This window comes from Micrococcus sp. IITD107 (genome assembly GCF_041927415.1).
Lineage (GTDB): Bacteria > Actinomycetota > Actinomycetes > Actinomycetales > Micrococcaceae > Citricoccus > Citricoccus terreus.
Genome location: NZ_JBHFFN010000004.1, coordinates 170,235 through 280,299 on the forward strand (window position 1 = coordinate 170,235; position 110,065 = coordinate 280,299).

99 protein-coding genes, 1 tRNA gene and 2 pseudogenes (1 of these 102 running past the window's edge) are annotated in these 110,065 nt (G+C 68.1%); 30 read left to right on the top strand and 72 right to left on the bottom strand.

Translation table 11 applies throughout. From position 1 onward, the window contains the following. The 3 genes in view from ACEXHE_RS09065 to ACEXHE_RS09075 are tightly spaced (each overlapping or abutting the next) and all read right to left on the bottom strand, a layout consistent with a single transcriptional unit that may run on beyond the window. Window positions 1–2,520, bottom strand: partial view of a helicase-related protein gene (locus ACEXHE_RS09065; RefSeq protein WP_374785558.1) — the 5' portion only. The gene continues 738 nt to the left of window position 1, outside the view; only the first 2,520 of its 3,258 coding nucleotides appear in the window; the start codon lies at window positions 2,518–2,520; its stop codon lies beyond the left edge, outside the window. Further along, a complete protein-coding gene (locus ACEXHE_RS09070) occupies window positions 2,517–4,409 on the bottom strand; it encodes a hypothetical protein (RefSeq protein ID WP_374785559.1) in 1,893 nt (630 codons plus the stop codon). Before ACEXHE_RS09070 ends, ACEXHE_RS09065 begins: the two co-directional genes overlap by 4 nt. After that, a complete protein-coding gene (locus tag ACEXHE_RS09075) occupies window positions 4,409–5,650 on the bottom strand; it encodes a DUF6361 family protein (RefSeq protein WP_374785560.1) in 1,242 nt (413 codons plus the stop codon). Before ACEXHE_RS09075 ends, ACEXHE_RS09070 begins: the two co-directional genes overlap by 1 nt. 6 nt (window positions 5,651–5,656) lie before the next feature. Here ACEXHE_RS09075 and ACEXHE_RS09080 point away from each other — a divergent pair, with 6 nt between their 5' ends. Continuing rightward, window positions 5,657–6,655 (top strand): GIY-YIG nuclease family protein, encoded by a 999-nt coding sequence (locus ACEXHE_RS09080; protein ID WP_374785561.1) that lies wholly within the window; start codon window positions 5,657–5,659, stop codon window positions 6,653–6,655. A gap of 423 nt (window positions 6,656–7,078) precedes the next feature. Here ACEXHE_RS09080 and ACEXHE_RS09085 read toward each other — a convergent pair whose 3' ends face one another. The 8 genes from ACEXHE_RS09085 to ACEXHE_RS09120 all read right to left on the bottom strand — a co-directional run bounded on the left by ACEXHE_RS09085 (window position 7,079) and on the right by ACEXHE_RS09120 (window position 21,186). After that, window positions 7,079–10,090: a DEAD/DEAH box helicase family protein gene (locus tag ACEXHE_RS09085; protein WP_374785562.1), complete on the bottom strand. Its 3,012-nt coding sequence runs from the start codon at window positions 10,088–10,090 to the stop codon at window positions 7,079–7,081. A 2-nt stretch (window positions 10,091–10,092) separates the two neighbouring features. Next, the gene (locus ACEXHE_RS09090) at window positions 10,093–11,970 is read right to left on the bottom strand and encodes a site-specific DNA-methyltransferase (RefSeq protein ID WP_374785563.1); all 1,878 of its coding nucleotides are present in this window, start codon (window positions 11,968–11,970) and stop codon (window positions 10,093–10,095) included. 57 nt (window positions 11,971–12,027) lie between these two features. Beyond that, window positions 12,028–14,922 (bottom strand): SNF2-related protein, encoded by a 2,895-nt coding sequence (locus tag ACEXHE_RS09095; RefSeq protein ID WP_374785564.1) that lies wholly within the window; start codon window positions 14,920–14,922, stop codon window positions 12,028–12,030. 253 nt (window positions 14,923–15,175) lie between these two features. Further along, window positions 15,176–16,807, bottom strand: a complete 1,632-nt coding sequence (locus tag ACEXHE_RS09100; protein WP_374785565.1) for a ribonuclease J — start codon at window positions 16,805–16,807, stop codon at window positions 15,176–15,178. Between the two features lie 445 nt (window positions 16,808–17,252). Beyond that, window positions 17,253–17,789 carry a hypothetical protein gene (locus ACEXHE_RS09105; protein ID WP_374785566.1) on the bottom strand — a complete coding sequence of 179 codons (537 nt, stop codon included), beginning with the start codon at window positions 17,787–17,789 and terminating at the stop codon, window positions 17,253–17,255. Window positions 17,790–17,895: 106 nt separating this feature from the next. Beyond that, the gene (locus tag ACEXHE_RS09110) at window positions 17,896–19,533 is read right to left on the bottom strand and encodes a tripartite tricarboxylate transporter permease (RefSeq protein WP_374785567.1); all 1,638 of its coding nucleotides are present in this window, start codon (window positions 19,531–19,533) and stop codon (window positions 17,896–17,898) included. A gap of 1 nt (window position 19,534) precedes the next feature. Beyond that, window positions 19,535–20,206 (bottom strand): tripartite tricarboxylate transporter TctB family protein, encoded by a 672-nt coding sequence (locus ACEXHE_RS09115; RefSeq protein WP_374785568.1) that lies wholly within the window; start codon window positions 20,204–20,206, stop codon window positions 19,535–19,537. Further along, a complete protein-coding gene (locus ACEXHE_RS09120) occupies window positions 20,203–21,186 on the bottom strand; it encodes a Bug family tripartite tricarboxylate transporter substrate binding protein (RefSeq protein WP_374785569.1) in 984 nt (327 codons plus the stop codon). The genes ACEXHE_RS09115 and ACEXHE_RS09120 overlap by 4 nt, the downstream gene beginning before the upstream one ends. Before the next feature lie 180 nt (window positions 21,187–21,366). Here ACEXHE_RS09120 and ACEXHE_RS09125 point away from each other — a divergent pair, with 180 nt between their 5' ends. Together ACEXHE_RS09125 and ACEXHE_RS09130 are read left to right on the top strand one after the other, a co-directional pair. Continuing rightward, window positions 21,367–23,040 carry an ATP-binding protein gene (locus ACEXHE_RS09125; RefSeq protein ID WP_374785570.1) on the top strand — a complete coding sequence of 558 codons (1,674 nt, stop codon included), beginning with the start codon at window positions 21,367–21,369 and terminating at the stop codon, window positions 23,038–23,040. A 4-nt stretch (window positions 23,041–23,044) separates the two neighbouring features. Then, on the top strand, window positions 23,045–23,836 hold the full coding sequence (locus tag ACEXHE_RS09130) for a response regulator (RefSeq protein ID WP_374785571.1): 792 nt from the start codon (window positions 23,045–23,047) through the stop codon (window positions 23,834–23,836). 99 nt (window positions 23,837–23,935) lie between these two features. Here the strand turns inward: ACEXHE_RS09130 and ACEXHE_RS09135 are convergent, their stop codons facing one another. Beyond that, entirely contained in the window at window positions 23,936–24,601 is a 666-nt protein-coding gene (locus ACEXHE_RS09135) for a GntR family transcriptional regulator (RefSeq protein WP_091695596.1), read from the bottom strand. Window positions 24,602–24,790: 189 nt separating this feature from the next. After that, window positions 24,791–26,269: an FAD-dependent tricarballylate dehydrogenase TcuA gene (gene tcuA / locus ACEXHE_RS09140; protein WP_374785572.1), complete on the bottom strand. Its 1,479-nt coding sequence runs from the start codon at window positions 26,267–26,269 to the stop codon at window positions 24,791–24,793. Window positions 26,270–26,337: 68 nt separating this feature from the next. Here tcuA and ACEXHE_RS09145 point away from each other — a divergent pair, with 68 nt between their 5' ends. The 4 genes from ACEXHE_RS09145 (at window position 26,338) to ACEXHE_RS09160 (ending at window position 27,939) form a co-directional block, all read left to right on the top strand. Further along, window positions 26,338–26,520: a hypothetical protein gene (locus tag ACEXHE_RS09145; RefSeq protein ID WP_374785573.1), complete on the top strand. Its 183-nt coding sequence runs from the start codon at window positions 26,338–26,340 to the stop codon at window positions 26,518–26,520. A gap of 157 nt (window positions 26,521–26,677) precedes the next feature. After that, window positions 26,678–27,298, top strand: coding sequence for a hypothetical protein (locus ACEXHE_RS09150; protein ID WP_374785574.1), 621 nt, complete (start codon window positions 26,678–26,680; stop codon window positions 27,296–27,298). A 63-nt stretch (window positions 27,299–27,361) separates the two neighbouring features. Next, window positions 27,362–27,568, top strand: a complete 207-nt coding sequence (locus tag ACEXHE_RS09155) for a ribbon-helix-helix protein, CopG family (protein WP_245760603.1) — start codon at window positions 27,362–27,364, stop codon at window positions 27,566–27,568. Next, a complete protein-coding gene (locus ACEXHE_RS09160; RefSeq protein ID WP_374785575.1) occupies window positions 27,565–27,939 on the top strand; it encodes a type II toxin-antitoxin system death-on-curing family toxin in 375 nt (124 codons plus the stop codon). The genes ACEXHE_RS09155 and ACEXHE_RS09160 overlap by 4 nt, the downstream gene beginning before the upstream one ends. 13 nt (window positions 27,940–27,952) lie before the next feature. Here ACEXHE_RS09160 and ACEXHE_RS09165 read toward each other — a convergent pair whose 3' ends face one another. From ACEXHE_RS09165 to ACEXHE_RS09185, 5 genes are all read right to left on the bottom strand, one after another. Further along, the gene (locus ACEXHE_RS09165; RefSeq protein ID WP_374785576.1) at window positions 27,953–29,338 is read right to left on the bottom strand and encodes a M28 family peptidase; all 1,386 of its coding nucleotides are present in this window, start codon (window positions 29,336–29,338) and stop codon (window positions 27,953–27,955) included. Between the two features lie 274 nt (window positions 29,339–29,612). Beyond that, the gene (locus tag ACEXHE_RS09170) at window positions 29,613–29,870 is read right to left on the bottom strand and encodes a Txe/YoeB family addiction module toxin (protein ID WP_260062396.1); all 258 of its coding nucleotides are present in this window, start codon (window positions 29,868–29,870) and stop codon (window positions 29,613–29,615) included. Beyond that, window positions 29,867–30,112, bottom strand: coding sequence for a type II toxin-antitoxin system Phd/YefM family antitoxin (locus ACEXHE_RS09175; protein ID WP_091695580.1), 246 nt, complete (start codon window positions 30,110–30,112; stop codon window positions 29,867–29,869). The genes ACEXHE_RS09170 and ACEXHE_RS09175 overlap by 4 nt, the downstream gene beginning before the upstream one ends. 206 nt (window positions 30,113–30,318) lie before the next feature. Continuing rightward, window positions 30,319–30,391 (bottom strand) — tRNA-Ala (locus ACEXHE_RS09180). A gap of 85 nt (window positions 30,392–30,476) precedes the next feature. After that, window positions 30,477–31,229 (bottom strand): SDR family oxidoreductase, encoded by a 753-nt coding sequence (locus ACEXHE_RS09185; RefSeq protein WP_374785577.1) that lies wholly within the window; start codon window positions 31,227–31,229, stop codon window positions 30,477–30,479. 500 nt (window positions 31,230–31,729) lie between these two features. Between ACEXHE_RS09185 and ACEXHE_RS09190 the strand changes: the two genes are divergently transcribed. The 3 genes from ACEXHE_RS09190 to ACEXHE_RS09200 all read left to right on the top strand — a co-directional run bounded on the left by ACEXHE_RS09190 (window position 31,730) and on the right by ACEXHE_RS09200 (window position 34,120). Then, window positions 31,730–33,436: a sodium:solute symporter family protein gene (locus ACEXHE_RS09190; protein ID WP_374785578.1), complete on the top strand. Its 1,707-nt coding sequence runs from the start codon at window positions 31,730–31,732 to the stop codon at window positions 33,434–33,436. A 38-nt stretch (window positions 33,437–33,474) separates the two neighbouring features. After that, entirely contained in the window at window positions 33,475–33,603 is a 129-nt protein-coding gene (locus ACEXHE_RS09195; RefSeq protein ID WP_374785579.1) for a putative transporter small subunit, read from the top strand. 160 nt (window positions 33,604–33,763) lie between these two features. Continuing rightward, on the top strand, window positions 33,764–34,120 hold the full coding sequence (locus tag ACEXHE_RS09200; protein WP_374785580.1) for a multiprotein-bridging factor 1 family protein: 357 nt from the start codon (window positions 33,764–33,766) through the stop codon (window positions 34,118–34,120). On the opposite strand, the gene ACEXHE_RS09205 is transcribed toward ACEXHE_RS09200, so the two are convergent. After that, entirely contained in the window at window positions 34,121–34,543 is a 423-nt protein-coding gene (locus tag ACEXHE_RS09205) for a hypothetical protein (protein WP_374785581.1), read from the bottom strand. It abuts the gene before it with no gap. A gap of 458 nt (window positions 34,544–35,001) precedes the next feature. On the opposite strand from ACEXHE_RS09205, the gene ACEXHE_RS09210 reads away from it, so the two are divergent. Further along, window positions 35,002–35,388: a hypothetical protein gene (locus tag ACEXHE_RS09210; protein WP_374785582.1), complete on the top strand. Its 387-nt coding sequence runs from the start codon at window positions 35,002–35,004 to the stop codon at window positions 35,386–35,388. A 6-nt stretch (window positions 35,389–35,394) separates the two neighbouring features. Here the strand turns inward: ACEXHE_RS09210 and ACEXHE_RS09215 are convergent, their stop codons facing one another. After that, window positions 35,395–35,895 carry a DUF456 domain-containing protein gene (locus tag ACEXHE_RS09215; RefSeq protein WP_091695566.1) on the bottom strand — a complete coding sequence of 167 codons (501 nt, stop codon included), beginning with the start codon at window positions 35,893–35,895 and terminating at the stop codon, window positions 35,395–35,397. Between the two features lie 142 nt (window positions 35,896–36,037). Between ACEXHE_RS09215 and ACEXHE_RS09220 the strand changes: the two genes are divergently transcribed. Genes ACEXHE_RS09220 through ACEXHE_RS09230 form a run of 3 tightly spaced genes read left to right on the top strand, consistent with a single transcriptional unit; the run spans window position 36,038 to window position 39,490 of the window. Then, complete coding sequence (locus ACEXHE_RS09220) at window positions 36,038–36,340, top strand: hypothetical protein (RefSeq protein WP_374785583.1); 303 nt, start codon at window positions 36,038–36,040, stop codon at window positions 36,338–36,340. Window position 36,341: 1 nt separating this feature from the next. Further along, entirely contained in the window at window positions 36,342–38,780 is a 2,439-nt protein-coding gene (locus ACEXHE_RS09225; RefSeq protein WP_374785584.1) for an alpha/beta hydrolase, read from the top strand. Further along, entirely contained in the window at window positions 38,777–39,490 is a 714-nt protein-coding gene (locus tag ACEXHE_RS09230) for a hypothetical protein (RefSeq protein WP_374785585.1), read from the top strand. Before ACEXHE_RS09225 ends, ACEXHE_RS09230 begins: the two co-directional genes overlap by 4 nt. 62 nt (window positions 39,491–39,552) lie before the next feature. On the opposite strand, the gene ACEXHE_RS09235 is transcribed toward ACEXHE_RS09230, so the two are convergent. Next, window positions 39,553–40,026, bottom strand: coding sequence for an Lrp/AsnC family transcriptional regulator (locus ACEXHE_RS09235; protein ID WP_091695554.1), 474 nt, complete (start codon window positions 40,024–40,026; stop codon window positions 39,553–39,555). A gap of 115 nt (window positions 40,027–40,141) precedes the next feature. On the opposite strand from ACEXHE_RS09235, the gene ald reads away from it, so the two are divergent. Then, the gene (gene ald, locus ACEXHE_RS09240) at window positions 40,142–41,284 is read left to right on the top strand and encodes an alanine dehydrogenase (protein WP_374785634.1); all 1,143 of its coding nucleotides are present in this window, start codon (window positions 40,142–40,144) and stop codon (window positions 41,282–41,284) included. Here ald and ACEXHE_RS09245 read toward each other — a convergent pair. Then, window positions 41,248–41,796, bottom strand: coding sequence for a DedA family protein (locus tag ACEXHE_RS09245; RefSeq protein WP_374785586.1), 549 nt, complete (start codon window positions 41,794–41,796; stop codon window positions 41,248–41,250). The two genes, ald and ACEXHE_RS09245, sit on opposite strands and share 37 nt — an antisense overlap. A gap of 208 nt (window positions 41,797–42,004) precedes the next feature. On the opposite strand from ACEXHE_RS09245, the gene ACEXHE_RS09250 reads away from it, so the two are divergent. After that, window positions 42,005–42,685, top strand: a complete 681-nt coding sequence (locus ACEXHE_RS09250) for a DUF6318 family protein (RefSeq protein ID WP_374785587.1) — start codon at window positions 42,005–42,007, stop codon at window positions 42,683–42,685. Window positions 42,686–43,224: 539 nt separating this feature from the next. Continuing rightward, window positions 43,225–43,725 carry a PKD domain-containing protein gene (locus ACEXHE_RS09255; RefSeq protein WP_091695545.1) on the top strand — a complete coding sequence of 167 codons (501 nt, stop codon included), beginning with the start codon at window positions 43,225–43,227 and terminating at the stop codon, window positions 43,723–43,725. 164 nt (window positions 43,726–43,889) lie between these two features. Here ACEXHE_RS09255 and ACEXHE_RS09260 read toward each other — a convergent pair whose 3' ends face one another. Beyond that, window positions 43,890–44,012: a hypothetical protein gene (locus ACEXHE_RS09260; RefSeq protein ID WP_374785588.1), complete on the bottom strand. Its 123-nt coding sequence runs from the start codon at window positions 44,010–44,012 to the stop codon at window positions 43,890–43,892. Between the two features lie 97 nt (window positions 44,013–44,109). Here ACEXHE_RS09260 and ACEXHE_RS09265 point away from each other — a divergent pair, with 97 nt between their 5' ends. Further along, on the top strand, window positions 44,110–44,445 hold the full coding sequence (locus ACEXHE_RS09265; protein ID WP_218154308.1) for a GerMN domain-containing protein: 336 nt from the start codon (window positions 44,110–44,112) through the stop codon (window positions 44,443–44,445). Between the two features lie 38 nt (window positions 44,446–44,483). Here the strand turns inward: ACEXHE_RS09265 and pdxT are convergent, their stop codons facing one another. The 3 genes from pdxT to ACEXHE_RS09280 all read right to left on the bottom strand — a co-directional run bounded on the left by pdxT (window position 44,484) and on the right by ACEXHE_RS09280 (window position 47,154). Further along, window positions 44,484–45,134, bottom strand: a complete 651-nt coding sequence (gene pdxT, locus ACEXHE_RS09270) for a pyridoxal 5'-phosphate synthase glutaminase subunit PdxT (RefSeq protein WP_374785635.1) — start codon at window positions 45,132–45,134, stop codon at window positions 44,484–44,486. Between the two features lie 67 nt (window positions 45,135–45,201). Next, complete coding sequence (pdxS, locus tag ACEXHE_RS09275) at window positions 45,202–46,143, bottom strand: pyridoxal 5'-phosphate synthase lyase subunit PdxS (protein ID WP_374785636.1); 942 nt, start codon at window positions 46,141–46,143, stop codon at window positions 45,202–45,204. A 165-nt stretch (window positions 46,144–46,308) separates the two neighbouring features. After that, a complete protein-coding gene (locus ACEXHE_RS09280) occupies window positions 46,309–47,154 on the bottom strand; it encodes an HpcH/HpaI aldolase/citrate lyase family protein (RefSeq protein WP_374785589.1) in 846 nt (281 codons plus the stop codon). 489 nt (window positions 47,155–47,643) lie between these two features. On the opposite strand from ACEXHE_RS09280, the gene ACEXHE_RS09285 reads away from it, so the two are divergent. Together ACEXHE_RS09285 and ACEXHE_RS09290 are read left to right on the top strand one after the other, a co-directional pair. Beyond that, window positions 47,644–48,471 carry a GerMN domain-containing protein gene (locus ACEXHE_RS09285; RefSeq protein ID WP_374785590.1) on the top strand — a complete coding sequence of 276 codons (828 nt, stop codon included), beginning with the start codon at window positions 47,644–47,646 and terminating at the stop codon, window positions 48,469–48,471. A 50-nt stretch (window positions 48,472–48,521) separates the two neighbouring features. Further along, on the top strand, window positions 48,522–49,742 hold the full coding sequence (locus ACEXHE_RS09290) for a PLP-dependent aminotransferase family protein (RefSeq protein ID WP_374785591.1): 1,221 nt from the start codon (window positions 48,522–48,524) through the stop codon (window positions 49,740–49,742). Between the two features lie 29 nt (window positions 49,743–49,771). On the opposite strand, the gene ACEXHE_RS09295 is transcribed toward ACEXHE_RS09290, so the two are convergent. Beyond that, a complete protein-coding gene (locus tag ACEXHE_RS09295; RefSeq protein WP_374785592.1) occupies window positions 49,772–51,331 on the bottom strand; it encodes a long-chain fatty acid--CoA ligase in 1,560 nt (519 codons plus the stop codon). A gap of 234 nt (window positions 51,332–51,565) precedes the next feature. On the opposite strand from ACEXHE_RS09295, the gene ACEXHE_RS09300 reads away from it, so the two are divergent. Beyond that, on the top strand, window positions 51,566–52,054 hold the full coding sequence (locus ACEXHE_RS09300) for a MarR family winged helix-turn-helix transcriptional regulator (RefSeq protein ID WP_374785593.1): 489 nt from the start codon (window positions 51,566–51,568) through the stop codon (window positions 52,052–52,054). Window positions 52,055–52,133: 79 nt separating this feature from the next. Here ACEXHE_RS09300 and ACEXHE_RS09305 read toward each other — a convergent pair whose 3' ends face one another. From ACEXHE_RS09305 to ACEXHE_RS09325, 5 genes are all read right to left on the bottom strand, one after another. Beyond that, on the bottom strand, window positions 52,134–53,138 hold the full coding sequence (locus ACEXHE_RS09305; RefSeq protein WP_374785594.1) for an ABC transporter substrate-binding protein: 1,005 nt from the start codon (window positions 53,136–53,138) through the stop codon (window positions 52,134–52,136). Window positions 53,139–53,207: 69 nt separating this feature from the next. Further along, the gene (locus tag ACEXHE_RS09310; RefSeq protein WP_091695527.1) at window positions 53,208–53,681 is read right to left on the bottom strand and encodes a MaoC family dehydratase; all 474 of its coding nucleotides are present in this window, start codon (window positions 53,679–53,681) and stop codon (window positions 53,208–53,210) included. Window positions 53,682–53,779: 98 nt separating this feature from the next. Continuing rightward, window positions 53,780–54,976 (bottom strand): acyl-CoA dehydrogenase family protein, encoded by a 1,197-nt coding sequence (locus ACEXHE_RS09315; RefSeq protein WP_374785595.1) that lies wholly within the window; start codon window positions 54,974–54,976, stop codon window positions 53,780–53,782. Further along, window positions 54,969–55,925 (bottom strand): amidohydrolase family protein, encoded by a 957-nt coding sequence (locus tag ACEXHE_RS09320; RefSeq protein ID WP_374785596.1) that lies wholly within the window; start codon window positions 55,923–55,925, stop codon window positions 54,969–54,971. The genes ACEXHE_RS09315 and ACEXHE_RS09320 overlap by 8 nt, the downstream gene beginning before the upstream one ends. Window positions 55,926–55,933: 8 nt before the next feature. Beyond that, on the bottom strand, window positions 55,934–56,866 hold the full coding sequence (locus ACEXHE_RS09325) for an SDR family NAD(P)-dependent oxidoreductase (protein ID WP_374785597.1): 933 nt from the start codon (window positions 56,864–56,866) through the stop codon (window positions 55,934–55,936). Between the two features lie 190 nt (window positions 56,867–57,056). Between ACEXHE_RS09325 and ACEXHE_RS09330 the strand changes: the two genes are divergently transcribed. Further along, window positions 57,057–57,551, top strand: coding sequence for a MarR family transcriptional regulator (locus tag ACEXHE_RS09330; RefSeq protein WP_356967430.1), 495 nt, complete (start codon window positions 57,057–57,059; stop codon window positions 57,549–57,551). 101 nt (window positions 57,552–57,652) lie between these two features. On the opposite strand, the gene ACEXHE_RS09335 is transcribed toward ACEXHE_RS09330, so the two are convergent. The 25 genes from ACEXHE_RS09335 to ACEXHE_RS09455 all read right to left on the bottom strand — a co-directional run bounded on the left by ACEXHE_RS09335 (window position 57,653) and on the right by ACEXHE_RS09455 (window position 82,986). Then, complete coding sequence (locus tag ACEXHE_RS09335; RefSeq protein WP_374785598.1) at window positions 57,653–59,086, bottom strand: NAD(P)-binding domain-containing protein; 1,434 nt, start codon at window positions 59,084–59,086, stop codon at window positions 57,653–57,655. A gap of 420 nt (window positions 59,087–59,506) precedes the next feature. Then, window positions 59,507–60,208 carry a 3-oxoacid CoA-transferase subunit B gene (locus tag ACEXHE_RS09340; protein ID WP_336705590.1) on the bottom strand — a complete coding sequence of 234 codons (702 nt, stop codon included), beginning with the start codon at window positions 60,206–60,208 and terminating at the stop codon, window positions 59,507–59,509. 13 nt (window positions 60,209–60,221) lie between these two features. Next, window positions 60,222–61,028 carry a 3-oxoacid CoA-transferase subunit A gene (locus tag ACEXHE_RS09345; RefSeq protein ID WP_336705591.1) on the bottom strand — a complete coding sequence of 269 codons (807 nt, stop codon included), beginning with the start codon at window positions 61,026–61,028 and terminating at the stop codon, window positions 60,222–60,224. Window positions 61,029–61,083: 55 nt separating this feature from the next. Beyond that, entirely contained in the window at window positions 61,084–62,298 is a 1,215-nt protein-coding gene (locus ACEXHE_RS09350) for a thiolase family protein (RefSeq protein WP_374785599.1), read from the bottom strand. Window positions 62,299–62,409: 111 nt separating this feature from the next. Next, entirely contained in the window at window positions 62,410–62,871 is a 462-nt protein-coding gene (pcaC, locus tag ACEXHE_RS09355) for a 4-carboxymuconolactone decarboxylase (RefSeq protein ID WP_374785600.1), read from the bottom strand. Further along, entirely contained in the window at window positions 62,868–63,665 is a 798-nt protein-coding gene (locus ACEXHE_RS09360; protein ID WP_285179265.1) for an alpha/beta fold hydrolase, read from the bottom strand. The genes pcaC and ACEXHE_RS09360 overlap by 4 nt, the downstream gene beginning before the upstream one ends. After that, complete coding sequence (locus ACEXHE_RS09365) at window positions 63,662–65,197, bottom strand: lyase family protein (protein WP_374785601.1); 1,536 nt, start codon at window positions 65,195–65,197, stop codon at window positions 63,662–63,664. Before ACEXHE_RS09365 ends, ACEXHE_RS09360 begins: the two co-directional genes overlap by 4 nt. 136 nt (window positions 65,198–65,333) lie before the next feature. After that, window positions 65,334–65,987, bottom strand: a complete 654-nt coding sequence (gene pcaG / locus ACEXHE_RS09370; protein ID WP_091695502.1) for a protocatechuate 3,4-dioxygenase subunit alpha — start codon at window positions 65,985–65,987, stop codon at window positions 65,334–65,336. Further along, the gene (gene pcaH / locus ACEXHE_RS09375; RefSeq protein ID WP_277246086.1) at window positions 65,987–66,700 is read right to left on the bottom strand and encodes a protocatechuate 3,4-dioxygenase subunit beta; all 714 of its coding nucleotides are present in this window, start codon (window positions 66,698–66,700) and stop codon (window positions 65,987–65,989) included. The genes pcaG and pcaH overlap by 1 nt, the downstream gene beginning before the upstream one ends. A gap of 244 nt (window positions 66,701–66,944) precedes the next feature. Next, window positions 66,945–68,159, bottom strand: a complete 1,215-nt coding sequence (locus tag ACEXHE_RS09380; protein WP_374785602.1) for a 4-hydroxybenzoate 3-monooxygenase — start codon at window positions 68,157–68,159, stop codon at window positions 66,945–66,947. Between the two features lie 133 nt (window positions 68,160–68,292). Next, window positions 68,293–69,165, bottom strand: coding sequence for an IclR family transcriptional regulator (locus tag ACEXHE_RS09385; protein ID WP_374785603.1), 873 nt, complete (start codon window positions 69,163–69,165; stop codon window positions 68,293–68,295). A gap of 141 nt (window positions 69,166–69,306) precedes the next feature. After that, window positions 69,307–70,119 (bottom strand): ABC transporter ATP-binding protein, encoded by an 813-nt coding sequence (locus ACEXHE_RS09390; protein ID WP_091696016.1) that lies wholly within the window; start codon window positions 70,117–70,119, stop codon window positions 69,307–69,309. 304 nt (window positions 70,120–70,423) lie between these two features. Then, window positions 70,424–71,197 carry an ABC transporter permease gene (locus ACEXHE_RS09395; protein ID WP_374785604.1) on the bottom strand — a complete coding sequence of 258 codons (774 nt, stop codon included), beginning with the start codon at window positions 71,195–71,197 and terminating at the stop codon, window positions 70,424–70,426. After that, complete coding sequence (locus ACEXHE_RS09400; RefSeq protein ID WP_374785637.1) at window positions 71,194–72,000, bottom strand: ABC transporter permease; 807 nt, start codon at window positions 71,998–72,000, stop codon at window positions 71,194–71,196. Before ACEXHE_RS09400 ends, ACEXHE_RS09395 begins: the two co-directional genes overlap by 4 nt. A 499-nt stretch (window positions 72,001–72,499) precedes the next feature. After that, window positions 72,500–73,522: an ABC transporter substrate-binding protein gene (locus ACEXHE_RS09405; protein ID WP_374785605.1), complete on the bottom strand. Its 1,023-nt coding sequence runs from the start codon at window positions 73,520–73,522 to the stop codon at window positions 72,500–72,502. Between the two features lie 249 nt (window positions 73,523–73,771). Next, complete coding sequence (locus ACEXHE_RS09410) at window positions 73,772–75,430, bottom strand: dihydrolipoamide acetyltransferase family protein (RefSeq protein WP_374785606.1); 1,659 nt, start codon at window positions 75,428–75,430, stop codon at window positions 73,772–73,774. A gap of 24 nt (window positions 75,431–75,454) precedes the next feature. After that, on the bottom strand, window positions 75,455–76,507 hold the full coding sequence (locus ACEXHE_RS09415; protein WP_277245896.1) for an alpha-ketoacid dehydrogenase subunit beta: 1,053 nt from the start codon (window positions 76,505–76,507) through the stop codon (window positions 75,455–75,457). Continuing rightward, entirely contained in the window at window positions 76,504–77,730 is a 1,227-nt protein-coding gene (locus tag ACEXHE_RS09420; protein WP_374785607.1) for a thiamine pyrophosphate-dependent enzyme, read from the bottom strand. The genes ACEXHE_RS09415 and ACEXHE_RS09420 overlap by 4 nt, the downstream gene beginning before the upstream one ends. Before the next feature lie 131 nt (window positions 77,731–77,861). Next, on the bottom strand, window positions 77,862–78,953 hold the full coding sequence (locus ACEXHE_RS09425) for a histidinol-phosphate transaminase (RefSeq protein WP_260062767.1): 1,092 nt from the start codon (window positions 78,951–78,953) through the stop codon (window positions 77,862–77,864). Between the two features lie 166 nt (window positions 78,954–79,119). Next, a complete protein-coding gene (locus ACEXHE_RS09430) occupies window positions 79,120–79,650 on the bottom strand; it encodes a hypothetical protein (protein ID WP_374785608.1) in 531 nt (176 codons plus the stop codon). A gap of 127 nt (window positions 79,651–79,777) precedes the next feature. Beyond that, window positions 79,778–81,517: a hypothetical protein gene (locus ACEXHE_RS09435; RefSeq protein WP_374785609.1), complete on the bottom strand. Its 1,740-nt coding sequence runs from the start codon at window positions 81,515–81,517 to the stop codon at window positions 79,778–79,780. Next, window positions 81,450–81,806 carry a hypothetical protein gene (locus ACEXHE_RS09440; protein ID WP_374785610.1) on the bottom strand — a complete coding sequence of 119 codons (357 nt, stop codon included), beginning with the start codon at window positions 81,804–81,806 and terminating at the stop codon, window positions 81,450–81,452. Before ACEXHE_RS09440 ends, ACEXHE_RS09435 begins: the two co-directional genes overlap by 68 nt. Window positions 81,807–81,859: 53 nt before the next feature. Continuing rightward, window positions 81,860–82,408, bottom strand: a complete 549-nt coding sequence (locus ACEXHE_RS09445) for a hypothetical protein (protein ID WP_374785611.1) — start codon at window positions 82,406–82,408, stop codon at window positions 81,860–81,862. After that, window positions 82,408–82,788, bottom strand: a complete 381-nt coding sequence (locus ACEXHE_RS09450; RefSeq protein WP_374785612.1) for a hypothetical protein — start codon at window positions 82,786–82,788, stop codon at window positions 82,408–82,410. Before ACEXHE_RS09450 ends, ACEXHE_RS09445 begins: the two co-directional genes overlap by 1 nt. 27 nt (window positions 82,789–82,815) lie before the next feature. Then, complete coding sequence (locus tag ACEXHE_RS09455) at window positions 82,816–82,986, bottom strand: hypothetical protein (protein ID WP_260062764.1); 171 nt, start codon at window positions 82,984–82,986, stop codon at window positions 82,816–82,818. 201 nt (window positions 82,987–83,187) lie between these two features. Between ACEXHE_RS09455 and ACEXHE_RS09460 the strand changes: the two genes are divergently transcribed. Together ACEXHE_RS09460 and ACEXHE_RS09465 are read left to right on the top strand one after the other, a co-directional pair. Continuing rightward, window positions 83,188–83,607 (top strand): phage holin family protein, encoded by a 420-nt coding sequence (locus ACEXHE_RS09460; RefSeq protein WP_091695478.1) that lies wholly within the window; start codon window positions 83,188–83,190, stop codon window positions 83,605–83,607. 15 nt (window positions 83,608–83,622) lie between these two features. After that, a complete protein-coding gene (locus ACEXHE_RS09465; RefSeq protein ID WP_374785613.1) occupies window positions 83,623–84,198 on the top strand; it encodes a DUF421 domain-containing protein in 576 nt (191 codons plus the stop codon). A gap of 3 nt (window positions 84,199–84,201) precedes the next feature. Here the strand turns inward: ACEXHE_RS09465 and ACEXHE_RS09470 are convergent, their stop codons facing one another. The 3 genes from ACEXHE_RS09470 to ACEXHE_RS09480 form a co-directional block, all read right to left on the bottom strand. Continuing rightward, window positions 84,202–86,001 carry an HNH endonuclease signature motif containing protein gene (locus ACEXHE_RS09470; protein WP_374785614.1) on the bottom strand — a complete coding sequence of 600 codons (1,800 nt, stop codon included), beginning with the start codon at window positions 85,999–86,001 and terminating at the stop codon, window positions 84,202–84,204. A gap of 68 nt (window positions 86,002–86,069) precedes the next feature. Further along, on the bottom strand, window positions 86,070–87,626 hold the full coding sequence (locus ACEXHE_RS09475; protein WP_374785615.1) for a hypothetical protein: 1,557 nt from the start codon (window positions 87,624–87,626) through the stop codon (window positions 86,070–86,072). A gap of 1 nt (window position 87,627) precedes the next feature. Further along, window positions 87,628–88,092, bottom strand: a complete 465-nt coding sequence (locus ACEXHE_RS09480) for a hypothetical protein (RefSeq protein WP_374785616.1) — start codon at window positions 88,090–88,092, stop codon at window positions 87,628–87,630. A gap of 130 nt (window positions 88,093–88,222) precedes the next feature. Between ACEXHE_RS09480 and ACEXHE_RS09485 the strand changes: the two genes are divergently transcribed. Both ACEXHE_RS09485 and ACEXHE_RS09490 read left to right on the top strand, forming a co-directional pair. Next, window positions 88,223–89,326: an AlkA N-terminal domain-containing protein gene (locus ACEXHE_RS09485; protein WP_374785617.1), complete on the top strand. Its 1,104-nt coding sequence runs from the start codon at window positions 88,223–88,225 to the stop codon at window positions 89,324–89,326. Next, entirely contained in the window at window positions 89,323–89,997 is a 675-nt protein-coding gene (locus ACEXHE_RS09490; protein WP_374785618.1) for a flavin reductase family protein, read from the top strand. Before ACEXHE_RS09485 ends, ACEXHE_RS09490 begins: the two co-directional genes overlap by 4 nt. 35 nt (window positions 89,998–90,032) lie before the next feature. Here the strand turns inward: ACEXHE_RS09490 and ACEXHE_RS09495 are convergent, their stop codons facing one another. From ACEXHE_RS09495 to ACEXHE_RS09520, 6 genes are all read right to left on the bottom strand, one after another. Then, on the bottom strand, window positions 90,033–91,484 hold the full coding sequence (locus tag ACEXHE_RS09495) for a cation-translocating P-type ATPase (protein WP_374785619.1): 1,452 nt from the start codon (window positions 91,482–91,484) through the stop codon (window positions 90,033–90,035). Then, the gene (locus ACEXHE_RS09500; RefSeq protein WP_374785620.1) at window positions 91,442–92,803 is read right to left on the bottom strand and encodes a cation-translocating P-type ATPase; all 1,362 of its coding nucleotides are present in this window, start codon (window positions 92,801–92,803) and stop codon (window positions 91,442–91,444) included. Before ACEXHE_RS09500 ends, ACEXHE_RS09495 begins: the two co-directional genes overlap by 43 nt. 279 nt (window positions 92,804–93,082) lie before the next feature. Next, the gene (locus tag ACEXHE_RS09505) at window positions 93,083–94,510 is read right to left on the bottom strand and encodes an aldehyde dehydrogenase family protein (RefSeq protein ID WP_260062282.1); all 1,428 of its coding nucleotides are present in this window, start codon (window positions 94,508–94,510) and stop codon (window positions 93,083–93,085) included. 64 nt (window positions 94,511–94,574) lie between these two features. Next, window positions 94,575–96,056 carry an APC family permease gene (locus ACEXHE_RS09510; RefSeq protein ID WP_374785621.1) on the bottom strand — a complete coding sequence of 494 codons (1,482 nt, stop codon included), beginning with the start codon at window positions 96,054–96,056 and terminating at the stop codon, window positions 94,575–94,577. 111 nt (window positions 96,057–96,167) lie between these two features. Continuing rightward, window positions 96,168–97,166, bottom strand: coding sequence for a helix-turn-helix domain-containing protein (locus tag ACEXHE_RS09515; RefSeq protein WP_374785622.1), 999 nt, complete (start codon window positions 97,164–97,166; stop codon window positions 96,168–96,170). 95 nt (window positions 97,167–97,261) lie between these two features. Further along, entirely contained in the window at window positions 97,262–97,852 is a 591-nt protein-coding gene (locus ACEXHE_RS09520; protein ID WP_277246578.1) for a TetR/AcrR family transcriptional regulator, read from the bottom strand. Window positions 97,853–98,040: 188 nt separating this feature from the next. Between ACEXHE_RS09520 and ACEXHE_RS09525 the strand changes: the two genes are divergently transcribed. After that, window positions 98,041–99,987 carry a primary-amine oxidase gene (locus ACEXHE_RS09525; RefSeq protein ID WP_374785623.1) on the top strand — a complete coding sequence of 649 codons (1,947 nt, stop codon included), beginning with the start codon at window positions 98,041–98,043 and terminating at the stop codon, window positions 99,985–99,987. A 14-nt stretch (window positions 99,988–100,001) separates the two neighbouring features. Continuing rightward, complete coding sequence (locus tag ACEXHE_RS09530; RefSeq protein WP_374785624.1) at window positions 100,002–100,439, top strand: hypothetical protein; 438 nt, start codon at window positions 100,002–100,004, stop codon at window positions 100,437–100,439. Between the two features lie 71 nt (window positions 100,440–100,510). On the opposite strand, the gene ACEXHE_RS09535 is transcribed toward ACEXHE_RS09530, so the two are convergent. The 3 genes and pseudogenes from ACEXHE_RS09535 to ACEXHE_RS09545 all read right to left on the bottom strand — a co-directional run. Beyond that, window positions 100,511–101,269: a hypothetical protein gene (locus tag ACEXHE_RS09535; protein WP_356967491.1), complete on the bottom strand. Its 759-nt coding sequence runs from the start codon at window positions 101,267–101,269 to the stop codon at window positions 100,511–100,513. Beyond that, window positions 101,259–101,552: a hypothetical protein gene (locus ACEXHE_RS09540; RefSeq protein ID WP_356967618.1), complete on the bottom strand. Its 294-nt coding sequence runs from the start codon at window positions 101,550–101,552 to the stop codon at window positions 101,259–101,261. The genes ACEXHE_RS09535 and ACEXHE_RS09540 overlap by 11 nt, the downstream gene beginning before the upstream one ends. A 249-nt stretch (window positions 101,553–101,801) precedes the next feature. Beyond that, a pseudogene (locus ACEXHE_RS09545) lies at window positions 101,802–101,936 on the bottom strand (helix-turn-helix domain-containing protein); the annotation flags it as partial. Between the two features lie 94 nt (window positions 101,937–102,030). On the opposite strand from ACEXHE_RS09545, the gene ACEXHE_RS09550 reads away from it, so the two are divergent. After that, window positions 102,031–103,602, top strand: a complete 1,572-nt coding sequence (locus ACEXHE_RS09550) for a DUF1846 domain-containing protein (protein WP_374785625.1) — start codon at window positions 102,031–102,033, stop codon at window positions 103,600–103,602. Between the two features lie 100 nt (window positions 103,603–103,702). Here the strand turns inward: ACEXHE_RS09550 and ACEXHE_RS09555 are convergent, their stop codons facing one another. The 3 genes from ACEXHE_RS09555 to ACEXHE_RS09565 all read right to left on the bottom strand — a co-directional run bounded on the left by ACEXHE_RS09555 (window position 103,703) and on the right by ACEXHE_RS09565 (window position 109,637). Beyond that, window positions 103,703–106,300, bottom strand: coding sequence for a hypothetical protein (locus tag ACEXHE_RS09555; RefSeq protein ID WP_374785626.1), 2,598 nt, complete (start codon window positions 106,298–106,300; stop codon window positions 103,703–103,705). Next, window positions 106,297–107,988: a hypothetical protein gene (locus ACEXHE_RS09560; RefSeq protein WP_356967497.1), complete on the bottom strand. Its 1,692-nt coding sequence runs from the start codon at window positions 107,986–107,988 to the stop codon at window positions 106,297–106,299. The genes ACEXHE_RS09555 and ACEXHE_RS09560 overlap by 4 nt, the downstream gene beginning before the upstream one ends. 80 nt (window positions 107,989–108,068) lie before the next feature. Further along, a complete protein-coding gene (locus ACEXHE_RS09565; RefSeq protein WP_356967499.1) occupies window positions 108,069–109,637 on the bottom strand; it encodes a hypothetical protein in 1,569 nt (522 codons plus the stop codon). A 35-nt stretch (window positions 109,638–109,672) separates the two neighbouring features. On the opposite strand from ACEXHE_RS09565, the pseudogene ACEXHE_RS09570 reads away from it, so the two are divergent. Then, window positions 109,673–110,065, top strand: a pseudogene (locus ACEXHE_RS09570) (transposase); the annotation flags it as partial.

Here is a 110,065-nt window from a genome sequence, read left to right on the forward strand (position 1 = left end):
GTCCGCGAGCGCCGCCGCCCGCTCGCCCGGTGACAGCACACTGAGCCCCTCGGACTCCACCAGCGCATGCACGAACTCATCGAGCACCGACTGCAGGTTCCCCTCCACCCCGTACCGCAGCACCTGGTTCCAGTACGAGTCGACGTCCTCCGCGGCTGTCTCCCCCGCTGCACCACGGACGGCAGAGACGATCTCCGGCTTGTTGAACAGCGAACGCATCCCCTTGGCCGCCGTCACAGCAGCCAGTCGGAGCTCTGGTTGCTCGACCGCGCCCGTCCCGCCTTCTGCCCGCGCCAAGGCTCGAAGTGCGCATACGCCCGGTCCACCCAACGCCATCAGCGTCAGCACATGGGCGAGGTCCTCGGGCGGGTCACCCAACTCGGCCTGGATCGGCTCGATGGCCCACCGCATGTGCTCCACCAAGCGTGAATCGTCGGTCTTGTCGGTCCACGCCGCCAGTCGCGCTTCGCGGTCACTGTCCTCCAGGTATGCCTTGTCCAACAGGTACGGGGCCACCCCGTACCAACGCCGGCGGGCGCCCTCGGCCCCCGGTTGAGGATGGACGCCAGCTTCTGCCAGCAGACGCGTGATCTTCTCCTGCACGACGGCGGCCACCTCCTCCCGCTTCAGCGGCAGCTTCCAGCCGTGTTCAGCGGCCACGAGCAGAGGGTCCCCGATCTTGGCGAGGGTCACGCTGGGGTAGATCACGGTGAGGTTCGGGAGGTTCCTGGGCAGCTCGCGTTCGGCGTCCCAGTTGAAGGCGAGCGGAATCGCGGTCCTACGGTCGCCGTACCGGTGACGCTCATCCACCACCGCCTGGGAGGCAGCACGCAGTCGCCGTTCGACGTCGTAGCTGACCAGTGATGCCACAGCTTTCGGGACCACTGACCAGGCGGAGAAGATCAGTCGTTTGGTGAAGCTCTGCACGGGATCGCTCGCGTAGACCCCTGCCGGCTCCAGATAGGGCAGTGAAGGTGCCACCCACGCCAGCTTCCATGCCTCATGCGCCATCAGGTCATCGACCAGCGCGCGCATCTTGGCGTTCGGCAGTGCGATGGACTGGTAGTCACGGATCTTCTCCCAGTCCAAGAGGGTTCCTCGGTGTTTCCGCAGCACACCACGCAACCCGTCATCGCTGTTCTCGGCGTGGGCTAGGAAGCGTTCCTGTAGCTGGTAACCGTGCCGTTCCATCAGGTTGGCGCAGTACGGAGCCGACCGCCAGAACTCGAAGGCGTCCTGTGAGCCGACCTGGCGTGCGATGGCATCGGAGGCGAGCCAGCTCGAGACGTCGTCCTCTTCCAGCCTCATTTCGCCCAGGGACCGCTGGATCAGCATGCCGTCCCGGTCGGGAGTCGCGGACAGCCGTTCGGTCCGGGACATGACCCGGCGCAGCGCTGCCTCCACAGAGGCCCGGGCGGTCTCTGCCGCAGCCATGCCGTCCTCAGTCCCGTGCAGGATTCCCTCGCGGAGTCGAGACAAGTCCTTGGTGATGGTCCGGGCCGGGTCTTTCCCTGCGAGGAAGGTGATGGTGTTGGTGAAGTCGCGGTAGTGGTCGTCCCCGTCCTGTTCGTCGGGGAGCGTGTACATCTTGTATGGCGTCGCCGAGAGGACGAGCGTCTTGGCGGAACCGCGCGAGATGACCCGCTGGGCCAGCTGTTGAGCATGAGTGAGTGGACGCTGGGCAGTCGAGTCGGAGAACAGGTCCTTGAAGCGTTGGAACTCGTCGAGGATGACGAGGTCAGGTGCCAGCATCTCCACGGACACATTCGCCATGGCCATACGCAGACCGCCGATGACCGGGCGGCGCGAACGCCAGTGGTTGTCGCCCCGCCGCGGAGTGCTGGCCCATCGCGCCTGGTCCGCCAGCAAATCTTCCATCAGGGTCCCACCGTGCGGGCCCGGCTCGGAACGGAGGTACTCCTCGAAGCGGGCCAGAAGAGCCGGGTCCAGGTCCGGCCGGCTCTCCCGCCATCGCAGTCTCTCCCGAAACCTCTCCACTCTGACGCCCACCGCCAGGTAGCTGGACCAGCTGTCCTTGCTCACCTCCTTCTGCCCGAGGACCTGACGCAGCATCCAGTGCAGCAGGGCTCGTTCCCGGACCATGCCGGTGGAGTTCCCCAGATCCAACGAGGTCCCTGGGGTGAAGGCCACGAGCTGCAGCCGTTGGCGACTGGCAGAGCGCATGGTGGCCGGCAGCATGGTGAGCCGGTCGGCGTTGTCCTGGAGCTCTCCGCCGGTGAGATCTCTGAGTCGGCGGAGGTTCTGGCGGGCGATCTGTCCGTTGGAGCAGATGTACACCAGGGTGATGGGTCGCTCCTCGTCCCACAGATGGTCGATCGCACGCGCGGCGATCCCCTTGGCGACCAGGGTCTTGCCCAGCCCGACTTCATCGGCGACCAGGAACCTGTCCACACGGTCCTCGTCCGTCCAGAGCCGCCTGAATGCATGCTCCACGGTGGCCCGCTGGAACGGTTTGAGGCTGTCCAGGATCTTGTGGAGGCCCGGCCGACTCTCAGTCATGGCTGACGCCCCTTCAACACGGTCTGGAGGACCACGTCCCACATCTGCAGGAACTCCTCGGGGATCACCTTCTCCGCTCCGGGCATGCCGCGCAGTTCGTTCACCTGCCGCGCCACCGCTGCGAGGTCCTTCGCACCTCGGCTGGCCGCCCGCATCAGCGGTTCGAACAGGACCAATGCGGGTGCATGATCCACACCGTCATCGCTCGCATCCCCCAGGCGCTCTGTGACGGCTTCAGTCTGCTCCAGCGCGACGGGCCCGGCCCGCAGCGGAACCATGCCCAGCAGCAACGCGAGGTACCGCAGCACACTGCGCGAGCTGTTCAGGATCTCAGCCAACGCGGCTCTCCGACGGTCCAGCGGATCGCCCACCAGCCGCATCATCAGCACGCAGCGGCGGGTGACCCGTGCGGACCCCTCCCCTGCGGTGGTCTCCACCGCCAGGAAGGGGGTGACGTTCACCGGCGCGATCTCCCAGGTCTGTTCCTCTGCCAGGTCGCGAACCTGGCCGGGCACCGTGGCGAGCCAGATGCGTGTGGTGCCGGGGCCGTCGTCGGGAATGGTCAAGGAGAGGCGGGCCTCCACCTTGTCCTCGCCCACGGGGGTGATGACCAGCTCAGGGCGCTGCCGAGCGAGTCGCTGATGGAAGTCCTCCAGGTCACGGCTGGTGGTCAGCGCCGGGTCGTCCACCGGGTGGTCCTGCTGCGGGGTGTACGGTTCGAGCACCTTGCCCAGCCCCAGCGATTCCTTGCCCTCGCCCAGCACGGCGTGGACGCCACAGGTGGTGGTGGGTCCGGTGAGCACGGCGTTCATCTCGACTCCCCCGCCCCACGCATGTGTGGTGAGGTTGGCGCTGCCGGTCACCACCATCGACTGACCGCCGGGCAGGTCCAGGACCACGGTCTTGGCGTGCAGCCCGTCGAGACGGATCTCCGAGGTGGCAGTGGACTGATCCTCTGGACCGGTCGAGTCGCCGGTTTCGGGGACGGCGGTGAACTCGTCCACGGCACGGACGGACGCCTGGTCGGTGGCGCCCTCGTCCACGCCGCTGTGCAGCACGTGGGTCGCCCAGTCGGCCAGGTTGGCGCGCCCGAGCAGGTCCATGGCTTCGGCCCGGGAGACCAAGGTGGCTTCCTCCGCGTGACCACGGATCCGGTTCAGGGTGGTGCTGGAGATGAATGGGCTGATGGCCAGGACCCGTTCGGGTCCTTCAGGGAACGGCCATCGCTCGATTCCCTCCAGGCCCAGCGGCAGCAACTGTCCACCGGTAAACGGTTCAGGGGCGGCCAGGTTCACCTCTCGCAGGGTGCTGGCCAGATGCCCGACGGCGGCAGCTCGCCTCTCGGAGAGCGGGTCCAGGGTGAGGGTGGGCAGGGCAGCGACCAAGTCAGCGGCAGGGGCGGCACGAATGGTCCCGTGGGGGTCTTCGTCCAAGACGAGGACGGTGTCCCAGGAGTTGTCCAGGGTCAGATTCCGGCTGGCAACCACCACCCGGTGGTGGAAGTCGGTCTCGTTCTCCTCGTGGACGAACCGGACGGCCCAGAGCTTGGGGTGGAACAGATGCTTCTCATTCGGGGGCATCACCTCGTGGATGCTGTCCTCGAGGAAGGCGTGGATCCTGCTGTGGGTGGGCGGAACATGGATGCCGCTGGCCTGGACGAACACGGTGGTGTGGTCGATATGCCGCTGGACGGCGTCAAGGAGCCGGACCGGGTCGCGGGAGGCGACGGTGTCGGCGTCGTCGATCTCCCCCAGGGAGAAGGTCATGGGCGCGATCAGCAATGCTGTGAGGTTGAGGCTGTAGGTGGTGACAACGGCGTGGTCCACCCGGTAACCGGCAGGCGGACGCAAGGCGTCGGTGAGCAGGACCGTGGTGTCCGGGTGCAACATCAGGCGACTTCCTCGGCATCGTAGAGGTCCTGGAGGTGCCGCTTGACGTTGGTCCACCGGTAGTCGAAGCGGGAGGTTCCGCTCGCACCGCCCCATGCGTCGAGTGCTCTCTGGTTGCCTGGTGTCAGGCGGGCGCGTGAGCCCTTCTTCTCGCGTTCACGCCGGATGATCATCTCGCGTAGCGCGCGAGACCCAGTGAGGTCAGGCGCTGACTGGGCTTCGGTCACCGCACGGACCCAGGTGGTGATGAAGTCCTGGGTGGTTCGAGCCACGCGCCCGCCACGCGCGATGACCATCTGCCAGATCGCGTGGAGGTCATGGGCGTTCAGCGGCTCACGCTCGGAGATCTCCTCGAACCACGCGCTGATTCTGTCTTGGTAGTGCCCCGTCAGCGAGCCGCGCCGTTGGTCGTGCTTGCCGGTGGCCCGCGAGAGGAGGAGGTTGTACAGGAGGTTGGCGCCCTGGGCGGTCAGGGCGAACCGCTCGGACCGGTCCACCACCGCGAGCAGGTCGGGCGGAAGTCCGGCCCGGATGGCCGGGTCATAGGGTGAGCTGGGCGCGTTGTGGGCTGCAGTCCAGGTCTCCGGGCGGTGGGTCACCAGATGGGACAGGAGTGTTCCGGGACAGGTCCGGGTGATGCTCTCCCGCAGGTACTCAGCGTCGGCTGGCCTCAGTGTGAAGTCGCTGGACTGTAGGAGTCCCTCAGGTGGAGCTGGGAGGCGCGGGTCGATGCCCGTGGGGGTCAGTTCGAGCCGACTCTCGGGATCTTCTGACCGGGGAGCGGCAGACAGCTCTTCGCGGCGCAGCAGTTCGCGCTCGAAGTACGCCCGCGGGGTGAAGCCTGGCTCGGTGATCCCCCACCGCAGCATCGATCCCCAGTAGACCTCACTGGCCATGCGCCGCAATGAGCGGCCGGCGGTGACGCCGATGACCCCCTGACTCTCGCCGCCCCGTTTCAGCGCATCGATCAGCTGGTACTCGTACTTGCGGAACATGGCCTGCATTCCAGCGACCGTCTGACGGTGGCTGGCCTCCTGCAGCAACCACGGGATGAAGAGGGCGTAGCGCAGACGGGTCTGGATGGTGGAGGTTCCCGGGAACAGCGCATCCGCAAAAGAATCCCGGATGGCACCGAAGCCTAGATCATCGATCGTGGTCTCATCGCGGAACTGATCGACGGCCTCCATCATGCGCCGCCGCTGCTCCGGATCGAGCGCCAGCCATCCGAACGATGAGGTCATGACAAGATGATCTCAGACGGCTCGGAAACGCCGAAAGCAGGAATGAGGAACGGTATGTCCGCGGGACGCCAGATCAAGCTCTTCTTGGCAGAAGGTAAGCCAGGAGGACTCACTACTGCTGAAATCATGAACTGGACCGGGCATATCGTGTCGGCTTCCAGATCAGACCTCGCCCAACTGCTGGGGCGTGGAGAACCCCAACGAACGGGTGTTTATATTCTCCTGGGGGACCAAGTCGACGCAGTGTCGTCCCACACTCGCGCTGTATATGTCGGGGAAGGGGATGACATCTCCAGCCGACTCAAGGAGCATGCACGTTCTGACGATCAAGGCGGAAAGGATTTCTGGGATCGAGTTCTGGTCTGCACATCCAAGGACGCCAATCTGACGAAAGCTCACGCCAGATACTTGGAGTCGAGGCTCATTTCCGTCGCTACATCAGCGGGCCGCTCGAGCGTACTAAATGTTCAGAAGCCCGAACCGACTGCCCTGCCGGAAGCGGACATTGCGGATATGGAGTACTTTCTTTCCCAGTTGCTCATCGTTCTGCCGGTGCTAGGCGTCAATGAGTTCAAGTCCCCGATTACTGCCCCGAAGCGGGAAACTGAAGTCTCTAGGGCCACGCGGCTGGGCACAGGAGAGACAGAATCGCCCATATTCATCTTCAGCATCGACAAACATGGAATCGAAGCCCGGGGCCTGGAGTCTGACGGTGAATTCGTCGTTCTCCGCGGCTCCCGGGGCCGGCCGCAGTGGGTGCAGACTCAGCGGCGCGGTGGCTACCGTTCCCTGTTCGAGAAGCTCCTCGAGAATGGTTCCATCACAACTTCTCCTGAACAATCCACGGCGACGTTCACGCGAGACGTCCCTTTCAGTTCTCCTTCTGCCGCCGCATCAGTAGTGGCTGGACGCGCAGCTAATGGTCGCAAATCATGGAAATCAGAGGCCACAGGAGAGACCTTCGGCGAGTGGGAGAACCGGGGCGTCAATACAGTGTCCGCCTAGCTGTCGTGGTTCATGAAGTTTTTGTCGGCGTGAATTGGTGCGGTGGCGAACCGCTTTCTGCCCGCAACGGTGCCCCAGATCCAGTCGTTTCGTCGGAACCAATGTGGACGGAACTCTGGGCTTATCAGTACTGGCCACCTGCAACACAGGCCCCTGTGAGCCTGCCACAGAAACGAGTGTCGCAGTCCACGTCTCGCGCTCACCGATAGTGGGTCCACCCCCAGATGTCACGCAGGGTGCGGTTCTCAAGTCAGTGCGGGAGAAATGACCACCATTGTCATCAAACTCGAAGGCTCTGACGGACTAGTTCGCCGTGACTAGTGGCTCAAGTTTTGGGACTACGTCGTACTCTCGTCGCCTTCTGTCCCAAACGCCCACAGAAGGATCGCGTGGAGTGATACCAGCGCCTGCGTCCCGTCGGCGTCACAGCTTCCACCTCGCGGGCACCGAAACCGCGTAGTCCGGCACCCCGATCGCCTTGAAGTGCTGCTTCGCGGCCTTGATCTTGGCGTTCTCCGTTGGGCGACGCCTGATCTCGTCCTCCGTGCTCTTCGTCTCTCGAATCATGTACACCCGCTCTTGACCGTCCTCGTGCTTCACGATCGCCCAGTCCGGGTTGTACGGGCCGACCGGGGTGTCAATCTTGAACTTGTCCGGCAGCTTCATGAAGAACTTGATGTCCTCGCGGCCGTCGAGCAGTTCCGCGAACTGGCGCTCGGGATCGGAGTCGTAGACAACGTAGTCGAAGTTCGACTTGTCCGCGTTCTCCAGCTTGTACATCTGGTCGAGGAAGCGTTCCTTCTCCTCCTCGCCGTCCTTGCGCAGCTCACGCAGCTCGTACACGGAGCCTGCGATCTTCTCGTACTGCACACCGTCGACGACGAGTTTGGCGAGCTCGGTCTGCATGAGGCGCTTCGCCATCGCGATGAAGTCGTTCGGGTTCGCGATGAACTCGCCCAGCCGGCCGCTGCCGACGAGGACATCAACGATAGTTTTGCGGGTGAGGGAAGTGGCCTCCTGCAGCTCTCCGATGATGTCGGGCAGGTCGTAGCTGCCTCGGAGTTCCTGCTGACGTGACCCGAGTTCCTGGCCCTTCGCGCCACCGCGGAGCACCTTCACGCCCGCGCGGGTGACCTGGATGCGCAGCGGGTCGATGTCTGGTGCTTCCTTGATCGCCTTGACCGAGTTCTCGATGATCTTGTCGCGCTCCACCTCGACGCGGTACGTGGTGCGGCGGCTGATCGTCTCCCAGATCTTCTCGAACTCCGGGTTCGCGAACAGCTCCTTGTTGAGCTTGCGCGAGTGCCGCTTGCTCTTCGGCTTGACGTATTTGCCGATGTTGGCGCGGCCGACCAGCTCGATGACGAACGGCTCGGCCCACATGAAGTCGACGGGCATGTTGAGGCTGAAGTCGAGCGTGTTCGGCTGGAACTTCGGCTGCACGACACCGTCCTTGTCGATGAACTTCTGCGCGAGCAGGTGCTCCCAGATCGACACAGACCCCTCATAGCCGAGGTTCTCATCGGTGAGCGACCCGTCCGGGTTCTGCAGCGGGATCTTCGAGAACTCCGCCTTGCGCACACGCCCGATCTCCACGCCCGCGTCCTTATACTCCTTCTGGAGCGCGTCGGCGAACTGCTTGTACGACTCGTTCGCGACCACCGTCAGCGTCGCGATGCCGCGGTCGGCCACACGCTCGTAGCCGCCCTCGCTCTTCGCGACCGGCAGGCGTAGACCACGCCCGAGCGTCTGGCGGCGCTCCGTCTCGGCGCCCATCTCGCGCAGGGTGCAGATCTGGAAGACATTCGGATTGTCCCAGCCCTCGCGCAGGGCAGAGTGGCTGAACACAAACCGCGTCGGCTCGTTCTCGTCGAGCAGCCGTTCCTTGTCCTGCATGATCAGCTCGTAGGCGTCGTCCTCGGCCTTGGTCGTGCCTGACTTCGAGACCTCCTGAAAGCCGTCAGGTGCGCCCTTCTTGCCCTTGAGGACAGAGAAGTAGCCGCGACGCAGCTCGGCCGGCTCCTGCGGGAGCAGCTCCTGCCACTGCGGAGACTTGGCACGCTCTTCACGGAACAGCTCGTCGAACCACTGCACAAACTGACCGTTCGCATCGAGATTGTTCGAGCCGTCACCGAGGAAGCTTTCCACCTTGTCGATGAAGAACAGGCTGAGCACCTTGATGCCCTTAGCGCGCAGTTGCGACTCCTTGCGCAGGTGCTCCTTGATCGTCTCGCGGATCATCTCCTTGTAGATCGCGCCCGACGGCCCGCCGATGCTCTCGCCCTGATACAGATAGCCATGCAGTGTCAGGTCGACGTACGCGGGTTCGATGCTCATCTCGTTGACGCGCCAGCCGTCGTAGTTCGCGTTGTTCGTCAGACGAGGATCGGACAGCTCCTGATTCTGCTTGACGTTCACCACCCGGCGCTCGAGCGAACCGTCCGCCTTCCGGCACGACAGCTCCAGCCGAGCGACCCAGCCCTTGTCGTTCTTGACCTCGACAAGCTTGATGTACGGCGTCGCATCCGCACCCTGCTGCTGCACATCGGCCACCACGATCTGCTTCACCAGACCGAGGTCATGTGCGTCGACGGGGTCGAGCCGGTAAACGACGTTGCGGAGCTTCTTGTGCGTCGCGCTGTAGCGCAGCGTGAACACCGGGTCGAGTTCGCTCACGGCCGACTGAGAGAGCAGGGACTCCATGTTCTGCGGCTCGTCCATGATGACGACCGGGTGCGTCGCCTTCAGGTAGTCGATCGGCTTGAGGCCGTTCAGCTTGTCGCGCGTCTGGTGGATGATGCGCGTGTTCGCGTTGCCACGGATCGAGTCGATCGTCATCACCATGATCTGCACGTTGGTCGACGTCGCGAACGCGCGTACCTCATCCGCCGCTTTACCGCTGTAGACCGACGAATCGAAGGTGATATTGCGCTTCTTGTACAGGTTCTCGAAGTGCGAACGCATGAGCCGGATGCTCGTGTTCACACCCTCACGGATCGCCACACTCGGCACGAGGATGACGAACTTCGTGAAGTTGTACCGCTCGGTGAGCTCGAAGATGGTGCGGAGGTACACGTACGTCTTACCTGTACCCGTCTCCATCTCGATGTCGAAGTCGAGCGCCGAGCCCTCGAAGAGCCTCGAGGCGACCTCGAGGCCGTTCTTGTCCTGCACACGCTGCAGGTTCGCGAGCACCGTGTCGCGGTCGAGCACTAGGCGGTTACCGACGGCGCCGACCTCCTGCGAGAGGTCGAGGTCCAGCGCCGCGTTCTCCGTCTCGTTGAGCGCGGCCACCTGGCCGCGCAGCGTCGTCTCCAGCTTCTCGGCATCCTTCGGCTGACCGTCGAACAGGTCGACGACAGAGTGGATCGCGTCGAGCTGGTAGGGCTGACTCGCGTCGAACTTGAATCCGCTGCTCGCTGTGTTGTCTCCCATGATCAGGCCGTCCAGAGCTCGATGCCCTTGCTCTTGCAGAGCTGGGCCAGATTGGTCTTCAACTGATCGTCACCCTGGAATGCATCCTCAAGGACGATCAGACGAGCGGGGTCTTCATCCACGACGGCACGTAGTTGCTCGAGCGTCGGCTTGACGTGCTCATTAAGGTAGGCGAGCACGATGCCGTTACCCACCGAACGTAGTTCGAGGCCGGCCACATCGACCGGAGCAATCTGCTCCGTCAACGAGTAGCCCTGCTTGAGCAGAATTTCCACGAGGAGATCGTCGGCCGAAGCGTCATCCGCACTGCTGGACTCACGCAGGTCGAAGAGGTGCTGCTCGAGCTGGTGGCGATCGACGTCGCTAGAGACCTTCCACTTCGAGAAGTTTGTGTCGGCGAGCTTCATGACCCGGAATCCACAGTCATACTCGGTCGCATCCTGACCACTGCTTGCGACAGCTTCAGCAGCCAGCCGGATACGTTCCCGGCTCAGGTCAGCGATGTTGCGGTAGCCCGCGGCTCGAGCCACAGATTTATCATTCGTCGGCTCGGGGAGTTGCACGACGATATACCTACGATTGCCACCGTCTTCGGCGTTCGCCCGAAGCACCGCATCCGCTGTTGTCCCAGAACCTGCAAAGAAGTCGAGCACCAAATGCTCAGAGTCACGCTTCGTGCCGATCTCCAGCATCTTTCTGAGCAAGGCAGTCGGTTTCGGGGTGTCGAAAACGCGCTGACCATCGAATAGTTCAGATACCTCGTCCGTCGCGTTCTGGTTCGTTCCAGCCTCGTCGCTGCTCCAGTACGACGCAGGTGTCTGGCCCGTGGCTTCCGACAGGAATCGTTTCACTCGCGGAACGTTGTCGCCCGACTGCCCAAACCAAATTCGGTTATCCGCGCGCAACTCTTCGAAGGTGCGCTCTACCAGCCCCCAGGAACGTCCGCTCGGAGGTGAAATTCGACGTCCGCTCGGCAGTGTCACTTCGAAGTACTGATCTTTTGTAGCGCGACCAGTCATCCCGGTCATGTCTACCGAAGCCCACGGTCCTCTCGGGTCGTCGTCCGGGTTGGTGAATGCAGCGACACGTGATGAACTCAGCGAAGCTTTGCCAATAGCGTCTTTAACATAGGCCCCCGACCGTACGTAGCAGAGGATGTGATCATGTACTGCCCCGATGGTGGAACGAGCATCCGGGGATGCTTTCTTGCGCCACACAATTGACGCAACAAAGCAGTCCTCCCCGAACACCTCGTCACACATACGTCGCAAGTTTGCGTACTCAGTGTCATCGATCGATATAAAAACAACGCCATCCTGCGTCAACAGGTTCCGCGCGAGCTTGAGTCGCGGGTACATCATGTTGAGCCAGTTCGAGTGATACCGCCCCTCGGTGTCGGCGTTGCTCGAGAGCTTCTTGCCCTCCTCGTTGACCTGCCGCGTCCACTCCAGGTAGGTGTCGAGCCCCTCCTTGTAGTTGTCCGGGTAGACGAAGTCCTTGCCGGTGTTGTACGGAGGATCGATGTAGATCATCTTGATCTTGGCGTGGTAGTGCTTCTGCAGGATCTTCAGCACTTCGAGGTTGTCGCCCTCGATGAACACGTTCTTGGTGGTGTCCCAATCTTTCGAGTTGTCGAAGTCGGGGCGCAGCGTCGCTGTCGTCGGCTCCTGAGCGGCACGCAGGGCGCGCTTCTTGCCCGGCCAGAACAGTCCGAAGCGCTCGCTGGTGTCGGCCGCGTCGCCGTCCAGCAGCTCCTTGAGCTTCTCCACGTCCACCTTGCCGTCGGCAATGACCTCGGGGACCAGCTCTGCAAGTTGTGAGGCGAGCTCGGTTCGGAAGTTCGGGGTGGTGGATGGTGTTTCGTGGATTTCTTCGCTCATCGGGTATTTCTCGTTCCTCAGTTTAACAATTTCGATGTCTTTTGTGAACGCTGACCGTTACGCGACGATGCGCCAACGGATCGCGAACAGGTGCTCCGTGTCTTGGGTGCCCTGCAGGGATTGCTCGATCATGTCGAGCTTCTCGTCGATCTCTGCCTGCAGCTTGCGGCGTGCGTCGCGGAAGTCGTCGTCGGCTTCGTCCGCCCGGCGCTCCCACTTGCGGGCCTCACGTTTGAGTTTGAGCTGCTCCATAGGGTCATCCGCTTGCTTCGCCGCCTTGCGGGCTTCCTTCTCCTTGGTGCGGTACTCGCGGATCTTGCCTTCGTGCTCGGCCTTGCGGTCCTGCTGGTTGCGGTAGAGCAGTTCCTCCTGCTGGTCGTAGTAGCGAGAGTTGCGCCCCTGGACTTCTTTCTCCAGCTCACCGAGCCGCGCTTTGAGCTGTGGCTCGACCTTGGCGACGTCGACCGCGACGGGTTGTTCACCCACGCCTTGGCAGGCGAGGTCGAGGATGTCGGCGACGTATTCCTCGTCCAGGTACTGGCCGTCGTCGGTCATGCCACCGGCGAGCATGTACGACTCGGAGATGTCCTCGTCGCGCGCCCGCATCGTGAAGGTCAGCAGGCTGACCGTCAGCTCGCCACTCTTGCCTTCGAGCGCCTTAACAGCGTTGCTGGCCCGCTTCGACTGGCCGAGTGAGAAGGTCAGCTCGCGCTGCGGCGTCTCGTGCGCCTTCGCGGTGTCTGCGATGTGCTGCGCGAGCGGACCGGCGTAACGGTACTGGTGCGCGTTCGGGAGCGGCTTCGACTTGAAGAAGTAGCGGCCCGTCGGTGCATCCTTGGTAGGAGCCTGGTTCAGCACGAACGTGCGACCGTCGCCCTCGAACGTCGCGACGTCACGAAGCTCGTGCTGCGTGATCGAGAGCAACAGGCGCTCGAACTTGTTGAGCACGTCGCCCGACTGCTCGTCGTACGCCTTCAGTCGATCCTGCACATGCGGGTCGAGGTGGTCGAAGACCTTGGCCTTGGCGCTGGCCATTTCCTTCGAGATCTCGCCCGCGAACTGATCCTCAAGCTGTTTGAACGCCGCGTCGATCTCGCCGGCCGTCTTGCAGCGGGTGAGGATGTCGCTGATTCGCTTCTCGAAGTCAAGGCCATCCTCCACCGCGCCAAGCACCTCGTCGCTGGCACCGAACACGCTCGAGAACAGTTGGAACTTGTTGGTCAGCAGCTCGAGGATGCGTTGCTCGGCGATGTTGCCCTTGTTCGAGAAGTTCACGACGACGACGTTGTGCTTCTGGCCGAAGCGGTGCACGCGGCCGATGCGCTGCTCGACGCGCTGCGGGTTCCACGGCAGGTCGTAGTTGACGAGCATCGAGCAGAACTGCAGGTTGATGCCCTCAGCCGCTGCTTCGGTGGCGATCATGATCGTGCCTTGCTCGCGGAAGTAGTCCACGAGCGCCTTACGTCGGTCGACCGCCGGGATGCCCGTGATCAGATCGCCGTCCTTGTTGGCGGTCAGCCATGCCTGGTAGATCGCCGTCTGCTCCGGCGAGGTGTTCGACCCGTTGAACAGCACGATGCCCTCGCCGCGACCGGCGTCGGCCAGCGTGCGGGCGATGTACTCCTGCGTCTTGGTCGAATCGGTGAAGATGATCGCTTTCTCGGCGGCGCCCAGCTCACGCAGGCGCTCGAAGCCCATGTCGAGAGCCTCGTGCAGCTTGACCGCCTTCTGATTGACGGCGATCGAACGAGCAAGCGCCGCATACTCGCGGAGCTCATCCACCTCGGCGCGCATGCGCTTGAGAGTCTCGGCATCGAGCTGCGCGCTCGACGTCTGAGCCGTCGTCTCCTCGGCCTCCTCGGCCTCCTCGACGATCTCTTCCTCGAGTTCGTCACCGGCCTCAAAGTCGGCCAGGAACAGCCCACCTCGGTTGTCACGGAGCTTGCCCCCGGCCACCTCGTCCGCCAGACGATTGGCGATGTTCTCCAGCGTGCTCGCAACGGCATACGTCGACGAACCGAGCCGCTTGCGGATGATGAGCGCAGAGAGATGGCGCTGCGAGCCTGCGAACGCGAACAACTCGTCGCGCTGCAGGTAGTCGTTGACGAGGTCATACAAGCGCACCTCGTCCGGCGATGGTGTGAACTCCACCGTCAGCGGCATGCGCTTAGTGAACCGAATGTACTTGTTCGCGTCCTTGCGGAGCGTGCGCTTAGAGATCGCCGCCACACGCTCGACCAGGTCGTCGTCGCCCGTCAGGTCACGACTCTTGATGTACCGCTCTCGGAACGCGTCGAGCGAGTAAAAGTAGTCAGGGTCGAAGATCGAGACGAGGCCGTACAGCTCCTCGAGCTTGTTCTGCAGCGGCGTCGCAGTCAGGAGCACCGTCTTGTGCGCGCCACGAGCTACATGCGAGACAGCTCCCGCCACCCTCGCCTTGCCGTTCCAGTAGCTCCGTAGCCGATGTGCTTCGTCTGCCACCACGAGGTCCCACGACTTCAGCAGTGCGATCTCGTGTCGGAGGACGAACTCGTACGAGCAGATCAGCACCTCAGCAGCGCGGGTGTCCGTCTTCGCGAGCAGCGTATCCTTCGACTTGGCGTCGAGGATCGTGGACGGGATGAGGAACTTCTCGTACAGCTCCTGCTTCCACTGCTGACGCAAGCTCGAGGGCGCGATGATCAAGATATGCCGCTTGCGTTCAGCCCAGTACTGCGAGATGACGATGCCCGCCTCGATCGTCTTCCCCAGGCCCACCTCATCAGCGAGGATCACGCCAGGCAGGAACGGGGTTTGGAGAGCGAACAGGGCAGCATCAATCTGATGCGGCTTCGGCTCTACCTGCGCATCAAACAGCAGGCCCGCCAGCTTGCCGACGTGATCATTCGCGTAACTGCGCTGCAGCTCGTGCGCGAAGTACTTCGCTTGGTAGTCAGTCAGCGGACTGGGCATGACACGTGACTACAAACATGTCTCATGCGCGATCAGCACGCGTGGAAAGAACATCATCGGCAAAGTCCTCCGCTCACACGCCCATCCGATCTCGGGCCGCTATGCTCCGTTCCCGTCAGAATAGCCGCAACACTCGAGGGGACGACGTAACGGCCCATCCATGGCTCTCCACACTCCATCCGGCGCGACGGCGCCGCCCCAGGAGAACTGAAGCGGCGCCGTCGGGCTTGATGTTCTTCTAGCGTGTGGCTGATCAGGCGTCGATGACGACCACGGTGATCAGCGGGGCGCGGCGGTAGACGCTGTCCAGGTGGCGGGAGACGGAGTCGCCGATGAGCTTCTCCAGCTTCTCCACGTCGTCGATGTTGCGGGCCTCGGGCTTGCCCAGAGCGGTCTTGACCTTCTCGGCAGCGCCCTTGAACGTCTTGGAGTCCTGGATGAAGCCCTTGGTGATGAACTCCAGGGGCTCGGCCAACTGGTTGGTGTCCGGGTCCACGATGGCGACGACGGTGACCGCGCCGCCCTCCTGGAGCAGCCGGCGCTCGACCAGAGTCTCCTCGGTGACCTTTCCGACGGTGTTGCCGTCCACATAGACCAAGCCGGCCTCGACCTGCCCGGAGACACGGGCCTTGCCGTCGACCAGGTCCACGGTGGTGCCGTCCTTGACGACCAGCACGTTCTCCGCGGGCACGCCTGTGCGGATGGCCAGCTCAGCGTTGGCATGCAGGTGCTTGGACTCGCCGTGCACCGGCATGACATGGGTGGGCTGGACGATGTTGTAGCAGTACACCAGCTCGCCAGCGGAGGCGTGGCCGGATACGTGGACCTTGGCGTTGCCCTTGTGGACCACCTGGACACCGAGGTCGGTGAACTTGTTGATGATGCCGTAGATGGCGTTCTCGTTGCCCGGGATCAGGGAGCTGGCCATCAGGACGGTGTCGCCCGCGCCGAGCTTGATCTGGTGGGTGCCGTTCGCCATGCGAGACAGGGCTGCCATGGGCTCACCCTGGGACCCGGTGCAGACCAGGGCGACCTTGTCATCCGGCATGGACTGCAGCTTCTTGAAGTCCACCAGCAGGCCGCGGGGCACGCGCAGGTAGCCCAGGTCTTTGGCGATGCCCATGTTCTTCACCATGGAGCGGCCGACGAAGGCGACCTTACGGCCGGAGGCGTGTGCGGCGTCCAGCACCTGTTGAATGCGGTGGATGTGGCTGGCGAAGCTGGAGACGATGATCCGCTTGGGGGCGGTGGCGAAGACCTTGTCGATCGCCGGGGTCAGTTCGCGCTCGGAGGTGGTGAAGCCGGGGACCTCAGCGTTGGTGGAGTCGGTGAGGAACATGTCCACGCCCTCTTCACCCAGGCGGGCGAAGTGGCGCAGGTCGGTGATCCGGTCATCCAGCGGGAACTGGTCCATCTTGAAGTCGCCGGTGTGCAGGATCAGACCGGCCTTGGTGCGGATGGCCACGGCCAGGGAGTCCGGGATGGAGTGGTTGACCGCGACGAACTCACACTCGAACGGACCGGCCTGGTGCTTGTCCTCGGCCTCAACGTGCACGGTCTTGGGGGTGATGCGGTGCTCGGTGAGCTTGGCGGAGATGAACGCCAAGGTCAGCTCGGAACCGATCAGGGGGATGTCCGGGCGCTCCTTGAGCAGGTACGGGACACCGCCGATGTGGTCCTCGTGACCGTGGGTCAGCACGATGCCGACGATGTCCTGCAGGCGGTTCCGGATGGACGTGAAGTCCGGGAGGATCACGTCGATGCCGGGCTGGTGCTCCTCAGGGAACAGAACGCCGCAGTCCACGATCAGCAACTTGCCCTGGTGCTCGAAGACGGTCATGTTGCGGCCCACCTCCCCCAGGCCGCCCAGAGGGGTGATCCTCACCCCGTTCTGGGGCAGGCTGTTGGAGGACTTGGATTTGCTACGGGGGGAACGAGCCAACGATTCACGCTTTCATCATGGGGTGGGGCGGAGCTCCGATGAGGCCGCCGATCCTGGCTCACGGTCGTCGCGAGGCAGGCGAAGTCTGAGGTCAGTCTACGCGGCGAGCGCGAAATCACGGCATGACCGGCGCCGTCCGCCGCGTTGGTTGGACCATCTTGAAGTTCTCGCTGGGTTACATGTGTTCACAGCAATGGCCAAGCCCCCAGGAGGTCAAGTGCCTACCTGACGGTCACTGGCTTCCAAGGCGATCCTCTCCCACGTGCATGAACTGCACCGAGCCGAATCAATGGGTTCCGAACCGGCGAGCTCGCACAAATAGCGCGCGGATTAGCTTGGACTAACCCCGGGCCGTAGCACCAAAGCGAATAGCCCACCGGGCTGAGTTTCACTTGTTGCGGTTGGCGAATGGCCGGTTCCCGTGAGTCGCCTTGAAGGCACCTATCAACTGAGTCTCCATCTCGGCTGCTTCCAGTCCGCTTTCGTCTTGGTCGACGGGATGCCAGGCAACGAGTAGATCCTCGGCGTCGTCGAGTTGCCAGATCGAACGGCCGCCGTTGTGGTTCGTACCGCCCGCCATGCCCGCACGACGGTACTGGCCAAGGCGCTTTCGCAGACTTGCCGAAGCCTTGCCGATGTAGACGACCGAGGCACCCTTGATCCATCGCTGGTTTAGCTCGTCCACTCCGTAAGGCGCGGCCTGCTTCTCCGACTGATAGATCCCCTCGTGACCGATCACGGGGTCGTGTGCCGATTCCCTGATGACGACGTACACGCCGGGAACGTTTGGGACATCCTTGCCCACCAGCGTGGACAGGGGAATGAATCCCTCCCACCCGTGTTCCTTAAGACCGGCCGCATCCCAGGTGGTGGGTGTGAGGCTGCTGGGCATCGGTGCAGGTGCCGGCACGGCGTCGTTGTCCATGGCACCAGCATCCCTCACAGCAGCGTCGTCTGACAGACACGACGCAACACGGCCCGGGTCCTGTGTTGGACCCGGGCCGCGCTGGTGGTGAGGTGACTGCGGTTGGTTACCGGCCGTCGTCGGGAAGGGTGGTGGAGGAACCGTTGTTCGACGGTGAGCTGCCGGTGAGGACGGAGTCCTGGACGCCGGTCTCTGGCTCGGGCTCGCGCACCACGCCATTGGCCGCAGCCAGCGCCTCTTCCCGACGCTCGCGGCGGTGGCGGATGTGCTGCACCGCCGAGACCACCAGGGCGATGGCCAGGACCGAATAGAGGATGATCGTCATCGGGGAGGAGACCAGGATGGAGGCGTCCCCCTCGGCCACGGTCAGGGCGCGGCGCAGCTCGGTCTCGGCCAGCGGCCCCAGAACCACGGCGATCAGCACCGGGGCCAGCGGGAACTGGTAGCGGCGCATCACGAAGCCCAGCAGGCCCACCAGCAGCAGCACCCACAGGTCCAGGGTGGCCGAGCTGATCGCGTACACGCCCAGCACCGAGAGGACCGTGATCCCCGCGTACAGGTAGTGGCGCGGGATGTAGAGCAGCTTGGCCCACAGCACCGCGAACTGCACGTTCATGATCACCAGGACCACGAGCCCGATGAACAGCGAGGCCAGCAGGGTCCACACCAGCTCACCCGAACGCTCGAACAGCAGCGGACCGGGCTGCATGCCGTACTGCTGGAACGCGGCCAGCATGATCGCCGCGGTGGCCGAGGTGGGCAGACCCAGGGCCAGCAGGGCGCCCATGGCGGTGCCCGCGGTCGCGTTGCCGGCGGCCTCCGGGGCGGCCACACCGCGGATCGAACCCGTGGTGCCGAACTCCTTGTCACCACGGCGCTTGGCCAGACGCTTCTCCGTGCCGTACGCCAGGAACGTGGGCACCTCCGAACCGCCGGCCGGGATGATGCCGAACGGGACGCCGAAGCCGGTGCCGCGCAGCCACGCCGGCAGCGCCTTGCGGAAGTCGGTGCCGTTCAGCCGCACCTTGCCCTTCGTCTCGATCTTCTGCGCCACCGGATCACGGTGAATGCGCCCGGCGATGTGCAGCACCTCGCCCAGGGCCAGCAGGCCCACCGTGATGACCACGATCGAGATGCCGTCGAACAGCTGCGGGATGTTCAGGGTGTAGCGCACGGTGCCGGAAGGCCCGTCCACGCCCACCATGGCCAGCACCAGACCGATGCCCAGCGAGGCCAGACCCTTCACCACGGACTCCGAGACCACCGAGGAGATGGCCAGGAACGCGAACACGGCGAGCGCGAAGTACTCCGCCGGACCGAACGCGGTGGCCATATTGACCAGGAACGGGGCGAAGAAGACCACCAGGGTGGTGGCGATCAGACCGCCGATGAACGCGCCGATGGCCGCCGTGGCCAGGGCCTTGGCCGCCCGGCCGTCCTTGGCCATCCTGTGGCCCTCAAACGTAGCGGCGATGGCCGAGGAGTTGCCCGGGGTGTTCAGCAGGATGCCCGAGGTGGAGTCACCGAACAGGCCGCCGAAGTACACGCCGGCGAACATGATGAACGCCGCGGTGGGGTCCAGGGAGAAGGTGATCGGCAGCAGCAGCGCCACGGCCATGGCCGAACCCAGGCCCGGCAGCACGCCGACCGCGGTGCCGAGCAGTGCACCCAGCACCACCCAGAGCAGGTTCATGGGGGTGAGGGCGGCGGCGAAGCCCTCGAACAGCAGACTCAGCTGATCCATGTCAGAGCAGTCCTTCCAGGAAGCCCGAGGGCAGGTTCAGTCCCAGGCCGGCGTTGAACGCCAACTGGATGATGGAGGCGAACACCAGCGAGACGCTGATGTCGAACAGGGCGCGCTGGGAGCCCAGGGCGCGGCAGACGATCCAGAACAGTCCCGCCGCGGAGAGGATCCAGCCCAGGAACGGCAGGGTCAGGATGAACAGGGCGATCCCCCCGACCACCATCCCCACGGTCTTCCAGTCCGTGTACGTCTTCCAGTCCTCCGGCAGCTTCGCGTCCGGGTTCTGACCGGCAATACGACGACGGCCCCGTTCCGTGGCGTTGGCCAGGTCACCGAGCAGGTCCGAGGAGATGTCCGCGTTCTCGGCATCATCCGTGGGGTCCGGCAGGCGCGGAGCGCGCAGGATCTGGATGGCGTGCAGGATGGCCACGGCGAACAGGACCACGCACACGATCGTCGGGAAGAACTGCGGCCCGGGGACCGAGGTCCCCATCACGTTCATGGTGGCCGTCTCGACGGCCAGCCAGGTGGCGATCCCGGCGACCAGGATCGGCATGATGATCTCACTGCGCCCGGTCCAGAACGTCCCCTCCGACTTCGAAGGAGGCTGGGGTGCGGGAGGCACCTGGGCGTCGTCGGGAAGCTGGTCTTTCTCCGTGCTCACTGTGCTCACAGTCCGAGTCCTTCCACGATCTCCTGGGTGCGCTCGATCTCGTCCTGCAGGAACGCCTCGAACTCATCACCCACCATGTAGCTGTCCGTCCAGCTGTTGCGCTCGAGGGAGTCCTTCCACTCATCCGTCTGGCGGTACTCGTCCACGATCTCCATCAGCTCGGTCAGCTCCTCGCCCTCCACACCGGGGGCGGCGGCCAGTCCACGCCAGTTCGCCATGACCGCGTCCACGCCCTGCTCCTTGAACGTGGGCACGTCCACGCCGGGCAGTCGCTCCTCGGAGGAGATCGCCAGCGCGCGCAGCATGCCGGCCTCCACCTGGTCGGCCACCTCGTTGTAGCCAGACATCCCGCCCACCGTGGTGCCGGAGAGCATGGAGGTCAGCGCCTCGCCGCCGCCGGAGTAGGCGATGTAGTTGGTGTCAGCCGGGTCGATCCCCACCTCTTCGGCCACCAGTCCGGTGAGCAGGTGGTCGATCGAGCCCAGGGAACCGCCGGAGATGGAGGTGCCGCCCGGGTCCTTCTCCCACGCCTCGATGAAGTCATCCAGGGTCTGGAACTCGGAGTCCGCGGGCACCACGAGCGCGGCGTAGTCATCCGCCAGGCGGGCCACGGGCTGGACCTGGTCCAGGGAGACGCCGGAATCGGCCAGCTCCACCGCGCCGACCATCACGCCGCCGGTGACCATCAGCATGTCCGAACGGCCTTCCATCTGGGCGAACTGGCCCAGCCCGATGGTTCCGCCCGCACCCGGGACGTTGACCACCTGGACGTTGTTGGAGATGCCGCCGGCCTTGATCGCCTGCTGGGACTCGCGGGCGAACCCGTCCCAACCGCCGCCGGGCGCCGCGGGGGCCATCAGCACCAGCTTGGCGCGCGCCGTGGCCTCACCGCCGTCCGACGCCGCGTTCACCAACGCCAGACCGACGACGCCGGCCGCGGCCACGCCGAGGATCGTGCGCTTGACTGTCCTTGAACTCATGGGATTCCGTACTCTCGAAGTGATGAGGTGCACCACAGGCAGCTGTGGTCTGGATCACTACGGTGACAGGGCGCCACGCGGCTTTCCAGGCCGGACGGGGTTGTGGTCATAAGTGGGGGTTAAGAAAGTTCTGACAACAGAAGCGACAGCGAGAACAACGACGACGGCGGGAGACAGGGCATGAATCCCACCCGGGAGCGTGGCCGGCTGCGGCGCAGCATGCGGCTGCGACTGCTGCTGCTCCAGTTGGCGATCGTGCTGTTCACCGTGCTGGCCGTGGCGTTGGTGGTGCTGCGGTTCGAGGACCTGCGCACCCGGGACCTGGCGTTCGAGCAGGTGCACACCGTGGCCGAGGAGATGGCCCAGAACCGGGACGTGGTGCGGTGGATCAACGAGCCGGAGGGCTCTGAGCACATCCAGCCGATCGCGCGCCTGGCCCAGCGTGCCGCCGGGGTGGCGTTCGTGGTGGTGGCCGACCGGGACGGACTGCGGGTGGCGCACCCTGATCCGGAGCAGATCGGGCGGCCGGTGTCTTCCGACCACGGACCGGTGCGCGGCGGGGAGACGTTCCGCGGGACGGAGGAGGGCCCCCTCGGGGTGACGTTCCGGTCCAAGGTGCCCGTGTGGGATGGGGATGAGGTGGTGGGCACCGTCTCGGTGGGCGTGCAGCAGTCCGAGATCCGCGGGGACCTGTTGGCCGTGGTGCTCGGCTTCGCGCCCTGGGTGCTCGGCGCCGCCGCGTTGGGGACAGCGGCTGCGGCGCTGGCCGCCCGGTACGTGCGCACACGGATCTACGGGGCGGAGCCGGAGCAGATGGCCGCCCTGCATCAGTCCCGCGAGGCCCTGCTGCACAGCGTGGGCGACGGCGTGGTGGGCGTGGATGAGCGCGGCGTGGTGACCCTGTTGAACGACGAGGCCCGGCGGCTGCTCGATCTGCCGCCCGATGTGACGGCGGAGGGTCGCCCGGCGCGGGAGGTGTTCGAGGGGGATGTGGGTGCGATGCTGGCTGGTGCTGGGGCGTCCGGGGTGGCTGGTGCGCCTGACTCCCCCGAGTCCCCTGACTCCACCGCGTCCCCCGAATCCACGACCCTGCTGCTGGCCGGCGAGCGCATCCTGGTGGCCCGCCTGCGCCCCGCGTTGATCGACGGCCGCCCCGCCGGGCGCACCCTCACCCTGCAGGACCGCACCGAACTGGAGACCACCGTGCGGGAGCTGGAGGGGCAGCGCAGCCTGGCCGAGACCCTGCGCGCCCAGACCCACGAGTTCTCCAACCGTCTCCACGTCATCTCCGGGCTGCTCTCCCTCGGGGAGGCGGACGAGGCCCAGCAGTACGTGCGCAGCCTGACCGGCACCCGCAGCGCGGCTGGCCCCGTGGATCTGGAGGATCCCTCCCTCACCGCGCTGGTGGGTGCGCAGACCGCGGCAGCCAGGGAGGCCGGCGTCGGGCTGTCCGTGGCGGAGGACTCCCACGTCCGTGCCGGCTGGCGCTCGGATGAGGACACTCTGACCGTGGTGGCGAACCTGCTGACCAACGCGATCGAGGCCGCGGGCGACGGCGGTCAGGTCCAGCTGCACGTGGACGCCGGAGCCGGCGGGGCCACCGTGCGCGTGGACGACTCCGGGCCCGGTGTGGACCCGGCGGTGGCGCGCGAGGTGTTCCGCTGGGGGGCTTCCACCAAACAGGACGCCGACGGGCGGTCCGACGCTGTTCCGGCAGGCGGGCGCGGGATCGGGCTGGCCCTGGTGGACAGGATCGTCCGACGACGGCTCGGCCAGGTGGACGTTGAGACCTCGCCTCTGGGTGGGGCGCGGTTCACGGCGGCCTGGCCGGGGCGGCCCGAGAGGGGAGAATGAGGACATGATCCGCACGCTGATCGTGGACGACGACTTCGCTGTGGCCGGGATGCACCGGCGGTTCGTGGAGGCCCTGGACGGGTTCGAGGTGGCCGGTGTCCTGGAACGAGGACAGCCCGTGCTCGAGTTCCTGGAGCAGCACGAGGTGGACCTGGTGCTGCTGGACGTGCACCTGCCGGACTACAGCGGGGTGGACGTGCTGCAGGAGCTGCGCCGGCACGGGCAGGACACGGCGGTGATCATGGTGACTGCCGCGAGCGAGCGGGACACCGTGCGCCGGGCGATCGGCCACGGGGTGGACGGCTACCTGGTCAAGCCCTTCAGCCGCGAGGAGTTCGACGCGCGCCTGCGCGAGTTCGCCGAACAGTTCGCCGCCGCTGAGAGTGCCGATGCTGTGGGTGCGGACGATGCCGCCGATGCGCTCGACCAGGCCGAGATCGATCTGCTGGTGCGCGGCGTGACCGGACGGGGAGCCCTGGGTGAGGCGGGCGCCTCAGGTGAGGGAGCCGCCGTCGGGAATGCTGTGGCCGGTGCCGGTGAAGCGGGGCTGGCGGAGCTGGCCGCGCGGCTGCCCAAGGGGTTCTCGGCGCCCACCCTGCAGCGGGTGGCGCAGGCCCTGCAGGAGCCCGGGCCGGGCGTGGACCTCTCCGCGCGCGAGGTGGCCGAGGCGTGCGGGGTGTCCCGGGTGAGTGCGCGGCGGTACCTGGACTTCCTGAGCACGCGCGGACTGGCGCAGCTGCGGCCCAAGTACGGTGCGACCGGCCGCCCCGAGCACCGCTACCTCTGGACCGGCTGACTTCTCAGATCACGTGTACGACGGATGTGGTGTTCATCGGCGTGTCTCTGTCTGGATCGTTCACGTGATCAGGGGGTGATCAGGGGGTGATGCGGGTTCTCAGAGGTCGCGGACGGATTCGCTGGCGACCAGCTGGCGCAGCAGGCTCAGGCGCAGGGTGCGGGCCTGTTCGAAGTGGCGGCGGGCGATCGCACGGGCCTGCTCGCGGTCCCGGCTGCGCAGGGCGTCCACCAGGGCGGCGTGCTCCACCAGGGACTCCTCCCAGCGGCCGTCCACGGAGAGGGTGGAGCGCGGGGCGTGCACCAGGTGGCCGTCCAGCCGCTGGAGCAGGTCGATCAGGATGGGATTCGCGGCGGCGTCCCAGACCGCACGGTGGAACTCCAGGTTGGCCTGGATCAGGGTGCTGTCCGAGCGGTCCTCGATCCGCTGGTCGCGCTCCAGCAGGGCCTCGAGCTTGAGCAGGTCATTGATGGAACGGTTCTCGGCAGCCTGTCCGGCCACCTCCTCCTCCAGCAGGATCCGCATGTCATACACCTGCACCACGGCCTGCGGGTCCACCCCGCGCACCTCGAGCCCGCGCCCGGTGCGCACGATCAGCCCGGCCTCCTCCAGCCGGATCAGCGCGTCCCGCACCGGCGTCCGGGAGACCCCGAACCGCTCCCCCAGCGCCACCTCACGCAGCAGGGTGCCGGCGGTGAGTTCGCCGCGCAGGATCTGATCGCGCAGGGCACTGAAGATGCTGTCGCGGTCATGCTTGGCTGTCATCGGCTCGTCTCTCAGGTGACTCGTGCGGAAGGTGCGGTGCGCTGGGTGGTCAGTGGCCGTCGTCGGGAAGTTCGGTGACCTGGCCGGTTCTGACCGGCCTCAACCGGAACCGAACGGACGGCGCACCCCCGCAGTGCCGCAGGGGTGCGCCGTCCTGGTCTCTTCGGACCGGTCGAGCAGGTCAGCCGATCAGGCGAGCGAGCCCGCCCGGCGGCCGAAGGTCATGCCCGCGGCCAGTCCAGCACCGCCAGGGTAGTTGATGCTGAACAGGCCGCCCAGCATCTCACCGGCTGCGTACAGTCCCTCGATGTGCTCGCCGGACTCGTTGAGCACGCGGCCGTGGGTGTCCGTCTTGACGCCACCGAAGGTGAAGGTGATGCCGCAGGTGACGGGGTAGGCGTAGAACGGTCCGCGGTCCAGGGCCTGGGCCCAGTGCGACTTCGGCGGGGTGACGTTCGAGGAGCGGCCGTCCAGGGTGTTGGGGTCGTACTCGGCGTCCTCGTTGATGTTCTCGTTGTAGTCCTTGACCGTCTTGAGGAAGGCGTCCTTGTCCACCTGGATCTTGTCCGCAAGCTCCTCCAGGGTGTCGGCCTCGTGGACGGAGACGCCAGGCATCTCGTAGTCCTCCTTGCGGACCATGGGACGCAGATCGGCGTCGAACACCTGGTAGGCGAAGGCGTCGGGCTGCTCCAGGACCACCTTGCCGTACTTGGCGTAGGTGTAGTTGCGGTAGTCGGCGCCCTCGTCCAGGAACCGCTTGCCCTCCTTGTTGACCAGGATGCCCAGCGGGTAGGACTGGCGGGACAGACGGTTGGTCAGCTCGCGGTTGGAGTCGTTCTGGGGGTGCTCGGCGTCCCACTGAATGGAGTGGCAGGTGGTGAAGTCGCCGCCGGGTGCCGCGCCGATCTGAAGTGCGGCCTCAATCATGTCGCCCACGTTGTACGGGGTGCCACGGACCTTGGCGTTCTTCCAGGCCTCGCCCATGTACTTGGCGCGCAGCTCGGGGCTGGCTTCGAAGCCGCCCGCGGTCATGATGACCGACTCGGCGCGCAGCTCGACCTCCTGGCCGTCCACCTCGGCCACCACACCCACGACCCTGCCGTCCTCCACGATCAGCCGGCGCGCACGGTGGCCGTAGCGGATGTCCGTGCCCAGCTCCTTGGCCACGCGGGTGTGATCGGCGATCAGGCCCTCGCCGCCGCCGACGTTGCCCACATGCAGTCCGCCCCAGAACAGGAACCCGCCGTCCTCACGCTCGTAGGCCTGGCGCTCGTACATCAGGCGGTACTTCAGACCCAGCGAGTGAAGCCACTCCAGGGTGGGGCGCGACTCCTTGATCAGCACCTCCATCAGGTCCTTGTCCGTGCGGCCCTCGGTGACGCGCTCCATGTCCGAGCGGTAGTCCTCGATGGTGTACGGCGGGACCTCGGAGCGGTCATGACGGTCGTCGTGCTCGATGAACTTCTGCAGGTCCTCCAGGCCGTCGTGGATGATGCGGGTGGCACCGGCGGTGTAGTAGCTGTTGCCGCCGGCCATCTCATCGGTGCCGCGCTCCAGCAGGATGACCTTGCGGCCACGGGTGGCGGCGGCGTGCGCGGCGGAGAAGCCGGCGTTGCCACCTCCGACCACGATCACATCTGCATCGAGCTTCTGGTCTGTTCCGGCCATGGTGGTCCTCCGGGTCTGTGGTTCAGGGTGATGAATACACGTGTACTCGTTTGAGTACATCGTAGGACATGGCGAGTACGCGTGACAACAGCTTTGTGGGATCTCCCGACGACGCACCCCGCCGCAGCCGCTACCGTGGAGCCGGGCCGCGCCTGTTCTGGGCGCAGCCGCTGACGCCGAGCGGAGGGATGCACATGATCGTGTTCGCGCTGGCCGGGGTGCTGTTCCTGATCGGCGGCTGGGGCGCCTAAGCCGGCTGGAACCGCCGCTGGCACTCCCGCCCGGGGATCTACGCCGGCTACCTGAGGCCCGGACTCGTGCTCATCGGCGCGGGGCTGGTGCTGATGGGCCTGACGGAACCGATCGCGCGCGCTCGCACCTCATGGCCCCACCACCGCCAGCGGGGTCGTGTGGGCACTCGGGTTCTTCGGCGGACTGGCCGTCGCGGTGGCCGGCCACGTCGTGGGGACCTCCGGGATGCCCGCTCGGTTGCGCCCCGGCTGGGTGCGTGAGGTGGAGGGCCTGACCCGGCGCCACGGCGACCCCGCGCCGTCACCACGCTCCCTCGCACCGGACTGGACGAGCATCCATGCCGAGTCTCCCGCCGCCGTCGGGAAGCCCTTGACTCCGCCGCTGGACCCGCTGCCGCAGCGGTCCATGCTCGCCCTGGAACGTGCCGCCTGGGGCGGCGCCCGGTCCGCACAGAAGGACCCCGCCGAGCTGCAGCGCCTGCAGGATCTGGGGCAGCTGCGCGCGGACCTCACGCCCACGCCGCAGGGCAGCCTGCTGGTGGGGCGGCTCCACCGGGACGACGCCCGCACCGCCGTGGTCCACCTCCAGCGGCCGGGCGCCCGCTCCGTGGTGATCACCGTGGTGGACGAGGAGCTGGCCGTGCTCGAGTACCGGGAGAACTGGGGCTCACGCCGTCGCGACCAGGGTGCAGGCCGGGGCGGCTACGACGTCATCGCCTTCACCACGGACGAGGACCTCACCGACCGCCTCGGCCCCTGGGTCTCCGGCGAGGTGTGAAGGCACCTGCGCGTGGTGCAGATGAGCACGGACCCATCGGTACCATTCCGGTACCATAGTGACATGGCTATGAACCTGCGACTGCCTGACGAACTGGACGCACAGCTGGACGAGCTGGCAGCGGCTGAACACACATCCAAGAGCGCCCTCGTCCTGCGTGGCGTGAAGATGGTTCTGGAGTCAGCTCATCGTCAAGCCGCTCGTGAGCAGACTCTGGCGGCCGTCTTGGCAGAAGACGCCAGCCTGCTCCGCCGTCTCGCTGACGCATGACGGAGTACGTCTCCCTCGACGACGTCCTGTACTTCGCGGACCGCCTCGGCTTTCACGTGAGAGACGCGGGACTGCTCGAATCCGCCCTCGCCCGCCCTGCCACGGTCGCCTACGGACGCGAGGTCTACGCTTCCTTCCCGAGCAAGGCAGCCGGCCTCTTGGAGTCACTCACTCGAAACCACGGCTTACTGGATGGGAACAAACGCACTGCCTGGGTCGCGTTGCAGCACTTTGTTCGCCTCAACGGCTTACGCCTCACCCTGAGCGAGGACCAGGCGTTCGATCTGGTCACGGGAGTGGCCGCTGCCGAGCTGACGATGGACCAGACGTCGGTGATGCTGGCCGACCACTTGGTGACTCCGAGCAGTTGACCACCGCGCCGCCTCAGTCCTTCGCCAGTGCGTAGGCCGCGGCGCCCTGGATCTCCATGGCGACGGTGAGGCGCTCGACGGAGATGTTGCGGGCCACGGTGTCGTCGGAGGAGTGGTACTCGGGCTCGAGGATGAAGCCGTCGGTGTGCAGCCAGCCGAAGTTGCCTGAGGGCACGCCCACCTGGGAGAACGACTGGTGGTCGCTGCGGCCCATGGTGAAGATGTCGGACATCTGCGCGCGGTAGCCCATGCGGTCGCCCACCGCGTAGACGGCCTGGTTCACGGGGTTGGACTCCCCGCGCAGGTCCAGCACCCAATACTTCTCCGAGGGCGCCCAGCTGGTGGCGATCATGTCATTGTTGAACACCCCGCGCAGGCGTCCGCGCTCGCCCGCGTCCAGGTTCTGCGCGTAGATCCGGGATCCGACCAGTCCGACCTCCTCCGAACCCCAGAACCCGAAGGAGAGGTCGCTGGAGGTGGGGGCGTTGCGCATCACGCGCGCCAGCTCCAGCAGCGCCGAGGTGCCGGAGGCGTTGTCATTGGCGCCGCGCGAGCCGATCACGGTGTCATAGTGTGCGCCGAGCATCACCCAGTCGCGGCCACCCGGGCGGCCGCCCTTCTGTCCGGCGCGGGTGGCGATCACGTTCTGGCTGGTGGTGTTGACGAACTCCTCGGTGGTCAGCGTCAGCCGGACCGCACCGCGCTCGAGGGCGGCGAGCAGCGCGTGCTTCTGCACCTGGCTCACCCCGACCACGGGGATGTCCACGCGCTCCACGTGCAGGTTCGGGGCGAAGGCGGAGGCCTGGCTCGGGTAGGTCGCGTCCCGGCGGGTGGAGATCACGGCCACGGCTCCGCGTGCGGCGGCGGCCACGGCCAGCGGGGTGATGTCCTCGGTGGCGGTCACCACGCGCATGACGATCCTCCCGGCCAGGTCGGCCGGCAGGTCAGCAGGATTTCCCGACGGCGCCACCATGAGTTCTCCGGCCACGGTCACGTTCTGCGGGCCCTGGGGAGCCGGTCCCACTCCCCAGTTCAAGGTGTCGGTGAGGGCGGGGCCGGTCAGCGTGCCGATCCGACGGTCCGGGACCTCGAAGGACTCGACGTCCACGCCGTATCCGTACTTCTCGAGAGTGGCGGCCAGGTAGTCGGCGGCCTGCCTCTCCTGCGGGGTGCCGGTGTAGCGCTGCCCGATGTTCTCGGTCAGGTGCGTCAGGTGCTCGATCGCGTTGGACGGGCGGATCTGGTTGATGATCTGCCGATCCGCGGCGGTGAGCTGGGGCGCACGGACGGCACCGGGGCGGCGGGCATCAGCGGCCCACGCTGGCCAGGCGATGCTGCTGACAGCCCCGGCGCCGGCCAAGGCGAGGAACGAACGGCGGGACAGGTTCGGCGTGGACATGGGATCTCCCTCAGATTCGAATGTGCGGTGCATCACATCTACGGCAGTTCGAGCACCGTGGCAAGCGGCCAGGTCAGCCTCTCAGGGATGCGTGACGAGTACGTTCATCGGTGCCAGCTGAGTGGTTTTGTACCACGAAGGGCCCCGGAACCGCAGTTCCGAGACCCTTGATCGTTCAGGGCAATTCAGTGGAGCTCAGGGGCGCGTGTCGAACTCCGCCTCCGTCGCGCGCATCTGTTGGTGATCTCGTACCGCTGACGATGGAGGGCGCGCCTCAGCTGTAGTGGAAGCGGGCCTGGAGGATGACGAGGTCGTCACCGTCCACGAGGTAGACAAGCCGGTGTTCCTCCGTGATTCGCCGGGACCAAGCCCCAGAGAGCATGTGGCGCAACGGTTCTGGCTTGCCGATCCCGGAGGTGGGATCGCGGAGGGCGTCATCGATCAATCGGTTGATGCGCTTCAGATTCTGGCGGTCGGCTGCGAGCCAATAGGTGTAGTCATCCCATCCGTTGGGCGTGAAGACCAACCTCATCGCTCCAAGTCACGCTCCATGCGCTCCCCCGAGCGAGCCTGCGCCAAGCTTTCCAGCAGGTGGCGGGCGTTCGCCGGAACCCGAAGCAGGTGCGCCGTCTCCTCCAGTGCCTCGTAGTCCGCCCGTGACATGAGCACCGCATCGCCATTGCGCGACGTGATCTCGACGGGGGCGCGGTCCTCATTGACTTGCTGGATCAAGGGAAAGAGGTTTTTGCGAGCCTCCGTCGCCGTGACTGCCATGACGCCTCCTCAAAGTGGTACGGGATCTGGTACCAGTATGCACTGGACTCTCTGCCGAACACAAGCGATGAATCTCCCTACATCTGGCCCCAACTCTGGTGGCCGGACCTCAGTCCACGTCCGGGACAAGAGCGTCGCAGACAAGTAAGGCAGGGTACGACGAAGGCCCCGGGGCGTGACGTCCCGGGGCCTTCGAGGGTGGCGAGTGGAGCTAAGGGGAATTGAACCCCTGACCTTTTCATTGCGAACGAAACGCTCTACCAACTGAGCTATAGCCCCGCGCGCTGCCGGCAGTCCCGGCGGCACCGGTCCATCATACTCCTGGACCGCCCACCGTTCCATGTCCGCACGGCAGTTCCACCCTTCACCCGCGGCCGACGAAGGGCATGCCCGCAGCGGTGATCACCAGGTTGAACACGTTGGCGCTCGGCGGGACGTCCGCCATGAACAGCACCGCCCGCGCGGCCTCGGCCACCGGGAACGTGGGCTCGTGGATCCGCCGCCCGTCCGGCTGCAGGGCGCCCGGTCCGGCCACGAACGCGTCCGCCAGCTCGGTGGCCGTGTTGCCGATGTCGATCTGCCCGCAGGAGATCCCGAACGCGCGCCCGTCCAGTTCGATCGACTTCGTCAGCCCTGTGATCCCGTGCTTCGTCACCGCGTACGCCACCGACTGCGGCCGCGGAGTGTGCGCCGCGATCGAACCGTTGTTGATGATCCGCCCACCCCGCGGGTCCTGCTCCTTCATCATGCGAATGGCCACCCGCGCGCACAGGGTCGCCGCTGTCAGATTCACCGCCACCGTGGCGTCCCAGTCCGCCGGATCCAGATCCGCAGCACTCACCGCCGGACCGGTCACCCCGGCGTTGTTGAACAGCACGTCCACGCGCCCCCAGGTCTGCACAGCGGTCTGGAACAGCCGGTCCACCTGCCCGACGACGGTCACATCAGTGGGCACCACCAGGGCACCTTCTCTGCCCCGCGCCACCTCTTCCAACAGCTCCGCTCGCCGGCCCGCCAGGACCACTCGATAACCGCTCTCCAGCATCAGCTCCGCCACGGCCCGGCCGATGCCCGAACCGGCCCCGGTCACCACCGCGACTCTTCCCTTGGTCTGCATGGCCACACCCTACGGCCGGTCAGGGCGAGATTGGCCACCCACAGGTGAATATGAAACAGTGGGGTCGGCTGGTGTTACTCCACAGTTTCGTGGAGAACCGCCAGCCGTTGTGGCGCAGAGGCGCCGCAGGGACTGCCCCACGTGCAGTGTTCGTGCTTCCAGACCGCGCCGAGAAGCGCATCGAGTCAGCGCAGGCGATGCATGAGTGGCAGCCCCGTTCTCCGGGTGAGACCCGGTGAAGCCGAGCCGATGCTCGGAACCCGCCCGGCCGTCGTCGGGAAATGGTGGCTGTGGAGTGCTCACGGCCTGCCTGCCCAGGACCGCCTGGGCTGAACTGCTGGTCCCTCGGGCATCACGCGCCCACGAGTGAGGACCGGACGCCGCTTCGCACCAGCGGCACAGCCTCGCGCGTGAGAGCGCAAGCACCTGAGGCGCGCCTGCCGGTGCCGGCGGCTGACCTGTCAGCCGACGAAAGGAAGACCGTGCCGCCCGCACAGGAAATGACATATCTGGGCATCGGGCTCGTTGCCCTGCTGCTCGCCCTCTTCTACGGGGGAACGCTGGTCATGTCCATGATGATCAGCCGCAAGAAGGAGAACGCCGACGGCTACATGACCGCCGGCAACCAGATCGGCTTCGGCGTCTCCGCGGCGTCCATGACGGCCACCTGGATCTGGGCCTCCTCGATGTACGCCTCCGCGACCGCCGGCTACACGTACGGCGTCTCCGGCCCCATCCACTACGGGCTGTGGGGTGCGCTGATGATCCTGTTCATCTACCCCTTCGGCAAGCGCATCCGCAAGGTCGCCCCCAAGGCACACACGCTGGCCGAGGTCATGTACGCCCGCCACGGCCGCTCCTCGCAGCTGATGCTCGCCGGGTCCAACGTGCTGGGCTCGCTGATCTCGCTGACCTCCAACTTCATCGCCGGCGGCGCCCTGATCGCCATGCTCTCCCCGCTGAGCTTCGGGGCCGGCATCCTGATCATCGCCGCGGGCGTGCTGCTGTACACCCTGTGGTCCGGCTTCCGCGCCTCCGTCCTGACTGACTTCGCCCAGGTGATGGCCATGCTCGGCGCGGCCGTCATCATCATCCCCGTGGTGTTCTTCGCTGCGGGCGGACCGTCTATGTTCGAGGCCGGGGTGGCCGCAGGCAACGTCACCCCGCAGCAGCAGGACTTCTTCTCCTCCGAGGCTTTCATGAACCAGGGCGCACCGTACATCGCCGCCGTGCTGGCCTACGCCATCGGCAACCAGACCATCGCCCAGCGCCTGTTCGCCGTGCGTGAGGACCTGATCAAGCCGACCTTCATCACCGCCACCATCGGCTACGGCGGCACCGTGATCGGCATCGGCATGCTCGGCGTGATGGCCCTGTACCTGGGCATCGAGCCCATGGACGGTGACGTCAACAACCTGATCCCGCAGATGGTCTCGCAGTACCTGCCGCTGATCCTGGTGGCGCTGGCGTTCCTGATGATCATCGGCTCACTGTCCTCCACTGCTGACTCGGATCTGTCCGCACTGTCCTCCATCGTGATGGCAGACATGTACGGACAGTCGGTGGGCCGCGACAACGCCAACCCGAAGACCATGCTGCTGATCGGCCGCGTGACGATGATCATCGCCACCGGTGCCGCGCTGTTCTTCGCTACCAGCCAGTTCAACATCCTGGACCTGCTGGTGTTCGTCGGCGCCCTGTGGGGCTGCCTGGTGTTCCCCGTGATCGCCTCGTTCTACTGGCCGAAGGTGACCAACATGGCCTTCACCGTCTCCGTGATCGCCGCCCTGGTGGTCTTCCTGCCGGTCCGCTTCGAGTGGCTGGCGCTGGACGGTGGCTGGGCGCTGATCGTGGAGGCCCTGGCGACCGTGGGCATCGGTGTGGTGCTGGGCATCATGGCGTTCGGCTTCTTCGGCCTGAAGCCGGCGATCGTGGTGGGCGGCCTGGCCGTGGTGGCATCCGCCCCGTTCACGTTCGGTTACCTGCGCGACTACGCCGTGCTCTCCGGTTCCCTGGTGGCCTATGCGGTCTCGTTCCTGGTCTGCTACTTCATGAGCTTCCGTTCCAAGCAGAACTTCGACTTCGAGACCATCCAGCACGTCACCGGAGATTTCGACCCGACGACGCCGGAGGCCGCCGCTGCCTCCGCCGATGCTGCCGGTCCCGATGCCGACGGTGTCCCCGCCGGCGCTGCCCGCTCGAACTGACCTGATGATCTGATCCGAACGGATCGCAAGGAGGAATCATGACCGCACTACTGACTGCGTATGTGCTGATGTGGCCGGTGCTCGTGCTCGGCGTGCTGATCGCCATCGCCTGGGGCTTCTACAAGGACGCCGCCGAGGCCAAGCGTGAGGACCGCCAGATCATCTGATCCGACGCTCACCAGCTTCACCGACCGAGCCCCGCTGCAGTGCGAACTGCGGCGGGGCTCGTCATGTCTGTGGACAACCTCGGCGGGGAAGGAGCTCGCGGTGGAAGTATGTCCTCGAACGAGGACAAGAGTTGTCCTCGTTCGAGGACCGAGGTGCAACGTGAACCCCCACCTGATCGGCACGGCGCTGACCCTGGGCATCCTGGTGAGGAACGCGCGCCTGGAACAGCTCCTCAGTCAGACGGAGACTGCCGCGCGGGCGCGAGTCTCGCGCTCGTGGCTGGCCCGCGTCGAGGACGGGCATGCAGGTGCCGAGCTGGCACCGCTGCTGCGGCTCTTCGATGCGCTCGACCTGAGACTGGCGCTGCATGAGGCCGTGGATGTGGACGACACAGACCTCGCCACCGAACTCCGTGCTCGTGACCGGGAGAAGGAAGAACGGGCTGAACGCGTCCGGGCGCGCATCCTGGCCGCCACCACACCCCGTCAGCCGCCTGCGCTCACCGAAGATGAATGATCAGCGGGGTGGTGCGCAGGTCCAGTCGATGCCGGCCACCGGGGAACCCTCGGTGCACAGGCCACCCAGCCGGCCGTCGTCGGGAATCTGGTGTCCTTCCCAGATCACCGGGAAGGGCATGGACTCCAACTGGACCCAGGTGTGGCCGTCCACCGTCCCCTGGTTCTCCACAATCCCGGATATGTGGTGCTGCTGGACCCCCTGCAGGGCGCTGATCGCGAGCGCGCCGGCCAGCAGGGCGATCGCCAGGCCCACCAGGGATGCGGCGAGCCGGGAGAGCCAGCTCGCTCCGCTGCGGTTCTTCCCCGGGAACAGGAACACCGCGGCGATCAGACCCGCGAGGGCCAGGACGCCCCACAGGATCAGCTGAGGCCAGTCGATCAGGGTACCGGTGGGATCGAGTTGGACGTCGTAGATCTCCATGAGTCCAGTCTGCCGCGTCCACGGTGGACAAAGGTCCAGTGGCGCACCCGGGCAGTCGCTGACAGGCCGGGCACAGGTGACCACCGCTCGCGCCGATCCAGGGGGACCCATGCAGCACGCCGTCAAAGCCACCGCGCCCATCCTTGTGGTCCTGACGGCTGTGGTCCTGGCCGTGCAGCTGGTGGGCACGCCCACGGACCAGACCGATGCCTTCCCGTGGACCGCGGGGGCTCTGCTGATCGCCATCGGGGTGGTGGCTCACCTGCGACGGTGGCAGACCACGCCCTGGCTGCCCTGGGCGGGACTCGCCGTCACCGCCGCGATGTACGCCACCAACAATGAGGCGTGGATGTACACCGCATTCTGGATGACCACGCTGTCCCTTCTCTGGCACGAGCATCAGCGTGAACGGCCCCGCCGAGAGGTAGGCAGGGCGCCGACTGTGACAGCCTGGTCGGATGCTCGCTGCCCGACGGCTCAAGGACCACCTGTTCCCCGCGCTGCGTGCCTCCGTCCCCGTCCTGATCGCCGCTGTCCTGGTGACCGTCCTGACCGACATGGCCGGGGTGCCGACGGACCACGCGGGGCCGTTCCCGCTGGCCATGGTGATCGGTGCCGTGCTGCTGGGCGTGGTGTCCGGTGGCCGCCGGTGGCAGAAGCTGCCCTGGATCCCCTGGCTGGTGCTGCTCGTCTCGGCAGTCGACTACGTCCTCGACCGCCCGTCGTCCACCCTGTTCTTCCCGCTGGTGTGCCTGGCGATCTTCATCGGCTGGCACGAACGCTACCAAGAGCAGCCCCTGCGCCAGGCGCGTGCTGACAGTCCGGAACCAGCCGCTCACGCCTAGGCCAGGTCAGCGGTTCAGGAAGTGGGCCAGAGTCCCGATCGCGAACACCGAACCGGCCAGACAGGCGCAGCCGAACTCCACCAGGATGCCCAGGCCCATCGACTTCAGCGCCTCCACCGAGGACCGCACCGCCGCGCGCAGATCCTTTCGCCGCACGATCTCCGCGGCCAGCAGTCCCACGGCGAATCCCACGAACAGGCCCACCACCGGAATGACGAACATCCCGACGACGGCCCCGGCCACTCCCACGAGGATCGGCCCGTTGGGTATCTGCTCGCGTTTCATCTTCCGCCCGGTCAGCACCGCGGAGGCGGAGAGTCCCGCGAGCGCGATGAGAGAACCGATGATCCCCGCGGTCCACGCCGCCGGTGAACCCAGGGCCCAGGCCCAGGCGATCAAGGTGATGATGCTCAGGATCGAGCCGGGCAGGATCGGGAAGATGGTGCCGAGCGCGGCCACGATCAGGGCGATGGCGGCGATCACGGTCGCCAGAAGATGGAAGTCCACGCCTCAAGTATGCGCGTCCGCCGGGGTGCGCATGGGCAGTTCTCCCCATCGACGCCCCGCCCGCCTCTCCCTACGGTCGAGAGTGTGCCGCTGCGCTGACCCCAGGTGGCGCGCCGCAGATCGAGACCGAAGGAGGACCCGCATGCCGACGATCAACTACGAGGCGGTCTTCACCTTCCTCGACCGGGTGGACCCGGTGGTCCTGGACATGCCCGAGGACAAGGTCTCCGTGGAGGACGCGGTGGCCGACCTCAAGCTCGCCTTCGGCACCACGGCCTGCGCCGGCCGCACCGAGTCCGCCGGGGCGGACGACCTGGGACCGGCCCTGATGGACGTGATCGTGCAGTGTGAGAACCTCGCCGCCGGCACCCGTGAGGCGGCCACGCACTGGCAGTCCGGGGACCGCGAGATGGCCGTGCGCGCCGAGAGCCAGGCGGTGGAGTGAGATGCCGCTGACCGTGAACCTCACCGCCACCGACCACGTCCCCGAGGGTGAGCCGATCCGCACCGCGGCTTCCGACGTGCTCACCCAGGTCAAGACGCTCCAGTCCACCGTGCAGGATCTGGCCTCCGACTGGGCCGTCCTGCCCGGCATCTACTCGGACACCGACCATGATGATGACCTCTACAGCGCCTTCGCCGACCCGGACGCCGATGTGGACGATGTGGTCTCCATGGCCCAGGGGCTCCAGGACGCCGCAGGTGCCGCCGCAGACGAGTTCGACGCCATCCGCACCGCCCGGCACACCATTCTCACCGTCGATCTGCCCAACGCGCAGACAGCCTACGACCGTGACATCGAGGCGCTCGGCGAGGACGTGACCGACGGCGATCGCACCCGCCTGAAGGCCCAGCACGAGGGTCCCGTCCAGGCCTCCGCTGACGCCCTGGTCAACCGCCTCACCGAGGCCGAGACCGCCTACGCCGCGGCAGTGGACACCGCCATGGCCCTGCGACCGGACCGCGCCGTGAAGGCGAACTTCGCCTACGGGACTCGGGATCCCGCCGTCGTGAAGGCGAAGGAGTTCTATGACCAGGCGATGATGCCGAACGCCAGCGGCGAGGACCTGGCCGCCTACTACGAGTACCTGGCCGGCCTCTCCCCCGAGCAGATCGAGGCGTTGGGTGCGCTGCATCCCGGTCTGCGGGTCTCCCCTCCCCCGCTCCCGACGACGGAGGGAGACCTGGACTCCTGGCCCGGCGGTGCCGAGGGCGCGGCCTGGTGGCAGGGGCTGAGCACCGAGCAGCAGACGGCCCTGGTGCTCGCGCTGCCGGGGCTGGTGGGCAACACCGAGGGCGTGCCGTACACGGACCGCGCCTCGGCGAACCTTGAGGTGCTGGACCTGCTGGACCAGGACCCCACGCTCAGTGACGACCACCGGAACGACCTCAAGAACATCCGGGAGGCATTGGCCGACGTCCAGGACGGGCACCGGTATCTGATCTCCCTGCGGCACGACGATGCCCAGGAGCATGTGCTCGGAGCCCTGGCGATCGGCAACCCGGACACCGCCGACAACGTCACCTGGCGCGTGCCGGGCATGGGTGCGGAGACCAACGGAGCCCCCGCCATGATGGACGAGCTGCAGCACATCTACGACGCCACGAACGGTGACCGGGCCACCGTGCTCTGGATCGGCTACGACACCCCCGACGGCGCCCATCACCCGGACACCCTCGGCTCATCCCAGGTCCTCTCCAACGAGGCCGCTTACCAAGGCGCCATCCCGCTGGCCCACGCCCTCGACGCGTTCCAGGAGTCACGCTCGGCCAATGCCCAGTATGTGGCGCAGACCCAGGGACTGCCCGAGACCCCGCAGACAGACCCGCGATTCACTGTGGCCGCCCACTCCTACGGCACGCCCACAGCCGCCTATGCCCTGACGATGACCGAGCACACCGTGGACAGCTACGTCATGTACGGCTCCGTGGGCGTGGACCCGGACTACGTCCCGAACGCCGAGGCCCTGAATGTGGCCCGTGACGCTGACGGCCGCCCCGAGGTCTACGCCACCCAGGCCCGTGGAGACATGATCGCCGTCCCGCTGGGACAGACGCTCAGTCCCTTCGGCGGAGATCAGCGGGTCTCCCCCACCGACGATGAATGGGGAGCGAAGGTCTTCTCCTCCGACGGCGGCCCCGGTCAGGACCAGCTTCCCACCACCGGTCACATGGGCGTGGAGCCGCACGGCAACGGCTACACCGAGCCCGACACCATGTCCCTCAACTCGATCGCGTCCATCCTCGACGGCAACGGGCACGAGGTGGAGCTGATCGATCAGTCCTGGTGGGACGACCTGCGCGAGGATCCTGTCCCGATCATCATGGACCAGCCTCACGCCTGGGTAGACGCACACCAGAACGACGCACAGTCCTGGGTGGACGGGAAGCAGGATGAGGCCAACAGCTGGATCGACCGGCAGCAGGAGCGCTGGTGGGTGCCGAATGCCCCGATCGACTGGGTGCAGGATCGTGCTGACAGCTGGATCGACGGTACGCAGTCCGACGCCGACCAGTGGGTGGATGACCGCCAGCAGGACCTCGAGGGGCTGGCGGAGCGTGGCGTCAACTGGGTCCGGGAGACGTGGCCCGAGGTCATCCCCTACGGGGAACAGCTCTACGACGCGTTCGAGGAGGGCGGCCTGCCGACGTTCATCGAGACCACCCAGCAGGACCTGCGCGATACCGTGGACTCCAGACAGGACAGCGTCCAGGAGAGCGTGGACACCTGGCAGCAGGAGCGCTGGTGGGTGCCAGACGCCCCCGTGGACTGGCTGCAGGAGCGAGGGGACAGCGTGGTGGACGGACTGCAGAACGATCTCGACGACTGGATCGACGAGAAGCAGACACAGCTGCACGAGAAGGTGGAGGAGATGTTCTCATGACGCGCCGTGCAGCCGCCGCAGGACTGTTGGCACTCATGCTCACCGGCTGTACAGCCCCGGTGGGCACCCCCTCCGACACCCCGTCCTCCCCGATCCAGGAGCAGATCGATATGAGCACCCCAGACTCATCCCCGACCGCCCCCGCTGAGCAGGCGGAGGATCAGACGGCAGATCAGACCGCCGAGGTGCTGCTGGACCGCATGTTCTCCGATATGGCAGGCGTGACGGAGCTGCTCGGAGGCGAGTGGACGCGGAACGAGAAGCCGTTCGACCTGGCCATGGACCGAATGGAGTTGAACCCCGCCCCGTGCCGCAGCGGTGATCTGGCCGGCGCCGATGCCATGGACGGACCCCTGAAGTTCCAGGTCATCCTGCACGGCGCGGGACACGCTGAACCGGACGCCACGCTGGACGAGGTGGCGCAGTGGGCTGAGGCCGAGGGGTACTCGGAGACCCGGCGGGGCAAGGGCTCCATGCCGCAGGACGGAGACCGCTTCATGGCCCTGCATCAGGCGGACGGGACCCTGATGACCGTGCACGTCTCCACCGAACGGACCAAGATCGGCAGCTACACCGCCTGCTCCGAGCACCCCTCGCTGCAGGAGTACCGTGCGGATCCGAATAACCTGACCGTGCCCGGCAACCGGTTCGAGAAGACCGAGACGCCCACCCCGTCACCGTCCTCCACCCGGCTGGGCGTGAGCGGGTGAGCCGGGCACTGAGGTGCGCGGCCGCCGTCGGGACCTTGGCGCAGGTCAGGTCCGAGTGAGCGTCACCGTCCCTGCCACGGCCGCTCGCCGTACTCGTGCTTGAACACCAGGGACGTGCGCGTGGAGGCCACAGCCGGGTCCGCAGAGAGGTTCTCCAGCACAAACCGTGAGACCTCGGCGGAGTCGGCCACCGCCACGTGGAGCAGGAAGTCCTCCTCACCGCCCAGGAAGAACACCTGCATCACGCCCGGCAGCTGACGCATCTGCTCGAAGAACTCCTCCATCCGATGCCGCGCGCCCGGGCGGATCCGCACCGAGATCAGCGCCACCAGACCGTGTCCGAGCGCCGTCGGCTCCACGTCCACCGTGAAGCGCCGGACCGCACCGGAGGCACGCAGGGCCTTCAGCCGGGCCAGGCACGTGGACGGGGCGATGCCCAGTTCCTCCGCCAAGGACGCGTTCGTGCGCCGGGCGTCCTGACGCAGCAGCTCGAGGAGCCGCTGGTCCGTGCTGTCCAGCCCCTGCAGATGATGCATCGCCACCGTCCCATTGTGACCCAGTTTCTGAACTTCTGCCCCAGTCTAGAGTCGATTTCCGCAGATCGTTCGTCAGACCTCCCGTTCCGCCGTGCAGACCCGTAGATTCACCCCCATGCTGATCGGTGTCCCCACAGAGGTGAAGAACAACGAGTTCCGGGTCGCGCTGACCCACGGCGGCGTCACAGAGCTGGTCCGGCGCGGCCACCCGGTGATGGTGCAGGCCGGGGCGGGTGTGGGCTCGGGCATCACCGACGAGCAGTACCGGACCGCCGGCGCCGAACTGGTGGAGGACCCGGACGAGCTCTGGCAGCGCGCCGAGCTGCTGCTCAAGGTCAAAGAGCCCGTGGCCGAGGAGTACCACCGTCTCCGCCAGGGCCAGGTCCTGTTCACCTACCTGCACCTCGCCGCCTCCCCGGAGTGCACGCGCGCCGTGCTGGAATCCGGCACCACCGCCATCGCGTATGAGACCGTCACCCGCGGCCGCACCCTGCCGCTGCTCGCCCCCATGAGCCAGGTCGCCGGTCGGCTGGCCCCGCTCGCCGGCGCCTACCACCTGACCCAGGCCCACGGCGGCTCGGGCGTGCTGATGGGCGGCGTCCCCGGCACCCGGCGTGCACGTGTGGCCGTGATCGGCGGCGGTGTGGCTGGCGAGGCCGCCGGGGTGATCGCCGCGGGCATGGGCGCAGACGTGACCATCCTGGACATCTCCCTGGACCGCCTGGCCCAGCTGGACTCCGTGCACCAGGGACGCCTGCGCACCCTGGCCTCCTCGCACCTGAACATCGCCGAACAGGTGATCGCCGCGGACCTGGTGATCGGCTCTGTCCTGATTCCCGGTGCCGCCGCGCCGAAGCTCGTGACCGCGGACATGGTGGAGCAGATGAAGCCCGGATCGGTCCTGGTGGACATCGCCATCGACCAGGGCGGCTGCTTCGAGAACTCCCGCCCCACCACGCACCAGGACCCCACGTACCTGGTGGGCGACAAGATCTACTACTGCGTCTCCAACATGCCCGGCGCCGTCCCGCAGACCTCCACCGCGGCCCTGACGAACTCGACCCTGCCGTACATCCAGCGGATCGCCGACCTCGGCTGGCGTGAAGCGTTCTCCGCCGACGAGGGCTTCGCTGCCGGACTCAACGCGCACGAGGGCGTCATCACCCAGCGGGGGGTGGCCGAAGCCGTGGCCGAGCCGCTGGGACTGGACGTGGAGACCGCTTACCGGCCGTCGTCGGGAATCCTGTCTGACGTCTGATCTGCCCGGCCTTCGCGAAGGCGCCGCTGGGCACGTGAGGCGCGGAGCCGGGCGAAGCCGCCGGTGCGCCACCACAGGATGACCACCACCCCGACGACGGCCCCCACCAGGGCGGGGATCGTCCAGGGATTCATCAGCGCGGCGGTGATGACGGCCCACACCACGGCCATGCCGACGGTGCCGTAGATGACGCCCCAGATCAGCGTGCCCAGCGTCATGGCGGGCAGGAACCGGATCCAGCGCATGCGTGCCATGCCGGCCGAGCCGATGACCGCGGTCTGGATCCCCACCGTGAAGAAGCAGAACGGGATGGCCCACGGGCCCCACCTGTCCGCAAATCGCATGGCGCGTTCGTAGACCGGGCCGGACATGTAGCGGCGCAGTGCGGTGTGGTCGGCGCCGGCGGCGATGCCCCGTCCGAGGGTGAAGGTGACGGTGGCTCGGATGACGGCCAGGCCCCAGAAGAAGAGGATGGACCAGCCCAGCGGGAGCGCGGCGATCCAGTCCATCATGAGGCTGAGTCTAGGTGTGTTCGCGAGAGGATGGCTGTGGACAACTTTCCGCAGGTGGGACCGAGCTGTCTACACTGAAGTGACGCCGGGCACTGGGATGGCCCGGGAGAGAACCGACTGTCTGACTGGGGATGGCCTGCTGAGGTTCCGGAGGAGGACTCTTCTGGAGTGTCACGCGTGTGCCCCGGCCCAACGGGAAGGGCTGCTGATGCGCCGACCGAACCGACTGACCATGCCCCTGGCGCTGAGCGCTGCAGCGGCCCTGCTCCTGACCGGCTGCACCGGTGGCGGCGACGGGGGCGATGAGTCGCCGAGCCCCACTGCAGGACAGAGCACCAGCACGCCCGTCTCTGAGTCGCCCGGCGGCGGTTCCGAGTCGGCAACGCCCACCGAGTCCGCCACCCCCGAACCGGCGACCTCCACCTCCGCCGCGAAGAACATCCCGGCCCCCGAGATGCCCGACGCCATGAAGAAGAACGACCAGGCCGGCCTCGAAGCCGCCCTGGAGTACTGGTATGAAGCATTCCATTATCTCAAGCTGACAGGCGACGCTGAGCCGCTGATGGCCGTCTCCGCAGAAGATTGCGGGTTCTGCCATGAACTCATTGGGGATTGGACGACGGTTTACGACGTTGGCGGCTGGGCAGTCGTTGAGCAGAACGGGATCACGATTGATGTAGCTGCCCTCAATGGAGAAACTCGGGGAACGTACTTGTACCGGGATCAGCAAGCACCCGTACATGTCTACCAACCGGATGGCACTAAGGCCGAGCGCGCATCGACCGACAACGACGATGTCGTCTACTGGTCTGCTTCCGCTTCATTCGATGAAGGCGATAGCCATTGGAAAATCGAATCGCTGTCCACTGAAGGCAAAACCGAAGAATGAACCGCCACAGTACTTTTATTCGTCGGTCATCTGCGCTTGTGGCAATCTTCGCCGTGTCAGTGTCGATAATTTTGCCCACCACAGCCTCAGCTAGCCCGTGTTTCGACGTCTTTTGCGGTGACCTCGGAGATACTCGTGATCGCTACGGCGTGTCGGGAACAAAGCAAGCTCGCCCTGAAACTAAAGCTGAATCCCCCAGTGATCAGGACGAAGGTCAACGCGTATCGGACAATTCTTCTGACTCAGTCGCAACCCGGCAAACAACTAGAACTCCAACTATCTCGGACCCATCGGAACCACCCCCAGTAATCCTCCAGTCGTACTGCTTCACGGTGGAAGGAGCGGGCCAGCTGGACTGCTTCGAGATGGAACGGACTCGTTGTACCGAGCCGGGAAGCCAGCTGGTTATCCGTGCAGAGCTTGACACTGAATCTGAGTTCCGCCGTTCGCGATTCGGCGACGCATTCTGCTCCACCTCGTCGGGCCCCGTGACACCCGCTCCCGCAGAGCCGGTCGAGGGGGAGGAAGCACCGCCGCCGATGCCGGTGGTCACGTTGGAGGACTTCCAGCAGCTGAACATCGCTCCGTCCACGATCGAGGCGGACTCCGGCGGGTTCGGGCTGCGCAACGCGCACACCAACTTCTACGCCACCGCCGAAGCGCAGACCCTCAACGTGGAGATGCTGGGGCAGGACGTGGCCATTCAGGCAGTCCCCGTCCAGTGGACGTGGAACTACGGCGACGGCAGTGCAGCCAAGACCCTCGGTCAACCCGGTGGTCCTCAGCGTGAGTTCAACCAGGAGCTGGACACCACCCACCGTTATACGGAGACCGGGACGTTCCCCGTGAACCTCACCACCGCCTACCGCGGTCAGTACTCAGTCAACAACGGCCCCTGGCTGCCCATCCCGGGCACCGCCCAGGTCCCCAGCCAACCCGTCACTGCAGACATCTGGCGCTCCAAGACCCGCAATGTCGCCGACGACTGCAACGAGAACCCGAACGGCTGGGCCTGTGGCAGCCCCTTCATCGAGGACTGAACGGACGGCGCAGCCTCAGCCTTCAGCCGACCATGTCGGCCGAACTACGCTTCAGGCATGCGCACATGGACCTCGGCCGCGCGGCCACACGGCAGGCACGCAGTCCTCAGCGCCGTGCTGCTGATCGCTCTGGCCGGATGCGGTGCCGCGCCGGGCACTGAAGCTCAGATCCAGACCGCCACGGCCAGCGCATCTGTCAGTCCGCCCGCCCCCTCCTCGCCGAGCACAACCTCGGAGGCCCCTGTGTCACCCTCGTCCAGCGCCAGCCCCACCGATGAAGACCCCATGATCGGCCACCAGGCCTCCCCCGTCCATGTCTTCTGGGTGCTCGAAGGTGGTGCTGGATCGGAGGGTGACCCGCTAGGCTGCGGCGACAGCCTGGTCATGTCCTCCGTCCAAGGCATGGATCCCGCCCTCACCGGTGCCGAACGCGTCGAAGCCGCCATCGAAGCACTCCTTGCACCACGTGACCGCGAGGTCGGCGAGCGCGGACTCACCACCGCCCTGGCTGAGTCCGACCTCAACCTGCAGGGCGTCGAGATCTCCGGCGACACCGTCACCGTGCACCTCACCGGCCAGCTGACCTCCGCCGGAACCTGCGACGACCCACGCATCATCGGACAGCTCGAGCAGACCGCCCTGGTCAACGCCGGCGTGAGCACCGCGCACATCCTCGTGGACGGCACCCCCGTCCAGGATCTCCTCTCCACGAAGGACTGACCCGAGCGGCGCGTCCGTCCGCTCACCTCAAGATCAGGTCACCTCGAGAGCCGAGCGCCTCGCGCCGGCAGCACCAGCCGCTCCAGGAACCAGCGGTGGAACGACCAGTCCCCCGTGACCTCGGGATGGAAGCTCGTGGCCAGCAGACTCCCCTGCCGCACCGCCACCGGAACCTGACCGCTCGAGGCCAGGAAGCCGCCGTCGGGAAGCAGAGAGGGATCCTCCAGGCGCGCCGCGGGAACCGAGGCGAGCACCTGTACCCCCTCACCCACCCGCAGCACAGCCGGCGCCCGGATGAACACCGCATGCACTGGGTCAGCACTCACCTGCGGCACGGACAGCTCCGTCTCGAAGGAGCGCACCTGGGAGCCGAACGCATTGCGCGCCACCGTCACATCCAGTCCACCGAAGCTGCCCTGCCCCGTGATCGGGTTCGCGATCCGGTCCGCCAGCAGGATCATCCCCGCGCAGGTCCCATAGACCGGCAGCCCACCACGCACCGCCGCCTGGACGGCCGCCGCGACCCCCAGCATCCGCGCAAGCTTCTCGATCACCGAGGACTCACCGCCGGGCAGCACCAGACCGTCCAGCCCGTCCAGATCCGCCGCAGCACGCACCTCACGCACGCGCGCGCCCAGGGCGGTCAGCACCTGGGCATGCTCGCGCACGTCCCCCTGCAGGGCCAGAATCCCGACGACGGCCGGCCCGTCAGTCTCTCGGCTCACCGGGGCTGCCCGTTCCGCAGGCGAGGGAGGGTCACCAGCCGCGGTCGGCCAGGCGGTGCGGTGCAGGAAGATCGGCGACGTTGATGCCGACCATGGCCTCGCCCAGCCCACGGGAGGCCTCGGCCACGGCAGCGGCATCCTGATACTGCGCCGTCGCCTTCACGATCGCCGCCGCGCGGGCCTCCGGGTTGCCGGACTTGAAGATGCCCGAGCCCACGAAGACCCCGTCCGCGCCGAGCTGCATCATCAGGGCGGCATCGGCGGGGGTGGCCACACCGCCGGCGGTGAACAGCACCACCGGCAGACGGCCCTCGCGGGCGACCTCGGCCACCAGCTCGTAGGGTGCCTGCAGCTCCTTGGCCGCCACGTACAGCTCGTCCTTGCTCAGCGAAGACAGCTTGGCGATCTCACCCCGGATGGTGCGGATGTGCTTGACCGCCTCGGAGACGTCCCCGGTGCCGGCCTCGCCCTTGGAGCGGATCATCGCCGCACCCTCGGTGATCCGGCGCAGGGCCTCACCCAGGTTGGTGGCACCGCAGACGAAGGGCACCTGGAAGTCCCACTTGTCGATGTGGTTCACGTAGTCCGCCGGGGAGAGCACCTCGGACTCGTCGATGTAGTCGACCTGGAGGGCCTCCAGCACCTGGGCCTCCACGAAGTGGCCGATCCGGGCCTTGGCCATCACCGGGATGGAGACCGCCTCCACGATCCCATCGATCAGGTCGGGATCGGACATGCGGGCCACGCCGCCCTGCGCGCGGATGTCAGCGGGGACGCGCTCCAGAGCCATCACGGCCACGGCACCGGCGTCCTCGGCGATCTTGGCCTGGTCGGCGGTGACCACGTCCATGATCACCCCGCCCTTGAGCATGTCCGCCAGACCGCGCTTCACGCGCGAGGTGCCGGTGGCGGGCTGACCCTTACCGGTGCTCTGGTTCTCGTTCAGGTTCTGGGAGATGTCCGAAGGCGTCATCATGTCCTAGCGCAGCAAAGGGGTCTCCACTCGTGTGGAGCAGGGAGTCGGGCGCCCGCACAAGGGCACCGTGGGCAGTCTACTTCGCCGCCGAGATGCTCAGGAGATTCAGGTCGCGCTCGCGTCATGCGCACCGCTCAGCGCCACCTCAGGACACCGCGAGGATCAGGCGTTCCAGAGTCCGTACGAATCGGCCAGGTCGGCGATCTTCTGCGCGCGCGCCAGGCGCGGCAGATAGGAGCCGTCTCCCACGGAGGCTCCGGCGGCGTGCGCCTCGAGCATCTCCTGGGCCCAGGTCAGCTCGTCGTCCGAAGGCGCCAGCTGACGGTTGATCAAGTCCACCTGGTTGCGGTTCAGGCACAGCCGCCCGGTCATGCCCATGGAAGCGGTCACCTGCGAGGACTCGATCACGGCCTGATCGTCATCAGCGGCACCGGGGGGACCGTCGATCGCGCCGGGCAGCTTGCCCACCCGGGACGCGATCACCAGGCGCGAGCGGGCGTAGGCCATGGCCATGGGGTCGTCCGAGACGCCCACGTCCTTGCGGAAGTCGTTGGTGCCGAAGGCCAGCCGGAAGGTGCCCGGGGCCATGGCCACCTGGGTGGCGTTCTCCAGGCCCAGCGCGGTCTCCAGCAGAGCGAGCACCGGGGTGCCTGCACGCAGGCGCATGGCCGTGTAGGTGACCTGCTCAGGCTTCTCGGTCGTCGCGAGCATCACCCCGCGCAGGCCCTTGAGCCCGGAGAGCGCCTCGAGGTCCTTCTCCCAGTCCTCGGTCTCGATCCCGCTGATGCGCACCCAGGCCGTCATGCCGCCGTCGAGCGCGTCCACCACGTGACCGCGCGCGGCGCCCTTCTTCTCGTCCGGGACCGAGGCCTCCAGATCGATGATCACCGAGTCCGCCTCCGAGGCCAGCCCCGGGGCGAAGTCCTCCGGCTTGGCACCGTTCACCAGCAGCCAGGTCCGGCTGAGCTTGGCGGGCAGGGCGGCGGCACGTTGGTTGCGAAGGGGCATGCGCTCCAGCCTAGTGCTCCTGTGGCACCACCGACCATCAGTGTCACGACGACGGCCCCCGCCTGACAGATCAGGTCACCTCAGCGGCCTCGCCGCTGCACCGGCGTTGCAACAGCGCCGGCCTGAGGTCACGGCGACTCCCTGGAGAAACATCTTCACATCGAGGGGTCACAGGGCCTAAGGTGTCGAGTCGACGGCGTCGTCGCACGACCCATTTGACACCGACCCCAAAATTGGTGAATGATTCAAGCAATCGTGGTCGAAGCGAGGGGTGAAGACCGCCCTTTTGCCGTGACCGTCACAGACTTCCGCAGCGCAGTGCTGCGGGCCAGAGTCTGGCGTGAATGCCGATCCACATGACCCCCCCTCCAGGATCGGATGGCAGCCAGATAGGCCGGGGCCCACCCCGTTCTTGGGCCCCGGCCGCCTTCTTCTTCAGCCCGTGCAACCACCGACCGGGCACCGGCCGTCCTTCAGTAGACTGAACCCATGCCTGACTCCCCGCGGGACCGCCAAGCCCTGCCCCGCCTCGCCGGGGCTGGCCTTGCAGCGGTGTTCGCCCTGACCCTCGCGGGGTGCATGGTGGAGCCGGACACCTCCAGCCCCTCCGCCTCCGAATCCGGCTACTCCCTGCCGGAGACCTCCCTGGACGGCTTCACCCAGGTCCCGCTGTACTTCGTGGGCATCCAGGGGAACTTCCCACCCGCCACCACTGGTCACGAGGTGGCCTGCGGGGACCTGCTCATCCGGCGCCAGTCCGTCCCCGTGAAGACCGAGGACGTGGCCACCACCGCGCTGGAGTACCTGATCCACGATGAGTACTACAGCCACGGCGACCCGGCTCTGACCAACTCCCTGGCCTTCTCCAACGAGGACCTCGAGCTGGAGGGACTGGACGTCCAGGGGGACACGGTCACGGTGCGGTTGACCGGCGAGCTGACCACCCGGAGCGAGTGCGAGTCCTACCGGATCCGCGCCCAGCTGCACAGCACCGCCGCAGACGCCTCCGGAGTGCAGGACGCCGAGATCCTCCTCAACGGTGTGGACCTGGACGAGCACCTGGGGCTGTCTCCCTTCGAACTGGGTCCAGAGATCACCACGCCGGACCTCGAGCCGAGCCCCTCCGCCTCAGCTGAGACGGACAGCGCTGGCGGCACCGAGGAACCCGTCATCGACTCCACGGACGGACCTCTGGACGAGTCCACGCAGGCCCCTGACGACCACGATCCCGCCGAGGACCACTCCCGGGAGATCACCGAGCCCGGCTCGTCCGGCACCGCACCTGCCTCAACCCCCGAGTCCACCCCCTGGCCCTGATCACCCGTCTCGGCGGCTCACCCTGGCCCCCTGAGAGTGACGTTGCTAACATGACGCTGGTGCAGAATCCTTCAGCATTTCTTTCAGACCGTGCTCGTGGTGTGCGCCAATCCGCCGTGCGTGACGTCTTCGACCTGGCTATGACCCCGGGGCTGATCTCCCTGGCCGGCGGCAACCCGTGGCTGGACGACCTTCCGCTGTACGAGCTGGGACAGATCGCCCAGGAGCTAGTCGCCCAGCAGGGCCAGGTCAGCCTGCAGTACGGCACCGGCCAGGGCACCCCGGAGATGCGCCAGGCGGCCTGCACCGTGATGGCAGCCGACGGCATCCCGGACGCTGATCCTGACCTGGTGACCATCACCCCGGGATCCCAGGCCGGGATCGACACCGCGGCGAGGATGCTCGGAAACCCCGGTGACGTCGTCGTGGTGGAGGACCCCTCCTTCGTGGGGGCGCTGAACACCTTCAACACCTGGGAGCTGGACGCGGTGGCCACGCCCACCGACGAGCACGGGCTGATCCCGGAGGGGCTGCGTGAGACCCTGCAGCGGCTGCGCCGGGAGGGGCGCCGGATCGCGTTCCTGTACACCATCCCCTCCTTCGCCAACCCCTCTGGTGCGCTGCTGCCGGCAGACCGCCGGGACGAGGTGGCCCAGATCTGCCGTGAGGCGGGCGTGCTGATCGTGGAGGACAACCCCTACGGCCAGCTCGCCTTCGGCGCGGACCCGGTCCCGCCGATCGCCGCGAAGCACCGCGACCAGGTGATCTACCTGAGCACGATGTCCAAGATCTTCTCCCCCGGCGTGCGCGTGGGCTGGGCGCTGTGCCCGCCTGCACTGCAGCGCGCGTTCTACCTCTCGGCGGAGTCGGCGTACATCCACGCCTCGATCCTGAGCCAGATGCTCGCCACCGCCTTCGTCACCCACTGCGACTGGACCGGCCATGTCCAGCGCGCCACCGCCGAGTACCAGGTCCGCGCCGACGCCCTGGTGGACCAGCTGCGCCAGGACCTGGACCCGGCCATCAGCTTCATCCAACCCCAGGGCGGGTTCTTCCTGTGGGGCACCCTGCCCCAGGGCGCGGACACGCTGCCGCTGATGCACGAGGCCGCCGAGCAGGGCGTGGTGTTCGTCCCCGGTGGGGCCTTCTCTCCCGACGACGTCCCGCACCCGACCTTCCGCCTCGCCTACTCCTTCGTGCCGGGTGAGCAGCTGCGGGAGGGCGTGCGCCGTCTGGCACCGGTGCTCAACGGGGCGCTGAACCGCCTCTGAGCCTCTGAACTGGGCCCGTCGGACTGCGGTCAGCCTCCATAGGCCTTCCGCAGGTCCGGCTTGCGGATCTTGCCGGAGGCCGTGCGGGGCATCTCGTCCACGAACACCACGGACTTGGGGATCTTGTAGCGCGCCAGTGTCCCGTCCAGGTGACTCAGCACCTGCTCCTCGGTGAGCTCGTGCCCCTCTCGCACCACGACCACCGCGCGCCCCACCTCGCCCCACTTCTCATCGGGGACGCCGATCACCGCCACGGCGGCCACGGCGTCCAGCTGGGCGATCGCCTGCTCCACCTGGGCAGGGTAGATGTTCTCCCCTCCGGAGATGATCATGTCCTTGAGTCGGTCGGAGATGAACAGCGCCCCGTCGTCGTCGAAGTAGCCCATGTCGCCGGTCTTGAGCCACGTGCCGTCCGGCTCCTGCACGAAGGACTGCTCGGTGGCCTCAGGGCGCTGCCAGTAGGAGCGGATCACATTGGGTCCCTGCACCTGGATCTCGCCCACTTCGCCGGCCGGGCACACCTGGCCCATCGGGTCCACCACACGCACCTGAGTGTGGAAGTGCTGCAGTCCGGCCGAGCCCTGCTTCTCCCGGGAGTAGCGGGCAGGCAACACCGTGGCACCGGGCGAGGTCTCGGTCATCCCGTAGCCCATCCCGATCGAGAGTCCACGCTCCTCGTAGGCCTCCAGGATTCGCAGCGGCAGGGCCGATCCGCCGCAGGTCAACGTGCGCAGCGAGGACAGATCGGCATCATCCCAGGCCGGGTGCTCGGCGAGCATCTGATAGGTGGTGGGGACTCCGGACATCTCAGTGACGCGGTGCCGCTCAACCAGCTCCAGGACACGTCCAGGCTCGAATCGTGGCTCCAGCACCAGCGTCCCGCCCTTGAGCAGCACCGGAAGGGCGCCCATGCTCAGTGAGGCCACGTGGAACATCGGGGCGATCATCAGCGCCACCTCGCCGCTGGTGATGTCGAAGTCCACCAGCACATTGAAGCTGTTCCAGGTCAGATTCGCGTGGGAGAGCATGGCACCCTTGGGGTTCCCGGTGGTGCCGGAGGTGTACAGGATCAGCGCCAGGTCCTCCAGTTGCACCTCGGCTTCGGGCCGGTGCTTCGATCCGGCGGTCAGCGCCTGCTCGTAGTCCTCGGCCTCGATGTCGCCGTCCTGCCGCTCGGCTGGACGTGACGTTCCGTCCTGCACCAGCAGTAGATGCCCGACGTCGGCCCCGCGGCTCCCTGATACGGCCAGCTGCTCCAGCGGGGCTGAGGCGATCAGCACAGCCGCACCCGAGTCCTGCAGGGCGAACCCCACCTCGGGCGGAGCCAGCCGGGTGTTCAGCGGGACGAAGACCGCCCCGAGGGTCCCGGCGGCGAACAACGTCTCCAGGAAGGACGGGTGGTTCTCCCCCAGGTAGGCCACGCGGTCTCCAGGGCGTACACCGCGCTCGGCCAGGGCGTTGGCCAGGCGGTTGATCCGCTCGTCCAGCTGGTCATAGGTCAGTTCACCGGAGGAGCTGATGACCGCAGTGCGTCCCCGCGAGGTGAACCGACGGCGGTGGATCCAGTCTCCGAGTCCACGGTTGATCATGGGTGCTGACTCCTTCGGGGCGGCAGGCGGTCGTCGACGGCGAGTGACCGTCAAGTGCTGGCCCTGCCATTGTGTCGTAGATCATTGAGATTCTCAATCGTTGTGCGGAACATGAGATCGGCTCGGTAGGGCGCGCCCGAGGGGACTCCCCAGGTGGTTCGTATACGCACTCTTGGCGTACCCTGGAGTGACCCAGACCACCCCGCCCCTCGCCGTCAGAGACCAAGGACGATCGTGCCCCTCTCACCCCACACTCTGGACACCCCCCAGCAGAGCGCCCTGCCACCGGTCACCGGGTTCCGCAGCCTGGCCCTGCGGCGACTGCTCTCCCGGCACGGTCAGCTGTGGCAGCAGCAGGTCTCCACCGAACTGACCAGCGTGCAGTTCGGCGTGCTGCTCTGCCTGGGGCACTCCCCGGAAGGGCTGGTTCAGTCAGAGCTCGGCGCCCGGCTGCACCTGGACAAGGCCACGGTCACCGAGCTGGTGCGGCGGATGGGGCGCCGCGGCCTGGTCACGGTGCACAGAGATCCCGACGACGGCCGGCGCCGGATCGTCTCCCTCACCACGGCCGGCCACGGGATCCTGACCGAACTGCATGGCCCTGCGGTGCAGGTCGATCGCCTGCTGCTGGCAGGCCTGGATGCGGTCGAGCAGCGGGAGCTGGATCGACTCCTCACCCGAGCCCTGACCGCGGAGGATGCCGCGGGTCGGGACCAGCCGTAGACCGCACGACGCCTCGGACCCCCAGTCGGGGCTCCGAGGCATCGTGCGTCAGATGCTCAGCGGCTGACGGACGGCTGGGTCACTGACCTTCCCAGTAGAGCTTCTCCACATCCGGGTCCTTGCCGATGAACCCGAACTTGACCATGAGCTGGCCGGACTGCTCGATCTGCTCCTTACGGATCTCGCCGGAGAGCTCCTCCATGCGCAGGTTCTGGGCGGCATCCTCGGGAAGGTTGATGAACTCGGTGAGCATGGCGCGGGCCTCTTCCGGGTTCTCCTCGACCGCCGCCAGGGACTCGGTCATGGCGTCCACGAACTTCTGGGTCACCTCCGGGTTCTCGGAGGCATACGTCCCGGAGGTGAAGGTGACCATGGTGGGCATGCCCGGGATGGCCTCCTGGAAGTTGTAGCCCACCAACTGGTTGGCATCATCGGCCAGGGCCCGGCTCAGGAACGGCTCAGGGAACCAGACGGCGTCGGTGTTCCCGCGCTCCAGCTGGGCCTCCATGTCCTGGAAGGGCATCTCAGAGAAGTTCACGGCCGCAGGGTCGCCGCCGGCCTTCTCCACGGCCTCCATGATCGTCAGGTCACCCTGGGTCTTGAGGGCGTTGACGGAGACCGTCTTGCCAGCCAGATCGTCCCACCCGGCGATGCCGGAGTCCTTGGTGGCCACGACGCCAGCGATGTCCTCCCCCTCGCCCAGCGAGTTGGAGTATCCGGCGATGATCTTCATGTCCAGACCACGGTCGTTGGCGTTGAGCACAGACTGCGGATTGCCCACGCCGAAGGTGATCTGCTCGTTGGCCACGGCGGGGAGCATGGCCGCGCCGGCGTTGGAGGTCGAGAGCTCGACGTCCAGACCATGCTTCTCGAAGATGCCCTTCTCGATGCCGTAGTACGCGCCCACGGACGGGGCGATCGGCAGCACGCCGAGGGTGACCTTCTCCAGCTCGCCGGAGGCGGCGCCCGAGTTCTCACCCGCCGGTGACGTGTCGCCGCCGGAGGGGGAGCCAGAGCCGCAGCCGGCCAGTGCCAGAGAGGTGACGGCCGCGGTGGCCAGCAGTGAGGCGAACTTCCTGTTCATGGGGACTCCTGAAGAGAACCGGCCGGAGCCGGGAGGGGGATGGGGATGGTGCCTCTGCCCTGAGGGGACTCAGGCGTAGAAGCGGGAGAGGAAGGTGGCCACGACGGCGGGCCGCTCCTCGCCCTCGATCTCGATGGTGCCGTCGGTGACCAGGTGCAGACCGTTGCCCTTGACCTCCTGGACGTCCGAGATGACACCCTTCATGCGGATGCGGGAGCCGACCTTGACCGGTGAGGTGAACCGCACCTTGTCGAGGCCGTAGTTGACCTTGGTCTTCACGTCGGTCACGTCGAACAGCTCGGACCAGAACGGGATGATCAGGGACAGGGTGAGGAACCCATGGGCGATGGGCGCGCCGAACGGGCCGTCCTTGGCGCGCTCGGGATCCACGTGGATCCACTGGTGGTCATCGGTCGCGTCGGCGAACGTGTCCACCATCTGCTGAGTGACCTCGCGCCACTCGGTGTATCCCAGGTCACGTCCAGCCAGGTCCTTGGCCTCGTCGAAGCTGACGACCGTGGCGGCGGTGGTGTTCTCAGTCATGGGTAGATCCTCCTGAATGTGTTCTACATCACAATGGTTGATGAGTGCAATGGTTGACGATCACGAAACATCGAATCGGGATCGTCGGGTCGAGTCGGTCAGACGAAGGCGCCGATCCCGGTGATGGCCCGGCCCACGATCAGGGCGTTGATCTCGTGGGTGCCCTCGTAGGAGTAGATCGCCTCGGCATCGGCGTGGAACCGGGCGACATCGGTCTCCAGGGTGATGCCGTTGCCGCCACAGACCTCCCGGGCCAGGCCCACGGTCTCACGCAGCCGCAGCGAGGTGTACATCTTGGCCAGTGCGGAGTTCTCGTCCTTGAAGATGCCCTGCGCCTGCTGCTCGGTCAGCTGGACCATCATCCCCAGCGAGGCGGTCAGGTTGCCCAGCATCACGGCGAGCTTCTCCTGGATCAGCTGGAACCCGGCGATCGGTCGGCCGAACTGCTCCCGCTCGCGCACGTACTTCAGCGCTGCCTCGTAGGCACCGGCCTGGGCGCCCACGGCCATCCAGGCCACGTCCGAGCGCATGCTGCGCAGGCACCGGGCCACGTCCGCGAAGGAGTTGATCCCCTGCAGCCGGGCCGACTCCGGCACCCTCACGTCCCGGTAGTCGATGTGCGCGTTCTGCATGATCCGCAGGGAGGCCTTGTTCGGAATGATCGTCATGGTCACGCCCTCAGCCTCACGCGGGACCAGGAAGCACTTGACCTGCCCGTCCGCGGTGTCCCGGGCGAAGGTGGCCACCGCGTCGGAGATCGTCGCGCCGCCGATCCATCTCTTGGCGCCGTTGATCACCCATTCCTGAGTGGCGTCGTCGTAGGTCGCCGAGGTGGCCAGGCCACCGGCCACGTCCGAGCCGTGGTCCGGCTCGGTCAGGCCGAACACTCCGGTCAGTTCATAGGTGACGATCTTCGGGTCCAGCTCGGCGGCCTGCTCCGGCGATCCGCCCAAGGTGCAGGCGGTGCGGAACAGCCCGGCCTGGGCGTTGTACAGGGTGCCGACGTTGATGTCGCAGCGGGCCAGCTCGAAGTTGCGGAAGCCGGTGAGGATGTCCCGGATCGGCTCTCCGGCCTCGCACAGCTGGCGCGGGTCCATCAAGTCCAGTCCGCGGACGGCCTGCACCAGCTCATCGGGCAGCTCGGCACGGTCCCAGGCGTCGTTCACCAACGGATAGACCTTCGTGCGCAGGTCCTCACGCAGCGTGGAGAGCACGCTGCGCTCGGCCTCGGTCAGCCGCTCAGCGAAGCCGTAGAGGTCCGAGGGGATCACGGTTCCGGTCACGGGTTCACGCACGGAGCTCGCCCTCCTGCGCAGCCGGAGCGTCCAGGCCGAGCAGGCGCACGGCGTTCTCCTTGAGGATCAGCGGCCGCACCTCGTCCTTCAGCGGGAGGGACTCGAAGGCGGTCAGCCACTTCTCCGGGGTGATCAGGGGGAAGTCCGTGCCGAAGAGCACTTTGCGCGAGAGCACGTTGCCGGCCTGGCGGACCAGGGACTCCGGGAAGTACTTCGGAGACCAACCCGAGAGGTCGATGTGGACATTGGCCTTGTGCGTGGCGATCGAGTTCGCCTCGTCCTGCCACGGCACCGAGGGGTGGGCCATGATGATCGGCAGTCCGGGGAAGTCAGCGGCGACGTCGTCCAGCAGCAGCGGGTTGGAGTACTTGAGCTTGATGCCGCGCCCGCCGGGCAGTCCGGCGCCCATGCCGTTCTGACCGGTGTGGAAGATGCACGGCAGACCCAGCTGCTCCAGCACCTCCCACAGCGGGCGGAACTGCCGATCCGAGGGATCGAAGCCCTGGACGGAGGGGTGGAACTTGAAGCCGCGCACGCCCAGCTGTTCGGCCTGACGGCGGGCCTCCTCCAGTGCGGCGGCACCCGTGCGCGGATCCACCGAGCCGAAGGGGATCAGCACATCGTTGTTGCGGGCGCAGCCGGCCACGAGGTCGTCGATCGAATTGGGCTCATGGCCCATCTGGGTGCGGGCGTCCACCGTGAAGACCACCGCGGCCATGCGGTGCTCTCGGTAGATCTCGGCGATCCGATCGATGGACGGAGTCCGCTCCTCGGCCTTGAAGTACTTGGCCGAGGCCTCGAAGAAGTCCTCCGGCAAGGCCTTGTGCCCGCAGGAGTCCACCTCCAGGTGCACGTGCATGTCCACGGCCTGGATCACCGTCACATCCACTGCGCACTCGTACCGCACCGGCTGGTCCGATCCGTCCTGCACGGGGGCACCCTTGCTCATGGCCGCGCTCACTTCGCCGGATCCTCAGGCTGCAGCTCAGCGGGCAGCTCGGGGAACGTCTCGCCGACGGACTGGACGTTGGCCTCGAGGATCGACCGCCCTTCGGTGAGCATGGTCTGGTAGTCCCAACCGCCCTCGTGGTACTCCTGCACCACGGCCTCGGGGTGGGACCAGACCTGCAGACGGTCGCCGCCCACGCCCACAGCCTGACCGGTCACGCCGGCGGCCTCGTCCGAGGAGAGGAACGCGATGACGCCGGCCACGTCCTGCGCGGGACCGAAGCCCAGCTCCCTGCGGAAGAACTCCGGCATGGCCTCGCCCCGCTCGTCGGCCTCGACGGCCTTCTGGAAGAACGGCACCGTCTTGGTCATGGCGGTGGCGGCCACCGGGATGACGGCGTTGACTGTCACGCCGGCCTTCTTCATCTCCATGGCCCAGGTACGGACCATCCCTACGATCCCGGCCTTGGCCGCGGCATAGTTGGTCTGGCCGAAGTTGCCGCGCTGTCCGGTCGGCGAGCCGATGCAGACGATGCGGCCGGCCACGCCGTTCTCCTTGAAGTACGCATAGGCCGCGCGCACGCAGGTGAAGGTGCCGCGCAGGTGGACGTTGATGACGGCGTCGAAGTCGTCGTCGGTCATCTTCAACAGGGACTTGTCCCGCAGGATGCCGGCGTTGGTGACCAGGATGTCCAGCCCGCCGAAGGTCTCCACGGCGGTGTCCACCAGCTGCAGGGCGGTCTCGGCGGAGCCGACCGGAGCGACCACGGCGGCGGCCTTGCCCCCGGCCTCGGTGATGGAGGCCACGGCGGCGTCGGCGGCGTCCTGGCTGACGTCGTTGATGATCACGGCTGCACCCTGACGGGCCAGCTCCTGGGCGTAGGCCAGGCCGAGTCCGGCTCCGGATCCGGTGACGACGGCGACTTTTCCGGCAAGCGACATGGTGGGCTCCTTCAGCCAGAGGGGTCGGCGCCCCAGGGCCAGGGCGCCGTTGATCTGGCACCATCAGATCGCATTTCGTTGAGAAAGTCAATGATCTAGTTTATCTACAGTGACGGGCGTAGACTCTTTCCCAGCCCTGATCTCCCGGTGACGACGGATGACGTCACCCCCCTGGCGAGGAGCCGCCCGCATGCCCACCACCGCTGCCCCAGAGAAGACCCCTGCCGACGAGTCCACCGCCCCGTCCGCCACGGGTATCGAGCGACTGCAGAGCGCCCGGGTCGCCTCGGACATCCAGTTCCTGATCGCCCGCGCCCGCGGACGCGGAAACTCCCACGCCAACCTCATGCTGGCTGAACTGGACCTGAAGGTGCGCCACTTCTCCGTTCTCTCCCTGGTCTGCACCGAGGAGCGCCCCACCCAGCGCGAACTCGGCGAGTTCCTGGACCTGGATCCCAGTCAGATCGTAGCCCTGGTGGACAGTCTGGAGGAGCGCGGCGCGGTGCGGCGGGAGACCGACCCTCGGGACCGGCGCTCCAAGATCGTGGTCCCCACCGAGTCCGGCCACGACCTGCATGAGCAGGCGGCGGCTCTGACCCGTGAGTCTGAGGAGACAGTGCTGCAGACCCTCTCTCCGCGTGAACGCCGTCAGCTGCGCGCGCTGCTGCAGAAGGTCGCGTTCTGAGCTGAAGGCTCCTGGAACCACGAAGGCCACCCTGCCTCCTCGCTGGGAGGTGGGTGGCCGTCGTCGGGAATGCCGTGGGGAACAGCAGTGCCGTGCGCCGATCAGCGCTGGATGCGCTCCTGCAGGGGCAGACGCTCGATGTCCTCGTCGGCGTCGTCCACCTCGAAGCGCGAGCGCATCTCGTCCTCCTCCGGGGCGCCCAGGTAGCGCTCCAGGGAGTCGTCCAGCTCATGCAGCCAGCGGGTGTGGTGCTTGGCCGCCATGGTCCCGGTCATCACCGAACGGTGCTGCTTGTCCCGGTAGGTGAGGATGTTGGCCTTCTTGTCCTTCTTCCAGTCCAGGAAGGTCTTGACCACCTCGTCCAGATCGAACATGGGGTAGTCGGTGGCCTCGATCAGGTCCTGGATGTAGTCGGCCTGGAACTGGACGTCGTCCGCGTCGGTCTCCAGGGCCATGAACCGGTTGCGCCAGGACTGCATGTGCTCGGCGCGCTCACGCTCGGACGGCAGCTCGGCGCGGCCCAGGATCAGGTCGCGGACGTACCAGGCCTGGGCGTCGAACATGTTGAAGGTGAACCACTGGTCCTGGGCACCGAGGTAGCTCAGCCGCGGGTTCTTCTGCCAGATCACGCCGCGGTACAGGTGGTCCGGGTAGATGTTGTTCGGGGACTCCAGCGCCAGCTCGGTGGGCAGGAACGGGTACTTGTGCAGGTAGCCGGTGCACAGCACGATCGCGTCGAACTCGCGGACCTCACCGTTGCTGAAGTGCACGGTCTGGCCCTGGATCTCCTGGATGCCCGGCAGCTCCTCCATCCCCTCGGGCCAGTCATAGCCCTGCGGACGGGAGCGGTAGGACATGGTCACCGAGCGGGCGCCCATCTTGTAGGCCTGCACGCCGATGTCCTCGGCGGAGTAGGAGGCGCCGATCAGCAGCACGCGCTTGTCCGCGAGCCTCTCGGCACCCCGGAAGTCATGGGCGTGGTGCAGGGTGCCCGGGAAGGTCTCGATCCCCGGCACGTCCGGGACGTTGGGGAAGGAGAAGTGCCCGGTGGCCACGATCACGTGGTCGAAGGTGGCGGAGGTGGTCTGCTTGGAGCGCAGGTCCTCCACGGTGACGGTGAAGGTCTCGGTGTCCTCATGGAACTGCACCCAGCGCACGGCGGTGGCGAAGCGGACCTTGGACTTGGCCTCGGACTGGCGGACGCGGCCGTCGATGTAGTCCCACAGCACCTCGCGCGGCGGGTAGGAGGAGATCGGCCGGCCGAAGTGCTCGTCGAAGGTGTACTCGGCGAACTCCAGGGCCTCCTTGGGGCCGTTGGACCACAGGTTGCGGTACATGGAGGAGTGGACCGGCTCGCCGTACTGGTCGATCCCGGTGCGCCAGGAGTAGTTCCACTGGCCGCCCCAGTCGTCCTGCTTCTCGTAGCAGACGATCTCCGGGACCTCTGCGCCTGCCTTCTCAGCGGACTCGAACGCCCGCAGTGCCGCCATGCCGCTGGGGCCGGCGCCGATGATCGCGATCCTCTTCTGGGTCACAGTTCCCTTTCCCACCGTGTGCGCACGGCCTTGTTCGCGCTCTCTCGAGCTGCTCTCATCCGCCGGGAGGCCTCAGGGCGCTGTGCACGTCGGGTGCGGTGCGGCCGCCTCTACCGGGGATCGATCTCTCCGGCGCTCGGACAGGTCCGCCCCGCGTGGGCGGCATGGAGTCCGAACGACGGGCCGGGCCTCAGAGGCACCGGCCATCACGGGAGATTGTACCAGATATTGTTGGGGCCGGCGAGCCAGGGTGGTGGGACAGGGACCCACGACGACGGCCACGGCACCTCAGCGCTGGGAGGTGCCGTGGCCGTCGTCGGGATGGTTGCGGTGGTGGAGGTGGGTCTGATTCCTCACTCCCGCGCCGGATCCTCACCGCCGCGTAGGGCGAGGAGTTTCCGGGGAGGGAGTGAGGAACGGTCAGGCGCCGGTGCGGTCCTCGAGCTGGACGTCCGGCAGCTTCTCCTGCAGCTCGGCAAAGGTGATGCCGTGGAGCTCACGGACCTTGACCACGCCGGACTCGTCCAGCAGGAACACGCCGTGGTCGGAGTACACGCGGGAGACGCAGCCGACGCCGGTCAGCGGGAAGGTGCACTCCTGGGCGAGTTTGATGTCCCCCTTCTTGGTGAACAGGTCCATCATCACGTAGGTGTCCTTGGCCCCGATCGCCAGGTCCATGGCGCCGCCGACCGCCGGGATGGCGCCGGGCTTGCCGGTGGACCAGTTGGCGAGGTCGCCGGTGGCCGAGACCTGGTACGCCCCGAGCACGCAGACGTCCAGGTGGCCGCCGCGCATCATGGCGAAGGAGTCGGCGTGGTGGAAGTAGCTGGCGCCGGGCAGCTCGGTCACCGGGATCTTGCCGGCGTTGATCAGGTCCTCGTCGATCTGGTCCCCGTGCGCCTGCGGGCCCATGCCCAGCATCCCGTTCTCGGTGTGCAGGGTGACCTGCTTCTCCGGCGAGAGGTAGTCCGAGACGGTGGTGGGCTGGCCGATGCCCAGGTTCACGAAGGAGCCGGGCTCGATGTCCGCGGCGATCAGCTGCGCCAGCTCCTGCTGGGTCAGCGGCTGGTCGGTCACCCGCGGGGCCTGGGTAGTCTGAGCGTTCTGGGTGGTGTCAGTCATGGTGTCCGTCCCTTCACTTCTGCTCTGCTGCGCCGGCTGCGGCGGACTCGGACTCCGGGGCGATGTCTCCCCCAGCGGGCGCCTCGTCGGCTGGCGCCGCGCAGGGCTTGGGCCGACCGGCGGCCAGGGCCTCGTCCTCCGCACGCTGGAACGCACCCGAGCTGGAGGGGATGCGCACGATCGTGTCCGTGTAGATCCCCGGGGTGATCACGTGCTCGGGGTCCAGGCAGCCCTCGATCAGCTCGTCCACCTGGACGATGGTGTGCTCGGCGGCCGCGGCCATGACCGGGCCGAAGTTGCGCGCGGTCTTGCGGTAGCGCAGGTTGCCGTAGGAGTCGGCGGCGTAGGCCTTGATCAGCGCGAAGTCTCCACGGATGGGGTGCTCCAGGACGTAGTTCTTCCCGTCGATCTCCCGGGTCTCCTTGCCCTCGGCCAGCTGCGTGCCGTACCCGGTGGGGCTGAAGAACGCCCCGATCCCGGCGCCGGCTGCGCGCATCCGCTCGGCCAGGTTGCCCTGCGGGACCAGCTCCAGTTCGATCTCCCCGGCGCGGTAGGCCTCATCGAAGTGCCACGAGTCCGACTGCCGCGGGAAGGAGCAGATGATCTTGGCGACCCGCCGCTCCTTGATCAGCAGGGCCAGACCGGCATCGGCCTGCCCGGCGTTGTTGTTGACCACCGTCAGGTTGCTCGCCCCGGACTCCAACAGCGCGTCGATCAGCTCCATGGGCTGTCCGGCGTTGCCGAATCCACCGATCAGCACGGTTGCGCCGTCGGTGATCCGGGAGACGGCCTCGGCGGCCGTGTCCACGAATTCACGCATCGTCTCTCCTTGAGTGTTCGTCAGTTCCGTTGTCGTCAGATCAGGTCTGGGCGGGTCAGCGGGCGTCCACGTTCTCCAGCACCACGGCCAGGCCCTGGCCCACGCCGATGCAGATCGCGGCCACGCCCCAGCGCTCGCCCGACTCCTGCAGGCGACGGGCCAGGGTGCCCAGGATGCGCGCACCGGAGGCGCCGAGCGGGTGGCCGATGGCGATCGCGCCGCCCCAGGCGTTGACGATGTCCAGGTCGATCCCCCAGGCATCGGTGCAGGCCAGCGACTGCGCGGCGAAGGCCTCATTGAGCTCGACGGCGGCCACGTCCTTCCAGGTGATCCCCGCCCGGGCGATGGCCTGGTTGGCCGCTTCCACCGGCGCGTAGCCGAAGTACTGGGGCTCGTTGGCGGCGGCACCGCGACCGGCGATCCGGGCCAGCGGCTGCAGCCCCAGGATGTCCGCGGCGCGGAAGGATCCGAGCCAGGCGGCGGAGGCGCCGTCGTTCATGGGCGAGGCGTTGCCGGCGGTCACGGTGCCGTTCTCCTTGCGGAAGACGGTGCGCAGACCGGACAGCGACTCGGGGGTGGAGTCCGGACGGATGGTCTCATCCCGAGTCAGGTCCACGTCCGGCACGGCGACGGTGAGCTGGTCGTACTTGCCGGCCTCCCACGCTGCGGCGGCCCGCTGGTGGGACTGCGCGGCGAACTCATCCTGCCGTTCACGCGTGATGCCGAACTTCTCCCGCAGCTGCTCGGTGGCCTCACCCAGGGAGACGGTCCACTCCTTCGGCATGTTCTGGTTGATCAGGCGCCAGCCCAACGTGGTGTTGGCCAGCTCCAGGTTCTGCATGGGGAAGGGCTTCTCGGTCTTGGGCAGCACCCACGGGGCGCGGGACATGGACTCCACCCCGCCGATCAGCACGACGTCGGCCTCACCGGTGTTGATCTGGCGGGAGCCGATGATCGCGGCGTCCAGGGAGGATCCGCAGAGGCGGTTCACGGTGGAGCCGGGGATGGAGGTCGGCAGCCCGGCCAGCAGGGTGGCCATGCGCGCGACGTTGCGGTTCTCCTCACCGGCGCCGTTGGCGTTGCCGAAGAAGACCTCGTCGATCTGCGCCTGGGCCTCGGCGTTGCCGGCCAGTCCGGGTGCACGCTCCACGGAGGTCTTCACCACGAGGGCGGCCAGATCATCCGGGCGGGTCTTGGCCAGCGCTCCCCCGACCTTGCCGAAGGGCGTGCGGACGGCGTCGTAGATGAAGGCGTCGGTGGTGTCAGTCATGTGATGCTCCTGAACTGGGGGTCCGGTGGTCCGAAGGGGGCAGGCGCAAAGTGACGAAACCCGGTCACTTTGGTGGGGGTGGGGTCACTTTGCGCCTGGGTGGGGGTGGGGTCAGAGGGGCTTGCCGTCGGCGAGGTCGGCGTCCACCTGGGCGAAGACCTCCTGGGCGAGCTTGAAGGCGATGTTCGCGGCCGGAACCGAGGAGTAGACAGCGGTCTGGAGCAGGATCTCCTGGATCTCCTCCCGCGTGAGCCCATTGCGCAGGGCGGCACGCAGGTGCATGGCGCACTCGTCCCAGTACCCGCCGGAGACCATGGCCGAGATGGTGACCGCCGAGCGCATCCTCCGGTCCAGTCCGGGGCGGGTCCAGACCGTCCCCCACGCATAGCGGGTGATCAGGTTCTGGAAGTCCTCGGTGGTCTCGTCCTTCTTGGACTCGGCGCGGTCCACGTGGGCCGCGCCCAAGACCTCGCGGCGCACGGCCATGCCGGCGTCGTAGACCTCCTGGGAGGTGGCGTCCATCCGGTGTCCGATGGGCTGGCCGTCAGCAGTCTCAGCGTTCGGGGTGCTCATGCGGCGAACCTCTTCTTCAGCAGTCGGGCCATCTCCTCGGGGTCCTCGATCGGCGCCTGGTGCGCGGCGGACTGCACCACGGCCGCACGTCCGTCCTGCACGCCGCCGGCGATCTCCTCCCCTCGGGCCGGGGGGCAGACCTGGTCATGGGCGCCGGTGACGGCCAGGATCGGGACGCTGATCTCCCCGAGCCGCTCGCGCACGTCGAAGTCGGCCAGGGCCTCGCAGATCCGGGCGTAGGAGAACCGATCGGCGTTCTGCAGGGCGTGCAGCAGCCGGGTGGTGCGCTCGGGGTGCTTCTCGATGAACCCGGGGGCGAACCAGCGCTGGGCCGATCCCTCCACCATGGTGGGCGTGCCGGAGGCCTCCACGGTGGCGGCCCGTTCGCGCCAGGCCTCAGCCTCACCGATCTTGGCCGCCGAGCAGATCACGGCGATCCCGCTGAACAGGTCCCCGTGGTCCAGAGCCAGCTGCAGGGCCACCTCGCCGTTGACGGACACCCCGGCGTAGTAGACCTTGGCCCCGGGTGCGATGGTGCCGGAGGCGTGCTGGGCGCGCACCAGGTCCGCCACGGCGTTCGCCAGGTCCGCGATGGACAGTGGATCGGCGTGCGCCGGGGACTCTCCGTGGCCGGGCAGGTCCCACCCGATGACCTGGAAGCGGTCAGCCAGCTGACCGGCGGCCTCCTGCCACAGTCCCTGCACGCCGGTGCCCAGCCCGGCGCCGACCACCAGGACGTCCTTGCCCTGGCCGGCCTCCGTCAGGGCCAGTGCGGTGATCTGGGGTGTGCTCATGCTCGGCTCCATTCCTCGTGCTTCTGGGTGATCCGGTCCACCAGTGCGGTGGCCTCTCCGATGTAGTTCGCGGGGTCCAGCATGGTCTCCAGGTCCTCGTCCGAGACCGTGTCCAGCGCCGCCTCACGCAGCAGGGTGCGGAAGTCCGCGGAGTTCTCCGGTGCGGACCCGCCGGTGTTCTCGGCGGCGTGGGCGGCCGAGAGCGAGCGGTCCACGATCGCCTGGATCCGCTTCTTCCCGGAGCCGGGCTCGCCGCCGCGGGCCTGCTCGATCCGCGGTGCCAGCTCGGACATCAGCCGTTCCGAGACCAGCAGCGGGCCGGTGCGGTGCAGGTTCTCCCGCATGCGGTCCTCGTCCACGCGCAGTCCGGCCACCAGCTCGGCGGTGCGCGCTGCAGTGCCCCCGGCGGTGCGCAGCAGCTGGCGCAGGGCCGGCCACTCGGTGTGCCAGGCTCCGTCCGGACGCTCCTCGTTGGCCGCCCCGGCCGCGGTGTACACCTGGGCCAGCGCCCCGGGTGCGGACAGGGCGCTGGAGTGGATGAGCACCGAGAGCACGGGGTTCTGCTTGTGCGGCATGGCCGAGGACCCGCCCCGACCGGCCACCAGCGGCTCGCCCAGCTCCCCGTTCTCGATCCGGGCGGAGATCAGCACGTCATTGGCGATCTTCCCGCAGGCGGCTACCACATCGGCCAGCGCCGCCGCCACCCCGGTGACCGGCATCCGGTTGGTGTCCCAGGGCCCCGCGGGCGTGCTCAGACCCAGACGCGCGGACAAGGCCTCGATCAGCTGGAAGGTGCCGGTGCCGTCGTCGAGAATCCCCTGCCGGTGCGCCTCGGCGACCTTGCCGGACAGCGCGGCCATGGTCCCGGCCGCCCCACCCCACTGGAGGGGCAGCTCGGCGGTGGCGGTCTCGAGCCGGCGCCCGGCCTGGGCCAGCCCGTCCAGCCAGTTCGCGGCACGCAGTCCGAAGGTGGAGGGCAGCGAGTGCTGGGCCAGGGAGCGGGCCACCATGGGCGTCTGGCGGTGGGTGCGCGCCAGCTCCACCAGGCTCCCGACGGCGGCCCTCACGTCCCGCAGGATGGCGGCGGTGGCCTGGGTGGTCATCCGCATCAGGGCGGTGTCGATGATGTCCTGACTGGTGGCGCCCACGTGCACGGCCCCCGACGCCCCGGCGACCCCGGAGAGGTGCTCCCGCAGGGCCTTGAGCGCGGGGATCAGCGGGTTGCCGCCGTCCTGTCCGGCGTGGGCCAGGGCGACGAGGTCGTAGGCGGAGGGGTCGCAGGCCTGCTCAGCGGCTTCGGCCTGTTCGGCGGTGGCCAGGCCGTGCTCGGCCAGCACAGCGGTCCAGGAGGCCTCCACCTGAAGCATGTGGCGCAGGAACGCGGCGTCCGAGGTCTCCTGGGCCACCGGGGATCCGGCCCAGCCGGGGTTGAGCAGCCCGGTGTCCGCTCCGGCCAGCAGGGACAGTCGGTCCGGCGCGGCCGGTGCGGACGGGTCAGCCTGACGGGGGTGCTGCTCGGCGGGGCTGGTCATGGGCGGGGTGACTCCTGGGGGCTGGCGGGCTGGACGGAGCGGGTGGTCCCGGTCCGTCCAGGGTACTGCTCAGTGCAGTGGGCGGGCCGAGGGTGACCTCTGGTGAGGCACCCCGGCCCGCCGTGCGGTGTGCGGATCAGTTCTGCGGGTAGTCGATCCCGGGGAACTGCAGGAACACCGTCTCCTTGTCCGCGTGCTCGCCCTGGCCCTGCACCCAGATGTCCAGGTGCAGCGAGCCGTCCGGGCGACGCTCGGCGATCAGGGTCTGGCGCCGGGTCTCGTCCAGCGAGCTCAGCAGCGGGTCCTGGGCCAAGGCCTCGGTGTCCTCCGGCAAGTAGATCCGGGTGTGCAGCTTGTTCAGCAGACCGCGGGCGAAGACCACCAGGTGGATGAACGGCGCCTTGCCGTCCTCGGTGGGACCGGGGTTCACCGTGGAGAAGGTGTAGGTGCCCACGTTGTCCACCGCGCAGCGGCCCCAGCCGGTGAAGGTCCAGCCGTCCCGGACCAGCGAGCCGGTCTCCTGGGGGATCTCACCGTTCTGGTCCGCCTGCCAGATCTCCAGCATGGCGTCCGGGATGGGATCGCCGTTGCCGTCATACACGGTGCCGGTCAGGCGCACGGCATCCGGATGGGTCGGCGGCACCAGGTGGTGGCCATCCCGGAAGGGCAGGTGGACCTGCTCGTAGCCGTTGGCGTAGCCGAAGAACGGGCCGATGGTCTGCCCCGGGGTGGGGACCAGCTTGCCCTCGGCGGTGCGGTCAGCGTTGGGATCGTTGACGTCCACGCGCATCAGTGATCGCCCTCCTCGTCTTCCATCCAGGTGCGGTTGCTGCCGCTGAGCACGATGTCCCAGTAGTAGCCGGTGTTCCACTCATGGGTGGAGACATTGTGGTCATAGGTGGCCACCAGGCGGTCCCGGGCCTTCTGGTCGGTGATCGACTGGTAGATCGGGTCCAGGCTGAACAGCGGATCGCCCGGGAAGTACATCTGGGTGATCATCCGCTGGGTGAAGTCGGTGCCGAACAGCGAGAAGTGGATGTGGGCCGGACGCCAGGCGTTGTGGTGGTTCTTCCACGGGTACGGCGCGGGCTTGATGGTGGTGAACTGGTAGGAGCCGTCGTCCCCGGTGATGGTGCGGCCGATGCCGGTGAAGTTCGGGTCCAGCGGGGCCGGGTGCTGATCCCGCTTGTGCACGTAGCGGCCGGCGGCGTTGGCCTGCCAGATCTCCACGAGCTGGCCGCGCACAGGGCGTCCGTCCCCGTCCAGGATCTTCCCGCGCACCACGATCCGCTCGCCGAGCGGCTCTCCGTTGCCCTGGATGGTCAGGTCCGACTCCAGGGTGTGCACATCCCGGTGTCCGAACGCCGGGGACCACAGCTCGATGGTCTCCGGGTCCGCGTGGTGCATGGACTTGGTGGGGTGGCGCAGCAGGGAGCTGCGGTACGGCGGGAAGTTCACGCGCGGCTGGGTCTCCCCGGAGGCGGCGTCGTGGATCTGCTTCATCTCCGCGTTGATGGTCTCCTGGGAGTCCTGCGTCGCGGCGGGGTCCAGCACGTGGCTGTTGTTGAACGACTCATCGGCAGGTGCCTGACCGGACTGGTCGGCCGCGCCGGAGGACGACGGGACCGCGGTGGGTTCCTTGCTCACGGGCTGCTCCTTTCTGTGGGGAATCTGGGGGGCTGGGAGGTGGGGTGGCCAAGCGAGGTGCGTGGCCGTCGTCGGGAAGGTGGTCTGTGAGGTGGGCCCGTCAGGCGTGGGGCCAGCCGGTGTAGGACTCGGCCAGGTACTGCTGGCCGTAGCGCGAGGAGGTCACGGTCTCCAGCTCGCCCAGGGCCCGCTTGGTCTCGAACGGATTGGCGTCCTGGCGGGTGTGGAGCATGCTGGTCATCCAGTAGGAGAAGTTCTGCGCCTTCCAGACCCGCTTCAGCGCGGTGTCCGAGTAGGCGTCCAGCAGGTCCTTCGAGCCGGTGGAGACATAGGACTCGATCGCCTCGAACAGCACCTTGATGTCTGCGAACGCCAGGTTCAGCCCCTTGGCGCCGGTGGGCGGGACGGTGTGCGCGGCGTCGCCGGCCAGGAACATGTTGCCGTGGCGCATGGGCTCGCGCACGAAGGAGCGGAAGCCGAGGACGGTCTTGTCGAAGATGGGGCCGGTCTTGAGCTCGAACCCGTCCGGGCCGTCCACGCGCTTCTGCAGCTCGGACCAGATCCGATCGTCCGACCAGTCGTCCACGTTCTCGCCCGGATCACACTGGAAGTACATGCGCTGCACGGTCTCCGAGCGCTGCGAGATCAGCGCGAAGCCGTGCGGGGAGTTGGCGTAGATCAGCTCCGGGAAGGACTTGGGAGCCCCGGTCAGGATGCCGAACCAGGCGAAGGGGTACTCGATCTTGAAGTCCCGGTGGCCCTCGGCCTCGCCCACCGCGCGGCGGCAGAATGAGCGCGAGCCGTCCGCGCCCACCAGGATGTCGCAGTGCAGCTCCTGCAGCTGGTTCGGGTCCCCGCCTGCGGAGAGGTCATGGAAGCGGACCTTGGGGGTGTCCGTCTTCAGGTCCAGCACTTCCACGACCTCGCACTCGTAGCGCACGTCCCCGCCGTCCCGCTTCCGGGCGGCGGCCAGGTCCACGAAGACCTCGTTCTGCGCGTACAGGGTGACGGTGGCGTCCACCAGGTCCGGGAAGTCCAGCAGGTGGGACTCGCCGTTGAACCGCAGGTTGATGCCGGAGTGCTCATCACCTTCGGTCAGCACGCGGCCGTCCACGCCGGTCTCGGTGAGCATCGTCACCGCCTGCTGCTCCAGGATGCCCGCGCGGTGCGTGTTGGCGATGGTCTCGTGGTCCCGCTTCTCCAGCACCACGTTCTCGATCCCCTGCTGTGAGAGCAGGTGGGAGAGCAGCAGGCCAGCCGGGCCTCCGCCGACGATCCCCACCGTGGTGCGGGTGATGTTCTCCGGTGCGCTCATGCAGGACTCCTTCGTCGGCGGTGCGGGTCCCCCGGTCCGCACAGGACGTGCACGGACCTCACGGAACAGGGCGTTCTGCCCAGTGTGAGCGAGGTGACAGGTGCACGTCCCGGCCATTCTCACTCAGTGAGAATCATGCCTGCGGGAGGTGAGGGTACGGATGCGTGGCCGGCTGTGAGGCAAGCGCTCGAGAGATGCCCCGCGCGGCCGCCAGGAGCATGGGAGCCAGACCGGGTGCCAGGTCAGAATGGCGAGGCACGACGACGCCCAGTGCCGCTAGCATGGTCCCGTCGCCGCCCAGGATGGGCACGGCCACGCCGGTGGTCTCATCGTCCACCTGGCCGTCCAGCGCCGCATACCCGAGCCGACGCACCTCAGCGATCTGCTGCCGGAGCACCGCCGCGGTGGGGTTGAGCACTCCCCTGGCTGAGCCGACGTCGTGCCCTGTCCCCCAGACCAGAGGCTGGCCCAGCGCGTCCTGATGGGAGGCGAGGAACGCCTCCGTCACGTGGCGGCGCGCATGCGCCAGCAGCACCAGACCGAGCGCTGTGGTGAAGGTGGGCAGTCGGCCGGCCACGCTGGCCTGGTTGGCCACGGCACCGCGGGCGGAGAGGCGTTCGATGACCAGCACGCCGTCCTCGTCCAACACGGCGAGCTGGGTGTGCTGGCGCAGGACGGCCTGGACATCGTCCATGAACGGGCGGGCGGCATCCCGCAGGGAGGTGGTGGGCGCCGAGCGGGCGGCGAGTTCCCACAGGCGCAGCCCAGGCCCGACCGTCCCGTCCTCGTGCGGCTGGAGCAGCCCGGCACCGACGAGTCGGTCCACCCAGCGGTAGGCGGTGGGCAGGGGCAGGTTCGCGCGGCGGGCCAGTGCCGCCACGTGGAGCACCGGACGGTCGGTTTCGAAGGCGTCCAGGATCCGGATCAGCCGGTCCAGGGTGGAGTCATGTGAGGAGTGTGCGGGGTGCGCGGCGGGGGCCGCGGCACGGTCCTCAGGTGAGCTCATGCCTCGACCTTAGGCCAGTGCGGGGCGGGGCCGGACCAGCTCAGGACACGCGCCGATCCAGAAGCAGTGGCGACCATGGACTCCCATGGTCGCCACTGCTTCTGGATCAACAGAATGCCCCGGAGTGCCGGGTGGCTCGGGTCAGCCGCGGTGACCGGATCCGGCCTGGAGGCTGTCCTCGGGGCGGAAGCCCTTCTTGGCCAGCTGGATCTGCTCGTAGACGTGGTGGCGCAGCTCGGAGAACCGCTGCGAGGAGCGGGTCTCGAGCTGGTCGCGCTCGTCCGGCAGGTCCACCAGCACGTCCTGCTGGACCACGGTGGGCGAGGAGGACAGGATGATCACGCGCTGGCCCAGGTACACGGACTCATCGATGTCGTGGGTGACGAACAGCACCGAGACGCCCAGCTGCTTCCAGACCCGGCGCACCAGGTCCTCCAGGTCAGCACGGGTCTGGGCGTCCACGGCGGCGAAGGGCTCGTCCATCAGCAGCACCTCAGGCTGGTAGGCCACCGCACGAGCGATCGCCACGCGCTGCTGCATGCCGCCAGAGAGCTGCCAGGGGTAGGACTTGGGCACATGGGCCAGGCCGACGGCCTCCAGTGCGTTGTCCACGAGCTCGTCCCGCTTGGCCTTGTCCACACCCTGGTTCTTCAGGGGCAGCTCCACGTTGTCCCGCACCCGCATCCACGGGAACAGGGACCGGCCGTACTCCTGGAAGACCACGGCCATGGACTTGGGCGGACCGGTGACCTTCTTGCCATGCAGCATCACCTCACCGGAGGTCGGTGCCAGCAGTCCGGAGATGCACTTGAGCAGGGTGGTCTTGCCCGAACCCGAGGGGCCCACCAGGCAGGCCAGCTCGCCCTGGGGCAGGTCGAAGGTGAGGTTGCGGACGGCCTCGATGTCGCCGCCGTCGGTGTGGTAGACCTTCTTCAGATTCCGCACCGAGAGCATCGCCTCCCCGTCCGGCTGAGTGCGACCCACCGGCAGCAGGCCGTCGGCCGTCTCCTGGACGCTGCCCTGGTTCACCACCTCAGACTCCCCTGCCGGTGCGGCAGGGCGATCGGTGACCTGAGCACCCGAGGCGAGGGAGCCGCCGTCGGGCTGGCCGGTGGTGGAGGTGGCGGTCGAGGCGGTCAGGTCTGCGACCGAGGAGCCGGCGACGTGCTCGGAGGAGGCGCCGGGAGTGTTCTCCGTGCTCATGGAGGGGGTCCCTTCAGGGGTGGGGATGGAGGTCTGGTCAGGATGGGGGCTGGGCTCAGGCTGCATTCTCGATCTCCCTCAGTCCGTGGTACCAGCGCAGCACCACGCGCTCGACGGCCTGGAAGATGAACGACATGGTCACGCCGATCAGGCCCAGCACGACGATGCCGGACCACATCTCTGGGATGGCGAAGGAACGCTGGAACTGCACGATCGCGAAGCCCAGGCCCGAGGAGGAGGCGAACATCTCCGAGATCACCATCAGGATCAGGGCGATCGAGAGGGACTGGCGGATGCCGGCCATGATCTGGGGCATGGCCGAGGGCAGGATCAGGTAGCGGACCCGGTTGAACCCGGTGATCCCATAGGTGTGCGTGGTGTCGGCCAGAACCTCGTCCATGGAGCGCACGCCCTCGATGGTGTTCAGCAGGATCGGCCAGACCGCGCCGAAGATGATCACCGCGACCTTCATCTCATCGCCCACACCGACCAGCAGCATCAGCACCGGGATCAGCACGGTGGGAGGGATGGCCCGGAAGAACTCCATGGTCGGCTCCAGCAGGGCGCGCAGCCAGCGGATCGAGCCGATCAGCAGACCGCCGACGATCCCGATCAGGATCGAGCAGACGATGCCCACGGCCAGACGGCCCAGGGACGGGAAGACGTCCGTGGTCATCCGGTCCCAGGTCCAGGTCTCCCCAAAGGCCTCGGCCAGCACGGCCGGGGTGGGAACGAAGAAGTTCGGCTCACCGGTGGTGGCGAAGAACCAGATGCTCAGCAGGATCACCGGCAGAGCGACGACGTAGAGGAATCCCTTCAGGTACTTCACTTGGCGACCTCCGTCCGGACCGAGGAGTGCCAAGCCAGCACACGTCGCTCGATCACCCGCATGACCAGATTGATGATCACGCCCAGCAGGCCGGTGGCCAGCACCAGGGCGTACATGGCGGCCGTGGCACCGCCGGACTGGGCCTTGGCGATCTCATTGCCCAGACCCGGGGTGCCGATGATCAGCTGAGCGGTCACCGCCAGGATCAGCGCCACGGCCGCCGCCAGACGCACACCGGTCATCAGGTACGGCAACGTGGTGGGGAAGATGACATAGCGCAGCCGGGCGAACGGACCCAGACCGTAGGAACGGGCCGTGTTCATGGCCACGTTGTCCACATCAGCCACCCCGTACAGCACCTGGATCAGCACCTGCCAGAACGAGGCGTAGACGATCAGCATCAGCGAGGACTCGATCTTCACGCCGAACAGCAGCACCGCCAGCGGGATCAGCGCCACCGAGGGCACCGGCCGCATGAACTCGATCGTGGAGTTGGTGAACCGACGCAGGAAGGTGGAGGAGCCGATGATGAACCCCAGCACCGCGGCCAGCGAGACGGCGATCAGCATGCCCAGGGCCCAGGCGAGCATGGTGTCCCCCACGGCCTCCCAGAACGCGGTCAGTCCGAAGTTGCGGAACAGCGCGGCGATCGCCTCCGAGGCCGGCGGCATGAACCGCGCGTCCACGATGCCCAGCCGCGGCACCAGCTCCCAGGTCAGCAGGAACCCGAGGATGCCTGCCAAGCCCAGCAGCTTGATGCTCCAGCTGCGCCGGCCACGACGCCGGGCCATACCCGGACCCATGCCGGTGGCCCGACCCGTGGCTCCGGCCTGGGCCACCGAGGTGATCGGGGCATTGGCGTCAGGACGGGTGGGGATGTCAAGGGCGGCCACCGTGGCCGCGTCCGTGTGCCGCCGAGTGTCGCCACGGCGGCGAGCCGAACCGGACGAGGCCTCGAGGCGGTGCAGCCGCTCGACCTCCGTCTCTCGGTCCGGACCGCCAGGACCACGAGGGTCCGGCGCACCGGGGGTGGAAGTCTGGTCCGTCATCTGTGCTGACGCTCCGCTCGAGACTGGTGGGGATGACTGGGGAAGGATGCCCTGTGACGTGCACCACAGGGTGGAATTAGGCTAGTGCCTCAGGATCAATCATTCAAGAGATCAATCGTTCTGCGTCTCAATGATCTGACTCGTGGCTGCGGGCCCACGACCGGCCCGGCGGGCGCCCCGAGGAGAGATCCTCAGAACACCCGCCGAGACGCCGTCGGGAAGGAGAGCTGACCCTCCAGAGGTGATCCGTGGATCAGGGCAGCATCTCGGACATGTCCGGAGCCGTGCCGACCACGCCATACTCGGCGGCGGCGTCGGCCAGCTTCTGATCGGCTTCGACGTTGAACTCAGCCTTGAAGCGAGGCATGATCATCTTCTCGCGCGTCTCCTCGTCGATCTGGGTGTAGGTGCCCACGATCTCGCGCACACGGTCCGGGTTGGCCTGGGCGAACTCCAGAGACTCGTTCATGGCGTCAGTGAACTTCTGCACCAGCTCCGGATCCTGCTCGGCGGTCTGGGCGCTGGTGAAGTAGGCCGCGATGTCCAGCTCGGGATCCATGGCGGTGTGGTTGTAGGCCACCACGCGACCACCCTGATCCAGGACGGAGGTCAGGAAGGGCTCCAGCACCCATGCGGCGTCCACCTGGCCGGACTCGAGCGCGGCGGGGGCGTCCGGGAAGCCGATCTCCATGAACTCCACCGAGGACGGGTCACCGCCGTCGGCTTTGATGGCGTTCTTGATGGTGACGTCGCCGATGTTGGAGAGGTTGTTCACCGAGACGGTCTTGCCCTCCAGGTCCTTGGCGGACTGGATGGGAGAGTCGTCCTTGACCATGACGGCCCCGAAGTCCTCGTCACCGTCCGCGGCAGTCACGCCGTTGGCCACGACCTTCAGGTCGATGCCCTTGTCCTGGGCGACCATGATCGAGACGAGGTTGGAGAAGGCGAAGTCATAGTCCCCGGAGACCACTCCCGGGACGATCGCAGCACCCCCGGAGGCCGTCTGCAGCTCCAGGTCCAGGCCGTGCTTCTCGAAGATGCCCTCGTCCTCACCGAGCCAGATGGCCGCCGTGTCCACAATGGGGATCACGCCGACGTTGACGGTCTGCAGCTCGCCCTCGGCGGCGGCACCCGAGCCGGACTGCTCACCGGCCCCGCCGGAAGGTGAGCCGGATCCACAGGCCGCGGTGAAGGCGATGGCGGCCATGGCGGTGAGGCCCATGAAGGACCGGCGGGCGACGGTGCGGCGGGATGCGCGCGGGGTGATGCTGGTCATGACGACTCCTGAGACGATGCAGATGTGGGGGTGATCCACCCCACACTAGTTGACATCATCAACAATTGACCATACTCAGAACATCTGGGTCGAGACGCCGAGCGTCTCAATGCAGGGAAGCGCTGGTCGGCCGGCCCCGGGGCGGGCCGGACCACCTCAGGACCCACGTTGATCCAGAAGCAGTGGCGACCATGGACTCCCATGGTCGCCACTGCTTCTGGATCAACAGGATGCCCCGGAGTACCGGCATCACTCCAGCAGCAGCGCGGGCTCCTCCATGATCGCGGCCACGTCCGCCATGAACCGCGCGGAGAGGTCCCCGTCCACCACGCGGTGGTCGAACGAGCCGCCCAGGGTGGTGATCCAGCGCGGGATGACCTCGCCGGAGACCACCCACGGCTTCTGCTTGATGGTCCCGAACGCCACGATCGCCACCTCGCCCGGGTTGATGATGGGCGTGCCGATGTCGATCCCCAGGGCCCCGATGTTGGTGATGGAGATGGTGCCGTCGGCCATCTCCCGCGGCTGGGTCTTGCCGTCCCGGGCCCGCTTGGTCAGGGCGGTCAGCTCCACGGCCAGCTCACGCAGGGACAGCTCGTTGGCGTTCTTGATGTTCGGCACCAGCAGTCCCCGGGGCGTGGCGGCCGCGATCCCCAGGTTCATGTAGTGCTTGACCAGGATCTCCTCGTCCGTCCAGGTGGCGTTGACGTGCGGGTTCCGCGCGGCCGCCCAGATCACGGCCTTGGCCAGGATCAGCAGCGGGGTGACCTTGACTCCTTCGAAGTCCGGGTTCTTCTTCAGCCGCTGCACGAACTCCATAGTCCGGCTGGCGTCCACGTCCACGAAGATCGAGACGTGCGGGGCCTCCCGGTAGGACTGCGCCACGGCCGCGGCGGTGGCCCGGCGCACGCCCTTGACCTTGATCCGCTCGGTGCGGTGCTCGTTGTCCCCGCTGTCCGGCATCCAGAACCCACCGGACTGCTCGATGTACGTCTCTCGCTCCGCCAGGTAGTTCTCCACGTCCGTGCGGGTGATCTCCCCGTGCTGACCCGTGGCGCGCACCTGGGTCAGGTCCACGCCCAGCTCCTTGGCGATCCGGCGCACCGGCGGCTTGGCCAGCACCTTGGACCAGAGTCCGGCCACATCCTGCACGGCATTCCCGACGGCGGCCGGCAGCTTCCGGCCCCGGCCCACGGGAGCCTGGGGTGGGGTGGGTGCCGCGGGTGGGGTGGGTGCCGAGGGTGGGGTGAGCGCCGAGGGCTCAGCGGTGCCCTCCTCGTGCGTGGACGCGGGAGTCTGGGAGGCGGCCTCGCGTGCGGGTGCAGGCGCGGGCGCGGCGTCGCGCGCTGGTGCAGGGGTGGGCGCGGGCTCTGATGCGGTGCTTGTCGCGCTCGCACGTGGGGGCTGTGCCGCCGGGGCCGGACGGTTGGTGCGTGGCCGGCGCTTCACCGGGTCGGCCTTCGGACCGGAGCCCACCAGGGCGGCCTGCGTCTGCACCGGCTGCCCCGGCTGCGACGTGGAGCCGGCGTCCTGCTCTGCCTCACTCACCTGACCAGTCACCGAGGCGACCTGATCGCCCGAGGTGCCGGGCGTCGTCGGGGGCTCCGTGGTGGGGGCAGGCTCGCTGGAGCCGGCCTCATCCCCCGGCCCGCTCTCCCCCGCGCCGGCCTCTCCGTCCGTGGCGATCCCGATGATCGGCGTGCCGACCTCGACCGTCTCGCCCACCGGCACCATCAGTTCGCGCACCGTGCCCGCATACGGGCTGGGCAGCTCGACCAGGGACTTGGCGGTCTCGATCTCGCAGAGGACGTCGTTGACGGCCACCGGGTCCCCCACGGCGACCTTCCACTCGGTGATCTCGGCCTCGGTCAGGCCCTCGCCGACGTCGGGAAGGGTGAAGATCTCCATGGCGCTCTCTCGTCTCACTTCTCGTCAGTACGTGAACAGCCGGTCCACGGCGTCCAGGATCCGGTCCAGGTCCGGCAGGTAGTGCTCCTCCACACGGGAGGGCGGGTAGGGCAGGTGGAAGCCGCCGACGCGCAGGATCGGGGCCTCCAGGTGCAGGAACGAGCGCTCCATCAGCCGCGCGGCGATCTCCCCGCCGAGCCCGCCGAACGTGGGCGCCTCATGGGCGATCACCATGCGTCCAGTGCGCTCCACGGAGGCCTGCAGGGCGTCGAAGTCCACCGGGGAGAGCGAGCGCAGGTCGATCACCTCGAGGGACCGGCCATCCTCCTCAGCGGCCTGCGCGGCGGCCAGGGCCACCGGCACCAAGGGCCCCCACGCGACGACGGTCGCATCGCTTCCCTGCCGCACGGTCACCGCACGGAAGGGGCTGGGCTGGGCGTCTCCGGCGGCGGGGCTGGTGTCCACCTCGCCGCGCAGCCAGTACCGGCGCTTGGGCTCGAAGACGATCACGGGGTCCTGGCACTGGATGGCCTGACGGGTCATCCAGTAGGCGTCATGCGCGTTGGACGGGGTGATCACGCGCAGTCCGGGGGTGTGCGTGAACAGGGCCTCCGGCGACTCCGAGTGGTGCTCGATGGACCCGATGCCCCCGCCGTACGGGATGCGGATGGTCACCGGGACCTCGCGTGTGCCCTGGGTGCGGGCGCGCATCTTGGCCAGCTGCGTGGTGATCTGGTTGAACCCGGGGAAGACGAAGCCGTCGAACTGGATCTCCGCCACCGGGCGGTAGCCACGCATGGCCAGGCCGATCGAGGTGCCGATGATCCCGGACTCGGCCAGGGGCGAGTCCACCACACGGTCGGCGCCGAAGGTGGCCTTCAGTCCCTCCGTCACGCGGTACACCCCGCCCAGCGAACCGATGTCCTCGCCCATCAGCAGGACCTTTTCATCCGCGGCGAGCTCGTCGGCGAGCGCGCGGGTGATCGCCTTGGCGATCGTCAGGGTCTCGGTCTGCGGAACGGGCTGCTGGGCGCTCGAGGCGACGGGGCCGCCGTCGGGAATCTGGCTGGTGCTCATGCGGGTGCTCCCTCCGGGCCGTCCACGGGGACGGTGCTCTCGCCGCCGGCGACCTCCGGCGCGGTCTCCAGATCCGCGAACCCGGCCTGCCACTGGTGGTGCCAGGCCTGCTCCTCCTCGATCAGCGGGTGGGGCTCGGCGTAGGTGTGGGCGAAGACGTCGTCCAGGGTGCCGATGGTCTCCGGGGTCATGCCCAGCACGGCCTCGCGGGTCTGGGCGGCCAGCTGTTCAGCCTCTTCGTGGACCTCCGCGGCGAAGGCGTCGTCCAGCACACCGGTGGCGCGCAGGTGTGTCTCGAACCGGGTGAGCGGATCCAGGGCGGCGAAGGCCTGCTCCTCCTCGGCGGTGCGGTACTTGGTGGGGTCGTCCGCCGTGGTGTGGGCGCCCACGCGGTAGGTGTCCGCCTCGACCAGCACGGGGCCAGCTCCGGTGCGGGCCTGCTCGGCGGCCCAGGCGGTCACGGCGTAGACGGCCAGGGGGTCGTTGCCGTCCACGGTGACGCCCTCGAATCCGTAGCCGGCCGCACGGCGGGCCAGGGGGACGCGGGTCTGGGTGCTGGAGGGCACGGAGATCGCCCAGTGGTTGTTCTGGCAGAAGAAGACCACGGGCAGGTCGTAGCTGGCGGCGAACACCATGGACTCGTGGACATCGCCTTCCGAGGACGCGCCGTCCCCGTAGCAGGCCAGGGTGATCTGACCGTCCTGGGCGCGGCGGTCCTGGTCCCAGCCGGCCTGGTCGCGCGCGATGCCCCAGGCGTATCCGGTGGCGTGCAGGGTCTGGGCGGCCAGCACCAGGGTGTAGGGCTGGACACGGTGCTGCTCGGCGTCCCATCCGGCGTGGGCCGCCCCGCGGAAGAGCAGCAGCAGCTGGCGCGGGGTGACCCCGCGGGCCAGGGCCATCAGGTGTTCACGGTAGGTGGGGAAGATCCAGTCGTCCTGGTGCAGTGCGGCCAGGGCACCGGCCTGGGCACCCTCCTGACCGATCGCCGGCACCCACAGGGCCAGCTGCCCCTGCCGCTGCAGGGACGTGGCTTCACGGTCCAGCCGACGCTCGGTGACCATCCACCGGTACATCTGGCGCATCCGGTCCTCGGTCAGAGTGTCCAGGTACGGCAGGTAACGGGCGAAGCGCTCATCGCGCTGCAGCGACCCCTCGCGGTCCAGAAGGCTGACGGCACCCTCCGGCAGCTGGGCTGCGGGCGCACCGGGGCGCGGCTGTTCCACGTGGAGTCTCCTTCCGCACCGGCACAGGGGCCGCCGGCACGGGAACCAGACTAGACCCGCGGGGTGTTACCCCTCAGTAGAAGACGGCACGGTCCCGTGGGCCGAGACGTCCCGGCTCGGGCTGGCGCGGATCAGGCCCCAAACGCGCGGACCAGCTCCAGGAACCGGGTGTTGGCCTCCACCTCACCGATCGAGACCCGCACGCCCTCGGTGCCGAAGCCGCGTACGGACAGCGCCTGGCGTTCGGCCGCGGCCACGAACTCCGGGGTGCGCTCGCCCAGGGGCAGCCAGACGAAGTTGGCCTGGGTGTCCGGCACGTCCCACCCGGCGTCCTGCAGGCCCTGCACCACGCGCTCACGCTCGGAGACCACCTGGTCCACGCGCTCCATCACCTGGTCCAGGTGGTCCAGGGAGGCCACGGCCGAGCGCTCGGCCAGGCTGGACACGGCGAAGGGGGTGGCGATCACGCGCAGGTACTGGGTGATGTGGGGGTGGGAGACCGAGTAGCCCACCCGCAGGTTGGCCAGGCCGTGGGCCTTGGAGAAGGTCCGCAGCACCACGACGTTCTGGTGGCGGCGGTACATCTCGATCCCGTCCACGGCGCCCTCGTCCCGGATGAACTCCAGGTAGGCCTCGTCGATCACCACCAGCACATGCGGGGGCACCTGGGCCAAGAAGCCCTCCACCTCTTCGGTGGTCAGGATCGGCCCGGTGGGGTTGTTGGGGGTGCACAGCAGGATGACGCGGGTGCGGTCGTTGATGGCGGCGGCCATGGCCTGCAGGTCGTGCCGGAAGTCCTCGGTCAGCGGGACCTGCACGTCCTTCGCGCCGGAGGTGCGCACCACGATCGGGTAGGCCTCGAACGAGCGCCACGGGAAGATGACCTCGTCCTGGGTGCCGTCCGGGCGGGCGCCGGCGAAGGTGTTGATGATCTGGGTCAGCGCGCCCAGGGAGCCGGCCCCGGTGACGATGTCCGCGGCAGGCACGTCCAGGTGTTCGGCCAGGCGTTCACGCAGCATCGTGGCCAGCGGGTCCGGGTAGCGGCTGATCGCATCGAACTCGGCGATCGTCTCGCGCACGGCAGGGACAGGGCCGTAGGGATTCTCATTGGAGGCCAGCTTGTAGGCCACCAGGCCCTCGACGGCGGCCGGCGGCTTGCCTGCGGCGTAGGCGGGCAGGGTGTCCAGGACCGGGCGGGGGCTGATGCTGACGGGCTCGTTCATGATTCCAGAGCCTAGTCCCGGGCTGTGCGCGGGGGCAGTCCCGGGCCGGATGCCCGACACTCCGTCAGGCAGCGCCACCCGAGCGCGCAGGTCGTCTCACGCGCATGCCCGTGACGGACAGCCGGTCCGGTCTCCCGGTGGGGAGCTCCGGACCGGCCGGAATGGATCACTGCTGGGCGAGGGCATCATCCAGGGTGACGGAGGCGTCCACGATCTGACCGGTCCACGGGTCGGTGACCGAATAGACGATGCAGTGCTGGGACTGGTCGGACGCGTTGCGCAGCTCGGTGGCGGTCAGCGGCACATCGACCTCGTCCAGGTACTCCTCGGTCTGGGCACGGCAGGCGGCCTCGGTGTCCGGGGCGTCCTCATCGGCCGGATCGGACTCCGGCACCGACCACAGGTACTCGGCCGTGTGCTCGCCCTCGCAGTCCACCTTCTGGAAGGAGGCGACGTTGCGGATGCCGGGGCCGGCGGTGAGGCAGTCCCCGGGCTCGAAGGAGACGGGCTGGGCCTCGGTCTCTGCGGTGGACTCCTCGGTGGCCGAGCCTGAGGCCTGGGTCGAGGACGAAGCTGCGGTGGGCTGCTCGGTGCCGTCCTGGTCAGACCCTCCGCTGCACCCGGTCAGGGCCAACAGGGCGACGGCACTGAGGGCGGCGGCGCGGACGGAGATCCCGCGGAAGGCGGCGGATGACATGACGATCAGCTCCTGAGGTGTGGGGTGCGCTCGGCGATCCCGCCGGGCCGCCGGTCAGTCTAACCACGCGCCGCCGGCCGCACAGACCCGTGGTGATCTGTCCCACAGGCGCTCATCGTGCGCCCTGTCAGCGAGCCAGAGAGAGGACCCGCGCGGCTCGATCCGCCACATCGCTGTCGCGATCCTGCAGCAGCGCCACGGCCTGCTCGAGGCGCTCCAACCGCGGTTCAGCCTGGCCACGCAGCCGCTGGCCGATGGTCAGGTTGCCCAGGTCCTCGGTATCGCACCAGGCCGAGGCCAGGGCCCGCTCGTAGAGTCTCTGCTCCGCCTCCTGCGGAGAGCCGGCGGGCCCGGCACCCAGGACGGCCACGCGGTCCAGTCGGGTGCGGTCGAGCTCCAGCAGCAGCTGTCCCAGTTCCCGGCGCACGGTCCGCAGACGACGGCCAGAGCGGCTCAACGAGCCGATGCCGCGCAGCCCCCAGGCGAAGGACGCGAACGACTCCACGAGGGCGACCAGGGCCAGGATCAGCACGGTCAGCATCAGGGTCAGCAGCAGCCGGAGGCTCTCCTCGCTGAGGTCCTCCACCAGGTCCGCTGGATCGGTCTGCAGGTCTCGAGCGACATCGGCGAGCGCGCTGGCCACCCGCCCGTCCAGCGAGACCGCCTCCACTCCGGTCAGCAACCCCGGATTCCCACCGCTGAAGGCGTGCCCTCCGACCAGTGGTCGCGGCAGCTGGGTGTCCATCATGGACCGACGCCCGTCCTCCCAGACCAGGATCGGCACGATCACCTGCCCCGTCAGCAGCTCCCCGGTGTCAGGGTCGATCCGCTCGGGGAACTCAGCACGGATGCGTTGCGCTCCCTCGATCACCGAGTGGACCTCCGCATGCACCACGTCTCCTGGGTGCAGCTCCCCGTCGACCGGCTCGGGAGTGACATAGGCCTCCGCAGCGCGGACGGCGACGACCACGTCCAGCTGCTCCGGGAAGCTGCCGTCGATCCGGTCCAGCACCCGCTCAGGGCTGATGCCCAGGTTCGGGCCATCCACCACCAGACTGCGGATGGCCTCCCGTCCCTGCAGGTCCCAGGATTGATGGGGCGGTGCCCGTTCAGCCCACGCGCCGGCCAGCGTCTGCGCGATCACCAGGCTCAGCAGGGTGGCCGCCAGCCATCCGCGTCCGGTCAGTCGGAGGCCCTGCACCCCAGCCTCTCCGCCGCTGCGCAGCGTGCCGGCCGCCGTCACGGTGCCCGAGTCACGCTGGCCTCTCCACCACTGCCCACCGCCGCGCGTCGCGGGTGAATCCCCGGTGTCAGAACGAACGGCACTCGACGTCGGGGCGGACATCGCGCCCTCCGGCTCTCCCAGCAGAGCGGTCGTCACGGCCTGGGTCTGAGCCAGAGCGCGCCCGGCTCCTCCGTCCTGGCGGAGCGTCAGGCCCAGACCGTTCCGCAGCTGGGTGTCACTCGATGTGTGACTCGGTTCTCGTTCTGCCGTGCGGCCGAGCGGGAATCGTTCGAGGTCGGATCTGATGCTTCGTGCGACTCCCGTGAGCCGACGCTCGGCCCGGTCCCAATCGCTCCGACCTGAGGCACTGATGCCGGGCGCATCGGACGGGGCGTCCTTCTGGACCACGGCCAGCAGGGCGAGGACCGCCTCGTCCAACTCGTCCAGTCGACCGGGTTGGACCGTTCCTGGCGGCGCCGTGCGCAGGCGCGCCTGCAGGCTCCTCGCCGCCGTGACGAGAGGGTCGGCCACTCGGTCCAAGACGCCCTGCCCTGTCCGGGAACCGGTGAGCACCTCACCGGCGGCCAGGAGTGCCTCGGTCTGCTCGGCCAGCAGTCGGGCCTGCGCCGTGAATCCCGGCACATCCCGAGCCGCGGTGCTCCAGGCCTGGCGTTCGGTGGAGGCCAGGCCGCTGAGCCGTGGTGAAGTACTGGTCCGTCACGCGAAGGGTGACCTGTTCCCAGGACCGCACAGGGGCATCGGCCGTGGCAGCGTCCACGGTGGCCTGGGTGATCTGCCAGGGAAGGCCCTCGTCCACGGTGATCTGCACCGTGTGCTGCGGCTGAGCCGTCAGGGTGACATAGCCCCAGATGCCGAGCAGAGAGGACAGCAGCAACGTCCCCAGGGCCGTCCAGCCCACGGACGTGGTCATCCGTCGCCCCACCAGCCACCGTCCCAGCCCCCGGCCTGACTTCGCCTGTCGGTTCATGGCCCGCTCTCCCCCTGCGTGCCGGGACCCTGATGGAGGACCTGATGGACGTCGTCGGGAAAGTCCACACGTGGCCGGGCTGCGGCTCCCTCCCGGATCAGCTGCGCGAGCAGCTGCAGCGCCGCTTCCAGTCGCTCCTCGATCCCGTGCGCGCCAGCTCTCCGGGGCGGCGCCGCATGACCGGTTCGACTCCTCGGTGCGACCCGGTCCAGCTCCAAGGTGTCCTGCACGATCGTGGTCAGGACAGGCCTCGCTGGGGGCAATGCGCGCGCGTGAGGTGCGCCCAGGGCCAGGGCAAGCGCCTCGATGACCTGCCGCAGGCGCAGCGCCGGATCTGCTCCTGCAGAGGCATACCAGCGATGATCGGCCCGGTGAGCGGTGACCGCGCGGACCCTGCGCCGCTGGAGCAGGCGCGAGATCACGGCGACCGCGACCAGCAGAAGCACGACGCCGGCCAGGGGAATCCACCGCCCCTGGGTCAGTGATGCCCAGACGCCGCGGTCCGGTGGGGTGGTCTCCTCGACCGCCGTGGTGACGAGCTGCATCAATCCGTCGGGAGCAGTTCGTCTGCCCGAAGGTCACGTCCTGCCTGCTCGATCCGCTGCGCTGACCCCTCCTCCTTCCATCCGACTCCCTCGCCCACCTCCAGGACCGTCTGCGCCTGCTGCTCGGGTGTGGACGGGAGCGTCACGGTCAGGACGATCCACCCGGGGTCCAGACGCGGGCGGCGTTCGGTGTCCGGGGCCAGGCGTTCCAGCAGCATGCCGGTCCGGCGTTCGGTGATCATCGCGTGGGCGGTGGCCTCTGCGAATGTGCGGATCTGATGGGCGGTGTCGGCCTCGTCGGCACTGTCCACGATGAGCATGAGCCGCCGGCCATCCAGGGGCAGCTGACGGGTGACGGTGATGATCCGACGCTGGTCCACGACAGGACGGAGTCGATGCAGGACCGCCTAGTCGATGCTCTCGGTCACGATGCCGACCGCAGGGATCACCCGACCGTCCTGGGCGATCCAGTCACCGGAGACGTAGTCCTCATCCAGGACCGCCGGTGGCGGCTCCGTCCCGGGGACAGGCGGTTCGGTGTTCGTGGGGTAGACCGGCTCTGGGGCCTGCTCGAACACGGTCCGAGCACCTGGAACTGGCGAAGGCTGGGCATGAGCAAGACCGGCAGGGAGGCTTCCCGCGATCAGCAGGGTGCACACGGCGAAGAATCGGGCGCAGGCCACGCATTTCGTCCGCCCGTGCCGGCCCATGGATCGTCCCCTCGGTCCTGTCAGAATCCTGCACCACTCTAACCAGGCCTCGCGTGGGACGATGGATGCATGATCGGTCTGCTGATACGCGTCATCATCAACGCCGCCGCGCTCTGGGTCGCCACCCTGCTGTTGCCGGGCATGGAGGTCTCGTCCGCTTCGGCCGCGGCCGCGACGGGCAATGCGGACGTCGGCCAGATCCTGGCCTTCCTGGCGATCGGACTGGTGTTCGGCGCCGTCAATGCCGTGGTGAAGCCGATCATTTCGCTGCTCTCGCTGCCGCTGACCTGTCTGACGCTCGGCCTGTTCACGATCATCATCAACGCGATCATGCTGATGCTGACCGTGTGGCTGACCTCGTTCCTGCCCGTCAGCCTGACCATCGACTCGTTCTTCTGGACGGCGGTGTTGGCGGCGATCATCGTCTCCCTGGTCTCGATGTTGGCCAACGGCTTGGTGGGCACCGTCCGCAAGCCCAGCACCCGCTGACCCCTGACGGTGGACATGGACTGGACGGCAGTGGGCGAGCGGCTCGGCCTGAACCTGGAACAGGGTGTGGCTGTGGTGATCTCAGCCGTGGGCATCTACCTGGTGTTCCTGCTCCTGGTGCGACTGTTCGGCCAGCGTGTGCTCAGCGGGCTGGGCACCTTCGACATCGTGGTGACGGTGATGCTCGGTGCGGTGGCTGGCCGGGTGATCCTGGGCCACCCGCCGACGCTGGCCGCCGGCGCGCTGGGCCTGTTCACCCTCTTCCTGTTGGAGGCGGCCTTCGGTCACATTCGCGGCACCCTGCGCGGTGCGCGACTGCTGACCTCGGAACCGGTGGTGCTCATGATCGGCGAACGGGAGCTGCCCGAGGCCATGCGCCGCACCCACGTCACCGATCTGGAGCTGCACACGGCGCTGCGCCGTGCGGGCATCCGGAACCGGTCTGAGGTGGCCTGCGTGATCATGGAGCCGACCGGCGCCCTGAGCGTGCTCCGCCGAGGCATCGCGATCGATCCCAACCTGCTCCGCGGTGTCCGTCATGCCGATCTCGTTCCTCAGGAACTCGTCCAGGGCGACCTCGAGCGTCCCTGAATCTCACCATGGTGGTTCTGGGTGGTCGGCCCAGTACTGGTTGCGGGTCAGCTCCGGCTCAGCACCGGTCCTCGAGCTGGCCTGCCTGGACCGGGCGGTGGGGCTGGTGTCTTCGAACCAGGGGATCCCGTGGCGCATGTGGATCCGATACTCGTCATGGTGCACCGCCTGGTGGTGGTGCTCGCACAACAGCACCCCGTTCTCCACCGTGGTGGGACCGCCATGCTCATAGTGCTGAACATGATGGACCTGACAGTAGGTGGCCGGCTGCCCACACCCCGGAGCAGCACACCCCCGGTCCCGGGCGATGATCGCCCGCCGCAACGGGGCCGGGAACAGCCTCCGAGCCGGCCCGGCATCCACGATCTGCCCCTGAGCCCCCAACACCACCGGCAGGATCTTGGCATCACAAGCCCACGCCCGGATCACCCTGGGGTCAATCGGACCAGAGAACCCCGCCGTGGAGACCAAAGACCCCCGTAAGTCCACCCCACCGGACGGTGGCTTCACCGGCGGCTCATACCCGGGCTCCCCTGGCCGGAGCAGCTCCGTCGGGATTTCAGGTTGTGGTGGCGGGTCCGGGTGGTCCAAGAGTCTGCCGGCCAGGGTGTCGTAGTCGATCACCGCCATCACCTGCGGGGCATACCCACCCGTATCCGGCAACCCCGAATCCCTCACGCGCAGCGCCGCGCTCAGGGCGGTGATCACCGCATCGACCTGACGACGATTCCGCTCCTCACCCCGCTCCACCCACGGAGCCACACCAGCACAGAACACCTCGTCCTCAGTGGCCCGGTCCTGTTCTTCTGCGCCCTGCGTGGCCTGATCAAACAAGGTCAAGAGATCTGGCGACAGCCCACCGTCCTGACCAGAAGGCCCACCACCAGCGCCCTGCTGGTTCTTCCGCGCCCGCGGATTGGCACCAGCTGAGGCCACGGTCTTGAAGATCTCATGCTGGGCCTGGGTCAAGAACAAGTGCCACAGGAACAGTCCGCCCTCCTCCCGCACAAACCGGGCAGCACGACCCTGGTCCACCACCCCAGCCGGTGGCTCACCAGTGGTGCGCTCCAACGCGTCCTTGAACCTCACCAGCCAGCGCTTGCACACCTGGACCATCACCCCCGGACACTCCCGACGCGCCCGACCCATCAACTCCACCTCACCCGCAGCCACCTGCTGCTCCACCCAAGATCTCGACACCCGCGCCGTGGCCGCCGCCCGGCGGGCCTGGCCCAGGGTCCGAGTGATCACATCCACCACAGAAGGGTCCACCGCACCCGACCACAACGCACCAGACACCTCAGGAAGCGAACCACCAGCCTCTGGACTATCCGAGGAGACCGTCAGGTGTTGGGCCGCCCGGTTCTCCCGCTCCCGGGTCTGCCGGGCCGGCGTGTGATGGGTCTTCTCCACGAAATCAGCCGAAGACCTAAACCCCGTCTTGCCCTGGGGCAGCCCCAACCACCGATGCCGGGCCTGAGGATCCTCAAACACCCGGGCCGTATGCCCCGCCACCGCCGTCGCCGCACCCTCCACCACCCGCACCAGAGCAGCCACCTGCTCCTGCACCACCGGCAACGTGACCGAACCCGCAGAAGCCACCTCAGACGGGACCTGTGCCTCAGAGACCACCGGAGCCAACGACTCCACGAAATCCGGTCGAACCAGACGCGCCGTCAGTGAACGAGTCACCCGCCCCGCCAGCACCAGAAGCTCCTTCAAGCCCAGAACACCAGGATCGACGCTCACGTTCAGCGGCGGCATAGCCGCAGCCTCATCCACCACCACTGCCACGACCACCACCTCCTCCAGCCGACCTCACGAGAACCCGTTCTCCTCGTACAGATATTCGAACACATAGCCCAGACACGTTAAGGAGCGGACCTCCCCCGTCCAGGCACGTCGAGGTCGCGCACCAGGCTCGGGCGGAACGCGCTCTCGCCCGGCACCTCACGGCGCACCGTGGCAGGACGGGGCTTCGACTGCTCCAACGGGTGCTTCGGCTCGGGCCGTGGCTCCCGCTTGAGCTGATAGGTGTGCACCACCGCTGACCCCTTCGTCAGTAGGGAGAACCGTTCCAACGTCGGTGCCAGGGCCGTCTCCTGCTCGCTTCCGTCCAGATCACGGGTGTGCCGCAGGTAGTTGTCGAGCTCATGTTGGGCACCCATGCCCTCGCCCTCGGCCGGTCCCCCGCCGTGGAAGGTCACCGTGGTCCGCCGCGGTCCCCAGTGGATCGGCCGTCCGCCGGCGGCCGCCACGAAGTCCTCGCCGTCGGCCAGGTTGAGTGCCTCCACGGTGTCCGGCAAGGGCATCTCCTCCACCGGTCCGCCCGTGGTCTGCACCGCCTCCACGCGGTACCGCTGGTTCACCCGGGGGTCGTTGGCCACGCGCATGGCGTGCATGGCACCTTGGCTATACCCCGTGAACACCACCGAATCCCCCGGCTGAGCGCCGGACTGCCGCAGCGCCTCGTCCACTCCCACGGCCACATGCTGCGAGTCGAACACCGCCGCCTCGGCGATCCCGCCTCCGTCGAACGGATTGGTGAACTCCTTCTCCGAGCCGAGCCAGTTCTGCGTCCCCGGCACGGTCACCACGAACACCCGCTCCGGTGCGCCCGGCGTCTGGGTGGTCACCTGTGCCACCTGGATCTCTCCCGGCCCCACGTCCTGTCCGCGCTTCTGCAGCTCCATCAGGTCCACCAGGCTGCCGTCCAGATCCACGCGCGCCTCCCCGGTCCGACCCGCCACCCGCACGGGTCCCAACTGCACCACCCCGGTCTTCGATCCCACCCAGTGCAACGCCGGATAGAGCACCTCAGCGGCCGAGAGCGGCCCAGTCCGACCCTCGTCCCGGTACTGCACCGCATGTGCCGAGGAGACCACCGTGAACGCGCTCCCGAGTCCACCCACGGCTCCGTTCAGCCCCAGGGCGATCAGCTCCGGCATGGCGTTGAACACCAGGCTGTTGACCGGCTGGGGCACCTCCTGTCCTGCGGCCATCAGGGTCCCTGCCGTGATCAGTGCCGGCAGGCCCAGCAGCTTCGTCATCGCCGCGTCCGCCCGCGCCTCGGCCTCCCGGTACGCTGCCGCCGAGCGGTGCACCGCCTCCCGCATCACAGCCGCCTCAGCTCCCAGGGCCGCCAGGCCTCCCGCCAGCTGAGCCGTCCGCCCCGCCACCACGGATGCCAACGACGAGTGGCTCGCGGCCAGGCTCATCAGCCCACCGCTCGCCCCGGCCCGCACGGACAGCCCCAGGGCCAGCTCCCCCTGGGCGCCCAGCACCGTGGTTCCCCGTTCCAGCTCGATGATGTTCGCGTGGATGGAGGTGGGCCCACCTTGGATCTGCACGCGCGCGGGCAGCGGCCCCGAATACCCCGACGACGGGCGGCCGAGTGCAGTCCACGCGTCGCCGTCCAGCATGGGCATCTCAGCACACCCCGCCGCTGAGCACGGTGACGGCGGTCGCCTTGGCCACGGCGATGTTCTGCCGTGTCTGGTCGATCCGGTGCTGCAGCTCGTCGATCGCAGCGCGCGAGGTCAGCACCAGCTCCTCAGCCACCTCGGCCAGCTCACCGGCGCGCAGCCGCATCCGACCGGTGCGCTCGACGAAGGCCTCCCCCGCCGGGGACCGCCAGTCGATCGTCAGCAGCTGCCCCACGGACTCCCCCATCTGCCGGGTCCCGGCGGCCACGCCACGCAGCTCCTCCGCCACCTGGTGCAGCTGGGCCACCGCCGCCTCGAGCACACGCAGCACGGACTCCTCCGGGGCGATCAGCTGGGCCACCCCGTGTGCGGTGTCGCAGAACCGATCCACGGGCAGTGCTGAGGGGACCATCTCGCCCAACCCCACGGACGGCCCTCCGGGCGCCAGATCCCACGGTCTCGTCGTCACGGTGTCCTCCCTGGTCGAACAGCATCCATCTCGCTGTCCACCACGCTAGGAACCCTGATTCCGGAGTGGAGTGACAGCCTCCCCGGTTGGGGACCCGGCGCCGTGATCGGTCTGCTGTGCAGGAGAGGACGTGAGCTGCCACCCTGCCCAGACCGCCTGGTTCACTGAGCAGATGCCCGCGCGCACGCCCCTCACCGTCGACCTCTCAGCCCCGCACCCCTACGACGCCCCGGGGATCTTCTCCTTCCTGGCCGCCCGTGCGATCGCCGGAGTGGAGTCCACTGACCTGACCGATCCCTGCCGTCTGGTCTACGCGCGCACCCTCGCCCTGCCCCACGGAACCGGATCCGTGGAGGTGACGGCCCGTCGTCGGGGTGGAGGTGGTGCCGGCAGGGGCGGCCGGGCCGCACCGTGGACCCTGACCGCGCGGGTCTCCGCCGCCCCAGAGGACGTGGAGGAGGCGGCGCGTCGGCTCCGGCGGCTGTTCGACCTGGACACGGACCCCCACGTCGTCGACTCGGCGCTCAGCTCCGATCCACATCTCACCCCGTCCGTCCGCGCGCACCCCGGTCTGCGCGTGCCCGGCGCGGCAGACGCGCAGGAGCTCATCATCCGCGCGCTGGTGGGCCGGCAGATCTCCGTGGCCGCGGCGCGCACGCACCTCTCCCGTCTGGCAGCGCGGCTGGGTTCACCCTGTGACTCGCCCTTCGCGGGGCTGAGCAGGACCTTCCCGACGCCGGCCCGGCTGGCGCAGCTTCCTCCCTCGCCAGGGCGCGGTGAGAGTCTGGACCCCGACCGTCCGCTGCGCCTGCCGCGCGCGGGTGTCGAGGCGGTCCGCGGGGTGGCGAAAGCCCTGGCGGACGGGACGCTGGACGTGGACACGGGCTCAACCGAGCACAGGGGCGCAGCCGAGACCCGGGACGCCGCAGCCCTCCGCACCCGGCTCCTGGAACTGCCCGGCATCGGCCCCTGGACCGCCGGGTACATCAGCATGCGCGTGGCCAGGGATCCGGATGCGTGGTTGCCCGGGGACGTCGCCCTGGTGGCCGGTGCTCGTGCACTCGGGATCCTCCCGGCGGCGCAGGGCCGGGCCACCGCACGGGAGCACCGGGCGCTGGCCGATCACGCGGAGAGGTGGTCCCCGTGGCGGTCGTACGCGGTGCTGCACCTCTGGCGCGCAGCGGGTCCCCCCGGAGCCGCACCGGGCACACCGCCTGCCAGACTGGAGCCATGAGCGAGCACTCCGAGGCCCCCGCGCGCGATTCCCACCAGCCCGAACCCCAGCACCAGAACCCCGCACCCCACCGCACCGAGTTCGATCCCGCCGAGCTGGGCGACGCCGAGACCACCCTGTTGGTGAAGTCGATCCTCATCCCCCGGCCCATCGCCTGGGTGGGCACCCTCAGCGCGGACGGCACCCCGAACCTGGCCCCGCACTCGTTCTTCACCGTGGCGTCCGGTCAGCCGCCGATCGTGCTCTTCGGCTCCACGGGACGCAAGGACTCGCTGCGCAACATCGAGGCCACCGGCGAGTTCAGCATCTCCCTGGTTCCCCACCGCCTGGCCGATCAGGCCAATCAGACCTCAGCCCCCTACCCGGGCGAGGTGAATGAGTTCTCGGCGGCCGTCGTCGGGAAGGAGGACTCGGTGACCATTCGCCCACCGCGCGTGACGGACTCGCCGGCCGTGCTGGAGTGCACCCTGCACGAGGTGATCCCCGTGGGAGACAGCTTCCTGGTGCTCGGTCAGGTCAGGCACGTCAGCGTGGACACCGCTGTGCTGACCACGGACGCGCGCGGCCGCACCCTGCCGGACGCCCGCGCGCTGGATCCCATGGCCCGGCTCGGACGCAACGAGTGGGCCCGGTTGGGCGCGATCATCGCGCTGGAGCGGCCTCAGGCCTGACCTTCCCCGCGCCCCCGACCCCCCGCAACTGGAGGTCAGTGATCACCCGCATGAGCCGGATTCAGGCCGCGTGCGGGTGATGACTGACCTGCAGATTCCCCGGCCCGACGACGGCGCAGCAGCTTCTCCAGCTCCACCACTCCCAGCACGGTCGCCCCGATGACCACGCACAGTGCCCAGTCGCCCAGGGTGAGCGGGGACAGGCCCATGATCCCGGCGGTGACGGACCAGTTCATCACGGCCCAGTGGAGGATGAGTGCGGCGATGCTGGAGGCGATCAGCAGGGGGTTGCTGAAGGGGTTGATGCCGAACACCGAGCGCCGTTCGGTCCGCGCGTTCATCACGTTGAAGAAGTTGAAGAGCACCATGGTGGTCAGCGCGAACGTGCGGGCGTGGTCGAGCTCGTACCCGGCGGCCAGGGAGAACCGGTAGACGAGCAGGGTGCCCACGGCCATCCACACGCCGGTCAGGGCAGTGCGGATCCACATGGTGCGGTTGAGCACTCCCTCGGAGGCGTCGCGCGGGCGTTGGGTGAGTTCGTCCCCCTCGCCCTTCTCGAACGCGAGGGCCACGTCCTGCAGCCCGCTGGTGACGATGTTGGTCCACAGCAGCATGACGGGCAGGAAGATCAGCGGCAGCTCAGTGAACATGTTCGCGGCCACGGCCACCAGGAACGCGGTGGCGTTGGCGAGCAGGAAGAAGCTGGCCTTGCGGATGGAGGAGAAAGTGACGCGTCCCTGTTCCACGGCGTCCACGATGGTCACGAAGTTGTCGTCCGTGAGCACCACGTCCGCGGACTCGCGGGCCACATCGGTGCCGGAGCGGCCCATGGCCACGCCGATCGAGGCTGCCTTCAGGGCGGGGGCATCATTCACGCCGTCCCCGGTCACGGCCACGGTCTCGCCCTGGGCGCGCAGCAGATCCACCACGCGCAGCTTGTTCTGCGGGGTCATCCGGGCGGCGATCGAGACGGTGCGCAAGCGCTCGGTGAGGGCGGCGTCGTCCAGCTCATCCACCTCGCGTCCGGTCAGCGGCGGTGTGTCCGGACCGGAGTCCAGCCCCAGCCGGGCGCCGATCGAGGCGGCGGTGACCGGGTGGTCGCCGGTGATCATCATGACGCGGATGCCGGCGCGCTGGCAGTCCGCCACGGCCTCCGGCACTCCGGGGCGCGGCGGATCGGCCATGCCCTCCAGGCCCAGCAGGATCAGCGACTCGGGCTCGGGCAGCTCCTCCGGCAGGTCGGCCCCGTCCGGGATGCGCCGGCACGCCGTGGCCAGCACGCGCAGTCCGTCTTCGGCCATCTGCTCGTTGGCCGCGGCGATCTCCTCGTGCGCCTGCCCGTCCAGCGGCTCCACGCCGCCGGGACCGGCCCAGCGGTCGCAGAACCGGAGCACCCGCTCCGGCGCACCCTTGACGTAGAGGACGCGGTCGCCGTCCGGCTCGGTCACCACGGACTGGGAGAACTGCAGGTGCGGCTCATAGGGCATGTCCCGCTCGCGCGCGGTCTCCAGGTCCTCTGGGCCAGCACCCCGGCGCGCAGGGCGAGAGCGGCCATGGCCACATCCACCGCGTCGCCCTGGAGGGCGTCGGCCGGATCGGCCTGCGCCGCATCACGCCCGCCAGCGTCCCCGCCACCAGCACCGCCAGCACCAGCGGCACCCGCCAGTCGTGCCTCATTCGTGCGCGCACCGGCCCGGGCCACCGCGCACTCCAGCTCGCTCAGCTCGGACCGGTCCGGCCCGTCAGTGAGGTCCCGGAACCCGGCGGCGCTCCAGATCCGCTCCACGGTCAGCCGGTTCTGGGTCAGCGTGCCGGTCTTGTCCGAGCCGATCACTGTGGTGGAGCCCAGCGTCTCCACACTGGGCAGCCGCCGGACCACGGCGTTGCGCGCGGCCATGCGGGAGACGCCCACACCCATGGCCACGGTCAGCACGATCGGCAGGGCCTCCGGCATGGAGGACACGATCAGCGCCACCGCGGTGCGGAACAGCTCGGAGGCCGGCGTGCCGGAAGCCAGCCCGATCACGAACAGCACCGCCGCGACCCCCAGGATCACCACGGCGATGGTCTTCTCCATGCGGTGGGTGAGGATCTGCAGCGGGGTCTGAGTGGCCTCGGTCTGGACCAGCTCGTTGATCTCTCCGAGCTCGGAGTGCCGCCCGGTGGCAGTGGTGACGCCGGCCGCCCGCCCGGTCACCACCAGGGTCCCGGAGTAGACCATGGAGTGCCGCTCGGCCATGGGGGTGTCCGCGTCCACGGGGTCCACGGACTTGTCCACGGCCAGCACCTCGCCGGTCAGCATGGACTCGTCCACGCGCAGCCCGGAGGTCTCCAGCAGCCGCAGGTCGGCGGGCACCCGGTCGCCGGACTCGAGCAGCACCACGTCCCCGGGCACCACGCTCGCGGCATCCACCGTCTGCGTGGTCCTATCCCGGCGCACCCGCGCGGTGGGACTGGACAGCGAGCGCAGAGCCTGCACATCCGAGGCGGCCTTGCGCTCCTGCCAGAACCCGATCACGGCGTTGAGGATCAGCGCGAGCAGGATGGCGCCGGTGTCGATCCACTCCTGCATCAGGGTGGTCACCACGGCGGCGATCAGCAGGAAGATGATCATGGGGCTGGCGAACTGCCGCAGCAGAGTCAGCCACCACGGATCCGGCTTGGCGACCTCGAGCTCGTTGCGACCATGCTCCTCCAACCGCGCGGCGTGCGCGGCGGAGTCCAACCCGTCGGCGGTGGCCTCCAGGTGGTGGAGGACCTCGTCAGAGGGCAGTGCGTGCGGGGGCAGTTCCGTGATCGGGGGCATCAGCTCAGCTTCCGGTGGGGTGCCCCTCCACCCTATCGAGTGCCCCGGACACGCTCCCCGCCTGTACCCCCACCTGCATCCCCGCCTGCAACGAAAGGTCAGAAATCCACCTCATAGCCCCGAATCCGGGGTCTTGCCAGTGATAACTGACCCGCAGTTGCCAAAGGGGGGACATCACGACGACGGCCACCCGCCGTCCCTGTGTCAGGGCACCTGAGGTGCCCCTTGGCTGAGAGGTGGGTGGCCGTCGTCGGGACGGTGCTCTTCTGATCCTGCTGACTACCGGGAGATGACCTTGGGCAGGGCCATCTGCTTGAGCCCCTCCACGCCGAACTCGAGGCCGAAGCCGGACTGCTTCACGCCGCCGAAGGGCACGCGGGGGTCGATGGCGCCGTGCTTGTTGATCCACGTGGTGCCGGCCTGCAGACGTGCGGCCACCTCGGCGGCGGCGTCCAGGTCCGTGCCCCACACGGAGGAGCCCAGCCCGACCTCGAGCCCGTTGGCCCACTCGATCGCCTGGTCCAGGTCGGTGTACCGGATGATCGGCAGCGCGGGCCCGAACTGCTCCTCGGCCACCAGCGGGTTGTCGTTGTCCAGGTCGGCCACGAGTGTGGTGGGGTAGAAGTATCCGTCCTGGTCAGGGTCCGGATCGCCGCCCACCAGCACGCGCCCGCCACCGTCCTTCGCGGCGCGCACCAGCCGGTCCACGATCTCCCACTGCGCCTTGTTCTGCAGCGGTCCGAGCACGTTCTCCTCCTCCAGCCCCACACCCATCGGCATCTTCTGGGCGACCTCCACCAGCGCCTCGCACACGGCGTCGTACAGCGAGTCCGGAACGTAGAGGCGCTTGAGCGCGGCGCAGGTCTGACCGGTGTTGATGAACGCACCCCAGAACAGTCCCTCGGCCAGCGCCTTCGGGTCCGCATCCTCGAGCACGATCCCGGCGTCATTCCCGCCCAGCTCCAGGGTCAGGCGCTTCAGGTCGTCCGCGGCGGAGCGCATGATCGCCTTGCCGGTCTCCACGGATCCAGTGAAGGTGACCTTGTCGATCCCGTCATGGGAGGTGATGGCCCGGCCGAGCTCACCGTCTCCGGCCAGGACCTGCAGCACGCCCTCCGGCAGGACCTGGTTCATCACGTGGGCCAGGCCCAGCACGGACAGCGGGGTGTACTCGGAGGGCTTGAGCACCACGGTGTTGCCCATGCGCAGCGCCGGGGCGATCTGCCAGATGGAGATCATCATCGGCCAGTTCCAGGGGCCGATGGCACCCACCACCCCGATCGGCGTCCAGTGCAGCTCGGCGTGCCCGGACTCGTCATCCACCAGCACCTCCGGCTCCACGGGGAAGGCGGCGTTCGCCCGGGTCCACGCCGAGCATCCGCCCACCTCGAACCGCGCGTTCGGACCGTTCAGCGGCTTGCCCTGCTCGCGGGAGAGCAGTTCGGCCAGGGTCTCGGCGTTGGCCTCGATCGCATCCGCGGCCCGGTTCAGGTGCTCGGAACGCTCGGCGTGCGAGAGCTTGGCCCACTCCTTCTGCGCGGCGCGCGCCTTCTCCACGGCGGCGTCCAGGTCCGCGGTGGAGGCCTGCGGCGCCCTCCCGACGACGGCCCCGGTGGCAGGGTCCTTCAGCTCGGCTCCCTGCCCCTCGGGTGCTGAGATGGCGGCGAGCAGCTCCTCGTAGGTCAGTGTGGTCTGGTTCTGGGTCATGGTGCTCTCCTTCGAGCTCGGGGGATTCGGTTCTGAGGTCAGGGTGTCAGAGGGGCCGGACGGGTTAGCCCAGCTCGCCGCCGGTGGCGATCCCGGCGTAGGTCTGCGGTCGGTTGGACTTCAGCCACAGCGCCCAGGCGGTGCCGATCGCTCCGGGGGCCAGCACGAGCACGGGGAGCAGCCAGCTCAGCACGCTCTCGCCCTCGGCGCCGATCAGCACGGAGAAGTTCAGGATGATCATCACGAACAGCACGATCAGGCCGATCGCGGCCAGCCCCGGGGCGATCAGCCGGGTCCACACGGAGTACTCGTGCTCGAAGCGGCGCAGGTAGCCCACCACCGCCAGGGAGGTCAGTGCCATCAGCAGCACCAGCCCGAACGCGCCCATGTTGGTCAGCCACGTGAACAGGGTGACCACGGGGAACAGCGGATCGTCAGACCCGGCACCGGAGATCGCGAAGACGATCAGCACGATCAGTGCCAGACCGGACTGGGCCAGGGAACCGGCCACCGGGGCACCGGTCCGCGCGGAGGTGCGGGCCAACCAGTGCGGGACCACGCGCTCGCGCCCCAGGGCGAAGAAGTAGCGGGCCACGATGTTGTGGAAGGCGAGCAGGGCGGCGATCAGGCTGGTCATGAACATGATGTTCGCCAGGTCCATGAACCAGGCCGGGCCGCGCTCTGCCAGGAAGACGAACATCAGGTCCGGACCGTTTTCCTGGGAGGCGGCCACCACGTTCGAGGGCCCCTCGGTCATGGTCATCGCCCAGGCGGAGAACGCGTAGAACACCGCGATCAGGATGATGGCGGTCACGGTGGCCCGGCCGGCGGTCCGCTTCGGGTCCTTGACCTCCTCGTTGTAGATGGCCCCGGACTCGAACCCCATGAACGCGGCGATCGAGAACACCAGGGCCGCGCCCACACCGGCGGCGAAGAGCTGGTCCGGCAGCAGGCCGTCCGCGGAGATGCCCTCCGGGGCGGCACTGAGGCCCATCAGGTCGTAGACGAGCACGATCACGAACTCCAGCGCCACGATCACCCCGAGCACCTTGGCCGAGAGGTCCACGCGGTTCACGCCCAGCACGCCCACCAGCACCCAGGCGATCAGCGCGCAGGCCCACCACGGGACGGACAGCCCGAACTGGCCCTCCAGGAAGGAGGAGAGGACGAAGCCGAACATGCCGGCGATGCCGATCTGCATGGCGTTGTAGGCCACGAGTGCCACGAGCGAGGCACCCACACCGGCCGGCTTGCCCAGACCCTTGGCGATGTAGGCGAAGAACGCACCGGCGTTGTGCACGTGCTGGGACATGGCGGCGTAGCCGATGGAGAACAGCAGCAGCACCACGCCCAGCACCAGGAAGGACAGTGGGATGCCCAACAGGCCGGTCACGGCGAAGTTGCTGGGGACGCCGCCGGCCACCACGGTCAGCGGGGCGGAGGCGGCGATGATCATGAAGACCAGCGAGGGGACGCCGATCCGCCGTGCGCCGAGCTGATCGGCGGTGGTGGCGGACGCGTGCTGCGGGGAGGAGACGGTGGTCATGGTGTTCACCTCAGGGAGATGCGGATGTGTGCTCAGCACCCTGCCCCACAGGGGAGGGATCGGATTGACCGGCGGGGCAGAGCAGTTGACGGTCCGTGCAGGCTCCTCTCCTCAGCTGCCGAGCACCAGGCGCCGGTACCGTGCCGGCGAGTCGCCGAACCGGTCGCGGAAAGCCCGGGAGAAGTGCGCGGGGTCGGTGAATCCCCAGCGGGACCCGACCACGGCCACAGGTCGCTGCGCGTGGGCGGGATCGGCCAGTTCGGCCCGGCACCGCTCGAGCCGGCGGTCCCTGATCAGAGCGCCCACGGTGGTCTCGGTGGTGGCGAAGAGCTGGTGCAGGCTGCGCACGGAGATGAAGTGCGCGCGGGCGATCCGTGCCGGGTCCAGGTCCGGTTCGGCCAGGTGCTGCTCCACATAGCGCACGACGTCGGCCCGCGTCCGTTCCCGGTCCGCCTCACGGGAGGCGTGTGGTCCCGGAGCGGAGGGCAGCTGAGGTGCGGCTGCCTCAGCGCGGGCACCCAGGGAGTCGGTCACCACGGTGCCGAGCAGGTCGACGGCGTGGTGGACCAGCCGGGCGCCGACGGTCTCGTCCACACCGGGCAGCACCCGGCGGGCGTTGTCCAGGTAGCCGCCCATCATCCCGCCCATGCCGTGCAGGGTGCCGAGATCGGTGGCGGTGAGCTGGCCGATCTGCTCCATCTGGTCGGCCGGCAGCTCCAGCTGCTCGTGGGGAAACATCAGCACATAGCAGGAGAAGGAGCGGTCGAAGGTGAGGGTGTACGGGCGGGAGGTGTCGTACAGGGCCATGCGGCCTGGTTCGAGCACCACCTCTCGACCGTCCTGAATGAGCAATCCGCGCCCGGCGAGCTGGAGGCTGAGCTTGAACAGGGAGTTGCCGCCGGCCTGGATCAGCCGCTCGGTGCGCTGGACGGTGTGCGGGGCGGCGCTCACGGTGGACAGGGCCAGGTCTCCGAGGTCGTACAGGTCCACCGAGCCGCGGAAGCCTCGCGGGCCCGGGCGGCCGACCGCCTCGGTCTCGAGGGGGACGAACGAGCCGGAGATGACCTCGGACCAGGAGTCGAAGTCGGGGGCGAGCGCATGCTGATGCATGACCACTCCTTCACACAGGGATGTCGTCCGCGGACAGCCTGTGGTCCGCATCACATTCTCCCACTGTAGACGCAAACCCCTGGGGCGTCATCGGGTCAGGCCCGCAGCAGATCCAGCAGCCCGTCCAGGTGCTCGCCCAGCCGATCGCCGTTGAAACTGACCGGGTCCACCACGGCTGTCACCTGGGAGCCGAACAGCTGCCCCAGCAGCAGTCCGGCCACCCGCGCGTGGTCCACCCCGTCCCGCAGCTCCCCGTCCGCCTGGGCCTGGTCCAGGGTGGACAGGATCCGCGAGCGCCAGCGGTCCAGCGCACCGGAGGCCAGGGCGGCCTCGTCAGGATCATGGGCGGCGCCGTTCCAGAAGGCGATCACCAGCCGGGCCTCGTCCACCAGGTCCGGACTGACCGGCAGCACCTCCAGGCACAGGGCCCGCAGCGCCTGCAGCCCGCGCCGACCCCGCAGCGCCTCTTCGATCCTCCGGTCGCTGCGTTCGAACACGTGCTGGTAGGTCGCTTCGAGCAGTTCGTCCTTGGTGGCGAAATAGGGCTTCAACGCACCGTTGGCGTAGCCAGCCTCATGGGCGATCTGCCGCATGGTCGCGCCGGACAGCCCCCGCCGGGCGATGATCCGCCAGGTGGTCTCCACCAGTTCCTGACGGCGCTGGTCGTGGTCCACGATCTTGGGCATCGCCCCTCCCCCCTGCGCTCACCTGCGGCCGGACACCCGGCCCTGGCCTCTCCCGCCATTCTGGCAGGAACCGCCATCGGCCACGTCTTGCCAGCCGGCCGTCGTCGTGCTTATTGTCTACACCTGTAGATATACATGTGCGCTGGATCACAGCACACCCCCTCCCCGCCCTCACGAAGGACCCCTCCATGACCACCTCTGCCTTCAGCCTGCAGTCTCCCGAGGAGATCTCCACCGTCCGCACCGTGCTCGAGCGGGAGGGGCTCTTCCCCGAGTCCGCCCGCATGGCCTACCTGGGGCTGGTGGAGCCGGCCCGCGGCACCCCCACGGACCAGCCCGTGGACCGCCGGTTCCGCGTGTTCCTGCTGGACGTGGACGGGGGACCGACCCGCGATGTGGTGGTCTCGGCCACCGATCAGAGGGTCGTCTCGAACACCGAACTGGACACCTCCCAGACCGGTGAGCTGCCCGTGCTGGAGGAGGAGTTCGAGGCGGTCGAGCGCATCCTCTCCACCCACCCGGACTGGCTGGCCGCCCTGGAGAAGCGCGGACTGGACGTCGAGCAGGTGCGCGTGGCACCGCTGTCTGCCGGCGTGTTCGAGTACCCCGAGGAGAAGGGCCGCCGGATCCTGCGCGGGCTGGCGTTCCTGCAGACCCATGAGCAGGACTCCGCCTGGGCCCACCCCATCGACGGCCTGGTGGCCTATGTGGACGTGACGAACAACAGCGTGGACCAGATCCTGGACCTGGAGGTCATGCCTGTCCCGCAGGAGCACGGCAACTACACCGATCCGGAGCTGACCGGCCCGCTGCGCACCAGCCAGAAGCCGATCTCCATCACCCAGCCGGAGGGACCCTCCTTCACCGTGACCGGCGGCAACCACGTGGAGTGGGAGCGCTGGAGCCTGGACGTGGGCTTCGACATGCGCGAGGGACTGGTCCTGCACAACATCTCCTTCCAGGACGGCGAGCGCACGCGCCGGATCCTGGACCGGGCCGCGATCGCGGAGATGGTGGTGCCCTACGGCGATCCCTCCCCGGTGCGGTCCTGGCAGAACTACTTCGACACCGGTGAGTACCTCGTGGGTCAGTGGGCGAACTCCCTGGAGCTGGGCTGCGACTGCTTGGGTGAGATCACCTACCTCTCCCCCACCGTGGCGACCGGACGCGGGGAGCCGCGAGAGATCACCAACGGCATCTGCATGCACGAGGAGGACTGGTCGATCCTCTCCAAGCACTCGGACCTGTGGAGCGGGATCGACTACACCCGCCGCAACCGCCGCCTGGTGATCTCCTTCTTCACCACGGTGGGCAACTACGACTACGGCTTCTACTGGTACCTCTACCTGGACGGCACCATCGAGTTCGAGGCCAAGGCCACCGGCGTGGTCTTCACCTCGGCTCTGCCGAACGGGCCCACAGACTTCGCCTCAGAGATGGCCCCGGGGCTGGGCGCACCGTTCCACCAGCACCTGTTCTCCGCACGGCTGGACTTCGCCCTGGACGGCGGACCGTGCCGGGTGGAGGAGGAGGACGCCGTGCGGCTGCCGATCTCGGACACCAATCCCCGCGGCAACGCCTTCACACGCAAGCGCACGGTGCTGTCCACGGAGCAGCAGGCCGTGCGTGATGCGGACATGTCTGTGGGCCGGACCTGGGTGGTCTCCAGCGCGGAGTCCACCAACCGTCTGGGCCAGCCGGTGGGCTACAAGCTGCATCCGGAGGGGCAGCCCACCCTGCTCGCAGCGGAGGGCTCGTCGATCTACAAGCGCGCGACGTTCGCCTCCAAGGCGCTGTGGGTCTCCCAGTATGAGGAGGACGAGCGCTACCCCACCGGCGACTTCCCCAACCAGCACGCCGGGGACGGTGGCCTGCCGGAGTGGATCGCCCAGGACCGGTCGGTGGACGGCGAGCAGATCGTGGTCTGGCACACCTTCGGGCTGACCCACTTCCCGCGGGTGGAGGACTGGCCGATCATGCCCGTGGACCACGTGGGCTTCCGCCTGCGCCCGGAGGGCTTCTTCGACCGCTCGCCTGTGCTGGACGTTCCCGCACCGAAGCCCGGTCACTGCGCCCCGGCAGGCGGCGCACCGACTGAGACAGGCCCAGGGCACGACGGCGGCTCCTGCCACTGAGTGCCCACCTCACCATGAGTGCACCCTCGCGGACCTGGGCGGCCCGGTCAGCGGCCACCCTGGCACTGGCCGCGGTCCCCCTACACGTGGCCATGTTCGCCATGGGACACCACGATCCGGTCATCACCACGCTGATGGTGGTGATGACCGGGTGGTGTGCGCTGTGCGCGCTGCATGTGTGGCGCTCCGGGCGGAGGTTCCATCGTCCGCCGGTGATGCACCTGTGGGCGATGGCCGTCACCATGGCCGTGCTGCACGGCGCGCTGCTGGCAGGACCGCCTGGACTGACGGGTGGACATCACGGGCACGGTGCTGCCGCCGGGCACGGTGAGGGCGGCTGGCTCATGGTGGGCATCATCGCCCTGGAGCTGACCGTCGCCGTCGTCTGCGCCGTGGCCCTGCGGCGCACTCCTCTCTCCACGGCACCTGCAGGTCAGTTATCACCCCCATAGCCCCCGAAATCGGGCGCTTGCGGGTGATAACTGACCTTGGGATGACAAGGGGCAGGGGAGGCTGACCGGGTCTACCTGTCCAGCAGGTCTTCCAGCGCGATGATCGCATCGCTCACATCGTCCCGGTTCAGTCCGGCACGGTCGCAGGCTCGTGGGTCATCAAGTCGCCTGATCAGTCGCCTCATGCGTCGAGAAGCCGTGCCGTGCAGCGGTGGCCCTGAGTTCTCGTCATCAAGGAGGAGGGCCAAGGTGACCGCGTCCATCAAATGCCGCTCTCTGTCACGCGAGTCAACCCGATACGCCTCACTCTTGAGGACCAGTGCACCGACGATGTCAGGTGTGGAGATGCGAGACATCCCTGTCTCATGAGTCACCTCAAAGACTTGAGTCCTAGACAGTGCGTTGGTCCCTCCGGGTGCTTCCACCGGCGTCGGAGGTCGCAGCCGGTCCAGCACCCGTGGTGCAACGTGGTCGGCCACCAGGAAATCGACCTGCGTCTCTCCAGCACCGTCCTTTCGCCGGAATCGATGCACTGGTTGACGTGAGTCGAGCCTGGGCACCGCTGTGTAGCCGAGTTTCCGCAGCCCTGATGTCAAGGCATTGAGACTCCCCTGGTTCTCGATCTCCACGTGAACCAGCGTGTCGATGTCCGTGGTGGCCCTGGTCGGCTCCATGTCGTTGACATAACAGTGCAGCTGGACCATCAGCCCGCCGATGAGAGACCAGTGCTGACTGCCGACCGTGTTCTCCAACTCGAAGACGGCGGGCCAGGGAAACGGCCAATGACCGCCGTCCACGGGGACGACTGGTCGACCGAAATCAGAGTTCATGGGTCAACCTCTCCAGCATGTCTCGACCACTGCTTCGCTCCCGGACATCCTCGGAATCCATCAGGTCCACGGCGACCACGGGCAGCGTCCCCAGAAGATGATCCACCTTCAGGCCGACCGGCAGAACCCGCACCGTCGCATTGCCTCCCGCATTCAACACGAGCCTGCACCGCCTGACGATGTCATCCAGCGGGCCACGGGTGTAGCCATCGACTCGCCGTGACTCGGCGCTTTGCACCAGACCGAACTGACGCGCCTCGTGATCATCTTCGAGGGAGCTCACGCCAGTGGGTGTCACCCTCTGGCGCAGGCGAGACGCACCTCTCTCACTGGCGTGAAACCGAAAGACCTCCGCTCGGTGGGCGGCCAGACGGTGGAGCCGCTCTGGGTCAAGGCTCCGCAGCCGCTGCTTGAGCCGGGACCTCCGAGGCTGATCCACCAAGTCCGTGTCCAGTCCGGTGAGCAGTTCAAGGGCCGCCCAGGCAGTGCGCGCAGACCACAGCCTGCCCGGGCTGCGGGACTGTCGCGCCACTCTCGCCACGTCAGCGGGATCGAAGACATGCGCACCGCCGATCCGCCTTGAAGACAGCACTCCACGCGCGGCAAGACGCCTGACTTCGCGCTCCGATACCTCGAGTCGCACTGCGACCTCTCCGGTGGTCAACATGCATCAATACTACCGAGCACGGACCTATTAGTACATGCTCGTCGTCGGGAATCTCACCCTCGGTGACCCACCCACCTGGACTACCGTGGTGGGGGTGAGCAGCCAGCCTTCCTCCCCCGCCGTCCAGACCCCCACTGACCCCGCCGCGGAGGCCGCGCCTCACCTCACGGGCCCAGCACGGCCGGTCGGGTTCGACCGGGAGCGGTACATCGAGCTGCAGTCGCGGCACATCCACGAGCGGCGTGAACAGATCGGCGGCAAGCTCTACCTGGAGATGGGCGGCAAGCTCTTCGATGACTTCCACGCCTCCCGCGTCCTGCCGGGGTTCACGCCGGACAACAAGATCGCCATGCTCGAGCGGCTCGCGGACGAGCTGGAGATCATGGTGTGCATCAACGCCAAGGACCTGGAGCGGCAGAAGGTGCGCGCGGACCTGGGCATCCCCTACGAGGAGGACGTGCTGCGCCTGGTGGATGTCTTCCGCGAGCGCGGGTTCCTGGTGGAGCACGTGGTGATGACCCAGTTGGAGGAGTCCAACCACGTGGCGCACGCGTTCGGGGAGCGGTTGACCCGGCTGGGCCTGAACGTCGCGCGGCACCGGGTGATCCCGGGATACCCGCAGGACACGGCGCGGATCGTCTCCGAGGAGGGCTTCGGGCAGAACGAGTACTCGGAGACCACGCGCGATCTGACCGTGGTGACGGCGCCGGGTCCGGGCTCGGGCAAGCTGGCCACCTGCCTCTCGCAGATCTATCACGACCACCAGCGCGGGGTGGCCTCCGGGTACGCCAAGTTCGAGACCTTCCCCATCTGGAACCTCCCCTTGGAGCACCCGGTCAACCTGGCGTATGAGGCGGCCACGGCGGACCTGGATGACGTGAACCTGATCGACCCGTTCCATCTGAGCGCGTACGGCGAGCAGGCCACCAACTACAACCGGGATGTGGAGGTCTTCCCGCTGCTCAAGGCCCTGCTGATCCAGCTCACCGGTTCCTCCCCGTATGAGTCCCCCACGGACATGGGCGTGAACCTGGTGGGACGGTGCATCGTGGACGACGAGGTCTGCCGGGACGCCTCCCGTCAGGAGATCATCCGCCGCTACTACAAGGCGCTCGTGGAGGAGCGGGAGTCCGAGCGGGACGCGGATGCCTCCGAACGCATCGCCATCGTGATGGCCAAGGCGGAATGCACGCCTGAGGATCGGGCCGTCGTCGGGCCTGCCGTGGCCGTGGAGGAGCGCACCGGTGAGCCGGGTTCGGCCATGGAGCTGGCAGACGGGCGGATCGTGACGGGCAAGACCACGGAGCTGCTGGGGTGTTCGGCGGCCATGGTGCTGAACGCGCTCAAGCAGCTGGCCGGGATCGACGATGACGTGCATCTGCTCTCACCCGAGTCGATCGAGCCGATCCAGACCCTGAAGACCCAGCACCTGGGTTCGCGCAATCCGCGGCTGCACACGGATGAGGTGCTGATCGCCCTGTCCGTCTCGGCTTCCACCAACGACGACGCCCGCCGCGCCCTCGGTCAGCTCGCCAACCTGCAGGGTTGCGACGTCCACACCACCACGATCCTGGGTCCGGTGGACGAGGGCATCTTCCGTTCGCTGGGGGTCCTGGTCACCTCCGAGCCGCGGTACCAGCGCAAGGCGCTGTACCGGAAGAAGTAGGCGCCGCCCTCACTTCGCATCTGGAGGTCAGTTATCACTCTCATCGGCTGCTTTTCGGGCTCATGCGCGTGATAACTGACCTCCAGTTGTGGTGCAGACGTCAGTCCCGCCGCTGGCGCAGCACCTCGTCCGCACGTGCCTGCACATCGGACACGCGGGCCAGGATCTGTGCCACGGCACGCTGCAGTGCCTCGATCCGCTCCTGGGTGTCCCGCCGGGTCCGCTCGGCCACGGAGAGGGACTCGATCTGCTCCACCTCGCGCCAGGCGGCCACCAGGGACCGCTCGTAGAGCCGCTGCTCGGCCTCCTGCGGTGAACCCGCCGGCCCCGCACCCAGCACCGCCACAGCGGAGAGACGGGACTCGTCCAGTCCGACCATGAGCTTCTCCAGCGACTCCTTGACCCGCCGCAGGGCGGCGCTGCCGCGCCCGAACCGTCCGGCGCCCACGGAGAGTCCGGCCAGCGTCTCCACCAGCGCCAGCAGGAGCAGCAGCCCCGCGGTGAAGGCCACCCACAGCACGACGGCGACCACCCCCTCGCTCGCCTCGGGCCGGTCCGCCCCATTGGACTGGAGCCCTCGGCCCACGCTCTCCAGTTCGCTGCCCACCCGCACGTCCACCAGGCTCCCGTCGGAGATCCGGGTGCTGTCCCTCTCGTAGGCGTGGGGCGCCAACCTGCTCCGTTCCCCCTCGGACACGGCCCCGGTAATGGGATACAGCACGCTGAAGACGTCCTCCTCCCACACCATCACGGGCACGATCACCGTCCCGGGCAGTAGCTCGCCGGTGCGCTCATCCACCTTCTCCGGGAACTCGGACTTCAACCGCCACAGGGCCTCCACGGTGGCGGCCGGATCCAGCTCGTAGCTGAGCTCGGTGCTCTCACCGGTCCGGTCCAGGTAGGACTCGGCGTCCCGGACGGCCACGGTCACGTCCACGGGCTCCACGAACGCCCCGTCCACGAACCGCAGGATGCCCTCCTCGCTCAGGTCCCCCAGCTCGGGCCCGTCGATCTGCACGGCGTCCACGGGCTGGTCCCCGGTCAGCTCCCATCCGGGGGCACGGGTGACGGATTCGGCGATGATCAGTGCCGGCAGCAGGGTGAGCACAGCCGCTCCCCCGGCGGCCACCAGCCAGGTCAGGCGGGACAGCCGCGGACGGTCGTCACCGCGGGTGGTGTGGAACCACGCATTCCCTTCCCGACGACGGCGCCCACCGGGGGCTGCCCCCTCGCCGAGGCGATCGATCCAGGAGGTCACCGCGGGCAGGGGGCCGTCGTCGGACACTGCAGTGGCGGTGTCCAGGTCCTGGTGCGGGCCGATCAGTGCTCGGGCGGCACCGTGGGCGCGCGCCAGGCTGGCCAGTGCGTCCCGCGCCGGTGCCGAGTTCAGTCCCAGACTGTCCCGCAGAGCCTGGGTGCCCTCCAGTCCGGGGAGGGGTGCGAGCTCGGAGGAGTCTCGGGCCCCTGGGTACCGGACGAGCTGCTGGCGCACGGCCTCGGCGGCGCGGCCCAGGCGTTCCTCGGCCCGTTGCCAGTCCTGCTGGAAGCTCCCGCCGATCCGGTCCGCGGAGCCCTTCGCCCCGTCGCCGGTGGCCTCCTCTGCGGCTGGCCCCCAGGCCTCGATCTGGCCCAGCAGGTCGGCGTGCGCGGCCTCCAGTTCGGCGGAGGTGTGCGCGTCCAGGGTCCGGCGGGGGGCCTCGGCGAGCCGGGCCAGCAGGGTCCGCGAGGCGTAGACGAGCGGCTGGGCGATCTGATCGAGCACGGTGTCGCCGCCCTCCAGCCGGGCGTGCACCCGCCCGGACTGCTCCAGCGCGTGGGCCTGCTCGGCCAGCTCCCGGGCGGAGTCCCGGTAGTCCTGGATGTCCGCGGCCAGACCCTCGCGCAGGGCCGGGTCGGTGGAGTTCAGGCGCAGCAGCAGTCCCTCTTCGCGCCGGGCCAGGGGCAGGGCCTCCTCCTGGAGCCGCCGCCAGGCCTGCTCGAATCCGGGTGGTCGCTGCCCCTCGGGAACGGCCAGGTAGGAGACCTCCAGGGCCTCGTGGTCCAGGATGACCCGGGCCACGTCCAGCCGGCCGGCCCGGAAGGTCCGCTCCACAGCGGTGTCCTGGCGCCGCAGCCGGGCCCAGAGGGTCAGCGCCACCAGGGACAGTGCACCGCCGCCGGTCAGCAGCCCGATCCACAGCCACATCGAGCGCGGCAGCCCCCGGTAGGTCTCTTCGCCGGCCGTGCGGGCGGCCTCCACCACCGCGGAGGGTCCGTGGCCGAGGTCCCGGTTCCCGGTGAACGCCTCGTGGATGTCATACCGGGACCGGGTGGGGTCGGACAGGGCGCCCAGGGTCACCTGGTTCAGGCCGACCCCGTCGAACCGGGCCTCAGCCTCGGGGTCCGCTTCGCGCGTGGGGATGGACAGCACCAGGTCAGCCTCGGTCTCGGCACCCCGGTAGATCTGGCCGTAGGTGATGAACTTGTCCGTCACCCGCAGCGTCAACGGCCGCCAGGAAGGCACGGAATCCTCCCCGAGCGCCGCCTGCACGGTCTGCTCGGAGATGTTGTACGGCAGTCCCTCCTCCACCTGGATCTGGACCGCGTGCTGAGGTTGTGCGGTCAGGGTGAACGCCCCGGCCGCTCCGGCTCCCAGGGTCAGGGCGGTGAGCGTGGCTGCCGTCCAGCCCAGCACCCGGGTGTTCTGACTGGACTTCATGTGCGGTCCCCCCGCCGTGCACGCCGGCCCCGGGACCGCCCCCGGGACGCCGGACCGCCAGCCGTCTCCAACGTCTCGGCCCGGTGCAGGTCCACCAGGGGGTCGGAGGCCTCCCAGACGTCCTCGTCCCGGCGCAGGTGGACGTCCTCCCCGCCCTGCACCACCAGGGCCACGGACACCCGTTCGGCGTCCACGCGCATGGCCTCCAGCCGGTCCAGCAGCTGTCCGGCCACCACTCCGGGGTGCGCGGCGGCCTCAGAGGGTTCGTCCTGGCGGCCGCGGAGTCGGCGCAGCAGCCCGCTGAGCCCGGACCCCGCGGGATCCTGCCCCTGGCCGACCTCGCGGTCCAGGATGGCGCTGACCTCGTCCAACTCGTGGGTGTGATCCACCACCATCTGCAGGGCTTCGGGGCCGCTGCGGAACCCGCTGACCCGGTGCTGCTGGGCCAGCCGGTTCAGATCGCGCAGCCGGGCCCGATGGGCGGAGATGATCATCTTCACCACCACCGGGTCCGCCGCCACCCCGTGGGTGAGGACAGTGCCGAGCCGTTCGTAGGCCTCGGCCGCGTAGTCCAGCCGCGCGGCGAGTTCATGGTCGTCCTCCGGGGCGATGGTGCGCTGCACCGCCCGCTGCTCCACCTGCTCCAGGGTGGCCGGCAGTCGGTGCAGCTGGCGTTCCAGCCGGCCGCGGACCACCCCGCGCACCGCCCCGACCCCTGGCAAAGCCGAGCCGTCGAGCGCCCCCAGCGTGCCGTCGTCGGGAATCTCCAGAGGCGCCAGAATGCTGGCCGGCGCCTGAGCCATCCGCTCCAGCCGCCGCATCCGGGGCCGGGACTCCTCCCCGAGCAGCTCGGTGAGGTCCTGTCCGCTGGCCACCGCCTGGCGGTAGCGGCGCTGCCCCGCGCCGCTGCGCATCAGCCCGCGCACACCCAGCCACCCCAGGATGAGCAGGACCACGGCGCCCAGCGCCCCGAGGAGCCAGGGCCACGGACTGGGCTGGATGCTCGTGCGGTCCACGGCGGTGGTGATCATCCGTTCGATCCCGCCGGTGTAGTCGCCCTGCGCGAACGGGTCCTCCCCCGCGGAGGCGATGGCGGCGGTGACCTCTTCGGCGGTCCCGTCCAGGTCCACCTTGGTGCCCTCTTGGAAGAACACGTCCGCGGGTCCGGATCCGGGGGTCTGGGGCAGGATCACGGTGATGATGGACCAGTCCTCGCCGACCAGGTGACCACCATGCTCCACGTCCAGCCAGTCATCGCGCAGGATTTCCGGGTGGACCATCAGGATCATGCTCCCGGCCAGCGACCGGGCGTGGGGGCTTCCGGCTGGTTCGCGGTCCATGGCCACCAGGATGCGGCGCTGCCCCATCTCCAGCTTCCCGACGGCGGCCACCAGGGCTTCGGCGTCGATCTCGCCCTGGAGTTCGTCCATGATCGCCAGGTCCAGGTGCTCGGTGCGCGTGGTGACGCTGGGGACTTCCCGCTCCCCCTCCTCCAGATTCGGCGGTCCGGGTTCCGTGGGGGTGATGGTGGGGTAGGCCGGGCCGGAGGGCTGGGTGGGCTGGGGAGAGCTGGTGGGTTCAGCGGTGGCCGAGGCGTTGGCCGGGTGCGCGCTGAGCAGGGAGAGGGTGAGGACGGCTACGGCGCCCATCAGTCCCGCGGTGGCCCGGCTGGTTCTGGTGCGGTGCATGCTCGCCCCCTCGGCTGCAGTGTTCGTCTCTGGTGTCAGCGTACTGGGCGGGACGGACACGTTCAGGGCTCAGCCCCGTGTCAGGACTCGCGTGCGGAGCGCAGCAGAGCCTCGGCCCGGTCCTGCACCAGGGACTCGCGGGCGCTGATCTGCCGGACGGCTGCCTGGAGCTCCTCGATGCGTGCGGTGGTGGCCGGGCGCATCCGTTCGCAGACGGTGAGGGATTCGATGGCCTCGGCCTCACGCCAGGCGGCGACCAGGGCCCGTTCGTACACGCGCTGTTCGGCCTCGCGCGGGGAGCCGGCCGGTCCGGCACCGAGCACGGCCACGGCGGAGAGACGGGACTCGTCCAGCCCGAGCATGAGCTTCTCCAGCTCGGCCATGGCGGTGCGCAGGTCGGCCCCGCCCTGCGTGAACCGTCCGGCGCCGGCGGACAGGCCGGCGGTCTCCTCCGCCAACGCCACCAGAGCCAGGGGCAGCGCGGTGATCCCGAACCACAGGATGACGGTGTAGATCCCCTGGTCGATCGGTGGCCCGGTGATGCTGGCCCTGTGCTCGATCGGGTTGAACTGCGGGTCCCAGGCCGGATAGTCGAAGAGTCGGTCGGCCACCATCAGAGCGGGGAGCCCCGCCAGGGTCCCCCAGATCGCGACGGCCGAGATCCACCCCCACCGGGACAGGCCCTGCGCCCGTCCGGTCTCCGGGTCCGCGCCGGAGCAGCTCCCGGCCCTGCACCGGCGGGTGCATCTCGGCGAAGGTGGCCATCTCCCGGGCGAGGAGCGTGCGCAGTGAGTCCACCTCACCGTCCGAGGTCTGGGCAGGATCGTCCGCACCCGGGCCGTCCAGGTCCGGGCGGGCCCCAGATGACTCTGCGCGGCAGCCGCGGCCCGGCCCAGGTTCACCATCAGATTGCCGCCGGGCTCCGGGTCCAATCCGAGCTGTTCGCACAGGACGCCCAGCTCGTAGGGCAGACGGTCAGCGGTGTTCGCCCCGGCGGGTTCGGCCCCGGGGAGCCGTTCGATCTGCTCGGCCACGGCCAGCACGGCCCGGCCCAGCCGGTCCTCCGCCCGCTCCCAGTCGCGCAGCACCCTCGCCGCGTGGTGGGGATTCTGTTCAGATCCGGTGTCCGGGGTCCACTCCTGGACGAGGGCCAGGAGGTGATCGAGAGCTGACTGCAGCTCGTCCTGGGCGGGACGGTCCACGGTGCGCTCAGGCGCCAGGTGGAGCCGGGACTGCAGGCTGCGGACCCTGCTGACGAGTGGTTGGGCCACCCGGTCCAGGACGGTGCCGCCGCCGACCTGCTGACCGTGCACCCGGCTGGACTGCATCAGAGCCTGTGCGTCGGCGGCCAGGTCGCGGACGTCTGCGGTGAAGTCGTCCACATCCTCCTCCACCAGGTCGAACCCCCGCTGGCCGGGATCGGCGACCTGCGGGGCGAGCTGTTCCTCGGCACGGGCGGACCGCAGCGCCTGCTCTCGGATCCGCTCCCAGGCCTGGGTGAACCCGTGGGGGCGGTGTCCCTCGGGCACCGTGAGGAAGGAGACCCCCAGGATCTCGTGGTCCAGGATGACCCGAGCCAACTGGAACCAGCCCTCGCGGAAGGTGCGCTCCACCGCGGACTCGCGGCGCCGTCGTCGTGCCCATCCCACCAGCGTGAGGACGGTCAGGGCCGCACCGCACAGGGCCAGGCCCAGCCCGCATCAAGCGACTCAAGGGGGTCGCCACAGCGGACGACCTGGTCAACCGGAAATTCCATCGCCTCGAACTCAACGAACTGTGGGTCACCGACATCACCGAGCATCCCACCCGCGAAGGCAAGGTCTACTGCGCCGCGGTCTTGGACGCTTGCAGCCGCAAAATCATTGGCTGGGCCATCGACTCCAATCAGGACTCCACCCTGGTCGTCAACGCTCTGGACATGGCAATCCGTGCACGCCAGCCAGGGCCCGGAGGGATCGTGCACGCAGACCACGGAGTCCAGTTCACCTCCTGGGTCTTCACGCAGAAGATCCGCTCCGCGGGACTGCTGCCCTCGTTCGGGACCGTGGGAGATGGCCTGGACAATGCGATGATGGAG

Excerpts from the sequence above, each read along its gene's own strand:
- ACEXHE_RS09070 (WP_374785559.1), bottom strand. The coding sequence starts at position 4,409 with ATGTTGCACCCGGACACCACGGTCCTGCTCACCGACGCCTTGCGTCCG.
- ACEXHE_RS09075 (WP_374785560.1), bottom strand. The coding sequence starts at position 5,650 with ATGACCTCATCGTTCGGATGGCTGGCGCTCGATCCGGAGCAGCGGCGG.
- ACEXHE_RS09080 (WP_374785561.1), top strand. The coding sequence starts at position 5,657 with ATGATCTCAGACGGCTCGGAAACGCCGAAAGCAGGAATGAGGAACGGT.
- ACEXHE_RS09085 (WP_374785562.1), bottom strand. The coding sequence starts at position 10,090 with ATGGGAGACAACACAGCGAGCAGCGGATTCAAGTTCGACGCGAGTCAG.
- ACEXHE_RS09090 (WP_374785563.1), bottom strand. The coding sequence starts at position 11,970 with ATGAGCGAAGAAATCCACGAAACACCATCCACCACCCCGAACTTCCGA.
- ACEXHE_RS09095 (WP_374785564.1), bottom strand. The coding sequence starts at position 14,922 with ATGCCCAGTCCGCTGACTGACTACCAAGCGAAGTACTTCGCGCACGAG.
- ACEXHE_RS09105 (WP_374785566.1), bottom strand. The coding sequence starts at position 17,789 with ATGGACAACGACGCCGTGCCGGCACCTGCACCGATGCCCAGCAGCCTC.
- ACEXHE_RS09110 (WP_374785567.1), bottom strand. The coding sequence starts at position 19,533 with ATGGATCAGCTGAGTCTGCTGTTCGAGGGCTTCGCCGCCGCCCTCACC.
- ACEXHE_RS09120 (WP_374785569.1), bottom strand. The coding sequence starts at position 21,186 with ATGAGTTCAAGGACAGTCAAGCGCACGATCCTCGGCGTGGCCGCGGCC.
- ACEXHE_RS09125 (WP_374785570.1), top strand. The coding sequence starts at position 21,367 with ATGAATCCCACCCGGGAGCGTGGCCGGCTGCGGCGCAGCATGCGGCTG.
- ACEXHE_RS09130 (WP_374785571.1), top strand. The coding sequence starts at position 23,045 with ATGATCCGCACGCTGATCGTGGACGACGACTTCGCTGTGGCCGGGATG.
- ACEXHE_RS09135 (WP_091695596.1), bottom strand. The coding sequence starts at position 24,601 with ATGACAGCCAAGCATGACCGCGACAGCATCTTCAGTGCCCTGCGCGAT.
- tcuA (WP_374785572.1), bottom strand. The coding sequence starts at position 26,269 with ATGGCCGGAACAGACCAGAAGCTCGATGCAGATGTGATCGTGGTCGGA.
- ACEXHE_RS09145 (WP_374785573.1), top strand. The coding sequence starts at position 26,338 with ATGGCGAGTACGCGTGACAACAGCTTTGTGGGATCTCCCGACGACGCA.
- ACEXHE_RS09155 (WP_245760603.1), top strand. The coding sequence starts at position 27,362 with ATGGCTATGAACCTGCGACTGCCTGACGAACTGGACGCACAGCTGGAC.
- ACEXHE_RS09160 (WP_374785575.1), top strand. The coding sequence starts at position 27,565 with ATGACGGAGTACGTCTCCCTCGACGACGTCCTGTACTTCGCGGACCGC.
- ACEXHE_RS09165 (WP_374785576.1), bottom strand. The coding sequence starts at position 29,338 with ATGTCCACGCCGAACCTGTCCCGCCGTTCGTTCCTCGCCTTGGCCGGC.
- ACEXHE_RS09170 (WP_260062396.1), bottom strand. The coding sequence starts at position 29,870 with ATGAGGTTGGTCTTCACGCCCAACGGATGGGATGACTACACCTATTGG.
- ACEXHE_RS09175 (WP_091695580.1), bottom strand. The coding sequence starts at position 30,112 with ATGGCAGTCACGGCGACGGAGGCTCGCAAAAACCTCTTTCCCTTGATC.
- ACEXHE_RS09185 (WP_374785577.1), bottom strand. The coding sequence starts at position 31,229 with ATGCAGACCAAGGGAAGAGTCGCGGTGGTGACCGGGGCCGGTTCGGGC.
- ACEXHE_RS09190 (WP_374785578.1), top strand. The coding sequence starts at position 31,730 with ATGACATATCTGGGCATCGGGCTCGTTGCCCTGCTGCTCGCCCTCTTC.
- ACEXHE_RS09195 (WP_374785579.1), top strand. The coding sequence starts at position 33,475 with ATGACCGCACTACTGACTGCGTATGTGCTGATGTGGCCGGTGCTCGTG.
- ACEXHE_RS09205 (WP_374785581.1), bottom strand. The coding sequence starts at position 34,543 with ATGGAGATCTACGACGTCCAACTCGATCCCACCGGTACCCTGATCGAC.
- ACEXHE_RS09210 (WP_374785582.1), top strand. The coding sequence starts at position 35,002 with ATGCTCGCTGCCCGACGGCTCAAGGACCACCTGTTCCCCGCGCTGCGT.
- ACEXHE_RS09220 (WP_374785583.1), top strand. The coding sequence starts at position 36,038 with ATGCCGACGATCAACTACGAGGCGGTCTTCACCTTCCTCGACCGGGTG.
- ACEXHE_RS09225 (WP_374785584.1), top strand. The coding sequence starts at position 36,342 with ATGCCGCTGACCGTGAACCTCACCGCCACCGACCACGTCCCCGAGGGT.
- ACEXHE_RS09230 (WP_374785585.1), top strand. The coding sequence starts at position 38,777 with ATGACGCGCCGTGCAGCCGCCGCAGGACTGTTGGCACTCATGCTCACC.
- ACEXHE_RS09235 (WP_091695554.1), bottom strand. The coding sequence starts at position 40,026 with ATGCATCATCTGCAGGGGCTGGACAGCACGGACCAGCGGCTCCTCGAG.
- ald (WP_374785634.1), top strand. The coding sequence starts at position 40,142 with ATGCTGATCGGTGTCCCCACAGAGGTGAAGAACAACGAGTTCCGGGTC.
- ACEXHE_RS09245 (WP_374785586.1), bottom strand. The coding sequence starts at position 41,796 with ATGATGGACTGGATCGCCGCGCTCCCGCTGGGCTGGTCCATCCTCTTC.
- ACEXHE_RS09250 (WP_374785587.1), top strand. The coding sequence starts at position 42,005 with ATGCGCCGACCGAACCGACTGACCATGCCCCTGGCGCTGAGCGCTGCA.
- ACEXHE_RS09255 (WP_091695545.1), top strand. The coding sequence starts at position 43,225 with ATGCCGGTGGTCACGTTGGAGGACTTCCAGCAGCTGAACATCGCTCCG.
- ACEXHE_RS09260 (WP_374785588.1), bottom strand. The coding sequence starts at position 44,012 with ATGGGGTCTTCATCGGTGGGGCTGGCGCTGGACGAGGGTGACACAGGG.
- ACEXHE_RS09265 (WP_218154308.1), top strand. The coding sequence starts at position 44,110 with ATGTCCTCCGTCCAAGGCATGGATCCCGCCCTCACCGGTGCCGAACGC.
- pdxS (WP_374785636.1), bottom strand. The coding sequence starts at position 46,143 with ATGACGCCTTCGGACATCTCCCAGAACCTGAACGAGAACCAGAGCACC.
- ACEXHE_RS09280 (WP_374785589.1), bottom strand. The coding sequence starts at position 47,154 with ATGCCCCTTCGCAACCAACGTGCCGCCGCCCTGCCCGCCAAGCTCAGC.
- ACEXHE_RS09285 (WP_374785590.1), top strand. The coding sequence starts at position 47,644 with ATGCCTGACTCCCCGCGGGACCGCCAAGCCCTGCCCCGCCTCGCCGGG.
- ACEXHE_RS09290 (WP_374785591.1), top strand. The coding sequence starts at position 48,522 with ATGACGCTGGTGCAGAATCCTTCAGCATTTCTTTCAGACCGTGCTCGT.
- ACEXHE_RS09295 (WP_374785592.1), bottom strand. The coding sequence starts at position 51,331 with ATGATCAACCGTGGACTCGGAGACTGGATCCACCGCCGTCGGTTCACC.
- ACEXHE_RS09305 (WP_374785594.1), bottom strand. The coding sequence starts at position 53,138 with ATGAACAGGAAGTTCGCCTCACTGCTGGCCACCGCGGCCGTCACCTCT.
- ACEXHE_RS09310 (WP_091695527.1), bottom strand. The coding sequence starts at position 53,681 with ATGACTGAGAACACCACCGCCGCCACGGTCGTCAGCTTCGACGAGGCC.
- ACEXHE_RS09320 (WP_374785596.1), bottom strand. The coding sequence starts at position 55,925 with ATGAGCAAGGGTGCCCCCGTGCAGGACGGATCGGACCAGCCGGTGCGG.
- ACEXHE_RS09325 (WP_374785597.1), bottom strand. The coding sequence starts at position 56,866 with ATGTCGCTTGCCGGAAAAGTCGCCGTCGTCACCGGATCCGGAGCCGGA.
- ACEXHE_RS09330 (WP_356967430.1), top strand. The coding sequence starts at position 57,057 with ATGCCCACCACCGCTGCCCCAGAGAAGACCCCTGCCGACGAGTCCACC.
- ACEXHE_RS09340 (WP_336705590.1), bottom strand. The coding sequence starts at position 60,208 with ATGACTGACACCACCCAGAACGCTCAGACTACCCAGGCCCCGCGGGTG.
- ACEXHE_RS09345 (WP_336705591.1), bottom strand. The coding sequence starts at position 61,028 with ATGCGTGAATTCGTGGACACGGCCGCCGAGGCCGTCTCCCGGATCACC.
- ACEXHE_RS09350 (WP_374785599.1), bottom strand. The coding sequence starts at position 62,298 with ATGACTGACACCACCGACGCCTTCATCTACGACGCCGTCCGCACGCCC.
- pcaC (WP_374785600.1), bottom strand. The coding sequence starts at position 62,871 with ATGAGCACCCCGAACGCTGAGACTGCTGACGGCCAGCCCATCGGACAC.
- ACEXHE_RS09360 (WP_285179265.1), bottom strand. The coding sequence starts at position 63,665 with ATGAGCACACCCCAGATCACCGCACTGGCCCTGACGGAGGCCGGCCAG.
- ACEXHE_RS09365 (WP_374785601.1), bottom strand. The coding sequence starts at position 65,197 with ATGACCAGCCCCGCCGAGCAGCACCCCCGTCAGGCTGACCCGTCCGCA.
- pcaG (WP_091695502.1), bottom strand. The coding sequence starts at position 65,987 with ATGCGCGTGGACGTCAACGATCCCAACGCTGACCGCACCGCCGAGGGC.
- pcaH (WP_277246086.1), bottom strand. The coding sequence starts at position 66,700 with ATGAAGCAGATCCACGACGCCGCCTCCGGGGAGACCCAGCCGCGCGTG.
- ACEXHE_RS09380 (WP_374785602.1), bottom strand. The coding sequence starts at position 68,159 with ATGAGCGCACCGGAGAACATCACCCGCACCACGGTGGGGATCGTCGGC.
- ACEXHE_RS09385 (WP_374785603.1), bottom strand. The coding sequence starts at position 69,165 with ATGAGCTCACCTGAGGACCGTGCCGCGGCCCCCGCCGCGCACCCCGCA.
- ACEXHE_RS09390 (WP_091696016.1), bottom strand. The coding sequence starts at position 70,119 with ATGCTCTCGGTGCGGAATCTGAAGAAGGTCTACCACACCGACGGCGGC.
- ACEXHE_RS09400 (WP_374785637.1), bottom strand. The coding sequence starts at position 72,000 with ATGGGTCCGGGTATGGCCCGGCGTCGTGGCCGGCGCAGCTGGAGCATC.
- ACEXHE_RS09405 (WP_374785605.1), bottom strand. The coding sequence starts at position 73,522 with ATGACCAGCATCACCCCGCGCGCATCCCGCCGCACCGTCGCCCGCCGG.
- ACEXHE_RS09410 (WP_374785606.1), bottom strand. The coding sequence starts at position 75,430 with ATGGAGATCTTCACCCTTCCCGACGTCGGCGAGGGCCTGACCGAGGCC.
- ACEXHE_RS09415 (WP_277245896.1), bottom strand. The coding sequence starts at position 76,507 with ATGAGCACCAGCCAGATTCCCGACGGCGGCCCCGTCGCCTCGAGCGCC.
- ACEXHE_RS09425 (WP_260062767.1), bottom strand. The coding sequence starts at position 78,953 with ATGAACGAGCCCGTCAGCATCAGCCCCCGCCCGGTCCTGGACACCCTG.
- ACEXHE_RS09430 (WP_374785608.1), bottom strand. The coding sequence starts at position 79,650 with ATGTCATCCGCCGCCTTCCGCGGGATCTCCGTCCGCGCCGCCGCCCTC.
- ACEXHE_RS09440 (WP_374785610.1), bottom strand. The coding sequence starts at position 81,806 with ATGACCACGTCCGTGGGCTGGACGGCCCTGGGGACGTTGCTGCTGTCC.
- ACEXHE_RS09445 (WP_374785611.1), bottom strand. The coding sequence starts at position 82,408 with ATGCAGCTCGTCACCACGGCGGTCGAGGAGACCACCCCACCGGACCGC.
- ACEXHE_RS09460 (WP_091695478.1), top strand. The coding sequence starts at position 83,188 with ATGATCGGTCTGCTGATACGCGTCATCATCAACGCCGCCGCGCTCTGG.
- ACEXHE_RS09465 (WP_374785613.1), top strand. The coding sequence starts at position 83,623 with ATGGACTGGACGGCAGTGGGCGAGCGGCTCGGCCTGAACCTGGAACAG.
- ACEXHE_RS09475 (WP_374785615.1), bottom strand. The coding sequence starts at position 87,626 with ATGCCCATGCTGGACGGCGACGCGTGGACTGCACTCGGCCGCCCGTCG.
- ACEXHE_RS09490 (WP_374785618.1), top strand. The coding sequence starts at position 89,323 with ATGAGCGAGCACTCCGAGGCCCCCGCGCGCGATTCCCACCAGCCCGAA.
- ACEXHE_RS09495 (WP_374785619.1), bottom strand. The coding sequence starts at position 91,484 with ATGCCCTATGAGCCGCACCTGCAGTTCTCCCAGTCCGTGGTGACCGAG.
- ACEXHE_RS09500 (WP_374785620.1), bottom strand. The coding sequence starts at position 92,803 with ATGCCCCCGATCACGGAACTGCCCCCGCACGCACTGCCCTCTGACGAG.
- ACEXHE_RS09505 (WP_260062282.1), bottom strand. The coding sequence starts at position 94,510 with ATGACCCAGAACCAGACCACACTGACCTACGAGGAGCTGCTCGCCGCC.
- ACEXHE_RS09510 (WP_374785621.1), bottom strand. The coding sequence starts at position 96,056 with ATGACCACCGTCTCCTCCCCGCAGCACGCGTCCGCCACCACCGCCGAT.
- ACEXHE_RS09515 (WP_374785622.1), bottom strand. The coding sequence starts at position 97,166 with ATGCATCAGCATGCGCTCGCCCCCGACTTCGACTCCTGGTCCGAGGTC.
- ACEXHE_RS09520 (WP_277246578.1), bottom strand. The coding sequence starts at position 97,852 with ATGCCCAAGATCGTGGACCACGACCAGCGCCGTCAGGAACTGGTGGAG.
- ACEXHE_RS09525 (WP_374785623.1), top strand. The coding sequence starts at position 98,041 with ATGACCACCTCTGCCTTCAGCCTGCAGTCTCCCGAGGAGATCTCCACC.
- ACEXHE_RS09530 (WP_374785624.1), top strand. The coding sequence starts at position 100,002 with ATGAGTGCACCCTCGCGGACCTGGGCGGCCCGGTCAGCGGCCACCCTG.
- ACEXHE_RS09535 (WP_356967491.1), bottom strand. The coding sequence starts at position 101,269 with ATGAACTCTGATTTCGGTCGACCAGTCGTCCCCGTGGACGGCGGTCAT.
- ACEXHE_RS09555 (WP_374785626.1), bottom strand. The coding sequence starts at position 106,300 with ATGAAGTCCAGTCAGAACACCCGGGTGCTGGGCTGGACGGCAGCCACG.
- ACEXHE_RS09560 (WP_356967497.1), bottom strand. The coding sequence starts at position 107,988 with ATGCACCGCACCAGAACCAGCCGGGCCACCGCGGGACTGATGGGCGCC.